Annotated in this window: 100 protein-coding genes and 3 pseudogenes; 41 read left to right on the plus strand and 62 right to left on the minus strand. The window is 70.8% G+C overall.

Annotated features, from left to right (window positions below; all coding sequences use genetic code 11):
- The 7 genes from O3W51_RS17735 to O3W51_RS17760 all read right to left on the minus strand — a co-directional run.
- A partial coding sequence (locus O3W51_RS17735; protein ID WP_269286729.1) for an ABC transporter ATP-binding protein occupies positions 1–734 on the minus strand: 734 nt, incomplete at its 3' end.
- On the minus strand, positions 731–1720 hold the full coding sequence (locus tag O3W51_RS17740; RefSeq protein WP_164295271.1) for an ABC transporter permease: 990 nt from the start codon (positions 1718–1720) through the stop codon (positions 731–733). The genes O3W51_RS17735 and O3W51_RS17740, both read right to left, overlap by 4 nt.
- Complete coding sequence (locus tag O3W51_RS17745) at positions 1717–2682, minus strand: ABC transporter permease (RefSeq protein ID WP_138350978.1); 966 nt, start codon at positions 2680–2682, stop codon at positions 1717–1719. Before O3W51_RS17745 ends, O3W51_RS17740 begins: the two co-directional genes overlap by 4 nt.
- Positions 2679–4397, minus strand: coding sequence for an ABC transporter substrate-binding protein (locus O3W51_RS17750; RefSeq protein ID WP_138350979.1), 1719 nt, complete (start codon positions 4395–4397; stop codon positions 2679–2681). Before O3W51_RS17750 ends, O3W51_RS17745 begins: the two co-directional genes overlap by 4 nt.
- Before the next feature lie 176 nt (positions 4398–4573).
- Positions 4574–4666 carry an Ms4533A family Cys-rich leader peptide gene (locus O3W51_RS48865; protein ID WP_368860151.1) on the minus strand — a complete coding sequence of 31 codons (93 nt, stop codon included), beginning with the start codon at positions 4664–4666 and terminating at the stop codon, positions 4574–4576.
- A gap of 82 nt (positions 4667–4748) precedes the next feature.
- The gene (locus O3W51_RS17755) at positions 4749–6179 is read right to left on the minus strand and encodes a DUF3152 domain-containing protein (RefSeq protein WP_269286735.1); all 1431 of its coding nucleotides are present in this window, start codon (positions 6177–6179) and stop codon (positions 4749–4751) included.
- Positions 6180–6187: 8 nt separating this feature from the next.
- Complete coding sequence (locus O3W51_RS17760; RefSeq protein WP_138350980.1) at positions 6188–7213, minus strand: alpha/beta fold hydrolase; 1026 nt, start codon at positions 7211–7213, stop codon at positions 6188–6190.
- A 105-nt stretch (positions 7214–7318) separates the two neighbouring features.
- On the opposite strand from O3W51_RS17760, the gene O3W51_RS17765 reads away from it, so the two are divergent.
- The 4 genes from O3W51_RS17765 to O3W51_RS17780 all read left to right on the plus strand — a co-directional run bounded on the left by O3W51_RS17765 (position 7319) and on the right by O3W51_RS17780 (position 9092).
- Positions 7319–7555: a hypothetical protein gene (locus O3W51_RS17765; RefSeq protein WP_138350981.1), complete on the plus strand. Its 237-nt coding sequence runs from the start codon at positions 7319–7321 to the stop codon at positions 7553–7555.
- 102 nt (positions 7556–7657) lie between these two features.
- Positions 7658–8299: a TetR/AcrR family transcriptional regulator gene (locus O3W51_RS17770; protein ID WP_138350982.1), complete on the plus strand. Its 642-nt coding sequence runs from the start codon at positions 7658–7660 to the stop codon at positions 8297–8299.
- 171 nt (positions 8300–8470) lie between these two features.
- On the plus strand, positions 8471–8701 hold the full coding sequence (locus tag O3W51_RS17775) for a DUF3107 domain-containing protein (protein WP_138350983.1): 231 nt from the start codon (positions 8471–8473) through the stop codon (positions 8699–8701).
- Positions 8702–8813: 112 nt separating this feature from the next.
- Positions 8814–9092: a hypothetical protein gene (locus O3W51_RS17780; RefSeq protein ID WP_138350984.1), complete on the plus strand. Its 279-nt coding sequence runs from the start codon at positions 8814–8816 to the stop codon at positions 9090–9092.
- Between the two features lie 46 nt (positions 9093–9138).
- On the opposite strand, the gene O3W51_RS17785 is transcribed toward O3W51_RS17780, so the two are convergent.
- On the minus strand, positions 9139–9876 hold the full coding sequence (locus O3W51_RS17785; RefSeq protein WP_374117421.1) for a ferritin-like fold-containing protein: 738 nt from the start codon (positions 9874–9876) through the stop codon (positions 9139–9141).
- Between the two features lie 458 nt (positions 9877–10334).
- Between O3W51_RS17785 and O3W51_RS17790 the strand changes: the two genes are divergently transcribed.
- Both O3W51_RS17790 and O3W51_RS17795 read left to right on the plus strand, forming a co-directional pair.
- On the plus strand, positions 10335–11936 hold the full coding sequence (locus O3W51_RS17790) for a DEAD/DEAH box helicase (protein ID WP_443048295.1): 1602 nt from the start codon (positions 10335–10337) through the stop codon (positions 11934–11936).
- A gap of 130 nt (positions 11937–12066) precedes the next feature.
- Positions 12067–12924 carry an alpha/beta fold hydrolase gene (locus tag O3W51_RS17795; protein ID WP_138350986.1) on the plus strand — a complete coding sequence of 286 codons (858 nt, stop codon included), beginning with the start codon at positions 12067–12069 and terminating at the stop codon, positions 12922–12924.
- A gap of 4 nt (positions 12925–12928) precedes the next feature.
- Here the strand turns inward: O3W51_RS17795 and O3W51_RS17800 are convergent, their stop codons facing one another.
- On the minus strand, positions 12929–13825 hold the full coding sequence (locus O3W51_RS17800) for an NYN domain-containing protein (RefSeq protein ID WP_138350987.1): 897 nt from the start codon (positions 13823–13825) through the stop codon (positions 12929–12931).
- 124 nt (positions 13826–13949) lie between these two features.
- Here O3W51_RS17800 and O3W51_RS17805 point away from each other — a divergent pair, with 124 nt between their 5' ends.
- On the plus strand, positions 13950–14090 hold the full coding sequence (locus O3W51_RS17805) for a hypothetical protein (protein WP_187145002.1): 141 nt from the start codon (positions 13950–13952) through the stop codon (positions 14088–14090).
- A gap of 84 nt (positions 14091–14174) precedes the next feature.
- On the opposite strand, the gene O3W51_RS17810 is transcribed toward O3W51_RS17805, so the two are convergent.
- The 4 genes from O3W51_RS17810 to O3W51_RS17825 form a co-directional block, all read right to left on the minus strand.
- Positions 14175–14783 (minus strand): MarC family protein, encoded by a 609-nt coding sequence (locus O3W51_RS17810; protein WP_138350988.1) that lies wholly within the window; start codon positions 14781–14783, stop codon positions 14175–14177.
- Positions 14784–14928: 145 nt separating this feature from the next.
- Entirely contained in the window at positions 14929–15786 is an 858-nt protein-coding gene (locus tag O3W51_RS17815) for a PHP domain-containing protein (RefSeq protein ID WP_198357007.1), read from the minus strand.
- Between the two features lie 82 nt (positions 15787–15868).
- Positions 15869–16507: a DUF6758 family protein gene (locus O3W51_RS17820; RefSeq protein ID WP_269286746.1), complete on the minus strand. Its 639-nt coding sequence runs from the start codon at positions 16505–16507 to the stop codon at positions 15869–15871.
- Positions 16508–16672: 165 nt separating this feature from the next.
- Positions 16673–17260 (minus strand): suppressor of fused domain protein, encoded by a 588-nt coding sequence (locus O3W51_RS17825; RefSeq protein ID WP_138350991.1) that lies wholly within the window; start codon positions 17258–17260, stop codon positions 16673–16675.
- A gap of 425 nt (positions 17261–17685) precedes the next feature.
- Here O3W51_RS17825 and O3W51_RS17830 point away from each other — a divergent pair, with 425 nt between their 5' ends.
- Entirely contained in the window at positions 17686–18801 is a 1116-nt protein-coding gene (locus O3W51_RS17830) for a magnesium and cobalt transport protein CorA (RefSeq protein ID WP_138350992.1), read from the plus strand.
- 26 nt (positions 18802–18827) lie between these two features.
- Here the strand turns inward: O3W51_RS17830 and O3W51_RS17835 are convergent, their stop codons facing one another.
- Positions 18828–19796 (minus strand): DMT family transporter, encoded by a 969-nt coding sequence (locus O3W51_RS17835; protein ID WP_138350993.1) that lies wholly within the window; start codon positions 19794–19796, stop codon positions 18828–18830.
- 153 nt (positions 19797–19949) lie between these two features.
- Between O3W51_RS17835 and O3W51_RS17840 the strand changes: the two genes are divergently transcribed.
- Entirely contained in the window at positions 19950–20477 is a 528-nt protein-coding gene (locus O3W51_RS17840; protein WP_138350994.1) for a hypothetical protein, read from the plus strand.
- A 33-nt stretch (positions 20478–20510) separates the two neighbouring features.
- On the opposite strand, the gene O3W51_RS17845 is transcribed toward O3W51_RS17840, so the two are convergent.
- Complete coding sequence (locus O3W51_RS17845; RefSeq protein WP_164295276.1) at positions 20511–21236, minus strand: hypothetical protein; 726 nt, start codon at positions 21234–21236, stop codon at positions 20511–20513.
- Positions 21237–21521: 285 nt separating this feature from the next.
- On the opposite strand from O3W51_RS17845, the gene O3W51_RS17850 reads away from it, so the two are divergent.
- Genes O3W51_RS17850 through O3W51_RS17860 form a run of 3 tightly spaced genes read left to right on the plus strand, consistent with a single transcriptional unit; the run spans position 21522 to position 24556 of the window.
- The gene (locus tag O3W51_RS17850; protein ID WP_138350996.1) at positions 21522–22835 is read left to right on the plus strand and encodes a magnesium transporter MgtE N-terminal domain-containing protein; all 1314 of its coding nucleotides are present in this window, start codon (positions 21522–21524) and stop codon (positions 22833–22835) included.
- Positions 22825–23379 carry a DUF1003 domain-containing protein gene (locus O3W51_RS17855; RefSeq protein WP_138350997.1) on the plus strand — a complete coding sequence of 185 codons (555 nt, stop codon included), beginning with the start codon at positions 22825–22827 and terminating at the stop codon, positions 23377–23379. The genes O3W51_RS17850 and O3W51_RS17855 overlap by 11 nt, the downstream gene beginning before the upstream one ends.
- A 19-nt stretch (positions 23380–23398) precedes the next feature.
- Complete coding sequence (locus O3W51_RS17860) at positions 23399–24556, plus strand: Mrp/NBP35 family ATP-binding protein (RefSeq protein ID WP_138350998.1); 1158 nt, start codon at positions 23399–23401, stop codon at positions 24554–24556.
- A gap of 55 nt (positions 24557–24611) precedes the next feature.
- On the opposite strand, the gene O3W51_RS17865 is transcribed toward O3W51_RS17860, so the two are convergent.
- The 5 genes and pseudogenes from O3W51_RS17865 to sigE form a co-directional block, all read right to left on the minus strand.
- Entirely contained in the window at positions 24612–25226 is a 615-nt protein-coding gene (locus tag O3W51_RS17865; RefSeq protein WP_138350999.1) for a hypothetical protein, read from the minus strand.
- Between the two features lie 144 nt (positions 25227–25370).
- On the minus strand, positions 25371–25817 hold the full coding sequence (locus O3W51_RS17870; protein WP_138351000.1) for a sec-independent translocase: 447 nt from the start codon (positions 25815–25817) through the stop codon (positions 25371–25373).
- Between the two features lie 122 nt (positions 25818–25939).
- Positions 25940–27292 (minus strand): annotated as a pseudogene (locus O3W51_RS17875) (S1C family serine protease); the annotation flags it as partial.
- Between the two features lie 13 nt (positions 27293–27305).
- A complete protein-coding gene (locus O3W51_RS17880) occupies positions 27306–28097 on the minus strand; it encodes an anti-sigma factor family protein (protein ID WP_269286756.1) in 792 nt (263 codons plus the stop codon).
- The gene (sigE, locus tag O3W51_RS17885; RefSeq protein ID WP_187145001.1) at positions 28094–28855 is read right to left on the minus strand and encodes an RNA polymerase sigma factor SigE; all 762 of its coding nucleotides are present in this window, start codon (positions 28853–28855) and stop codon (positions 28094–28096) included. The genes O3W51_RS17880 and sigE overlap by 4 nt, the downstream gene beginning before the upstream one ends.
- 224 nt (positions 28856–29079) lie before the next feature.
- Between sigE and O3W51_RS17890 the strand changes: the two genes are divergently transcribed.
- Positions 29080–29718 (plus strand): O-methyltransferase, encoded by a 639-nt coding sequence (locus tag O3W51_RS17890; protein WP_244809857.1) that lies wholly within the window; start codon positions 29080–29082, stop codon positions 29716–29718.
- Between the two features lie 88 nt (positions 29719–29806).
- Here the strand turns inward: O3W51_RS17890 and O3W51_RS17895 are convergent, their stop codons facing one another.
- Positions 29807–29974 (minus strand): DUF3117 domain-containing protein, encoded by a 168-nt coding sequence (locus O3W51_RS17895; protein ID WP_069464762.1) that lies wholly within the window; start codon positions 29972–29974, stop codon positions 29807–29809.
- Positions 29975–30253: 279 nt separating this feature from the next.
- On the opposite strand from O3W51_RS17895, the gene O3W51_RS17900 reads away from it, so the two are divergent.
- Positions 30254–31054, plus strand: coding sequence for an enoyl-CoA hydratase/isomerase family protein (locus tag O3W51_RS17900; RefSeq protein ID WP_138351005.1), 801 nt, complete (start codon positions 30254–30256; stop codon positions 31052–31054).
- A 13-nt stretch (positions 31055–31067) separates the two neighbouring features.
- On the opposite strand, the gene O3W51_RS17905 is transcribed toward O3W51_RS17900, so the two are convergent.
- Positions 31068–31658: a DNA-3-methyladenine glycosylase I gene (locus tag O3W51_RS17905; RefSeq protein ID WP_198357010.1), complete on the minus strand. Its 591-nt coding sequence runs from the start codon at positions 31656–31658 to the stop codon at positions 31068–31070.
- A complete protein-coding gene (locus tag O3W51_RS17910) occupies positions 31651–32079 on the minus strand; it encodes a cell division protein DivIVA (RefSeq protein WP_232484654.1) in 429 nt (142 codons plus the stop codon). Before O3W51_RS17910 ends, O3W51_RS17905 begins: the two co-directional genes overlap by 8 nt.
- 134 nt (positions 32080–32213) lie before the next feature.
- Between O3W51_RS17910 and folP the strand changes: the two genes are divergently transcribed.
- Positions 32214–33074 (plus strand): dihydropteroate synthase, encoded by an 861-nt coding sequence (gene folP / locus O3W51_RS17915; RefSeq protein WP_138351007.1) that lies wholly within the window; start codon positions 32214–32216, stop codon positions 33072–33074.
- A 9-nt stretch (positions 33075–33083) separates the two neighbouring features.
- Here the strand turns inward: folP and O3W51_RS17920 are convergent, their stop codons facing one another.
- The 3 genes from O3W51_RS17920 to dapE all read right to left on the minus strand — a co-directional run bounded on the left by O3W51_RS17920 (position 33084) and on the right by dapE (position 36186).
- The gene (locus O3W51_RS17920; RefSeq protein WP_138351008.1) at positions 33084–33899 is read right to left on the minus strand and encodes a TIGR00730 family Rossman fold protein; all 816 of its coding nucleotides are present in this window, start codon (positions 33897–33899) and stop codon (positions 33084–33086) included.
- 19 nt (positions 33900–33918) lie between these two features.
- Complete coding sequence (locus O3W51_RS17925; protein WP_164295281.1) at positions 33919–34998, minus strand: alpha/beta hydrolase; 1080 nt, start codon at positions 34996–34998, stop codon at positions 33919–33921.
- Between the two features lie 117 nt (positions 34999–35115).
- Positions 35116–36186, minus strand: a complete 1071-nt coding sequence (dapE, locus tag O3W51_RS17930; protein WP_138351010.1) for a succinyl-diaminopimelate desuccinylase — start codon at positions 36184–36186, stop codon at positions 35116–35118.
- Positions 36187–36288: 102 nt separating this feature from the next.
- On the opposite strand from dapE, the gene O3W51_RS17935 reads away from it, so the two are divergent.
- Both O3W51_RS17935 and O3W51_RS17940 read left to right on the plus strand, forming a co-directional pair.
- The gene (locus tag O3W51_RS17935) at positions 36289–37230 is read left to right on the plus strand and encodes a heavy metal transporter (RefSeq protein WP_198357012.1); all 942 of its coding nucleotides are present in this window, start codon (positions 36289–36291) and stop codon (positions 37228–37230) included.
- Between the two features lie 275 nt (positions 37231–37505).
- Positions 37506–38003, plus strand: a complete 498-nt coding sequence (locus tag O3W51_RS17940) for an ATP-binding protein (protein ID WP_138351012.1) — start codon at positions 37506–37508, stop codon at positions 38001–38003.
- Positions 38004–38084: 81 nt separating this feature from the next.
- Here the strand turns inward: O3W51_RS17940 and dapC are convergent, their stop codons facing one another.
- Both dapC and fdxA read right to left on the minus strand, forming a co-directional pair.
- Positions 38085–39182, minus strand: a complete 1098-nt coding sequence (dapC, locus tag O3W51_RS17945) for a succinyldiaminopimelate transaminase (RefSeq protein ID WP_164295283.1) — start codon at positions 39180–39182, stop codon at positions 38085–38087.
- An 88-nt stretch (positions 39183–39270) separates the two neighbouring features.
- A complete protein-coding gene (fdxA, locus tag O3W51_RS17950; protein ID WP_138351014.1) occupies positions 39271–39597 on the minus strand; it encodes a ferredoxin in 327 nt (108 codons plus the stop codon).
- A gap of 114 nt (positions 39598–39711) precedes the next feature.
- Between fdxA and O3W51_RS17955 the strand changes: the two genes are divergently transcribed.
- Together O3W51_RS17955 and O3W51_RS17960 are read left to right on the plus strand one after the other, a co-directional pair.
- On the plus strand, positions 39712–40719 hold the full coding sequence (locus O3W51_RS17955; RefSeq protein ID WP_138351086.1) for a GNAT family N-acetyltransferase: 1008 nt from the start codon (positions 39712–39714) through the stop codon (positions 40717–40719).
- The gene (locus tag O3W51_RS17960; protein ID WP_138351015.1) at positions 40716–41540 is read left to right on the plus strand and encodes a transglutaminase-like domain-containing protein; all 825 of its coding nucleotides are present in this window, start codon (positions 40716–40718) and stop codon (positions 41538–41540) included. The genes O3W51_RS17955 and O3W51_RS17960 overlap by 4 nt, the downstream gene beginning before the upstream one ends.
- Before the next feature lie 15 nt (positions 41541–41555).
- Here O3W51_RS17960 and O3W51_RS17965 read toward each other — a convergent pair whose 3' ends face one another.
- The 9 genes from O3W51_RS17965 to O3W51_RS18005 all read right to left on the minus strand — a co-directional run bounded on the left by O3W51_RS17965 (position 41556) and on the right by O3W51_RS18005 (position 51401).
- Positions 41556–42194: a response regulator transcription factor gene (locus O3W51_RS17965; protein ID WP_198357013.1), complete on the minus strand. Its 639-nt coding sequence runs from the start codon at positions 42192–42194 to the stop codon at positions 41556–41558.
- Positions 42195–42220: 26 nt separating this feature from the next.
- On the minus strand, positions 42221–44449 hold the full coding sequence (locus tag O3W51_RS17970) for an MMPL family transporter (RefSeq protein ID WP_269286770.1): 2229 nt from the start codon (positions 44447–44449) through the stop codon (positions 42221–42223).
- A 150-nt stretch (positions 44450–44599) separates the two neighbouring features.
- Positions 44600–45781: a sensor histidine kinase gene (locus O3W51_RS17975; protein ID WP_198357101.1), complete on the minus strand. Its 1182-nt coding sequence runs from the start codon at positions 45779–45781 to the stop codon at positions 44600–44602.
- A gap of 106 nt (positions 45782–45887) precedes the next feature.
- The gene (locus tag O3W51_RS17980; RefSeq protein ID WP_138351018.1) at positions 45888–46628 is read right to left on the minus strand and encodes an ABC transporter permease; all 741 of its coding nucleotides are present in this window, start codon (positions 46626–46628) and stop codon (positions 45888–45890) included.
- Complete coding sequence (locus O3W51_RS17985) at positions 46625–47581, minus strand: ABC transporter ATP-binding protein (protein ID WP_198357015.1); 957 nt, start codon at positions 47579–47581, stop codon at positions 46625–46627. Before O3W51_RS17985 ends, O3W51_RS17980 begins: the two co-directional genes overlap by 4 nt.
- A gap of 116 nt (positions 47582–47697) precedes the next feature.
- Positions 47698–49743, minus strand: a complete 2046-nt coding sequence (locus O3W51_RS17990) for a hypothetical protein (protein ID WP_187145000.1) — start codon at positions 49741–49743, stop codon at positions 47698–47700.
- 140 nt (positions 49744–49883) lie between these two features.
- Positions 49884–50318, minus strand: coding sequence for a DUF6113 family protein (locus O3W51_RS17995; RefSeq protein ID WP_381586408.1), 435 nt, complete (start codon positions 50316–50318; stop codon positions 49884–49886).
- The gene (gene mshB / locus O3W51_RS18000) at positions 50315–51175 is read right to left on the minus strand and encodes an N-acetyl-1-D-myo-inositol-2-amino-2-deoxy-alpha-D-glucopyranoside deacetylase (RefSeq protein WP_138351020.1); all 861 of its coding nucleotides are present in this window, start codon (positions 51173–51175) and stop codon (positions 50315–50317) included. The genes O3W51_RS17995 and mshB overlap by 4 nt, the downstream gene beginning before the upstream one ends.
- Positions 51176–51206: 31 nt before the next feature.
- Complete coding sequence (locus tag O3W51_RS18005; protein WP_138351021.1) at positions 51207–51401, minus strand: hypothetical protein; 195 nt, start codon at positions 51399–51401, stop codon at positions 51207–51209.
- A 189-nt stretch (positions 51402–51590) separates the two neighbouring features.
- Between O3W51_RS18005 and O3W51_RS18010 the strand changes: the two genes are divergently transcribed.
- The gene (locus O3W51_RS18010; protein WP_269286774.1) at positions 51591–53759 is read left to right on the plus strand and encodes a S9 family peptidase; all 2169 of its coding nucleotides are present in this window, start codon (positions 51591–51593) and stop codon (positions 53757–53759) included.
- Positions 53760–53805: 46 nt separating this feature from the next.
- On the opposite strand, the gene O3W51_RS18015 is transcribed toward O3W51_RS18010, so the two are convergent.
- Positions 53806–54792 carry a hypothetical protein gene (locus tag O3W51_RS18015; RefSeq protein WP_269286776.1) on the minus strand — a complete coding sequence of 329 codons (987 nt, stop codon included), beginning with the start codon at positions 54790–54792 and terminating at the stop codon, positions 53806–53808.
- Positions 54793–55323: 531 nt separating this feature from the next.
- Between O3W51_RS18015 and O3W51_RS18020 the strand changes: the two genes are divergently transcribed.
- The 5 genes from O3W51_RS18020 to O3W51_RS18040 all read left to right on the plus strand — a co-directional run bounded on the left by O3W51_RS18020 (position 55324) and on the right by O3W51_RS18040 (position 61545).
- Entirely contained in the window at positions 55324–56358 is a 1035-nt protein-coding gene (locus O3W51_RS18020; protein ID WP_232484655.1) for an ABC transporter permease, read from the plus strand.
- 103 nt (positions 56359–56461) lie between these two features.
- Positions 56462–58252, plus strand: a complete 1791-nt coding sequence (locus tag O3W51_RS18025) for an ABC transporter substrate-binding protein (protein WP_138351024.1) — start codon at positions 56462–56464, stop codon at positions 58250–58252.
- 92 nt (positions 58253–58344) lie between these two features.
- Positions 58345–59322 (plus strand): ABC transporter permease, encoded by a 978-nt coding sequence (locus O3W51_RS18030; protein ID WP_138351025.1) that lies wholly within the window; start codon positions 58345–58347, stop codon positions 59320–59322.
- 11 nt (positions 59323–59333) lie between these two features.
- Entirely contained in the window at positions 59334–60395 is a 1062-nt protein-coding gene (locus O3W51_RS18035) for an ABC transporter ATP-binding protein (protein ID WP_138351026.1), read from the plus strand.
- Positions 60396–60417: 22 nt separating this feature from the next.
- The gene (locus O3W51_RS18040) at positions 60418–61545 is read left to right on the plus strand and encodes an ABC transporter ATP-binding protein (RefSeq protein ID WP_138351027.1); all 1128 of its coding nucleotides are present in this window, start codon (positions 60418–60420) and stop codon (positions 61543–61545) included.
- A 117-nt stretch (positions 61546–61662) separates the two neighbouring features.
- Here O3W51_RS18040 and O3W51_RS18045 read toward each other — a convergent pair whose 3' ends face one another.
- The 5 genes from O3W51_RS18045 to O3W51_RS18065 form a co-directional block, all read right to left on the minus strand.
- Positions 61663–62772: an ABC transporter ATP-binding protein gene (locus O3W51_RS18045; RefSeq protein ID WP_381586416.1), complete on the minus strand. Its 1110-nt coding sequence runs from the start codon at positions 62770–62772 to the stop codon at positions 61663–61665.
- Positions 62735–63760, minus strand: coding sequence for an ABC transporter ATP-binding protein (locus O3W51_RS18050; RefSeq protein ID WP_138351029.1), 1026 nt, complete (start codon positions 63758–63760; stop codon positions 62735–62737). The genes O3W51_RS18045 and O3W51_RS18050 overlap by 38 nt, the downstream gene beginning before the upstream one ends.
- 12 nt (positions 63761–63772) lie before the next feature.
- The gene (locus O3W51_RS18055) at positions 63773–64756 is read right to left on the minus strand and encodes an ABC transporter permease (RefSeq protein ID WP_138351030.1); all 984 of its coding nucleotides are present in this window, start codon (positions 64754–64756) and stop codon (positions 63773–63775) included.
- On the minus strand, positions 64749–65672 hold the full coding sequence (locus tag O3W51_RS18060) for an ABC transporter permease (RefSeq protein WP_138351031.1): 924 nt from the start codon (positions 65670–65672) through the stop codon (positions 64749–64751). The genes O3W51_RS18055 and O3W51_RS18060 overlap by 8 nt, the downstream gene beginning before the upstream one ends.
- Before the next feature lie 68 nt (positions 65673–65740).
- Complete coding sequence (locus O3W51_RS18065; protein WP_138351032.1) at positions 65741–67381, minus strand: peptide ABC transporter substrate-binding protein; 1641 nt, start codon at positions 67379–67381, stop codon at positions 65741–65743.
- A gap of 169 nt (positions 67382–67550) precedes the next feature.
- Between O3W51_RS18065 and O3W51_RS18070 the strand changes: the two genes are divergently transcribed.
- Positions 67551–68435, plus strand: coding sequence for a class I SAM-dependent methyltransferase (locus tag O3W51_RS18070; RefSeq protein WP_138351033.1), 885 nt, complete (start codon positions 67551–67553; stop codon positions 68433–68435).
- Between the two features lie 57 nt (positions 68436–68492).
- On the opposite strand, the gene O3W51_RS18075 is transcribed toward O3W51_RS18070, so the two are convergent.
- The 5 genes from O3W51_RS18075 to O3W51_RS18095 form a co-directional block, all read right to left on the minus strand.
- Positions 68493–69593: an ABC transporter ATP-binding protein gene (locus tag O3W51_RS18075; RefSeq protein ID WP_269286784.1), complete on the minus strand. Its 1101-nt coding sequence runs from the start codon at positions 69591–69593 to the stop codon at positions 68493–68495.
- Positions 69586–70635: an ABC transporter ATP-binding protein gene (locus tag O3W51_RS18080; RefSeq protein WP_138351035.1), complete on the minus strand. Its 1050-nt coding sequence runs from the start codon at positions 70633–70635 to the stop codon at positions 69586–69588. Before O3W51_RS18080 ends, O3W51_RS18075 begins: the two co-directional genes overlap by 8 nt.
- Positions 70636–70693: 58 nt before the next feature.
- Complete coding sequence (locus tag O3W51_RS18085; RefSeq protein ID WP_138351036.1) at positions 70694–71626, minus strand: ABC transporter permease; 933 nt, start codon at positions 71624–71626, stop codon at positions 70694–70696.
- A 33-nt stretch (positions 71627–71659) separates the two neighbouring features.
- Entirely contained in the window at positions 71660–72583 is a 924-nt protein-coding gene (locus tag O3W51_RS18090) for an ABC transporter permease (RefSeq protein WP_138351037.1), read from the minus strand.
- Between the two features lie 177 nt (positions 72584–72760).
- Complete coding sequence (locus O3W51_RS18095; protein ID WP_138351038.1) at positions 72761–74413, minus strand: peptide ABC transporter substrate-binding protein; 1653 nt, start codon at positions 74411–74413, stop codon at positions 72761–72763.
- A gap of 435 nt (positions 74414–74848) precedes the next feature.
- On the opposite strand from O3W51_RS18095, the gene O3W51_RS18100 reads away from it, so the two are divergent.
- Positions 74849–75259 (plus strand): VOC family protein, encoded by a 411-nt coding sequence (locus O3W51_RS18100; protein WP_187144998.1) that lies wholly within the window; start codon positions 74849–74851, stop codon positions 75257–75259.
- Positions 75260–75320: 61 nt separating this feature from the next.
- Complete coding sequence (locus tag O3W51_RS18105; RefSeq protein ID WP_164295296.1) at positions 75321–75773, plus strand: nuclear transport factor 2 family protein; 453 nt, start codon at positions 75321–75323, stop codon at positions 75771–75773.
- A gap of 138 nt (positions 75774–75911) precedes the next feature.
- Here O3W51_RS18105 and typA read toward each other — a convergent pair whose 3' ends face one another.
- Together typA and O3W51_RS18115 are read right to left on the minus strand one after the other, a co-directional pair.
- Positions 75912–77777 (minus strand): translational GTPase TypA, encoded by a 1866-nt coding sequence (gene typA / locus O3W51_RS18110; RefSeq protein ID WP_138351040.1) that lies wholly within the window; start codon positions 77775–77777, stop codon positions 75912–75914.
- Positions 77778–78064: 287 nt separating this feature from the next.
- The gene (locus O3W51_RS18115) at positions 78065–79924 is read right to left on the minus strand and encodes an ABC transporter family substrate-binding protein (protein ID WP_138351041.1); all 1860 of its coding nucleotides are present in this window, start codon (positions 79922–79924) and stop codon (positions 78065–78067) included.
- A gap of 342 nt (positions 79925–80266) precedes the next feature.
- Between O3W51_RS18115 and O3W51_RS18120 the strand changes: the two genes are divergently transcribed.
- The 6 genes from O3W51_RS18120 to O3W51_RS18145 all read left to right on the plus strand — a co-directional run bounded on the left by O3W51_RS18120 (position 80267) and on the right by O3W51_RS18145 (position 87132).
- A complete protein-coding gene (locus O3W51_RS18120) occupies positions 80267–80554 on the plus strand; it encodes a hypothetical protein (protein ID WP_138351042.1) in 288 nt (95 codons plus the stop codon).
- 84 nt (positions 80555–80638) lie between these two features.
- Entirely contained in the window at positions 80639–81481 is an 843-nt protein-coding gene (locus O3W51_RS18125) for a hypothetical protein (protein ID WP_138351043.1), read from the plus strand.
- 21 nt (positions 81482–81502) lie between these two features.
- The gene (locus tag O3W51_RS18130) at positions 81503–83446 is read left to right on the plus strand and encodes a fumarate reductase/succinate dehydrogenase flavoprotein subunit (protein ID WP_138351044.1); all 1944 of its coding nucleotides are present in this window, start codon (positions 81503–81505) and stop codon (positions 83444–83446) included.
- The gene (locus tag O3W51_RS18135; RefSeq protein WP_138351045.1) at positions 83443–84207 is read left to right on the plus strand and encodes a succinate dehydrogenase/fumarate reductase iron-sulfur subunit; all 765 of its coding nucleotides are present in this window, start codon (positions 83443–83445) and stop codon (positions 84205–84207) included. The genes O3W51_RS18130 and O3W51_RS18135 overlap by 4 nt, the downstream gene beginning before the upstream one ends.
- 118 nt (positions 84208–84325) lie before the next feature.
- Positions 84326–86374: a TPM domain-containing protein gene (locus O3W51_RS18140; protein ID WP_269286853.1), complete on the plus strand. Its 2049-nt coding sequence runs from the start codon at positions 84326–84328 to the stop codon at positions 86372–86374.
- 44 nt (positions 86375–86418) lie between these two features.
- Positions 86419–87132, plus strand: coding sequence for a PspA/IM30 family protein (locus tag O3W51_RS18145; protein WP_269286794.1), 714 nt, complete (start codon positions 86419–86421; stop codon positions 87130–87132).
- A 198-nt stretch (positions 87133–87330) separates the two neighbouring features.
- Here O3W51_RS18145 and O3W51_RS18150 read toward each other — a convergent pair whose 3' ends face one another.
- The 8 genes and pseudogenes from O3W51_RS18150 to O3W51_RS18185 all read right to left on the minus strand — a co-directional run bounded on the left by O3W51_RS18150 (position 87331) and on the right by O3W51_RS18185 (position 98194).
- Complete coding sequence (locus O3W51_RS18150) at positions 87331–89871, minus strand: SpoIIE family protein phosphatase (protein ID WP_244809387.1); 2541 nt, start codon at positions 89869–89871, stop codon at positions 87331–87333.
- Between the two features lie 192 nt (positions 89872–90063).
- A complete protein-coding gene (locus O3W51_RS18155; RefSeq protein WP_232484656.1) occupies positions 90064–92610 on the minus strand; it encodes an ATP-binding SpoIIE family protein phosphatase in 2547 nt (848 codons plus the stop codon).
- Between the two features lie 629 nt (positions 92611–93239).
- Positions 93240–93638, minus strand: a complete 399-nt coding sequence (locus O3W51_RS18160) for a (deoxy)nucleoside triphosphate pyrophosphohydrolase (protein ID WP_138351050.1) — start codon at positions 93636–93638, stop codon at positions 93240–93242.
- A gap of 10 nt (positions 93639–93648) precedes the next feature.
- Complete coding sequence (locus O3W51_RS18165; RefSeq protein WP_138351051.1) at positions 93649–93816, minus strand: SPOR domain-containing protein; 168 nt, start codon at positions 93814–93816, stop codon at positions 93649–93651.
- Between the two features lie 110 nt (positions 93817–93926).
- Positions 93927–94358, minus strand: a pseudogene (locus tag O3W51_RS18170) (RpiB/LacA/LacB family sugar-phosphate isomerase); the annotation flags it as partial.
- Between the two features lie 83 nt (positions 94359–94441).
- Positions 94442–96190, minus strand: coding sequence for a purine-cytosine permease family protein (locus O3W51_RS18175; RefSeq protein WP_232484657.1), 1749 nt, complete (start codon positions 96188–96190; stop codon positions 94442–94444).
- A 133-nt stretch (positions 96191–96323) separates the two neighbouring features.
- Entirely contained in the window at positions 96324–97076 is a 753-nt protein-coding gene (locus tag O3W51_RS18180; protein ID WP_138351053.1) for a GntR family transcriptional regulator, read from the minus strand.
- Positions 97077–97153: 77 nt separating this feature from the next.
- Positions 97154–98194 (minus strand): DUF4190 domain-containing protein, encoded by a 1041-nt coding sequence (locus tag O3W51_RS18185; RefSeq protein ID WP_269286801.1) that lies wholly within the window; start codon positions 98192–98194, stop codon positions 97154–97156.
- Positions 98195–98364: 170 nt separating this feature from the next.
- On the opposite strand from O3W51_RS18185, the gene O3W51_RS18190 reads away from it, so the two are divergent.
- From O3W51_RS18190 to O3W51_RS18200, 3 genes are all read left to right on the plus strand, one after another.
- Positions 98365–99717: a glycoside hydrolase family 18 protein gene (locus O3W51_RS18190; RefSeq protein ID WP_138351055.1), complete on the plus strand. Its 1353-nt coding sequence runs from the start codon at positions 98365–98367 to the stop codon at positions 99715–99717.
- Positions 99718–99997: 280 nt separating this feature from the next.
- Entirely contained in the window at positions 99998–102010 is a 2013-nt protein-coding gene (locus tag O3W51_RS18195; RefSeq protein WP_269286804.1) for a SpoIIE family protein phosphatase, read from the plus strand.
- The gene (locus O3W51_RS18200) at positions 102007–102528 is read left to right on the plus strand and encodes an ATP-binding protein (protein WP_138351057.1); all 522 of its coding nucleotides are present in this window, start codon (positions 102007–102009) and stop codon (positions 102526–102528) included. Before O3W51_RS18195 ends, O3W51_RS18200 begins: the two co-directional genes overlap by 4 nt.
- 18 nt (positions 102529–102546) lie before the next feature.
- Here O3W51_RS18200 and O3W51_RS18205 read toward each other — a convergent pair whose 3' ends face one another.
- From O3W51_RS18205 to O3W51_RS18215, 3 genes and pseudogenes are all read right to left on the minus strand, one after another.
- Positions 102547–103308 carry an SDR family NAD(P)-dependent oxidoreductase gene (locus O3W51_RS18205; protein ID WP_138351093.1) on the minus strand — a complete coding sequence of 254 codons (762 nt, stop codon included), beginning with the start codon at positions 103306–103308 and terminating at the stop codon, positions 102547–102549.
- Between the two features lie 94 nt (positions 103309–103402).
- Entirely contained in the window at positions 103403–104104 is a 702-nt protein-coding gene (locus O3W51_RS18210) for a DUF4232 domain-containing protein (protein WP_198357018.1), read from the minus strand.
- 90 nt (positions 104105–104194) lie between these two features.
- Positions 104195–106839, minus strand: a pseudogene (locus tag O3W51_RS18215) (BTAD domain-containing putative transcriptional regulator).
- Positions 106840–107040: 201 nt separating this feature from the next.
- On the opposite strand from O3W51_RS18215, the gene O3W51_RS18220 reads away from it, so the two are divergent.
- From O3W51_RS18220 to O3W51_RS18230, 3 genes are all read left to right on the plus strand, one after another.
- Positions 107041–109392 carry an ABC transporter ATP-binding protein/permease gene (locus tag O3W51_RS18220; protein WP_269286809.1) on the plus strand — a complete coding sequence of 784 codons (2352 nt, stop codon included), beginning with the start codon at positions 107041–107043 and terminating at the stop codon, positions 109390–109392.
- Between the two features lie 75 nt (positions 109393–109467).
- Entirely contained in the window at positions 109468–110145 is a 678-nt protein-coding gene (locus O3W51_RS18225) for a hypothetical protein (protein WP_381586430.1), read from the plus strand.
- Positions 110142–111167, plus strand: coding sequence for a serine/threonine-protein kinase (locus tag O3W51_RS18230; protein ID WP_138351061.1), 1026 nt, complete (start codon positions 110142–110144; stop codon positions 111165–111167). Before O3W51_RS18225 ends, O3W51_RS18230 begins: the two co-directional genes overlap by 4 nt.
- Positions 111168–111213: 46 nt before the next feature.
- On the opposite strand, the gene O3W51_RS18235 is transcribed toward O3W51_RS18230, so the two are convergent.
- On the minus strand, positions 111214–112497 hold the full coding sequence (locus O3W51_RS18235; RefSeq protein ID WP_269286811.1) for a streptophobe family protein: 1284 nt from the start codon (positions 112495–112497) through the stop codon (positions 111214–111216).
- Positions 112498–112634: 137 nt separating this feature from the next.
- Between O3W51_RS18235 and O3W51_RS18240 the strand changes: the two genes are divergently transcribed.
- On the plus strand, positions 112635–113609 hold the full coding sequence (locus O3W51_RS18240; protein WP_269286814.1) for a DUF6777 domain-containing protein: 975 nt from the start codon (positions 112635–112637) through the stop codon (positions 113607–113609).
- Positions 113610–113613 lie beyond the last annotated feature (4 nt).

The following is a 113613-nucleotide window of genomic DNA, read 5'->3' on the forward strand; positions in this document are numbered from 1 at the left end:
AGGCCGAGTACGTCGTCGACGCTGCCGGCCACGACCCCCCGGTCGTGGGTGCCGCGCAGCAGCCCCAGGCGGGTCTCGGCGCGCAGGTCGTGCAGCAGGTCGAGGATCTGGGCCTGGACGGTGACGTCGAGTGCGGTGGTCGGTTCGTCGGCGATCAGCAGCCGTGGTTCGCAGGCCAGCGCCATGGCGATGAGCGCGCGCTGCCGCATGCCGCCGCTGAACTCGTGCGGCCGGGCGCGCGAGCGCCGGGCCGCGTCCGGGATGCCGACCCGGTCCAGCACCTGGACGGCCCGCTCGCGGGCCGCCCGCCGGGTGGCCTTCACATGGACGCGGTAGACCTCGGCGATCTGGTCGCCGATCGCGTAGTACGGGTCGAGCGAGGAGAGCGGGTCCTGGAAGACCATCGCCGCCCGGCCGCCGCGCAGCCGCCGCAGTTCGGTGTCGTCGGCGCCGAGGACGTCCGTCCCGGCGACCCGTACGGTGCCGCCGGTCCGCGCGCCGGTCCCCCGGTGCAGGTCCAGCAGGGCGTACGCGGTGGCGCTCTTGCCGGATCCCGACTCACCGACGATGCCGAGGGCGCCGCCCGCTTCGAGCCGGAAGCTGAGACCGTCGACGGCCCGTACGGTGCCGGACGCGGTCGGGAAGTCGATGACGAGGTCCCTGACCTCCACCAGCGGCTCGGCGAGGCCGGCCGTGGCGGCGGGATCCACTGCGGAATCGGTGGCCGCGCTCATGCCAGCACCACCCTTCGGTCGGCCAGCGCGTAGAGCACGTCCGCGGCGGCGTTGGCGATGACGACGGCGAAGCCCATGACGAGCACGATGCCCACCACGACCGGCAGGTCCTTGAGCTCGACGGACTGCACGAGCTTCTGGCCGAGCCCTGGCACGTTGAACAGCGACTCGGTCAGCAGGGCGCCGCCGAACATCGTCCCCAGGTCGAGCGCCGACAGCGCGATCACCGGGGTGAGGGCGGCCCGCAGCGCGTGCCGTCCGATGATCGCGCGCTCGCTGACGCCGTAGGCGCGGAAGGTGCGGATGTGGTCCTCCGCGAGCGTCTCCAGCATGGAACTGCGGGTCAGCCGCGCGTACTTGGCGGACTCGACGAGGGCGAGCGCCAGCCAGGGCAGCAGCAGGTTCCAGGCCCACTGCTGCGGGTCGTCGGTGAACGGCACGTAGGAGGGGTAGGGCAGCCACTGCAGCACCGAGCAGAAGAGCATCAGCAGCAGGATGCCGATGATGAACACCGGGGTGGCGGTGCCCGCGAGGGTGAGCCCGGTGAGCAGCCGTTCGGTGGGCCGGCCGCGGCGCAGCGCGGACAGCACGCCGGTGCCGATGCCGAGCAGCAGCCACAGCACCATCGCGCCGATGGCGAGGGAGGCGGTGGCGGGCAGCTTGGCGACGAGGATGTCGCTGACGAGTTCGCCGGTGCGGTACGACTGGCCGAAGCAGGGCGCGGAGCAGTGCACCGTACCGGTGCCGGTGCTGTAGTCGTGACCGGTGACGATGCCCTGCAGGAAGTGCCAGAACTGTACGTACACCGAGTCGTTCAGGCCCATCTGCTCGCGGATCTGCACGAGTTGGGCGGGCGAGCACTTGGGCCCGCAGGACAGTTGCGCGGGGTCGCCGGGCGCCAGGTAGAACACGGCGTACAGCACGACGGCCAGCACCAGCAGAACCACCGCGGCGGAGACCGTGCGGCGCAGCAGGAAGCGGATCATGACGCGGCCTCCTCGCGCTTGCGGCCGGTGCCGATGCGGAGCCGGCTGGCGGCGCGGGGGTCGAGGGCGGTCCTGATGCCGTCGGCGAGCACGGTGAAGGCGAGCACGCTGATGAACAGCATCGCGGCGGGCAGCAGCACGTACGCGGGATCGGCCTCGTACCAGGTGTTGGCGCTGGAGAGCATCTGGCCCCAGGACGGGGTGGGGGGCTTCACGCCGATGCCGAGGAACGAGAGCCCGGACTCGATGACCATGTTCGCCGGGATGAGGAGGGCGGCGTACGTGATGACCGGTGCGACGAGTGACGGCAGCAGTTCACGGCGGGCGATCCGCCAGGTGCCGGAGCCGGCGAGCCGGGAGGCCGCCACGTAGTCCAGGGACTTGAGGCTGAGCACCTGGGCCCTGACGAGCTTGGAGATGCTGCCCCACGCGACGAAGCCGATGATGAGCGCCAGCAGCAGCGGGCGCGGGAAGCTGTCGGGCACCACGGCCATCAGCGCGATGGCGAAGACCAGCGCGGGCATGGTGATCATGACGTCGGTGACGCGGCTGAGCAGGTTGTCCACGAAGCGGTTGCCGAGCCCCGCGGCGAGGCCGGTGCCGACGCCGACGAGGATCTGCACGAGGGTGGCGCCGAGTGCGACGGCCAGCGAGATCTGGGCGCCGTGCACGAGCCGGGAGAACATGTCGCGCCCGGTGCCGGGTTCGACACCGAGCCAGTGGTCGCCGCTGATCCCGCCGAAGGAGCCGAGCGGTACGCCGCCGGAGGCGGAGTCGACCAGCTCGGGGTGGTAGGCCGTGGTGTTCTGGCCCTCGATGGCGCTCAGCAGGGGTGCGGCGAGCGCCACCAGGACGAGGAGTGCGATGACGGCGGTCCCGGCGACGGCCGCGCGCTGGGCGCGCAGCCGCCGCCAGACCTGCCGGGCCCCCGCCTCGACGGCCGTCAGGTCCTGGGTGGTCACTTGACCGAGACCTGCGAGATGTCCAGGACGCCGGTCCAGTCGCTGATCACGACGTTCTTGATGTCCTTGCCGAACAGCCGCTTGTAGACCGGGTGGAAGAGCGGCACGGTGACGGCCTGCTCGCCGATCTTCTTGTCCAGCGCGCCCCAGCGGACCGCCGCGGCCTTGAGGTCGGTCAGCTTGTTGATCTCGTCGATCTCCTTGTTGACCGCCGGGTCGTCGAGCTGCGCGTTATTGAAGTTGGAGCCGTCCTTGACGATCTGCCGGCCGTCGAAGATCGGGCCGAGGAACGGGCCGCCGGACGGCCAGTCCGCACCCCAGCCGGTGAGGAAGAAGCCCGGCTCGGTCGACACGTTGTGGATCTTGTCGCTGAACGCCTTGTGCTCCTGGCCGTCGAGCTTGACGGTGATGCCCGCCGCCTTCAGCGCGTCCTGGACGGCCGTGGCGACCTCGGGGCCCTGCTCGTCGGCCTTGGTGACGTCATGGGTGAGCGAGACGGTGATCCCGTTCGGGTAGCCGGCCTCCGCCAGCACCTGCTTGGCCTTGACCGGGTCCCCGGTCTTGCCGGCCGGGAACGGGTCGTACGGCGTGTAGCCGAAGGACGCCTGCTCCGGCAGGTACGTGGTGGCCTGGTCGGCGAGCGAGGAGCCGCCGACCGCGTTGACCACGGTGGTGCGGTTGACCGCGTACGCGATGGCCTGGCGCACCTTCGGGTTGTCGAACGGCTTCACCTTCGGGTTGAAGGCGATGTAGTCGGTGTAGCCGAAGTGGCCGGTGCCGACCCGGCTCGCGAGCGCCTTGTCACCGTTGACCTTGGCCAGCTCGGCCGGGCCGAGGTTGGTGTCGGTGGTGACGGCCGCCGCGTCCTTGCCCGTGCCGGTGGACAGCCGCTGGTTGATCACGGCCTGGTCAAGACCCGACTGGACGTCGATGCTGTCCGGGTACGCCTTGCGCTGGTCGTCGGTGGCCTCCGACCAGTTGGGGTTGCGCTCCAGCACCAGGTGCTCACCGTTGTTCTCGTTCTTGATCACCTTGTACGGGCCCGAGGAGACCGGGTGCTCGGCGTACTTGGTGCCGGTGTCCTTCGCCTTCGGCACCGGGGCGAACGAGGTCTGCGTGGCCAGGAACGGGAACTCGCCCTCGGGCTTGTTCAGGTGGAACACGATCGTCCTGGCGTCCGGCGTCTCCACCGAGGCCAGTCCGTTCTTGTCCTTGTACGGGCCCTGGTACGCGGCGCCGCCGATCAGCCAGTCGCGCAGGTAGGGCGCGCCGCCGGACAGCTCGGCCGCGAAGGAGCGCTCGATGCCGTACTTGATGTCGGCGGTGGTGATGGGCGAGCCGTCCTCGTACTTCAGGCCGTCCTTGAGGTGGTACGTCCAGACGGTGGCGTCCTTGCTCGGCTCGCCGGTGTTGGTGGCCAGGTCCGCGGCGACCTTCGAGCCCTCGGCGCCGTTGGCCCGGGTGCGGGTGGTGAGCGTGCGGTAGACCAGCGAGGGAACGTTTCCGCCGCCCGAGGTGTACAGGCGGGCCGGGTCGAAGTCCTCCTGCGCCTGGTTGTTCAGCACGTAGAGGGTGCCGCCCTTGGCGGGCTTGGCGTCGGTGGAGGCCTTGGCGCCGCCGCTGTCCTTCGGGCCGCAGGCGGCGGCCCCTCCGGCGAGGGCCAGACCAACGGCTACCGCTGCCACGCGGCGGGATATGAGGGACAGTTGACGCATGAGAGATCGGCCTTTCGCGGCTGCGAGGTATGACGGCAGGATTCAACGAATACCCGCGGGCAGCAGCAGCCGCTTCCCCTCCACGGAGAAATGGCTCGAACTCAGGGGGGTGCGTCTGCCCACGGATGGACAGCTCGGGGCGGAGGCGGAAAGCCTCTACGCGACCGAACCGTGGGTCACCGACAGAGAATGTCGGCTACGCAGATTTCGGCCACGCCGATGAGCACCAGCTTGATGCTGGCGTCCTCGGGTGCGTGGCGGTGCGACATGGGAGAAGAGTGAACGACGATCCCGCCGATGTCAAAATCCGGTCGGCGGGATCATTCGTGCTCAGGCGGTCGAAACCGCTGGTCAGGCCTTCGGGAACGGCCAGGCGTTGGGCTTGCAGGTGGGGCCGCCGTCGAGCGACAGGAACTTCGTCTGCTGCATCATGACCGGCGCGAGCTCGCCCGCCTTCGGGCAGCCGACGTGGCCGTGCCCGAGCCGGTGGCCGACCTCGTGGTTGATGAGCATCTGCCGGTACTCGTGCATCCGGTCGGGGCCGAACGTGACGGCGCCCTGTGCCCAGCGGAACGCGTTGATCATGGTGCGCTCGGTGGACGCGGCGTCACATGACACATTGTCAACGGTGATGTCCAGGCCGGATTTCGCACACCACTTGGCAGTGGTGCCGGGGCTGGCGAGCGTGACGACGATGTCGACGGGGCCCGATGACACCCGCTCGAACGTCTTGGTCCCGCCGTGCCCCCAACTCCGGTCGTCGTTCAGGGTGGTGAAGACCGTCCGGGTGAAGAGCGCGGAATCGAGCGGCAGGCCCTTCTCCACGTCCACCCGGAAGCGCAGCACCTTCCCCTTGCCCGGCGCCGGGTCGTGTCCCGGCATCGTCTGGAACTGGCCGCTCAGGGCCAGCTTGGCGTCGAGCGGGTACTGCCTGGCCATCAGCTGGTCGTAGCCGGCGACGGCCACGGCGGGTGCGTTGGAGGGTGCGACGCCGGGCGTCGGACGGTCCTTCGACCGTGAGGCCGCGTCGCTGCCGTCGCGGGTCGCGCCGTCGGAGGCCCCGGCCTCGCTGTGTCCGGCGCCACCGCTGCCGACCTGCCCGGCGACGACCACGGCGAGCACGGTCACCACCGCGGCGGCGGCGATCCCGGTGAACGTACGGCCCTTGCCACCGCTCTTCCGGCCGGTGTCGGCGGCCGTGGCCTCCGGCAGGTCGGAGTCCAGGACGGGCTCCGGCTCCGGCTCCGGAACCGTCTCCTGCTCGACGCGCTGCCGGGGTATCCGGCGGCCGGGCGGGGCCTCGAAGGACTGCGGCGGGAGGACCGGCTCGTCGAACGTCTGCCACTGGCCGGTGTCGTACGGGTCCTGGACGGGGTGGACGGACTGCTGGAACGTCTGCCACTGACCGGTGTCGTACGGATCCGGGACGGGGAGGACGGGCTCGTCGAACGTCTGCCACTGACCCGTGTCGTACGGGTCCGGGAGCTCGTCCGGCCGGTAGCCGGTGCTCCGGCCACGGCCGCTCTCCGCCGCCCAGCCGTCCTGGGCGCCCCAGGCGGCGTGCTCACGGTGCTCGGGGTGCGGGCGGGAGTCCGGGTGGTCGCCGACGACGTAACCGCCGTCGTAGCGGGCACCCGGCGCCGGACCCTGGGACGGGACGGAGACGGGAACGCCGACGTCACCCCGGCGTCTGCGGCCCTGGCCTGCACGACCGCCACCGAGGGTGCTCGATATGTCGTTGTCGCGGCTCTGCCGGCCGCCGCCCGCGCTGTGTTTCCCCACGCCCTCAATCAGCTCCTGCTCGCCGCGTCGCTCGTCGTGTCGTTCATTACGCGAGCGCCCGTCTTTTCGTTCACCGCGTGACCGTCCGTCTGATCGAGCAGGTCCCGGAAGGCCCGTGCCACCACGTCAGGGTGCTCCATCATCGCGACGTGCCCGCTGTCGGGCAGCGTCACCAGCCGGGAGTCGCGGAACGCCTGGGACGCCTTCCGCGCCATCCGGAAGGAGACCAGCTTGTCGCGCCCCCCGTAGACCAGCAGCGTCGGCGCGAGTACCCGCTCCGCCTGCCGCCACAGAGAGTGTTGTCCACCCAAGGTGTACGCGTTGACGATGCCCCGTGTCGAACGGACCATCGCATCCCAGAAGTACGGGAGTGCGATCCGCCGTTCGTACTCCTCGACCGCCTCCGCCCGCGCCCGGTCACCGACCGACGAGGCGTCGCCGTAACACAGCGTGAGCAGTTCCTGGGTCCGCCGCTCGGCCGGCCAGTCCTTGGTCGCCCGCAGATAGAGCGCCGGGATCCCCGGCATCGAGACGAACGCCGTCGGCCACGCGGTGCGCTGCGGCGGAAGCTCCGGCAGCGCGGGCGAGACCAGTGTCAGCGTCCTGACCAGGTCGGGACGGGCCGCCGCGACCTTCGTCGCCACCGCGCCGCCCATCGAGTTGCCGAACAGATGGACCGGACCCCGCTCGCCGGACTCGATCAGCCGGACCACCGCCCGGGCGTGTCCGGCGATCGAGTAGTCACCGTCGTCCGGCGGCGGCGAGAAGCCGAAGCCGGGCAGATCCGGTGCCTGACTGTCGAGCCGGTCGGCCAGCCGGTCCATCAGTTGTGTCCAGTTCTGCGACGAACCGCCCAGTCCGTGCACAAGAACGGCCGGTTCGAGTCCGTCGCGCTCCGAGGTCCGCTCGCGGACCACCAGAGAGAGACCGGGCAGGCTCACATTTCGCTGCGTTTCCCCTGGTCCGAGCCGCGGCCCCTGCGGGGGGACGGCTGCGGGAGCGATCGCAGCTTGAGGAGACTCCGTCGAGGACATGGGGCAATGTTACGAGACGATCACGCATGCGCCTGTGTGTTCGCCCTCACAGGCTGCGCTCAGGACCCCGCGCTCCTACGCTCGACAGTAAGGAAGGGAGTCACCGTGTCCGACGAAGTCCAGATTTCCGAGGATGAATTCGAGGCCGCCGCCGACGATCCGGCCATCGAGATGGACATCGAAACCCCCGAAGCCGATGCCGCCGAGCAGCACACCGATGTCGTCCACCGCGACGACGTCCCGGCCGGGGAGGACTCCGATTCGCCCGTCGCGTCCGCCGATCCCGCGGACGTCGCGGAACAACGTCGTGTCGTCAACCTGGACGAGGAGGACTATCGCTGAAAGGTTCCAGGTAGTGAGAATGTGCTCTCGCACCGCGCACAGCCCCGTTACCGAAAAGTACGATGGCACCCGCAGTGTTCCTTCAACAGATTGGGAGGCGGCGTGACAGCCATCGAGCACACTCAGGCACGCCCGCGCGGCACCCGCCTGCCCCGCCGGGCCCGCCGCGAACAACTCCTGGGCGCGGCCCAGGAAGTGTTCGTCGCCCAGGGCTACCACGCCGCCGCGATGGACGACATCGCCGAGCGGGCCGGCGTCAGCAAGCCGGTGCTCTACCAGCACTTCCCGGGCAAGCTGGAGCTGTATCTGGCGCTGCTCGACCAGCACTGCGAGTCACTGCTGCAAGCGGTGCGTACCGCACTGGCCTCCACCTCCGACAACAAACTGCGCGTCGAGGCGACCATGGACGCCTATTTCGCGTACGTGGAGGACGAGGGCGGCGCCTTCCGGCTGGTCTTCGAATCGGACCTGACGAACGAGCCCGCGGTCCGCGAGCGCGTCGACAAGGTCTCGCTGGAGTGCGCCGAGGCGATCTGCGAGGTCATCGCGGAGGACACCGGGCTGCCCCGCGAACAGTCGATGCTGCTGGCCGTCGGCCTCGGCGGCGTCTCCCAGGTCGTGGCCCGCTACTGGCTCTCCAGCAACAGCCAGATCCCCCGGGACACCGCCGTCAACCTGCTGACGTCGCTGGCCTGGCGCGGTATCGCCGGTTTCCCGCTGCACGGCACGGACGGCCACCACTGACGGCCGCCGGCCACCACTGACGGCTGCCGCGGACGGCCACCGCCGGTTATTCCCCGTCGCTGTTCGCTACCGGCGTTCATCATCTTCGGATTCCACCCCTCCGAGCCCGGCTAGTGTTTCCTGCGTACGGCGCGAAGACGCGCACACCGCCAGACCTGGAGGTACAGAGCCGTGGAGGTCAAGATCGGCGTGCAGCACGCGCCGCGCGAGATCAGCATCGAGAGCGTGCAGTCGGCCGAGGAGGTCGAGAAGGCCGTCGCTGACGCCCTCTCCGGCGCGTCGCCGCTCCTGAGCCTGGTGGACGAGAAGGGCCACAAGGTCCTCATCCCCGCAGCCAAGATCGCGTACGTGGAGATCGGCCAGCCCGCCAGCCGGAAGGTCGGCTTCGGCGCGTCGATGTGACGACGGCGGAGGGCTCGCACCGTAATCGGGTGCGAGCCCTCCGTTTTGTCCGGCTCCCCGAAGGGGTAGGACCGTTATGCAACGGTCGGCCCCCTCGGGAAGGACCCCGTACATGTGGGAAGCAGTCGCATTCGCCGCGCTCGGTCTGGGCATCGCCTACGCCGCCACGCACTTCTTGCCCGAACGCTTCCCGTCCCGCGTCCTCGTCCTCGCCACCGGTCCGATCGCGGCCCTGGTCGGAGGTCTGATCACCCGTACGGTTCTCGGCGCCGGCCACGCGGCCGTGACGCTCCCGGTGTCGGCGCTCGTCGCGGCGGCGCTGCTCAGCCTGCTCCTCCGCCCCGCTGACGACCGGCGCTTTCTCCGCCACTCGGTCGCGGGGCGGGCCTGAGGACCACAGCTGAGGACCACAGCTGAGGACCAGGCCTGAGCGAGGGTCAGGCAGCCAGCCCGAGTGCCGCCATCCGCTTGGTGTGCGCTTCGGTGATCCGGGTGAACATCCGGCCGGCCTCGGCCAGGTCGAAACCGCCGGCCACTCCCCCGACGAGCATCGTGGACAGCGCGTCCCGGTCGGCGACGACGCGCTGCGCCTGTGACAGCGCCTCACCCATCAGCCGCCGCGCCCACAGCGCGAGCCGGCCGCCGACCCGCGGGTCCGCCTCGATGGCGGCGCGGACCTTCTCGACGGCGAAGCTGGCGTGGCCGGTGTCGTCCAGTACGGCCAGCACGAGCGTGCGGGTGTCGGTGTCGAGCCGCGCCGCGACCTCGCGGTAGAAGTCCGAGGCGATCGAGTCGCCGACGTAGGCCTTGACCAGACCCTCCAGCCAGTCCGACGGAGCGGTCTGCCGGTGGAACTCGTCCAGCGCGGCGCCGAAGGGTTCCATGGCTTCCTTCGCGGAGGCCCCGATCTCGGAAAGCCGGTCCCGCAGCCGCTCGAAGTGGTGGAATTCAGCCGCCGCCATGGCGGCCAGCTGAGCTTTGTCCTCAAGCTCCGGCGCGAGCTTCGCGTCGTCCGCGAGGCGTTCGAACGCGGCCAGTTCGCCGTAGGCCAGCGCACCCAGCAGATCCACCACCGCGGCCCGGTAGTGGGGGTCCGCGGAAGCTCCGGCCCAGTCCAGGGCAGCGATTCCGGTGGCAGGTGCGGTCGTCTCGTCAGGCGTCTCCATGCTGCGCACAATAGCCAAGTCCGGGTCCCGCCGGACCACCCCCGTAGCCCCCGCCGAAACATTTGATCGGGTGCAGCTGCGTGTTTCCGGGGTAGAGTGGTAATGCACTCCGCCGATTTTCGGCAATTTCCTGTGCACTGTACGCAGTATCTGGATGCCCGGTCGGTGGCCCGATCGGCTCCTACACCGACCGCCCTCCTGACAGCAGGAGGGGCCCACTCGCGGCATGTGCGAGGGCAGCGGTCCCGCGCTTCTCAGCCACCCACGGCTGGACGACACCTGCGCGGTCAGCGCCCGGCGTTCCTTTCCGGACGCGGACGCTCGACCCCCCTCACAGCCCAGTGCCGCGTCTCACAGAAGAGGCAAGCATCCTGACCACCACGACTTTCCGCAGCCTCGGAATCCTTTCCGAGACCGCCGAAGCCCTTGAGGCTGTCGGCATCATCAATCCGTTCCCGATCCAGGAGATGACCCTTCCGGTCGCCCTGGCGGGCAATGACATCATCGGCCAGGCCAAGACCGGCACCGGCAAGACGCTGGGCTTCGGCCTGCCGCTGCTGGAGCGCGTCACGGTCGCCGCCGACGTCGAGGCCGGCCGCGCCAAGGCCGAGGACCTCCCCGACGGGCCGCAGGCCCTGATCGTCGTCCCCACCCGTGAGCTGTGCCAGCAGGTCACCAACGACCTGCTGACCGCCGGCAAGGTGCGCAATGTGCGCGTCCTGGCCATCTACGGCGGCCGCGCCTACGAGCCGCAGGTCGAGGCCCTCAAGAAGGGCATCGACATCGTCGTCGGCACCCCGGGCCGGCTGCTGGACCTCGCGGGCCAGAAGAAGCTGAACCTGAAGTCGGTGCGCGCCCTCGTCCTGGACGAGGCCGACGAGATGCTGGACCTGGGCTTCCTGCCCGACGTCGAGCGGATCATGGCCATGCTGCCGCCGAAGCGCCAGACGATGCTGTTCTCGGCCACCATGCCGGGCGCGGTCATCAACCTGGCCCGCCGCTACATGTCGCAGCCCACGCACATCCGCGCCACCTCGCCGGACGACGAGGGCGCGACTGTCGCGAACATCACGCAGCACATCTTCCGCGCGCACTCCATGGACAAGCCGGAGCTCGTCTCCCGCATCCTGCAGGCCGACGGCCGTGGCCTCGCGATGATCTTCTGCCGCACCAAGCGCACCGCGGCCGACATCGCCGACCAGCTCGCCCAGCGCGGCTTCGCCTCCGGCGCGGTCCACGGCGACCTGGGCCAGGGTGCTCGTGAGCAGGCCCTGCGCGCGTTCCGCAACGGCAAGGTGGACGTGCTGGTCTGCACCGACGTCGCCGCCCGCGGTATCGACGTCGACGGTGTGACGCACGTCATCAACTACCAGTCGCCGGAGGACGAGAAGACGTACCTCCACCGCGTCGGCCGCACCGGCCGCGCCGGCAAGACCGGTATCGCGATCACGCTGGTCGACTGGGACGACATCCCGCGCTGGAAGCTCATCAACAAGGCGCTGGACCTGCCGTTCGACGAGCCGGAGGAGACGTACTCCACCTCCGCGCACCTGTACGAGCTGCTCAACATCCCGGCCGGCACCAAGGGCATACTGCCCCGGGCCGATCGGACCCGTGCCGGCCTCGGCGCGGAGACCGTCGAGGACCTCGGCGAGACCGGTGGCCGCGGCAGGACCGGTGGGCGCAAGCCCGCCGTCGCCGCAGCGGCGACCGTGACCGAGGAGCGTCCGCCGCGGACCCGCACCCCGCGTCAGCGCACCCGCACCCGTGCCGGTGAGACCGCCGTCGTCGCGGTGGATGCGGCCGCGGCCGTGACCCCGGTCATCGACGTGGCGGACACCGAGGGCGAGGCGAAGGCGGCCCCGCGCCGCCGTCGCCGTACCCGCGCCGCCGCTCCGGCCGCGGAGGGCGCTCCGGCCGCGGAGGGCGCTCCGGCCGCGGAGGGCGCTCCGGCGACCATGGTCGAGGCCACTCCGGCCGAGGCTCCCACCGCCGAGGGTGACGAGGCCAAGCCGGCCCGCCGCCGTCGTCGTACCCGTCCCGCGAAGGCCGAGCCGGCCGACAGCTGACCGACCCGCGGAACAGCACAGCGGAACAGCACCACCAGCAACGCCGACGCCCCCGGTTCTCCACCGGGGGCGTCGGCGGTCTGTCGCTGTCCGCAACCTGTCGTACACACGCGTCGCGTAATCTCACGGCATGAGCAGACCGCCGACACTGGAGCTGCCCGAAGGGGCCCGTGCGTACCGCCTCGCCACCGCGAGGGGCGACTTCGCGGTGCTGGACGCCGGAACGGCGGTCCTGGGCACCGCCCTGCTGGTGCCCGGGTTCACCGGGAGCAAAGAGGACTTCATCGCGCTGCTCGAACCGCTGGCACTGGCCGGCTACCGGGTGGTCGCGGTCGACGGCAGAGGGCAGCACGAGACGGGCGGCCCGCCCGAGGAGAGCGCGTACACCCAGGCCGAACTGGCCGCCGACGTCCTCGCGCAGACCGAGGCGCTGGGCGGTTCGGGTCCGGTGCACGTACTGGGCCACTCGCTGGGCGGGCTGATCGTGCGGGCGGCGGCGATCGACGCGGCACCGCCGTGGACGTCTCTGACGATCATGAGTTCCGGGCCGGCCGCCATCGACGCCGAGCAGCAGGCCAGGACGCGGATGCTCGTCGAGGCGCTGCCCGCGATGGGGATGGAGGCGGTCTGGCAGGCGATGCGCGACATGGACGCGGAGAACGCCGACGCGCCGGACGTCCCGCCCGCCATCGCGGAGTTCCTGTACCGGCGCTGGATGGGCAATGTCCCCGAGCAGCTGATCGCGACCGGCAAGCAGCTGATCGCGGAGCCCGACCGGGTCGCCGAGCTGGCCGCCGTACCGATCCGCACGCTGGTGCTCTCCGGCGACGTCGACTACGCGTGGCCGCCGGAGTGGCTCGACGAGATGGCGCTGCGGCTGGGCGCGCGGCGGGTGGTCATCAAGGGCGCCGAGCACTCACCGAATGTGGACCAGCCGGAGGCGACGGCCGAGGCGCTGATCGATTTCTGGAGCCCGAAGGGCGAGTGAGGAGTCAGAGCTGGGCGGTGAGGTGGTCCCAGAAGCCGTCGCGCAGCGAACGTCGCAGGTCGGCGTGGGCGCGCAGCGAGATGCCGAGCAATCCCTCGGCTTCGACGAGCAGTTCCTGGTCGTAGGCCGGCGGCAGATAGGGCCGGCCGGGCAGCAGTTCCGCGAGGGTGTCGCGGCCCCGGACGGCGAGCCACTGGCCGGCCACCCGGGCGCCCACGAAGTGCACGTCCGCCCGCGAGGGCACCGGCGCGTCACCGTACTCGGGCACGGGTCGCCGGGTCAGATACGGCTTGCAGAACTCGAGGTCGAAGGTGCGCTGGCTGTCGACCTCCCAGAGCAGGGGGTCCGCCTGGTTGCGTCCTTCGGTGGCCTCGATGCCCCACAGGTGCACCCGCGCGCCGTAGCCCTGGGCCGCCTCGACGGCGGACACCAGGTCCTCGTCACCGCCGATGAGGACCGCGTCGCTGATGGCGCGGTGCCGGGCGAGCGATTCGAGGTCGGTGCGGATGAGGGAGTCGACGCCCTTCTGCTGGCGGCTGGCGTTGAGGTTGCCGAGCCGGACCTTGACGTCGGGGAGTTCGGCGATGCGCTCCTGCTCGCGGGTGTGGATCCGGCGGCGGGCGCCGTCGTACCAGTAGACGCGGAGCAGCCGGCTGTCCGGGAAGAGCGAGCGCGCCTTGTCGATGAACGCCTCGATGATGCCCTCGGCGTCCAGGTCGAAGGTCTGCCGGTCCTCGGTGCCCGCGACGAGGCGGCCCGCGGCGGCGTAGACGTAGCCGGCGTCCACGAACACGGCGTGGGTGGCGGGGGTGGTGGCGACTTCGGCCAGGACCCGCTGCAGGAGCTCGTTGGTGCGCTCGATACCGGCGGCCATGGCGGCCAGCGCGTTGTCGTTGTCCATAGGTCCGCCATTGTCCCGTACTCGTGAGTACTTAGGCTCGGAAAAGTTTTCATTAGCGTAGGGAATGTTTTAGTGAGGGGGTTCGTTGACTACTCATGGACAGTGCGACGAAGGGAGAAGCACCATGCGCTTCGAGATCATGCGACTCGACGACCGGAACGGCACCGCTGTGGACAGCACAGTCGTGGACGCCGCCGCCGTCAACAAGATCGTCCAACAGGCCGCGGCCATCGGCCAGCGGATCTACATCCGACCGGCGATCTGAGACAGCATTCGACGACGGCGCCCCTGTACGCAAGACGTACAGGGGCGCTTCTGCGTCCGGTGGGCGCCACGGGGGCCGTCCGGGTCAGCCCTCGCCGTGCACGAACCCCAGCACCCCGTTGGCCACCTGCTGAACGGCGATGGCCGAGAGCAGCATCCCGGACAGCCGGGTCACCAGCACCACACCGCCCTCCTTGATGAGCCGGATGATCGCCAGCGAGTAGCGCATGACCAGCCACAGCACGACGTGCATGGCGGCGATCGCCAGCCACACCGACGCCTGCTCGCCGAAGCCGTGGGCGTTCTGCACCGCCAGGATCACGGTCACGATCGCACCGGGCCCGGCCAGCAGCGGCATCCCCAGCGGCACCAGCGCGACGTTCACGTCCTTGGTCTGGGTCGGCTCGTCCATCTTGCCGGTGAGCAGGTCGAGCGCGATGAGCAGCAGCAGCAGACCGCCGGCGATCCGCAGCGCGGGGACCGAGACATGCAGGTAGTCGAGGATCTGATGGCCGAAGAGGCCGAAGACGGTGATGACGCCGAAGGCGACGGAGGCCGCCTGCCAGGCCATCCGGCGCTGCACCTTGGTGGCGCGCCCGGAGGTCAGCGCGAGGAAGATCGGGGTGATCCCGGGCGGGTCCATGATCACGAAGAGCGTGACAAAGACCGACCCGAAGAGGGTGACGTCGAGCATTTCAGTGGGGGCTTTCCGCGGTGGGCCGGCAAAACGGGCGGGGCGCCGGCGTCTGAGGCCGGGGCATCAGGACGCACGGCGGGAACGAGCGGCGAGGAGGCGGCGGGACGCGGGGCGCCGGGGCCGCCGGGGGGCGGGAGGAGCGCTAGACGGCGCTGATCGGGACCGCGCCGGTCGCCCTGCGCGCGATCTCCCGGTACACCTCGGGGTCGGTGACGAACTCCCCGAGCCGACAGGCCTTGCGGCTGCCGTGGTAGTCGCTGGAGCCGGTGGCGAGCAGCCCCGTCTCGGCGGCGAAGCCGCGCAGCCGGGCCCGGCTGGCCTCGTCGTGGTCCATGTGGTCCACCTCGATGCCGTCGAGTCCGGCCGCCGCCAGAGCGGCTATGACGCGCTCCGGAACGGTCTCGCCGCGCTTGTGGGCGCCCGGGTGCGCGAAGACGGTGACCCCGCCGGCCGCCTTCACCAGGCGTACGGCGTCGAAGGGGTCGAACTCGTGCTTCCCGACGTACGCGCGGCCGTCGTTGGCCAGCCACCGGTCCGTGAACGCGTCCGAGACGGTGTCCACGACGCCGAGGTCGACGAGCGCGGTCGCGATGTGCGGCCGGCCCACGGAGCCGTCACCGGCGATCGCGGCGACCTGCTCCCAAGTGACCGGGACGCCGAGCTCCTGGAGCTTGCCGACCATGGCCCGCGCACGCGGCACCCGGTCGTCCCGTACGAGCTCGCGCTCCCGGAACAGCTCGGGCTCCACGGGGTCGAAGAGGTACGCCAGCATGTGCATGCTGATGCCGTCGACCTTGCAGGACAGCTCCGCGCCGGTCACCAGCGTCAGCGGCGACCCGAGGTCGTACAGCGCCTTGGCGGCCTCGTCATGGCCGCCGACCGTGTCGTGGTCGGTGATCGCCACGACGTCGAGACCCTCGGCGGCGGCGTTGCGCACCAGCTCGGCGGGGGTGTCCGTACCGTCCGAGGCCGTGGAGTGGGTGTGCAGGTCGATGCGCACGGCACGGCTCCCAACGGCGCTAGGCGGTATACGGCACAGGCTTTCGGAAAATAAGGATAGCGGGCCGGGGAACCTGCGAATCTCAGGAGAGCAGCCGGGGAGACAGCGCACCGCACGACAGCAGGTCGACTTCCGCCCCCGCGTCCCGCAGATCGGTGAGCACCAGCTCGTCGTACATCATCAGCCCGGACTGCTCGGGCCACACGATCGCCCAGAGCCACAGCCCGAGCGCCTCGCCCGCGAAGACCGCCCGGTCACCGGGCGCGTCCTCCACATGCCACAGCGGGGTGGGCCGGCCCGCGGCCAGCACCTTGGTGTGCGGGGACCGGTCCACACACATCGAGGGGCCGGGATCGGGTCCCTGGATGCCCGCGTAGCGCGCTCCGAGGCCCACACCCAGTTCCTCGGCGATCAGCAGCAGCTCACCGGGGCCGCCGAGCGGCCCGGGACCGGAGCAGGCCACGGCGGCCGCCCGCCCGCCGCTGCGGTCGTCGCCCGCGGAGGCCACCCCGGAGAACAGCCAGCCGACCGGCAGCGGCCAGGGCATCCACACCGGTACCTTCGCGCGGTGCACCACCACCCCGAGCGCCTCGACGCTCGGCGGGACGACCGGCTGGAGCGGATACACGGTCCCGTGCACGCCGCACTGCCAGGCATCGGCGAAGAGGCCGGGCGCTCGCACCCGGCCACCACACTTCGGGCAACTGGGTTCGCCCCTCATAGAGCCCAACGGTCCTCCCGCGACGTGCCCGCGTCAAGGACGATCACCCGTCCGGCGTCGAGGGATCAGCCGTACGCACGGCGGGACGGGCTCCAGGGGCGGGACTTGTGGGGACGGAACGTGCGGCGGGACGTACGACGGGCGGGTCCGGACGGGTCGGCCGGGTCAGTCGGTGAGCGGTACCGACGCCCGCAGCGGGTCGCGCAGATCCGTGCCGTACTTCAGCCAGCGTTCCTGCAGCGCGGCGCCGCCGTGGACGCGCTTCCAGGCCGCCTCGTTCGGTGTCATCGGCAGCACGGGGAAGAACCGGACCGGGTCCAGCGGTTCGTCCAGGCCGAGGTCCTCGACCAGGCCGCCGGGCTCCGCGACCAGCACGGCGGAGAACGGCGCGCCGGTCCACAGCGGTCCGCCGACGTCCAGCGAGGCGCCGGGAGCCACCACGACGCCCTCGACCTGGGGCGAGGCGGCGAGCACGGCGAGCGGCCGCAGCACCTGGTCCACGGGGGCGAGCCCGGCCCGTACGGACAGCACCAGTTCGGCGCGCGGGCCGCGCAGCGGGTCGGCGACGGTGGCGAGGGGATCGCTCATCGGCTGCCGCGACATGCCGAGCGTCGCGTAGCGCAGCACATCGCCGTCGACGAAGCGCAGCACCTCGATACGGTCGGTGCCGAGGAAGGTCACCGCCGCCCTGCTGTGCCGCTCACCGAACGCCGAGTGCAGTCGCGCCTCGACCAGCTGAAGAAGATCGCCCATACCGCGGAGCATAGGTCCGCCGTGCCCGCGACAGGTAGGGGAACCGTATGGAACAGGCAAAGCCGGGCAGGAGCGCTCCGGGCGCTTGCTAAGGTGGGGCGTTGGCCCGCCGTGAAGTCCGGCGCTGCCATGGGTATACGTCATCCCTCAGCGGGGATCGGCCGGAGGAGGTGGGGTTGACATGGATCATAGTCGACCTTGCAGTCCTGCCCGCTCTTCCTTCCGCCGCCTCGCCGGCTGAGTCTTCGCGTTCCATACCCAGCACCGTCGCCGGGAAACACGGAAGTTCTCACTTCCCCATGGATCCGCGCCCGCCGCGGGCATCGCGCCGGAAGAGCGCCCTGAACTGCCTTGTGATCACCCTGCCTTGATCAGCATTTCAGTGCGGCTTCCGTGCCGTCGGCCAGTCCGTGAAGGAGCTTGCCATGTCGATGATCCGTGACCTGCGTGCAGTGGTCCGTCCCTCCCTGCGCAAGAGCGCCGTTTCATACGACTACGGCGCGACCCGTACGCCGAGCGCGACGAGCGCGGTCGTGGACTGCGCCGTCTACCGCGACGGCGCGCGCTGCAGCGACCACATCGACCCGGCCGTCGCGCTGGAGAAGGTGCGCACCGGCAGCCGCAGCGAGGGCTTCGTCTGGATCGGTCTGCACGAGCCCACGGAGCAGGAGTTCGCCGGCATCGCCGAGGTGTTCGGGCTGCACCCGCTGGCCGTCGAGGACGCCGTGCACGCCCACCAGCGCCCCAAGCTGGAGCGCTACGACGACATCCTGTTCACCGTCTTCAAGACCATCAGGTACGTCGAGCACACCGAACTCACCGCGACCAGCGAGGTCGTGGAGAGCGGCGAGGTCATGGTCTTCACCGGCCGGCACTTCGTCATCACCGTCCGGCACGGCGGCCACGGCTCGCTGCGCGCGCTGCGGCACCGGCTGGAGGAGGACCCCGAGCTGCTCGCCAAGGGCCCCTCGGCCGTGCTGCACGCCATCGCCGACCAGGTGGTCGACGACTATCTCGCCGTCACCGAGGCCGTGCAGGACGACATCGACGACGTGGAGATCGACGTCTTCTCCGCCGCGCAGGGCAAGTCCGCGCGCGGTGGCGACGCCGGCCGGATCTACCAGCTCAAGCGCGAGGTACTGGAGTTCAAGCGCGCCGTCTCACCGCTGCTGCGGCCGATGCAGCTGCTCAGCGAGCGGCCGATGCGGCTGATCGACCCCGAGATCCAGAAGTACTTCCGCGATGTCGCCGACCACGTGGCGCGGGTCCACGAGCAGGTGGTCGGCTTCGACGATCTGCTCAACTCGATCCTGCAGGCGAACCTGGCGCAGGCGACCGTCGCGCAGAACGAGGACATGCGCAAGATCACCGCATGGGCGGCCATCCTCGCCGTCCCGACGATGATCACCGGGGTGTACGGCATGAACTTCGACCACATGCCGGAGCTGCACTGGCGCTACGGCTACCCGATGGTCCTGTGCGCGACAGTCGCCATCTGCTTCAGCATCCACCGCGGATTCCGCCGGAACGGCTGGCTGTAGGTGGCCGCTGCCGGCAGTGGTGGTGGTCAGGCTCCCCCGGGCGTCGCCGGCAGGTCTGCCGGCACCGGGCCGGCCTTCCGGTCCGCCAGGATCACCAGTGCCAGGCCGGCGAGGATCACTCCGAGCGCCGGGTAGGCCATCGCCGGCGGGGTCTGGCCGAGCCAGAGTGCCGCGATGAGGGCCGCGCCCGGTGTCTCCAGCAGGATCGCGGTCGAGGTGGTGGACGGGCCGAGCCCGTGCACCACCCGGTTCAGCAGCGAGTGGCCCAGCAGCTGCGCGGCGACGGTGAGCGCGACGAGCTTCAGCCAGGTCTCACCGCTGTACCCGCCCAGCGAGGCGCCGGAGACCAGGCACGCGACGAGCAGCGCGACCGCGGTCGTCGAGTAGCAGATGTAGGTGTACGCGGTGGTGCTGGCGGTCCTGCGGACCTCGGCGCCCAGCAGGACGTACGCGGCCGCCGCCATGCCCGCGCCCAGCGCGAGCGCGTCACCGGCCAGCGCGCGGGTGTCGGTCGACATGTCGATACCGGTCAGGATGATGACGCCGACCACGGCCAGCAGGGTGCCCGCCCACACCATGCGGGGCGGCCGGTGGCCGCGTATCCGCAGGATGATCGTGGTCCAGATCGGGGTCGTGGTGCACAGCGCGGTCGAGGTCGCGACCGACGTCATCGACAGACTCGGCAGCCACAGGCCGAAGTGCAGTGCGAGCGTCGCGCCCGCCGCCACCGACAGCAGCAGCGAGCGGCGGCCCATCCGGCGCAGCTCGCCGAGGTTGCTGCGCAGCACGAACGGGGTGAGCACCCCGATCGCCATGGCGTTCCGCCAGAACGCGATGGCCAGCGCCGGGGCGGCGGTCGCCGCGATCAGCGGCGCGGAGAACGAGACGCCGGCGATGGCGACGGCCAGCAGCGTCAGGTCCAGCGGCCGGTGCGCGACCGCTGCCGCGGGGGGCACGGCGACTGGCGGGGCGACGGTGCGCGGCTCGGCGGACACGGGTTCTCCTCGGTCGGAACAGGGTCTCCGACCAGCGTAAGGGCCGTGACAAGAGCATGCTCCTGTCGTCCAGCGCTTGGACCCGCCTGGAGGGCCGCAGGGAACGCCGCGGAGCACGCCGCGGGGACGGGCGCACCGAATAAGGTGAGCCCCATGACGGAAACCGCCGAACAGACCGCCCTCGTCGAGGAGGCCACCAAGAAGTCCGGCCTGGTCTGGGTCCAGGCCCCGACCGGCCGCCCGCCGCAGGCGGTGTGGCACGCCTGGGTGGACGGCGCGATGTGCGTGGTCGGCGGCGGCCCCGGGGAGCAGCCGCTCGGCGGGCTGACCGACGGCGGCACCGCGGTCGTGACGGTGCGCAGCAAGGACAAGGGCGGCCGGCTGGTCGCGTGGCCCGCCACCGTCTCCGCGCTCGTCCCCGACAGCGACGGGTGGACCGCCGCCGTCGAGGAGCTCAAGGGCAAGCGGCTGAACGCACCGGACGCCGAGACGATGACCGTGCGCTGGGCGCGTGAGTGCCAGGTGCTGCGGCTCGTACCGTCAGGACCGCCGAGCGAGCAGCCCGGCACCATGCCGGACGGCTCGGGTGCGGCCGGCCCCGTTCCGTCGCCCGCCACGACCCGGCAGCCGATGCCGGAGGCGCTGCCGCGGCTGCTGGCCCGCCGCAGGAAGCGCGGCTGACGGTAGTACCCGGATCGTACGGCCGGGGCGGCGTCAGCCGCCCGAGGTGCCCGTCACGGACTTGCCGTAGTCGACGACATGGGCGGCGTCCGGCGCCGCGAGGGCGAAGTCCTTGCCCCAGTCGGCGAGCGTGAGGGTGCCGGAGCCGCCCGCGCGTTCGTACCGCAGCGGGTAGGGGCTGCCCTCCAGGGAGACGTCGAGGGTGCCGCCTCCGCCGCCGTCCGCGGCGAGGGCGATGGTGCGGGTGCCGTTGACCTTGCGGTGGTCGCCGGTGGACAGCTCGCCGTTGAGCGCGAAGAGCGCGTCGAGCAGCACCTTCTTGTCCGTGAAGCCACTGAACTGCTGGTAGGCGGGGTCGCCCGCCGGCACCTTGACGTACTTGTCCTTCAGCTTCGCCGCGGCGGCCTGGCTGTTCTTGTCGGAGCCGGCGTCACCGTAGAAGTCGGCGCCCGCCTTCAAATACAGGTCGTCGTCGACCCGCAGCAGCTGGAACGTGCTGCTCTGCGTCGAGACGTCGCCGACGCCGCCGTTGCCGCGCAGCCGCATGTCGAGCTTGTACGTCTTCCCCTTGCTGACCACGGTGCCGGACAGCCGGACGGTCTGTGCCGCGGCGGCGGCGTCGCGGGCTCGCTGCTCGATCGTCTTGGGGGGCAGTTTGGCGACCCCGTTGGTCCCGGCGTCCGGGTCGCCGCAGCCGGCGAGGGTCAGTCCGGCGCACAGCGCCCCGACTAGAACAACGGATCGGCGGCCGGGAAACACGTGTTCTCTTCCTCCAGCGGCAGGGGAACGGTGGTGGGGAGACCCGAAGCTACCGCAGCGTACAGCTCCCTGCCGAGACCCGGACCGCACCATTCCACGGGCGACCTGGAGCCTGTGGCCTGCCAGGGCCTGCCCGGTGCCTGCCTGGTGCCTGCCCGGTGCCTGCCCGGTGCCTGCCCGGGGTCGCCCGCCGCCCCGCGGAGCAGCACCGTGCGGCAGCCAAGATCCGAGCGGGTTAGCCTGACAGCGACGAACCGTGACCCGCACGACGCCAGGAGGCACCGCATGGCCGCAGGTGCCCCGCGCGTGTTCATCTCCCACATCTCCGGTGTCGCGGTCTTCGACCCGGGCGGCGACCAGGTCGGCCGGGTCCGGGACCTTGTCGTCATGCTGCGGGTCGGCGGGAAGCCGCCGCGGGTGCTCGGGCTGGTCGTCGAGGTGGTCAGCCGGCGGCGGATCTTCCTGCCGATGACCCGGGTGACCGGCGTCGAGTCCGGCCAGGTGATCACCACCGGCGTCGTCAACATGCGGCGCTTCGAGCAGCGGCCGACCGAGACCCTGGTCCTCGGCGAACTGCTCGACCGGCGGGTCAGGATCGTCGCGACCGGCGAGGAGGTGACGGTGCTGGACATCTCGATGGTGCAGCTGCCAGCCCGCCGCGACTGGGAGATCGACAAGGTCTTCGTCCGCCGGGGCAAGGGCGGTGCGCTGCGCAGGCGCGGCGAGACGCTGACCCTGGACTGGTCCGCCGTGACCGGCTTCTCCCTGGAGGAGCACGGACAGGGCGCCGAGAACCTGCTCGCCACGTTCGAGCGGCTGCGCCCCGCCGACCTCGCGAACGTGCTGCACCACCTGTCGCCCAAGCGCCGCGGCGAGGTCGCCGCCGCCCTGGACGACGACCGGCTCGCCGACGTCCTGGAGGAGCTGCCGGACGACGACCAGGTGGAGATCCTCGGCAAGCTCAAGGAGGAGCGCGCGGCCGACGTCCTGGAGGCGATGGACCCGGACGACGCGGCCGACCTGCTCTCCGAGCTGCCCGAGGTCGACCAGGAGCGCCTGCTCACGCTGATGCAGCCGCAGGACGCGGCCGATGTGCGCCGGCTGCTCTCCTACGAGGAGCGCACGGCCGGCGGCCTGATGACCACCGAGCCCATCGTGCTGCGGCCCGACGCGACGATCGCCGACGCGCTCGCCCGGGTCCGCAACCCCGACCTGTCCCCCGCGCTCGCCGCCCAGGTCTATGTCTGCCGGCCGCCCGACGAGACCCCGACCGGCAAGTACCTGGGTCTGGTGCACTTCCAGCGGCTGCTGCGCGACCCGCCCTTCACCCTGGTCGGCTCCATCGTCGACACCGACCTGCTGCCGCTGCCGCCCGGCACCCCGCTGTCCGCGGTGACCAGCTACCTCGCCACGTACAACCTGATCTCGGCACCCGTCGTGGACGAGAGCGGATCGCTGCTCGGCGCGGTGACGGTCGACGACGTGCTGGACCACCTGCTGCCCGACGACTGGCGCGAGACCGAGCTGCACGGCGCGGCCGGCGCGTACCACGTCGGTGAGGCCCGCCCGGACGAGAACAGGCCCGCCGATGCCCGCTGACGTGGAGCGCGAGCGCGCGAAGACACCGGGCGGCTCCACCGCCGCGCCGCGGCACCGGGTCCGCCTGGACCAGCCCCGCCCGACCCGGCGGCGGCTGCTGCCGGCCTACGACCCGGAGGAGTTCGGCCGGTTCTCGGAGCGGATCGCGCGCTTCCTGGGCACCGGGCGCTTCATCGTCTGGATGACGGTCCTCATCATCCTGTGGGTGCTGTGGAACGTCTTCGCTCCGGACTCGATGCGCTGGGACCAGTACCCCTTCATCTTCCTGACCCTGATGCTCTCGCTCCAGGCGTCGTACGCGGCCCCGCTGATCCTGCTCGCGCAGAACCGGCAGGACGACAGGGACCGCGTCACCCACGAGCAGGACCGCAAACAGAACGAGCGCAGCATCGCCGACACCGAATACCTGACGCGGGAGGTGGCGTCGCTGCGGATGAACCTCGGGGAGGTCGCCACCCGCGACTGGATCCGTTCCGAGCTCCAGGATCTGCTGAAGGAACTGGAAGAGCGGCGTGACGAAGGCGACGCCGGAACCGACCGGTGAGCGCCGTACCATCGACCGTATGGCTACCGACATTCACGGATCCGCTCCGACCGCCGACGCCGTGCGCGCGGCGCTCGCGACGGTGAACGACCCGGAGATCCACAAGCCGATCACTGATCTCGGCATGGTCAAATCCGTGGACATCGCGGACGACGGCACCGTGAAGGTCGCCGTCTATCTGACGGTGTCGGGCTGCCCGATGCGCGAGACGATCACCACGAATGTCACCACGGCAGTCGAAGGGGTACCGGGCGTCACCGGTGTCACCGTCGAGCTGGACGTCATGAGCGACGAGCAGCGCAAGGAGCTCGCCGGCAATCTGCGCGGCGGCACCGCCGAGCGCGAGGTGCCCTTCGCCCAGCCCGGCTCGCTGACCCGGGTCTACGCGGTCGCCTCCGGCAAGGGCGGCGTCGGCAAGTCCTCGGTGACGGTGAACCTGGCGGCGGCGATGGCCGCCGACGGCCTCAAGGTCGGCGTCGTGGACGCGGACATCTACGGCCACTCGGTACCGCGCATGCTCGGTGTCGAGGGCCGGCCGACGCAGGTCGAGAACATGATCATGCCGCCGTCGTCGCACGGGGTGAAGGTCATCTCGATCGGCATGTTCACCCCGGGCAACGCGCCCGTGGTGTGGCGCGGCCCGATGCTGCACCGCGCGCTGCAGCAGTTCCTCGCCGATGTGTACTGGGGCGACCTGGACGTCCTGCTGCTGGACCTGCCGCCGGGCACCGGCGACATCGCGATCTCCGTCGCGCAGCTCGTCCCGAACGCCGAGATCCTCGTGGTGACGACGCCTCAGCAGGCGGCCGCCGAGGTCGCGGAGCGCGCCGGGTCCATCGCGGTGCAGACCCACCAGAAGATCGTCGGCGTCGTGGAGAACATGTCCGGGATGCCGTGCCCGCACTGCGACGAGATCGTCGACGTCTTCGGCAGCGGCGGCGGCGAGCGGGTCGCCGAGGGCCTGACCAGGACCACGGGCGCGACGGTGCCGGTGCTGGGCCAGATCCCGATCGACGTACGGCTGCGCGAGGGCGGCGACGACGGCCGCCCGGTCGTCCTGAGCCACCCGGACTCCGCCGCGGCGCTCGCCCTCAAGGCGATCGCCGGCAAGCTCGGCGGTCGGGCCCGCGGCCTGGCGGGTATGTCGCTGGGGATCACCCCGCGGAACAAGTTCTGAGTTCATGACGGTGCCCCCGGCCGCAGTGCGGTCGGGGGCACCGTCATGCCGGCCGTCAGCCGTCGTACGAGGTGATGTCCTTCACCACGGCCAGTCCCAGCCCGTACGCGCTCATGCCGCGCCCGTACGCGCCCAGGTGGGCGCCGCGCGCGGAGCCCGCCAGGACCCAGCCGTACGCGGACTCCCGGTAGTGGAACGTGGTGGGCTCGCCGTCCACCGGGAGCGTCAGGGTCGACCAGTGGGGGCCGGCCAGATCGTCGGCGAGGTCCCAGGCGGTCGCGATCTGCTGGTCGAGCCAGTCCTGGCGCAGTGCGCGTTCCATATGGCTGGGCCAGGTGCAGGACAGCAGGCCGGAGCCCGCCAGCCAGGCCGCCGAGGACACCGAGGTGGCCTCCAGTACGCCGGTGCCGTCCGAGCTGCGCCGGCCGGGACGCCGGGCGACCGTCACGACCACGGCGAACCGCTGGGCCTGGGGGTCGGTGGTCTCCGCCTTGATGGACGGTTCGTCGCCATGCCCTATCGAGCCGTGCTCCACGGTTCCGTCCGCGCTGGTGCCGACCGCGGTCAGCCAGCGGCGTCCGGTGAACGCCTCGTCCAGCCCGTACCACGGGAAGTCGGCCATCAAGTAGCCGTCGACCGCTCGATCCGCTGTGCCGGTCTTCGTCTCCATCGGGGTGGCGCCTCCTCCATGCCCTTTTGGGCTCCGCCATCTTGCCGGACCGGAGCCGGGCCCGGAGGCCAAAACGGCGCACGGTGATGGCGGACACATGGAGAATAGCCACCCCAAGGGGTGGAACGGGACAAACAGGTTGACTCAGGTCGCGTCGGAATCGAACGGCGGGGGCTCGTCCTTGTCCAGCGTCTCGCGCTTGCGGAGCCGGTCCGGGGTGCTCGTGGCGGCACCCGCGGCGCCGGCGGCGGCCGCGGCCGTGGTGTCGGTGCCGTTCACGGCATCCGTGACCTCGGCCATCTCCTTGCGGAAGTCGAAACCGTTGCGCAGATCCTGCAGACCGAGCTCTTCGTTCTCCAGGATGTTCTTGCGGATGTACGTCTTGGGGTTCAGATCCTCGAACTCGAAGTCCTTGAACTCGGGCCCCAGCTCCTTGCGGATGTCCTCCTTGGCGCTGTCCGAGAAGGCCCGCACCTTTCGGATGAACGACATCGTGTCCTGGATGACCTTCGGCAGCTTGTCCGGGCCGAAGACGAGCACCGCAAGGATGACAAGCGCGATCATCTCCATCGGGCCTATGTCGAAGAACACCTTGCAGCTCCTTGGGACGTCCACAGCCGGGTGGGCAGGGTCCGGGTCGACTTACCGTACCTGGCCGCGCGGGCAGCGCGGGAGTGGCTTGGGCCAACACTACGTCGACACCGGGTAAAGGGTCAGCCCCCGGTGGCCGAACCCAAGGTCAGCTCGACCGTACGCTCCGTTCCGGCGCGCACCAGGGTGAGTGTGAGGTGGTCACCCGGTCGGTGGCTGCGGATCTTGACGATCAGCTCCTCGCCGCGGTGCACCCGCTCGCCGTCGACCGCCGTGATGACGTCACCGGCCTCGATGCCGGCCTGGTCGCCGGGACCGCCGGGGGTCACCGCGGTGGTGCCCGCCTTGCCGCCGACCCGGGCGCCGTCCCCCTCGTAGGTCATGTCGACGGTCACCCCGATCACCGGGTGGGTGGCCTTACCGGTGTTGATCAGCTCCTCTGCGACCCGTTTCGCCTGGTTGGCCGGGATGGCGAAGCCGAGGCCGATGCTGCCGCCCTGGCCGCCGGCCGGGCCGCAGTCGTCGGCCGCCCGGATCGCGCTGTTGATCCCGATCACCCTCCCCTGCCCGTCGACGAGCGGGCCGCCGGAGTTGCCGGGGTTGATCGGTGCGTCGGTCTGCAGCGCGTCCACATAGCTGACGTCGGTGCCGTCGGTGGCGCCGCCGGCGGTGATCGGCCTGCGGGTGGCGCTGATGATGCCCGCGGTGACGGTGCCTTCGAGGCCGTACGGGGCGCCGATGGCGACCACCGGATCGCCGACCCGCACCGAATCGGAGTTGCCGAGGGTGAGCGGCCGCAGCCCGGACACCCCGCTGACCTCGATGACGGCGAGGTCGTAGCCGCTGTCCACCCCGACCACCTTCGCCTTGCTCAGCTGGCCGCCGTTGAAGGTGACCTGGATGTCGGCACCCTTGCCGGCGGCGCCGACCACATGGTTGTTGGTGAGGATGTGGCCCTTGGCGTCCAGCACGAACCCGGTGCCGGTGTCCTCGCCCGCGGCGCCCTTCACATGGATGTAGACGACGCCCGGCAGGGTCCTGGCCGCGATCCCCGCGACGCTGTCGCCCGCCCGGTCGGCGCTGCCCTCGGAGACCTGGGGCAGTGTCACCTGATCGCCGTCCTGGGCACTGTGCCGTTCGGCGTAGACGCCGGCCGCTCCGCCGATCCCGCCGGCGAGCAGCGCCACCAGCGCGGCGCCCGCGATCAGCGGGGCCGCCCGTCCGCGACGGGCGCGGGCCGGGGTGCCGGGACCGTGCCAGGGAGCGGGCTCGGCGGCGCCGCCGGACATGCGGTTGAGCAGGTACGGGTCGGGGAACGCCTCGTCCGGGGCGGGTCCTGCCGCCTCCGCGCCGCCCGCGCCGGGCACCGGGCCCGACGGGCGACTCCACCACTGCGGCCGGTCCGCCTCATCGCTCATTCTTCGAGCCTGCGGGCGGTATGCGGAAGTCCGCAAGTGCCACACGGCCGGATGGCCTCAGCCGTGCGGGTCAGCGGTGTACGGCAGGTCCTGGAGTGGCCGCCGGGGTCAGCGAGGCGGTCGGTGCGGGCTTGGTGACCGGCACGGACGCCATCAGCGGACGGGTCACCGAGGCCGGCGTGGCGCCCGCCAGCGGGGGATGCCGCAGATAGCGGTCCTCCGCCGAGTTCACCAGGTCGTTGCGGAGCGGTTTGAGGTCGGAGACCGAGTTGACGCCGCTGAGCGGGGCGACCGCGGGGCCCTGTTCCTCGGGGCGCGGGGCGCCGCTGTCGATCGACGCGTCCATCGGGAGCGCACCGCCGAGCGCGATGGCCGCCATCGAGAACGCGCCGGCCGCCGCGAAGGCGAACCGCCGGCCGCGCGAGGCCGAACCGGGCGAGGACGCCGAACGCTCGACCTCATGGATCCGGAAACCGCGGGACCGCACATCGGTCGGTGCGGCGAGATCGGGACCAGGGGACAGGAAGGAGAACTCCTCCGCCGCGCTCTGCCCGAACACATCAGCACTGAAGAGGCCGCCGTCGAACGGGCCTCTTCCCTCGTCGTCGCCACCGCCCGGCAGTCCCTGGAGCCGGGCCAGCAGGCCCGCGGACAGGGTCGGCGGCGCCGTGGTCGCCACGGCGTTCTTCAGCCGGCGCTGCTCATCGGCGGCTGTCTTGCACTGGGGACACGTCACCAGATGCGCGAGCACCCGGTCCCGGGTGTCATCGGGCAACTCGCCGTCGACGAACGCGGCGAGCCGATCGCCGAGATGCTGCTCGGCAGATGCGACGTGTTGCCGGCCGGTACCGCTACTGCTCACGCTCTCCCGCCCTCCAGGCCCGGTTTCGGTACGGCGGCGGCCAGCGCACGGCCCGGTCGGGCCGCGGGGGAACGGTGCTCAAGAGCCTTGCGCAGGTGGGAACGGCCGCGGTGGATCCGGCTCCGGACCGTGCCGAGCTTCACGCCGAGGGTGGCGGCGATCTCCTCGTACGACAGCCCCTCGATGTCACAGAGCACGACGGCGGCGCGGAACTCCGGCGCGAGGGTGTCCAGCGCCTGCTGGACGTCCGCGTCGAAGTGCGTGTCGTTGAAGTGCTGTGCGGGGGACGGCTCACGGCTCGGGAGCCGCTCCGCCGCGTCGTCGCCGAGCGCGTCGAACCTGATCCGCTGACGTCTCCGCACCATGTCCAGGAAGAGATTGGTGGTGATGCGGTGCAGCCAGCCCTCGAAGGTGCCGGGCGTGTACGTGGACAGGGAACGGAAGACACGGACGAAGACTTCTTGTGTGAGGTCCTCGGCATCGTGCTGGTTGCCCGTCAGGCGGTACGCCAGGCGGTAGACGCGGGCACTGTGCGTGCTGACGATCTCCTCCCAGGAAGGAGGCGTCCACGCCTGGTTCTCCCCGTCGGTGGCGAAAGTCGCGTTGGCGGGTACGTCGTTGCGTGAACGGTCAGCAGTGTTGGTCACGGATTTCGGCTGTCCGGAGGACCTGAGAATATGCCGGAGCACTCCCCGATCACCGGCCGCAGCCGCACCTCCCCTGTCGGCTCTGGTGGTCTCCAGTAGAGCCACTACCATATCCACCTCGCCCGTTAGCTCCGGATAAGTGCGCTGTCTCGCCGGGGACCTGGTCGGGGCGGCTGCACGGAGGCACTTCCCGCGTACCGCACGTTCTCGGTCCCGCCCTACTAACGCGCAGTCCCATCAGCAGGTTCCCGGCTCGGGGGTCCCACCCAGCGGTAGCTGGGGGAGGATACAGTCGCCGGGCGGGCCGCAACACCGACGGGGACAGGGAGAGGGCCATTACCGGCAACCGGCAGGCGAGCTGGGCGTTCGCCGACGCCTTCGTCGCCGAAGACGACGCGCTGATACGAGCCCGGCGGCGCGCCCACGAGTCCGGTCTGCGCCCTGTGTCCCCCGGAACCGGCGCGACGCTGCGGCTGCTCGCCGCCGCCTCCGACGCCAAGGCCGTCGTCGAGATCGGCACCGGCACCGGTGTGTCCGGCATCCATCTGCTGCTCGGGATGCGGCCGGACGGCGTGCTGACCACCGTCGATTCGGAACCCGACCGCCAGCAACTGGCCCGCGAGGCCTACCGGGACGCCGGCTTCGCCGCCAACCGCGCCCGGTTCATCCCCGGCCGCGCGCTGGAGGTCCTGCCGCGGCTGGCGGACGGCGGGTACGACCTCGTCTTCTGCGACGGGGACCGTCTCGAGTACCTGGACTACCTCGGCGAATCGTTGCGCCTGCTGCGTCCGGGCGGGCTGGTCTGCTTCGAGGGGACCTTCGCCCAGGGCCGCACGCTCGACGCGGCCCATCAGGACACCGAGGCCGTGCGGCTGCGCGAGCTGATGCGCGCGGTCCGCGAGAGCAAGGCGTTCGCGCCCGTCCTGCTGCCCACCGACGACGGGCTGCTCTGCGCGGTCCGCCGAGGCCCGTAGCCGGGTCCCGGACACGGCAGCGGCCCCGGTTCCGGACCTGGAACGGTCAGGAATCGGGGCCGTGACGTTTATTGGGAACGCGCTCGTGTCAGGCGATGGCCTTCTTCAGCGCGTCGCCGAGGGCATCCGCCTCGTCAGGAGTCAGCTCGACAACAAGCCGTCCGCCGCCCTCGAGCGGAACGCGCATGATGATGCTCCGCCCCTCCTTGGTGACCTCGAGCGGGCCATCACCCGTCCGCGGCTTCATGGCCGCCATGCTCGTTCCCCTTCCTGAAACCAGCTCGGACTCGAACACATTGGTTCTCGACCATTATCCCGCATGTGCCGACCCGATGACCAACATCGGTTCCCATCCGTTCGAGAAACCCCTCCCACAAAACCGGCCAATTCGGTGATGAGACTGCGATACTTCGCCGCCGCACTCCCGTTCCGTGCCGCATTCGCCCCGTTGAATGTTTGACGTACGTCACATGTTCGCCTGTGGCGATGTCCGGCATGCTGGCCAGGACCGGAGCCGCGACGAAGGGGATCATCCATGTCCGACAGCGTGCTGTACGAGGTGAGCGACGGGCTCGCGACCATCACCTTGAACCGTCCCGATGCCATGAACGCCCTGAACGTCGAGACCAAGGTCGCGCTCCGCGAGGCCGTCCGGGGCGCGGCGGCGGATTCCCAGGTCAGGGCCGTTCTGCTGACCGGAACCGGGCGCGCCTTCTGCGTCGGCCAGGACCTCAAGGAGCATGTCGGCCTGCTGATGGAGGACCGCGAGTCCGGCACGGGCGCCACGATGTCGACGGTCCGGGAGCACTACAACCCCATCGTCACCGCCCTCGCGACGATGCCGAAGCCGGTGGTCGCGGGAATCAACGGGGTCGCCGCGGGCGCCGGCGCGGGTCTGGCGTTCGCCTCGGACTACCGGGTGGTCGCCGACACGGCGAGTTTCAACACGTCCTTCGCGAAGGTGGCACTGACCGCGGACTCGGGCGCGTCGTGGACCCTCCCCCGGCTGATCGGCCACGGCCGCGCCGCCGATCTGCTGCTCTTCCCCCGCAACGTGACCGCCCAGGAGGCCCTGGAGCTCGGAATCGCCAACAAGGTCGTCCCGGCCGCGGACCTGGCCGCTGAGGCCCTGGCGGTGGCACGGAGCCTCGCGGCGGGGCCGACGGTGGCCTACGCGGCGATCAAGGCGTCGCTGGCGTACGGGACGGACCACTCGCTCCTGGAGACGCTGGAGAAGGAGGACGAGCTCCAGACCATCGCGGGCGCGTCGGAGGACCACCGGATCGCCGTGGAGGCGTTCCTCAAGAAGGAGCCGCCGCGCTACCTGGGCCGGTAGCGGCGCAACAGGTCTACGACCTGGTGGTCCGCACGTGGCAGCCGGCCAGGTGGTCGTCGACCAGGCCGCAGGCCTGCATCATCGCGTAGGCCGTGGTCGGCCCGACGAAGCGGAAGCCCTGCTTCTTGAGGTCCTTGGCCAGCGCAACCGACTCGGGCGTGGTCGCCGGTACGTCGTCGAGCGTGCGCGGCACCGGCCGGCCCGCCGGGTCCGGCGCGTGCGACCAGATGAGCTCGTCGAGGCCGCCGGCGCCCAGCCCGGCGGCCACGTGGGCGTTACCGAGGGACGCGTCGATCTTGGCGCGGTTGCGGATGATGCCGGGGTCGGCGAGCAGCCTTTCCCGGTCCTCGTCGGTGAACGCCGCGACCGCCTTGATGGAGAAGTCCGCGAAGGCGGCGCGGAAGCCCTCGCGGCGGCGCAGGATCGTGATCCAGGAGAGCCCGGACTGGAACGCCTCCAGGCACAGCCGCTCGTAGAGCGCGTCGTCGCCGTGCACCGGACGGCCCCACTCGCCGTCGTGGTACGCCACGTACTCCGGCGCCGACAGCCCCCAGGGGCAGCGGGCCAGGCCGTCCTCGCCGGTGACCGTGCCGCGCTCACTCATGGGGGCGGTCCTCCGGGTCCTTGCGCAGCGAGGGCGGGGTGTCCGACGGTGCGTCCGGCCGCATGGGCGGCTGGTCGAGGACCGACAGCGAGAGCGGCGGGTCCAGCAGTGCCGGCGTGCCCAGGGCGGTCGCCTGGGCGCCGGCCAGGGCCGACTCCAGATCCGCGATGCGCGCGTCCCGCTCGGCCAGCTCCGCCGCGAGGCGGTCCAGCACCTCGTCCGCGTCGAGCATCCGGTAGCCGCGTACGGCCACCGGCAGCCGCAGCCCGTCGATGTCGGCGCGGACCAGCGGGCGGTCGACGGGCAGCCGGTCGTCGATCCGGTCCGGGTCCGCGTCGCGGAGCGGGCCGCCGTCGCCGAGTACGGCCAGTGCCACTGCGGCGACCACCGCGACCAGCGCGATGAGCATGAACCAGAACAAGACCGTCTCCCGGGGCCGCGCGATGTGTTTGCACGATGGTGCCATGTCCGGCCCCCGCCGGACCCTCCTGTGGGGAGCCGGCACCCTCCTGCGGCTATCGTCGCCGGTGGGCGATCTACAGGAGGCACACGCAAATGCTGCGGCTGGGCACGCGGGAGTTCGGCGACGACGAGCTGGTCATCATGGCGATCGTGAACCGGACACCCGATTCGTTCTACGACCAGGGCGCCACGTTCAGCGATGAACCGGCCCTGCTGCGCGTGGAACGGGCGGTGTCCGAGGGCGCCGCGATCATCGACATCGGCGGGGTCAAGGCCGGTCCCGGAGAGGACGTCTCGGCCGAGGAGGAGATCCGCCGCACGGTCGCCTTCGTCGCCGAGGTCCGCCGGCGGCACCCGGACGTCGTGATCAGCGTCGACACCTGGCGGCACGAGGTGGGCGAGGCGGCCTGCGAGGCGGGCGCCGATCTGCTGAACGACGCCTGGGGCGGCGTCGACCCGAAGCTGGCCGAGGTCGCCGCCCGCTACGACGCCGGGCTGGTCTGCACGCACGCCGGCGGCGTCGAGCCGCGCACCCGCCCGCACCGGACCGGGTACGAGGACGTCATGGCGGACATCCTGCGGGTCACCGTGGGCCTCGCGGAGCGGGCCGTCGGGCTCGGTGTGCGGCGCGACGCCGTCCTCATCGACCCCGGGCACGACTTCGGCAAGAACACCCGGCACTCGCTGGAGGCGACCCGGCGGCTCCCGGAGATGACGGAGACCGGGTGGCCGGTGCTGGTGTCGCTGTCCAACAAGGACTTCGTGGGCGAGACGCTCGACCGCCCGGTCAAGGAACGGCTGATCGGGACGCTGGCGACCACCGCGGTCTCGGCCTGGCTCGGGGCCCGGGTGTACCGCGTCCACGAGGTCGCCGAGACCCGTCAGGTGCTGGACATGGTGGCCTCCATCGCGGGGCACCGGCCGCCCGCGGTCGCCCGCCGCGGGCTGGCGTAGGGGCGCGGCTCAGCCCTCGGTCTCCTTGGTCACCAGGGCCACGGCCTCGTCCACGTCGTCGGTCAGATGGAACAGCTCCAGATCGGCCGCGGAGGCCTTGCCGCCCTCGATCAGGGTGCCCCGGACCCAGTCGACGAGGCCGCTCCAGTACGCGGTGCCGAACAGGACGATCGGGAACCGGGTGACCTTCTTCGTCTGGACGAGGGTGATGGCCTCGAACAGCTCGTCCAGGGTGCCGAAACCGCCGGGGAGCACGACGAAGCCGCGCGCGTACTTCACGAACATCGTCTTGCGGACGAAGAAGTAGCGGAAGTTCACCCCGATGTCGACGTAGGGGTTGAGGCCCTGCTCGAAGGGCAGCTCGATGCCGAGCCCGACGGACACCCCGCCGGCCTCGCCCGCGCCCTTGTTGGCGGCCTCCATGGCACCGGGGCCGCCGCCGGTGATCACCGCGAAGCCGGCCTCGGCCAGCGCGCGGCCGATCGAGATGCCCGCCGCGTACTCCACGGAGTCGACCGGGGTGCGCGCGGAGCCGAACACGCTGACCGCGGGGCCGAGTTCGGCCAGGGCGCCGAATCCCTCGACGAACTCGGACTGGATGCGCATGACCCGCCAGGGATCGCCGTGCACCCATTCCGAGGGGCCGCGGCTGTCCAGCAACCGCTGGTCGGTGGTGCCGGCCTGTACCTGGCCGCGCCTCCGGACCACCGGCCCGGTGTGCCGTTCCGGCCAGCCCTGTCCCTGCGGAGAAGAGTGCTCGGCCGCCTCGTTGGCCGCCGCTGCCGCCTCCTGCGCGTTGCTCGTGTCCCTGCGTGCGGTACTCATGCGAGCAGCGTACGACGCATCACGGCGCGTCCGGGCTGGCCAGCGGCACAACGCGCGGAGCCTCCAGGTGGCTGCTCACCCAGGTGAGCGCGTCGGGGAACATCCGTCCCCAGGTCTTCCAGTTGTGGCCGCCGGTGTCCAGCAGCATCGGGGTGACGGTCGTCGGCGCCTGCACCGCGTGGCCGAGCCACTCGGCGAACCGCGGCGGGCTCTCGGGGTCCTGGACGCTCGACCCCACCAGGAGGTCCACGTTCGGCTTGGTGTTGTGGGCCAGCCACAGCGGTGAACGGGGGCCCTCGGCGGGGTTGTCGGGGGCCAGCGCGGCGCCCGCCACGTACCGGGAGGGGTAGTCGAGGGCGAGCCGGGCGGCGCAGTAGCCGCCGGTCGATATGCCCATCACCGCCCAGCCGCTCGGGGCGGGCAGCGTACGGAAGTTGTGCGCGACCACGTCCGGCACGTCCTGGGCGAGCCAGGTGCCGCCCTTGCCCCGGCCCGGCGCGTCGGCGCAGCCGGCCTTGGCGCCCTTGGGCGTGATCGTCGGCAGGACGAGGATGGCCGGCTCGGCCTTGCCCTCGGTGATCTGCCGCTCCATGATCTGGCCGAGCCGCATGGCGCGCAGGAAGCTGCGCGGGCTCCCGGGCAGGCCGTGCAGCACCACGATCACCGGGAAGCGGGTGTTCGCGTACTCCTTCTTGTCGTACTGCGGCGGCGTCCAGACCATGACGTCACCCGACGCGCCGGATTTGGCGCCGAGCACGTCCGCCTTGCGGAACCCCTGCGCGTACGGGGCGAACTTCACCGTCAGCTGCGCCGGTCCCGGCGGGGGCGCCTTGTGCTTCGCGGAGGTGTTCATGCTGCCGCCCCCGCTGCCGCCGCCGAGCAGGTCGTCCCAGGAGGCGTAGAAGCCGTACTGGTTGTTCACCCCGGCCATCACCACGAAGACCGCCGTCAGCTGGCACACCACGATCATCCCGACGCGGGCGGGCAGCCGGACCAGCCGGGGGCCCGGCACACGCCCCCACAGCAGCACGGCCCCCGCCACGGCCACGACGGCCGCGACGATGAGCACCACGAAGAACAGCGGACTGGTCAGTCCCATGGAACGGCCTTCTTTCCCCCCACACGATCGGTTGCATCCGATCACACCATGGTGGGAACATCACGCGGATAACGGCCCGTGCGGTTCCCACCCAGCCCCCCCGCCGGGTCCTGGGCGTCAGGCGGTGAGCCAGGCCCGCAGCCGCTCCTCGGCCTCCAGGACGGCGGCCACCGACACATTCTCCTCGCGGGTGTGGGCCAGCTTGGGATTGCCGGGACCGTAGTTGACGGCCGGGATGCCGAGGGCGGAGAAACGGGCCACGTCGGTCCAGGATTCCTTGCCGAAAGGCTCAGTTCCGATGGCCGCGACGAACGCGGCGGCGGCCGGCTGGGACAGTCCGGGCAGCGCGCCGGGCGCGCTGTCGGTGGGCACGACCTCGAATCCCTCGAAGACCTCGGTGACGTGCGCGAGCGCCTCGGCCTCGGTCTGATCGGGCGAGAACCGGTAGTTGACGATCACGGCGCACGTGTCGGGAATCACATTCCCCGCGTGCCCGCCCTCGATCATCACCGCGTTCAGGCCCTCGGGGTAGACCAGCCCGTCGATGACGACCCGGCGGGGCTCGTAGGCGGCGAGCCGGGCGAGGATCGGCGCGGCCTTGTGGATGGCGTTCTCACCGAGCCAGCTGCGCGCGGAGTGGGCGCGGCGGCCGGTGGTCTGCACCCTGACCCGCAGGGTGCCCTGGCAACCGCCGTGCACCTGGGCGTCGGTGGGCTCCAGGAGCACCGCGAAGTCGCCCGCCAGCCACTCCGGGTGGTTCTCGACGAGCCGCTTGAGGCCGTTGAACTGGGCGGCGATCTCCTCGGCGTCGTAGAAGACGAAGGTGAGGTCGCGGTTGGGCTCGGGCACGGTCGCGGCGAGGCGCAGCTGTACGGCGAGGCCGGACTTCATGTCGGTGGTGCCGCAGCCCCACAGCAGTCCGTCGGCGTCGAGCCGGGACGGCAGGTTGTCCGCGATCGGCACCGTGTCGAGGTGTCCGGCGAGCACCACCCGCTCGGCGCGGCCCAGGTTCGTCCGTGCCACGACCGCGTCCCCGTCCCGGTCCACGGTCAGGTGCGGAAGGGCGCGCAGCGCCTCCTCCACGATGTCGGCCAGCGCCTTCTCGGCGAGGCTGACAGAAGGGATGTCCACGAGCTGCGCCGTGACGGCGGCGGCATCCTGGCTGAGGTCGAGCGGGCTTGCGGTCATGCCCCCGACCCTACCGGCGGTGCCCGGAGGCCTCCCGCGACGTGCGCACGTCCGGCGTCGGCGTTCGGGCTCCGGGAGCGGTGTGTGGGTACGGTGGGCCTCATGTCCCAGCCTTCGCCGACGCCGGAGCGGCGTCCTCGCCGGAACGGCCGCCGACTCCGGCTGACCGTGGCGGGCCTCGTCCTGCTCGGGATCGCCGGATACGGCGCCTACTACGTCGTCGAGAGCCGCTCCCAGCGCGCCGGGTGCACGGTCGCGGCGGACGGCAACACCATGGAGCTCGAATCGCAGCAGGCGGAGAACGCCTCGACGATCGCCGCGGTCGCGACGTCCAGGGGGCTGCCGGAGCGGGCGCTGACGATAGCGCTGGCCACCTCGATGCAGGAGTCGATGCTCCGCAATCTCGACCACGGCGACCGGGACTCGCTCGGCCTGTTCCAGCAGCGGCCCTCGCAGGGCTGGGGCACCCCGGCACAGATCATGGACCCGGTGCACGCCACGAACGAGTTCTTCGACGGCCTGGTGAAGATCGAGGGCTATGCGCGGCTGCCGCTGACCGTGGCCGCCCAGCGGGTGCAGAAGAGCGGCTTCCCCCAGGCGTACGCGAAGCACGAGGCGGACGCGACCCTGCTGACCTCGGCGCTGACCGGCCGGCAGCCCGGCGCGCTCAGCTGCACCCTGAGCTCGGGCGAGACCGTTACGACGGGCGATCCCGCGCGGGTCCGCAAGCAGCTGGCCCGTGAGTTCGGACCGCAGGTCACCCCGCGCCCGGCCGAGGGCAGGGCCGGTGGCGGCACGGCGCGCGAGCGGACCGTCCAGGTGCCGTCGACCCCCGCCGGAGGCGCGGCGGAGGGGGACGGGAAGCGCCGCGGCTGGGAGCTGGCGCAGTGGGCGGTGGCCCATTCCGCGGAGCTGAAGGTCGAGAAGGTCTCGTTCCGGGACAAGCAGTGGCGGGCGGCCGATTCCGGCAAGGGCTGGCAGAAGTCCGACACCAGTGCGGCCGAGACCGCCGACGGCGACGTACGGATCACGGTCGCGCAATAGTGCGGCGCATCACCCGCAGGCGCATAGCGGCTACGTCAAACTCCGGAAGCGGCCAATTCCCCCGACCGGCCGCCAACTCCCTTGTGACGCAAGCGATGTGACGTTTCCTCACTTCTTTGCGCCGTGACCGGAATGGACCATTTTGCCGGAGCACTATTATGCGACGCATTACCAACTCTTTACCTCGAACGGCCGCAACCTTCGGGCTCCTGGAGCGGTAGTCAGCACGTCCGCCCGGCGGACATGTCCCGTCCCCCCTCCGTAAAAGGAGCACCATGTCCCTCCCCCTTTCGCGTCGGATCGCCCGTGCTGCCCTGCTGATCGGTGCGGCCGCGGCTCCCCTGCTGGGCGCCGGCGCCGCGTCGGCCGCCGAGCTGCCGCAGACGGCTGACCTGGGTGGACTGACCAACCTTGACGGCGCGAGCCTCGGCAACACCCTCGACGGCGCCTCCCAGCAGGCCAGCGGCCTGGCCACCGAGGCCGGCAGCAAGACCGTGCAGACGGCCGTCCCGGCCGCGGGCCGGACGGTCGGCACCACCGGCAAGACCGCCGCCCCGGCCGCCCAGAAGGCCGCAGGCGACGCCGCCGGCTCCACCGGCGATCTCCTCGGCTCGACCACCAAGTCCGTGGGCGCGGCCGGCCTGTCCGGCGCCGACACCCTCCCGGTCGCCGGCATGCCCGGCGGTTCCTCGCTCCCGTCGGCCGGCACCCTCCCGATCAGCACCCTCCCGACCGACGCACTGCCGCTCAGCAGCCTGCCGATCGGCGGCTAGGCACGGCGGACCCACGCGAAGGGGCCCGGAGAGCGCGCGCTCTCCGGGCCCCTTCCGGCGTTGCGGGGACAACAGGGGACGTCAGGCCAGCCGGCGCACCGCGGCGTCCACCCGCTCGTCGAGCGCGGTGAACGCGACCCGTACGAAGTGCGCGCCCGTCGGACCGTAGAACTCGCCCGGCGCGACCAGGATGCCCTGCTTGGCCAGGTCACCGACGGTGTCCCAGCAGGACTCCCCACGCGTCGCCCACAGGTAGAGGCTGGCCTCGCTGTGCTCGATCCGGAATCCGGCGGCCTCGAAGGCGGTCCGCAGCACGGCCCGCCGCCGGGCGTAGCGCTCCTTCTGCACGACGGCGTGCTCGCGGTCGCCGAGCGCGGCGATCATCGCGGACTGCACGGGCGCCGGGACGATCATGCCGGTGTGCTTGCGCACCCCCAGCAGCTCCTTGACGACGGCCGCGTCGCCGGCCAGGAACGCGCCCCGGTACCCGGCGAAGTTGGAGCGCTTGGAGAGCGAGTGGACGGCGATCAGCCCGTCGTGGCTGTCACCGCACACGTCGGGGTGCAGCACGGAGACCGGTGCCGCGTCCCAGCCCAGCTCGATGTAGCACTCGTCGGAGACGACGAGGATGCCGTGCTCGCGCGCCCAGTCCACGATGCGGCGCAGCTCGGCGGCGTCCAGCACCCGGCCGGTCGGGTTCGACGGGGTGTTGAGCCAGAGCAGCCGGACCCGCGCCGGGTCGAGGTCGGCGACCGGGTCGGCGTACGTCACCGGCTCGGCGCGGGCGACGAGCGCCCCGATCTCGTACGTCGGGTAGGCCAGCTCCGGGTAGGCGACCTGATCGCCCTCGCGCAGCCCCAGCAGCGTCGGCAGCCAGCCGACCAGCTCCTTGGAGCCGATCAGCGGCAGCACGTTCGCCGGCTGGGCGCCCGCGATGCCGAGCCGGTCCCGCAGATAGTCCGCGACGGCGTCCCGCAGCGAGCCGGTGCCGTACGTCAGCGGATAGCCGGGGCTGTCCGCCGCGGCGGACAGTGCCTTGCGGATCACGGCCGGGACCGGGTCCACGGGGGTGCCCACCGACAGGTCGACGATGCCGTCGGCGTGTGCGGCCGCCGCGGCCTTGTACGGCTCTAGCCGGTCCCAGGGGAAGACGGGGAGACGGTCGGAGACTGGCGCCACGCTGGTGCTCACTTTCCTGGACTGGAGAACGACACCGGTCCCGTACGGAAGCCTCCCCGTACGGGACCGACGCGTCGTGCGGTCTTGATCAGCCGGGCTGGTTCTGCGGTTCCAGCGCGGCGATGAAGGGGTGGTCCCGCTCGATCAGTCCGAGCTTCGAGGCGCCACCGGGCGATCCGAGCTCGTCGAAGAACTCCACATTCGCCTTGTAGTAGTCCTTCCACTCCTCCGGGGTGTCGTCCTCGTAGAAGATGGCCTCGACCGGGCAGACCGGCTCACAGGCGCCGCAGTCGACGCATTCGTCCGGGTGGATGTACAAGGACCTGGAGCCCTCGTAGATGCAGTCGACCGGGCACTCTTCGATACACGCCTTGTCCTTGACGTCGACACAAGGCTGCGCGATGACGTAGGTCACGCTGTCGTTCCTCCTCGGTAGGGCTCATCTCGCGCGGGAGCGCGGCGTCGTCGATGCCCGCCTCTAGTATCTCCGTTCCTGGGCACGAGACGAACAAGAGGGGCACTGATGACTATGGATTTTGCCGCCACAGGACGGCTAGTGGTCCGCATCAGCCCTGCTGACGTGGGGAAACGCGTTTCGGTACGGCGGGTACTGGAGATCGCTGACGGGCAGCCTACGTTCAGCGACACCCTCGGTGTTCTCGCATCGTGGGATCACGGCGTGGTGTGCGTCACCCGCCGGGACGGTGAAACCGTCCGGATCGCCGAATCTGCGCTGGTCGCGGGAAAGGTCGTGCCCCCCGCTCCGGTCCGCCGCAGCGCTCGGGTGAGCGCGGCGGAGCTCCAGGAAGCGGCCTCGCGCGCCTGGCCGGCCACGGAGAGCGAGCGGCTGGGCGAGTGGACGCTGCGGGCCACAGAAGGGGTGCGCGGAGCGCTCCCTCGGAAGGGTGGTGGTGGGCGACGGGAGGGCTTCACGCGGCGGGCCAACTCCGTTCTCGCGCACGGTGATCCGGAGATGCCGCTGGACGAGGCGCTGGAGTTCGTCGTGCGCTGGTACGGCGAACGCGGCACGACCCCGTACCTCCAGGTCCCCGACGACGGGCCGCTCGCCGCCGAGCTCGACCGGCGCGGCTGGCTCCGGGAGGCCGACACCCTGGTCCGTACCGCACCCCTCGCGCCGCTCGCGGAACTGCCCGGCGCGGACGCCGTCACCCTGACCCGCGAGCCCGGGGATTCCTGGCTCGCGTCGTACCACCGCACGGGTGACCTGGCGGAACAGGCACTGAAGGTGGTGCTCGGCGGGCCGTCCGTCTGGTTCGCCACCGCGCCCGGGGCGATCGGGCGCGGCGTGGTGGACGGCCGGTGGGCGCTGTTCGGTGCCGTCGAGGTCGAACCGGCGTTCCGGCGGCGGGGGCTCGCCACCGCGGTGATGGCCGCGCTCGCCCGCCGGGCCGTCGAGGAGGGCGCGTCGTTCGCGTATCTCCAGGTCGAGGCGGACAACGACGCCGCGCGGGCGCTGTACGACCGGATGGGCTTCACCACCCATCACGGCTACCACTACCGCCGGCCGTCGCCGTGACGGGCCCGTGGCGTGAGCGCTTCGCGGAGGCGGCCCGCGAGGAGCGGCCCGACCTCGCCGAGCTGTGCCTGCTGATCGGCGCGGAGGCCGACCCCGAGTTCGGCCGGACCGGTCCGGACACGGCGCAGATCGAGCTCGACCGGCTGGCCGGAATGCTGCCCTACGGCCTCACGACGCCCGACGACTGGGCCCGCGCGCTGTCCGCGCTCCTCGGCGGCACCTGCGGCTTCGCCGGGCTGCCCGCCGACTACGGGCGGCTGGAGTCCTCGCTGCTGCACGAGGTGCTGCGCCGCCGGCGCGGTCTGCCGATCCTGCTGTCGGTGGTCTGGATCGAGGTCGGCCGGCGGGCCGGCGCCCCGGTCTACGGGGTGGCCCTGCCCGGCCATTTCGTCGTCGGCCTGGGTGATCCCGCCGGGCACTTCGTGCTCGCCGACCCGTTCCACGGCGGCCGGGTGCTCGACTCCGACGACGCCGGGCTGCTCGTCGCGGGCGCGACCGGCGCCCCGCTGGCGCCGGACATGCTGGTGCCCGCCGACCCGCTCGACATCGTGCTGCGGGTGCTGAACAACATCCGCGCCTGGGCGGCCGCCCGGCCCGAGGAGATCGGCGTGCAGCTGTGGGCCGTCGAGCTCGCCCTGCTGCTCCCCCGGCACCCGGCCCGGCTGCGCTACGAACGCGCCCAGCTCCTCGTACGGCGCGGTGACTACCTGCAGGGCGCGGCCGAGATGGAGGCCTACGCGGAGATGCTGAAGATCATCGATCCGGAGGCCGCGAAGTCCATCCAGGGACAGGCCAGATCGGCGCGCGCGCTGCTGAACTGAGCCGCCGGACAGACCCTAGAGCCAGCCCTTCTCGCGGGCGATCCGCACCGCTTCCGCCCGGTTGCGGGCGCCCGTCTTCTGGATCGCCGTCGAGAGGTAGTTGCGGACCGTGCCCTCGGACAGCAGCAGGCTCCGTGCGATCTCCGCGTTCACCGACCCGTCGGCCGCCGCCCGCAGTACGTCCCGCTCGCGGGCGGTCAGCGGGTCCGCCCCGTCGGCCAGCGCCGCCGCCGCGAGCGTCGGGTCGATGACCCGCTCCCCGCGCAGCACCCGCCGTACCGCGTCGGCGAGCTGGGACGCCGGCGCGTCCTTGACGAGGAACGCCTCGGCGCCGGACTCCATCGCGCGCCGCAGGTACCCGGGGCGGCCGAACGTCGTGACGATCACGATCCTGATGCCCGGCAGCGCCTTGCGGAGCTGCGCCGCCGCCTCGATCCCGGTCAGGCCGGGCATCTCGATGTCGAGCAGCGCCACGTCCGGTGCGTAGGCGCGGGCCGCCGCCAGCACCTCGTCGCCCCGGGCGACCTGGGCGACCACCTCTATGTCGTCCTCCAGGCCCAGCAGCGTGGCCAGCGCTTCCCGCACCATCGACTGGTCGTCGGCGAGGAGGACTCGTACGTTCCGTGCGGGTGGCCCGCCGCTGGCCTCAGTCATACGGCCAGAGTAGGGCCGCCGCACCGTCAGGCCGTCGTACCCTCGGCGTCCACGTGCGGCAGCACCCGGTCGAGCCAGCGCGGCATCCACCACGCGTGCCGGCCGAGCAGCGTCATGACCGCGGGCACCAGCAGGAGCCGGACGATGGTGGCGTCGATCAGGACGCTCACCGACAGGCCGAGACCCAGCATCTTGATGACGATGTTGTCGCTGAGGATGAACGCGGCGAAGACGCTCACCATGATCAGCGCGGCGCAGGTGATCACCCGTGCGGTGATCTCCAGACCGTGCGCCACGCTGCCCTTGCTGTCCCCGGTGCGCTCCCAGGCCTCGTGCACCCGCGAGAGCAGGAACACCTCGTAGTCCATGCTGAGCCCGAAGACGATGGCGAACATCATCATCGGCACATAGCTCTCGATCGGGACCGTGCCGTTGACGCCGAGTGCCGGGCCGCCCCAGCCCCACTGGAACACCGCGACCACCACCCCGTACGAGGCGGCGATCGACAGCAGGTTGAGCACGGCGGCCTTGAGCGCCACCAGCAGACCGCGGAAGACGGTCAGGATGATGATGAAGGCCAGCCCCACCACCACCGCGATGATCAGCGGCAGCCGTGCGGAGATCAGGTCCAGGAAGTCCACCTGGGCGGCGGTCGTCCCGGTCAGATAGGTGCGGGCGGCGGTGCCCGACACCGCCTTCGGCAGGACGTCGTCCTCGAGATGGTTGGTCAGATCCGTGGTGCCCGCGGCCTGCGGAACGACCTCGGAGATCGCGGTGGAGATCAGCACCTGGCCGTTGCTGGTGGGCTGCGGCGGGCTGATGCTCGCCGCGCCGGGTACGCCGGTGAGCGCCTTCTGCACCGAGGTGGCCAGCGCCGCCCGGTCGGCGGCCGGTACGTCGGTCTGGTCGACCACGATGGTCAGCGGACCGTTGGCACCGGGCCCGAAGCCTTCGCTGATCAGGTCGAACGCCCGCCGGTCGGTGAAGCTGGTCGGATCGGCGCCGTCATCGATATGGCCGAGCCGGATCGACAGCAGCGGGATCGCCAGGACCGCGATCACCACCACCCCGCCGAGCAGGAACCACCAGGGGCGGCGCTCCACCCGCTGGGCGTACCGGTGCCAGCCGCCCTGCGCCTCGCCCTCCAGGCCCTGGGTACCCTCCGCGACGGGCTTGCGGAAGGTGAAGCGGTCGATCCGGCGACCGATCAGTCCGAGCAGCGCGGGGACCAGGGTGAGCGCGCCCAGCACCGCCGTGACCACGGTGACGCCCGCCGCCACGCCCAGCTTGCCGATGAAGCTGACCCGCGACACGTACAGGCCGAGCAGCGCGACGATCACCGTGCAGCCGGAGACCAGGACCGCCCGGCCGCTGGTGGCCACCGCCCGGCCCGCCGCGACGGGCGGATCGTCGCCGTCCATCAGCAGCTGGCGATAGCGGGTGATCAGGAACAGCGCGTAGTCGATGCCCACGCCGAGCCCGATCATCGTGGCCAGGGTCGGCGAGACGCTCGCGAAGGTGGAGGCCGCCGCCAGCAGGCTCAGACAGCTCAGCCCGACGATCACCGCGATCAGCGCGCTGACGAGCGGCAGGCCGGCGGCGATGACGCTGCCGAATCCCACCAGCAGGACGACCACCGCGACGGCGAACCCGATGGCCTCGCTGGTGAAGTCCTTGGTGTCGGGCCGGGCGGCCTCGCCGAGAGGTCCGCCGTACTCGACGTCGATGCCCGCGGACCGCAGCGAGGCGACGGCGCCGTCGACGTTGCCGACCAGGGATTCGCCGATCGACGTGGGATTCTTGTCGAAGCGGACGGTGATGTAGCCGATCGTCCCGTCCTTGGAGATCGCACCCGTCGGCGGGGCGGACGCCGAGGCCGGCAGCGGGCTCGTCACCGAGGTCACGTGCGGGACCCTCTGGAGCGCGGCGACGGTCTGGTTGATCTGGTCCGTGACGCCGGTCAGCTGGCCCTTGGAGTCGTGCATGACCACCTGGGCGCTGGTGCCGCTGGAGGCCGGAGCGTTCTTCTGGAGCACCTGCTGGCCGGTGTTCGACCGGGTGCCCGGCAACGAGAAGTCGTCCGAGTACGTGCCGCCGAAGGTGTTCTGCAGGACGTGCAGCCCGGCCAGGGCGACCAGCCAGACGATGATGACCACGACGCAGCGCCGGGCGCACCACTCACCGAGCCTGCGCAGTGCTCCCGCCCGTTCGGAGCCGGGCCCCGGTCCGGCGCTCGTGGACCGTCGTGCAGCCATGCGTTCTCCCTGGAGCCCTGGGATGCGAACGGCGATCGGCGGACCGGCGCCGGCCGAGGCGGTCTTCGGCTGGTGACAGGTAGCCGACGGAGCTCCGCGGGAAACCGGCACACGTCCGAACGGGGGGACGCGACGCCGCCGCGTACCAGGTCAGGCGAGGGGCGGAACCGTCACCACAGGGGTACGCCGTGGCACGCTCGCGCTGAGCGTGAAACCGGTCGGCGCCGCCGGGCCGGTGGTGAGGCTGCCGCCGGCGAGCAGCAGGCGCTCCTCCAGGCCGGAGAGGCCGTTGCCGGGGCCGCCGGCGGGGCCGCGGCCGTCATCCGTCACGGTGAGGACGACGGTGCCGGCGCCGTCGTCGGACCGCTCGGTGAGGGTGATCACGCAGCGGGTGGCGCCGCTGTGCCGGATGACGTTGGTGATCGCCTCACGAAGGGCCCAGGCCAGCGCGCCCTCGGTGTCCGGGGCGAGCGCCGGGGACGTTCCGTCGTCCTGTGCGGCCGCGGTGGGCGGCAGCTCCACCGGGAGGTCGGCGGCGATGCCGGCGGCGGCCAGCGCGGTGCGGGCTCCGGCCAGTTCGGTGGCCAGCGTGGGGCGGCGGTAGCCGCTCACCGCCTCACGGACGTCGACGAGCGCCTGGCGGCTGACCTTCTCGATGTCGGCGACCTGCTGCGCGGCGTCCACCGGCCGGTCCGGGAGCATCCGGCCGGCCAGCTCGCTCTTGAGCGTGATCAGGGACAGCGAGTGGCCGAGCAGATCGTGCAGATCACGGGCGAGCCGCAGCCGTTCCTCGGTCGCGGCGAGCTGCGCCACGGTCTCCCGCGCCTCGCGCAGCTCCCGCATCGTCTGGACGAGTTGTCTGATGCCCACCATCGCGAACCCTCCGAGGAGGCAAGGGATCAGCAGCGCCGGAAAGAGGTCCCGCTGGGTGTCGACGAAGGAGCCGATGAGGGCGAGCGCCCCGGTGGCGGCCGGGATCAGCCAGCGGGACCGGGTCGGCGGCAGAACCGCCCCGCACGCCACCGAGACGTAGACGAAGAGCACCAGCCAGGGCTTGCCCAGGGTCGCCGAGGTGACCGCCGCCAGCCCGGCGAGGGCGCACAGCACCCAGTACACCCAGCGCTTCTCCTCCTCGGTGTTGGTCCGCAGGAAGACCAGCGACAGATAGGCGATGACGAATCCCGTGAGGCCCAGCGAGGCCAGGACGACCACCGCGGTCCCGTGGCCGCCGTGCACCAGGTCGTCCACCGGGGCGCCCAGGTAGAGCATCCAGATGGCGATCCACAGCAGCTTGACCACGGCCTGCCTGCGGGTCTCCGGCACGCGGCCCATGGAGGTGGAGTCGGCGGCCTCCAGCTCCGCGCGCCACGGCGCCCAGTTCTCTCGTCCGGCGCGGGCGCCGTCGGCGGGGTTCACGGACTTCACGGGCTTCACGGTGTCACGCCTTCTGGGTGTCCTTGCGGTACAGGTACGCCGCGCCGCCCGCGAAGACCAGCAGATAGACCAGCAGGATCGCGATGTCCTTCACATGCGGGGCGTCCCCGAGCTCGACGGCCTGGCCGAGCGCCGCGTAGGGCCGGGCCGGCAGGTACTGGGCGATGTTCTGCATCCACTGCGGGAAGGATGTGAAGGGCACCCACAGACCGCCCAGCAGCGCCAGCGCGAAGTAGGCGATCATCGAGATCGGCCGGGCGACATCGGCGGACGCGACGTAGCCGATGGCCACCCCGAGCGCCGCGAAGACGAAGCTGCCGGCCCAGCTGCACAGCAGGATCGCGACCCACTGCCAGGCGTCCAGGCGCACCTGCTTCACGGCCGCGCCGACGATCATGACGAGCAGGATCGACGGCAGGCTGATGGTGGCCGCCGAGGCGATCTTCGCGGTGACGTAGCCGCGGCCGGGCAGCGCGGTGAGCCGCAGCTGGCGCACCCAGCCCTTCTCGCGCTCCCGGGCGATCCGCTCGGCGTTGCCCATCAGGACGGCCGTCATGGCACCGAACGCGGACATCGCGACCATGAAGTACGCGACCGTCGACAGATCGGTGCCGGGCAGCTTCGCCTTGGGGTCGGTGCCCGCCGTGATGATCAGGAAGAGCAGCGGCGGATAGATCACCGAGAAGAACATGAACTTCTTGTTGCGCAGGACGCGCAGGATCTCCAGCTTGATCAGAGTCTTCATCGCTCTTCCGCCTCCTCGGCGGATGCCGCGTCGGTGATGGCGAGGAACGCCTGCTCCAGGCCGAGGCCCGCGACTTCGAGATTGCGGGGGTAGAGCCCCAGGCCGTAGACCGCGTGCATCGTCGCGTCGGCGTCGTCGGAACGGATCCGGACGGTGGCCCCGGACACCTCGACGCCCACCAGGTGCGGCAGCGCCCTGAGCGCGGGTTCGTCGATCGCGCCCTGGAGGTCGAAGGTGATCCGGCGGGCACCGGCCCGCGCCTTGATCTCGGCGGCGGTGCCGTCGGCGATGAGCCGGCCGCGGTGCAGGACCAGGACGCGGTCCGCGATCGCGTCCGCCTCCTCCAGGTAGTGGGTGGCGAACAGCACCGTGCGGCCCTCGTCGACCCGGCGGCGCATCGTCGCCCAGAACGCCTGACGGGCGGTGACGTCCATCCCGACGGTCGGCTCGTCGAGCACGATCAGATCGTTGTCGCCGGCGGTGGCGAGCGCGAAGCGGACCCGCTGCTCCTGGCCGCCGGAGAGCCTGTTGACCTTGCGGTCGCCGATGTCGGTGATGTCGGCGGTGGCCAGCACCTCGTCCACCGGGTAGGCACGCGGGTGCAGCGCACAGGCCAGGGAGATGATCTCCCGCACCGTCACGTCCTCCATGAGGCCGCCGCTCTGCAGCATCGCGCCGACCCGGCCCTGCGCGATGGCCTGCGCCGGGGTGGTGCCGAAGACCTCGATACCGCCGGAGTCGGGGTTGCGCAGCCCGAGCAGCAGATCGAGGGCCGAGGACTTGCCGGCCCCGTTGGGACCGAGCAGCGCCACGGTCTCGCCTGGGTGCAGGGTCAGGGTGAGGTCGGCGACAGCGTGCACAGGGCCGAAGCTCTTGTTCACGCCGCTGAAGCCGACCACGGGTTCGCCCGTAGTGGGCCCGTCGGTCGCGGTCTGTACGGCTGGTGCGGTCATGGCATCAGCTTCGCCGAGCGGCGGGCCCTCCCGGCAGTGCCGGACATCGTGTCTTCCGCATGACAGATGTCATGGTCCGGACCGCTGCCGGGGGCCCAGGACGATACGACCTGGCGCTACTTCGCCACGTGCGGGATCACCACGGTCTTCTTGGACTGGTCCGACGAGTTCAGCGCCGGCAGCATCGCGTCGGCGACGTCCTTCGGGGTGACGGCGGACTTCGTGCCGTTGTCCCGCACGATGAGCACGCCGGTGAACGCCTTGCCGTACAGGTCCTTGAGGACGACCAGGTCGAAGGACGGCTGGAGCTTGCCGTTGGCGTCCGCGACCATCGTCAGGAACTTGGGCAGCGACTTGTTCGGGCCGAACGGGACCTTGTGCGAGCCGTCGGCCTTCACGGTGACGATCCCGGCCATCGCGGACTTGCCGAAGCCGGCGATCGCCTCGTCGATCTGGGCCTGGGTGACCTTCGGCTGCACGGTCGTGGCGGTCAGCTCCACCAACTGGTCCCGGCCGGTCTCGGCGCGGGTCCGGTACGCGTCGGTGACCTTCTTCATCGAGCCGTCGACGTCGACGGCCTGCCGCGGGGTGCCGGGTACGCCGACGGCCTTGCCGCTGACGAACTTCACCATGCCCTCGGAACCGGATCCGCCGGCCGCCTGTTGCGACAGGTTCTGCAGCGCGGACTTCAGCTTCTCGTCGTCCTCGACGAGCACGGGTTCGGCCGGCCGCGCTCCGCCGAGGAGCGAGCCGATCACCGAGACCGGGTTGTAGTCGGTGTGCGCGACGGAGCGGACGGTGGCCAGGTTGTCGATGGAGAGGCCGGCCACCGAGGGCTTGAGCTCCAGCGTCCGGGCGCCGATCTTCACCTTGATCGGGGCGGTGATGCGGTTGCCGAGCTTCGCGTCGAGCGCCTTGACGGCCTCGTCGCGCGACTTCCCGCCGATGTCGACACCGAGGACGGTGGTGCCCTTGGGCACTTCGGCGTGGTTCATCAGCAGGCCGGCGCCGTAGGCGATACCCGCGAGGAAGACCAGGAGGCCGCCCGCCAATATCACCTTGGAGCGGCCCTTGGGCTTCGCCGGAGTGCTGTCCGCCTCGAAGCGGTAGGAGTCCTCGCCGGCGGCCGGCGGCTTGGGCGTCCTGGGGCCGGCGGGCACCGTCGGGATGCCGCTGACCAGCGTGTCGCCCGACACGCGCCCACCGGGAGCACCGGGGGCGGCGGGAGCACCGGGCCCGGTGGTGCCGGGGGCGGGCTGGCCCGCCAGGGGCAGCCGCGCCGCGCCGGTCACCGGGCCGGTGGTCGGTCCCGCCGGTCCTTGCGGACCCTGGCCCGCGGGCGGCTGGTAGGCGGGGAAAGGCGTGCTGCGGTCGCCCTCACCGGGCGCTCCGCCCGGCCCGAACGGGGGGCCGTTGAACGCCGGGTCGGCGAAGCCGGGATCGCGGTAGGACGGGTCGCTGAACGCGGGGTCCTGCGGGGCCAGCGGGTTCGAGCCGGGCCACGGGGTGTCGTCCCGGTTCCCGGGGAAGGCTCCCGGGCCACCGAGCGGGGTGCCCATCGGCGGCGCCAGGTACGGGCCCGCCGTCGGCTGTCCGCCGGCCGGCCGGGGGTCGCGGACGTCGTCGGGGAACTGCAGGCCGGCGACGCTGATCGGCTGGGTACTGTCCGATGCCGGAGGCGGCGTGGGACCCGGTGCGGGGGACGGCGCGGGAGCCGCCGCGGAGGTCTTCCGGGGGGCGAACCAGTCGCTGGTCCGCTCCGGCCCGGGGGCCTCGTCCGGCTCCGGTTCCCCGGCCGGCTCGGCAGCGGGCGCGGGCGCCGGCACGGCGTTCCAACTGAACGCGGGGCGGCCCGGGTCGGGGTCGCCGGACGGTTCCGCGGGCGTGCGGTCCTCGACGGGGGTCCGCATGACCAGCGGCGGAATCGGCCGGGATCCGGGGATGTTGATCCGGATCCTGGTGGTCATCGTGGTCTCGGTCCTGGGCTCCTCGGCGGCCGGCGGCACCGGTGCCTCGGGCGTGGCGTCGCCGTCCTGCGACCCCTCCTGCGGGTGCAGCGACGGAAACGGGCGGGTTCCGTACGGCGGGGTCCCCGACGGGTACGCGGCCCCGCCGCGACCCCCCTGGTTCCCGGAGGACGAACTGTCAGTTTCACGACTCAAAGCAGGCTCTCCCGGTTAGCTTCGCCACCTCACGGCCATCCTCAGGCGGCTCGCCAGCGCGCACCACCATACTGGGCGGCGCCGGAGCGATCCCCGTGACCGGTGGAACGCTCGCTCCTCAGCACACCACGGACAGCGGGTCAGCCGCCAAGTCGGGAGTCATTAGCCCCGGATGAGGGCAATTGCGGCAAAGTGGCGCAGACCACTCCCGCGAGTGCTCCCCCCAACAGATAGATGTACGGGCCGATACCGGCCGCGAAGAGGAAGTCGCCCTCGGGTCGCGCGGAGCTCAGCAGCATCACGGTGATCAGCCACACGGCGCCCGGTACCGCCGCTCCCAACCGGGTGCCGGTGAGCTTCACCCCGCCGTAGAACAGCCCCGCGACGCCCGCCAGCGCGAGCAGCAGCCCGCCGGGGAACCAGCCGTCCTGGACCAGCGCGCCCGCCCCGCCGACCAGCGCGGCGAGCACCCCGAGCACGAGATACGACACGGTCCGGCCCGTGCCGCCCATCCCCGCGCGGCCCGCCGATCGCTGTGCTTCCTTGCCCGCACCCGCCGTCGTGGCCGGCCTCATACCCGCACCCCGACGAACAGGTCGTCCTCGCGCTCCGCGCCCGCGGTCCCCTGCACCAGCACGTAGTACTCGGAGGCGAACAGCGGCTGCCCGAGGTCGTTGGAGAGGGCGAAGAACGGGCCGTCCACCGCGATCTGGGTGAAGTGGGCGCGCATCGCCGCGGCCTTGCGCTCCCCGTACGCGGTCCCGTCGATCGCCGCCGTCACCTTCGCGTCGTCGACCACGCCCGGTACGTCGTCGGCCGAGGCGATCCCCTCGAAGGGGATCTCCTTGCCGGCCGCCTCGAGGGCCGCGAAGCCCTCCTCGATCACGGAGCGCGGTACGCAGTTCCAGTAGATCTTCTCGATGGCGTGGCCCTCGGCCGCGGCCAGCTCGGCCGCGCGCATCGCGACACGGTGCGCCTGGATATGGTCGGGGTGCCCGTAGCCGCCGTTCGGGTCGTAGGCGACCAGGACCTGCGGCCGGACCTCGCGGATGACTTCCACAAGATGGCCGGCGGCCTCGTCCACGTCGGCCTGCCAGAAGCAGTCCGGGTTCTCGTTCTGGACGACGCCCATCATCCCCGAATCGCGGTAGCGGCCGGGCCCGCCCAGGAAGCGGTGATCGGTGACCCCGAGCTCCTTCATGGCCGCTGCGAGCTCTCCGATGCGATGCCGGCCGAGGGTGTCGTCACGGTCCGCGGCCAGATGCGCGAGATCGGTCGGGATGACCTCGCCCTCTTCGCCGAGAGTGCAGGTCACGAGGGTGACATGGGCGCCTTCGGCCGCGTACTTGGCCATCGTCGCGCCATTGTTGATCGACTCGTCGTCCGGGTGCGCATGGACGAGCAGCAGCCGCCTGGGAGGGAGATCGCTCATGGGGAGAGCGTAACGACCCGGTGCGTGCCCCTCAGAACTTGAAGCCCCCGATCATGCCCGCGACGCTCGTCGTCAGCTGCTGGATCGTCGGGGCCACGGAGGAGCTCGCCAAGTAGAAGCCGAGCAGCGTGCAGACCACCGCGTGGCCGCCTTTGAGCCCAGACTTCTTGACCAGCAGGGCCACGACGATCAGCAGCAGCAGCACCGCCGAAATCGATAGCGCCACAACGGCTCACCTCCCAGGTACGCAGGGGCACGACACTTGCCAGTTGCTACTAACCCTTACCCACACACGGCAACTGATCATAACTTTCCGTGCCACCGCATATCTCGGTGCACGGAAGCACGCGGGGGCGCATAGCCGGTTTTCCGCCAGACCCGGTCGACGCCGGTACGGCCCTCTAGGGTCGGTGGCATGACTGAAGAGCTCTCGTTTCCACGTCAGCACGCCCGGACGCAGCGCTTCTCGCTGGGCTCACCCCGGGCGTTCACCGTCTCGCCGGACGGGGAGCGCGTGGCGTTCCTGCGGTCCCGGTCCGGGACCGACGCGTCGAATCTGCTGTGGATCCTCGATCCGGAATCCGGTCAGGAGCGCATCGCGGCGGATCCGGCGGCGCTGCTGGCGGGGGCCGGCGAGGAGCTCTCCGCGCAGGAGCGGGCGCGGCGGGAGCGCAGCCGTGAGGGGTCGTCCGGGGTGGTCGGCTATGCGGTGGACCAGGCCGTGGAGCTGGCGGCGTTCGCGCTCTCCGGGCGGCTGTTCGTGGCCGAGCTGCGGGCCGGGACGGCGCGCGAGCTGACCACCGCGGGCCCCATCGTCGACCCCCGGCCGTCGCCCGACGGGCGCAGGGTGGCGTACGTCGCGGGCGGCGCGCTCCGGGTCGTCGACGCGGACGGCGGCAACGACCGGGCGCTCGCGGAGCCGGACGGCGACGAGGTGACGTGGGGGCTGGCGGAGTTCATCGCGCAGGAGGAGATGAGCCGCAGCCGCGGCTTCTGGTGGTCGCCGGACGGTGAGCGGCTGCTGGCCGCCCGGGTCGACGAGACCCCCGTACAGCGCTGGTGGATCGCCGACCCGGCCCATCCGGGCCGCCGCCCGGCCGAGATCGCCTACCCGGCGGCCGGTACGGCCAACGCGGTGGTGACGCTGGCGCTGGTCGGCCTCGACGGTTCCCGGGTGGACGTGGAGTGGGACCGGGAGCGCTACCCGTATCTCGCGCAGGTGCACTGGTCGGCGGCCGGCCCGCCCGTTCTGCTCGTCCAGGCGCGTGACCAGCGCAGTCAGCTCTTCCTCAGCGTCGACACCGACTCCGGCCGCACCGACCCGGTGCACGCCGAGGAAGATCAGGATTGGCTTGATCTTTTCCCCGGGGTGCCGGCCTGGACGCCGGACGGGAAGCTGGTCCGGATCGCCGACATCAAGGGGGGCGCGAAGCTCCCTGGAGGGGTGGTGGCGGGCGACGGGCGGGCCGGGGCGCGCGTCCTGGTCGTCGGCGACCGGCCGCTGACCGGCGCGCAGCTGCACATCAGGGCCGTGCTCGACATCACCGCGGACGACGTCCTCGTCTCGGCGTCGGCCGGGGCCGCGGCGGACACCCCCGAGATCGGCGAGATCCACGTCTACCGGGTGGGCGAACACGGCGTCACCCGGGTCTCGGACGAGCCCGGCGTGCACTCCGCGGTCCGCTCCGGGCCTCTGACGGTGCTCACCTCCGCGACGCTGGAGACCGCCGGCGCCCGGGTGCGGGTCCTGCGGGACGACAAGCCGGCCGCCGTCATCACCTCGTACGCCCAGCAGCCGGCGCTGCGGGCGGTCGTCCGGCTGACCGAGGCGGGCGAACGCCGGATCCCGGCGGCGGTCCTGCTGCCGACCGGATACCGGGAGGGCGACGGGCCGCTGCCGGTCCTCATGGACCCGTACGGCGGGCCGCACGGCCAGCGCGTGGTGTCGGCGCACAACGCCCACCTGGTCTCGCAGTGGTTCGCCGACCAGGGCTTCGCGGTGATCGTCGCGGACGGTCGCGGCACCCCCGGCCGCTCCCCCGCCTGGGAGAAGTCCGTCGTCGGCAATCTCGCCGGGATCACGCTGGACGACCAGGTCGACGCGCTGCACGCGCTGGCCGGGTCGTACCCGCTGGACCTGGACCGGGTCGGCATCCGCGGCTGGTCGTACGGCGGCTATCTCTCCGCGCTCGCCGTGCTGCGCCGCCCCGACGTCTTCCACGCGGGCGTCGTCGGCGCGCCCGTCACCGATCTGCGGCTGTACGACACGCACTACCAGGAGCGCTACCTCGGCCACCCGGACGAGCACCCCGAGGTGTACGCCGCCAACTCCCTCGTCACCGACGAGGGGTTGTCGGGTGCGGCGGACCAGGTCCGGCCGATGATGATCATCCACGGTCTCGCGGACGACAACGTCCTGGTGGCGCACTCGCTGCGGCTGTCCTCCGCGCTGCTGGCGGCGGGCCGGCCGCACGAGGTGCTCCCGCTCTCCGGGGTCACGCACATGACCCCGCAGGAAGAGGTCGCGGAGAACCTGCTGCTGCTCCAGGTGGCGTTCCTCAAGCGGACGCTGGGCGTCGCGTAACCACCGGTGGCAGAAGCCGCGCGCTCCGCGCCCGCAGTCCCGCCCGCTACCAGCCGGGCGGTGTCTGGGGGCGCGGTGGCGTGTTCGGCGGGTACTCCGGCGGGAGGGGCGGCGGGCCGCCGAACGGCGACTGGCCGTACGGGGCGTCGTTGTACGGGGCTGGGGCGGGCGGTGCGCCCCACGCGCCGTACTGACCTCCTGGCGCCCCCCAGGCGGGCACTACCGGCGGACGGTGTGTGCCGCGCAGCGCGAGCAGCAGGATGATCAGGATTCCCACGACGACCTCCACGACGGAGGTGAGCTGCTGCAGGATGTCGGTGGTGTCCAGGTCGCCGAACTCGAAGAGCATCTTCTGCTTGGCGTAGATGTCCAGCGTGAACACCGCGTAGGCGGCCAGCAGCCACCCCAGTGCCATGCCCAGCGGGCGCGCGACCGGCTTCCTGGCAAACGCCTGCACCGCGGCGACCACGCACAGCACGATCACCACCCAGTCCACCCAGAAACCCGGCGGGGCGAGCAGGACGCCGGAGGGCTGCTTCCCGGCGAACTGGCGCCAGTACGAGAACGGTCCCATGCGGTCCGAGGTGAAGTGCTGGATGTAGTACGCCTCCCAGGCGACGGACGCCAGCGCGAGGAACATCAGCAGCAGCCCGCCGAAGATCGCGGGTCCGGTGCGCGGCGGAGCGGGCGGCTCACCGTCGGCCGGTGAGACCACCGGGCGCCGTCCGGCGGCCGCGACGACGATGAGCGCCACGGCGGCGAGGACCGCACCGATCGCGGTGTACAGCGCACGGTCCCGCAGGTGGAGGCCCCGGGTTTCGTCCTCGGTCAGGATCCACAGCAGTGGGAGCCGGTAGAGCAGCGTGAGCACTCCGGCCGTCACGAAGGCGCCGGAGGCGATCGGCTGCGCGGCCGCCAGCAGGGCGCCCAGATAGATCACCACCAGAATCACGTCCGTGATGGACGTGCCGAGCGGCGCATGCTGCTGACCAGAGAAAATACGTCCGATCCAGGTCAGAAATGTGTCTTTCACGCCCACATTGCCGATGTCCCGGCCGATCCAAATGATCTCTGCAGCAATGAGAACGACACAAATGATCCCGCCCGCGACCCGCGCTCCCCGCGCGAGCACATTGCCCTGATTCAAGGCCATCTCCCCCCAGGCACACCGTTCCCATAGATATACCCGTACATCAGGGAGGGGAACAGGCTTTCCCCGAACGGCAGTCGGCCGGGGCACCCTCAGGTGTCCCGGCCGGCTCACGGCACCCGCACGGCCGTACGCTGTTCAGAGTGCTACGTCCGTATATCGGTGTTGCGACAGTCAAGTTGCTTACGTGTAAACGCGTTTGATCCGCAAAGATCCTCAAATGCCGTCCGAAAAGGATCATTGTCAAGCACGCTGGCGCGGCAATCTGCACAATCTTCGCTCAAGAAGAGCCCATGCGCAGTTTCTTCCCCCGCCACCCCCTTGACTGGAGGATGAATCCATTGCCAAAGTCCGCTCAACCCGCGACGAAGTTTTCAGTCGCGACGACAGACTCCTGGTGTGGGGGCATTCGTTATGACGAGTCAAACCCAGGCCGTGGTCACGGACGCCGATGACGGCTCCATCGACCCGGCGGCTCAGACCCAGGGCCTGGGCAAACAGGCCGGCGACATCGTCGGCTTCTCCCCCGGCCAACTCATGTGGCGGCGCTTCAAACGCGACCGTACCGGAGTCCTCTCCGCGTTCGTAGTCATTTTCTTCTTCGCCATCGCGATCCTGGCGCCGGTGATCTCCAAGCTGTACGGCAAGGACCCCTACACCCTCTACGGGCAGAACAACTCCGACCTGCTCAACGAGTTCGGGTACCCGGTGGCGCCCAACGGCGGGGTGAGCAGCAGCTTCTGGTTCGGCATCGAGCCGGGGCTCGGCCGCGACGTCTTCACCCAGCTGCTGTACGGGATCCGCACCTCGCTGTTCATCAGCGTCGCGGTCACCCTGGCCACGGTGACGACCGCCATCCTGCTCGGCATCACCTCCGGCTACCTCGGCGGCCGGGCCGACTACTTCATCGGCCGCGTCTCCGACCTGCTGCTGGCGTTCCCTTCGCAGCTGTTCTTCGTGGCCTTCATGCCGATCGTGGTGGCGATCTTCGTCGATCCGCAGGACGAGACGCCCACCTACCTGCGCGTCACCGCGCTGATCGCCGTCCAGTGGTTCCTCGGCTGGATGGGCCTCTCCCGCATCCTGCGTGGCCAGGTACTCAGCCTGCGCGAACGGGAGTTCATCGAGGCGGCCAAGGTCACCGGTGCGTCGTCGTGGCGCATCGTCCGCCGCGAGCTGCTGCCGAACCTGGTCACTCCGATCCTGGTGCAGGCCACCTTCATGCTTCCCGGTTTCGTGACCGCGGAGGCCGGCCTCTCCTTCCTGGGCGTCGGCATCATCGAGCCCACGCCGGACTGGGGCCGGATGTTCGCCAAGGGTGGTGACATCGCCCAGAACGACATCACCTACATGTTCTTCCCCGGCATCGCCATGGTGATCTTCATCGTCGCGTTCAACCTGCTCGGGGACTCGGTCCGGGATGCGTTCGACCCGAAATCGGGACGCTGAAGCCGTACCGCGGGGGCGCACCGCCGCCCCAGCACCGGATGAGTCAGTCAGCACAACAGCCATCGACGAACAGGTAGGTGTAGAGACAGCTATGACGGTCTACATGCGTAGAACGAAGGCCACCCTGGTGGCCGTGGCGGCGGGCGCGCTGATGCTCACCGCGTGCAGCAGCGGCGGCGGCGGTACGAGCAAGAACGACACCAAGGACAAGCAGGACCAGAACGCGAAGCAGCAGCAGTCGCAGATCACCTTCGGTGACGCCGCCGCCTCCACGGGTCCCGCCGAAGAGGTACCGGGCGCCAAGCCCGGCGGCACGCTGCACGCCCTGGAGCGCGACAGCTACACCCACCTCGACCCGGGCCAGATCTACGTCAGCAACGAGGGCCAGCTCGCCACCCTCCTGCACCGCGGTCTGACGACGTACAAGCTCGACAGCAAGGGCAAGTACACCGTCGTCGGCGACCTCGCCACCGACAGCGGCAAGGAGACCGACGCCGGCAAGACCTGGACGTACACGCTCAAGGACGGCGTCAAGTTCGAGGACGGCACGCCGATCACCTCGAAGGACATCCGCTGGTCGGTGGAGCGGCTGTTCGCGCCGTTCATCACCAACGGCCCGGCCTACCTCCAGCAGTGGCTCGCCAACACCGCAGGCTCCGACTACCGCAAGCTGCTCCCGGACGGCCCGTACAAGGGCGCGCACCTGCCGGACTCGCTGCTGCAGACCCCGGACGCCAAGACCATCGTCTTCCACTTCCCGACGGCGCAGCCGGACACGCCGTACCTGATGGCCATGGCGGGCTACGCGGTGGTCGACTCCGCGAAGGACACCAAGGAGAAGTACGACAAGGCGCCGGTCGCGTCGGGTCCGTACAAGATCAAGTCCTTCGAGAGCGGCAAGTCCATGACGCTCGTGAAGAACACCAACTGGGACCCGAAGACCGACCCGGCGCGCCACCAGTACGTCGACACCTTCGACATCACGTTCAACCACCAGGCACCGGACTCCACCAAGCGCCTGATGTCGGACGCCGGTGAGAACCAGACGTCGCTGAGCTTCGCGAACGCCGTGGACACCAAGAGCACCCCGACCGTCGTCGGGACCGCCTCGATCTTCAAGCGCACGGTCTCCGGCTACCAGCCGTTCGTGGGCCAGATCAACTTCAACATGAAGAAGATCACCGACCTCCAGATCCGCAAGGCGCTGGCGCTGGCCATCCCGACCAAGCCGGTCTGGCAGGCCCTCGGTGCCTCGTACGGAGCCGAGTACGCGGGCGGCTACATCAGCCCGACCCTCGCCGGCTACCAGAAGAGCGACCCGCTCGGCAAGGTCGCCAAGCCCGACGGTGACCAGGTCGCCGCGAAGAAGATCCTCACGGACGCGGGCAAGCTCAACACCAAGATCACGTACGCGTACATCAACACCGCCGCGGGCCAGGAGTACTCGGTCGCCATCGCGGACGCGCTCAAGAAGGCCGGCTTCGACGTCCAGCGCAAGGACCTGCCGTCCGACACGTACTACGACCTGATCGGCAAGGTCGACAACCCCTACGACATCTACGCGAGCGCGTGGGGCGCGGACTGGCCGAGCACCCTGACCGTCATCCCGCCGGTCTTCGACGGCCGCACGATCGCCGACCAGGCGCCGAACTACTCGCACGTCAACGACCCGAAGATCAACTCGGAGATCGACCGCATCAAGGCGATCACCGACCCGGTCAAGGCCGCTGACGAGTGGTTCAAGCTCAACGCCTACATCACCACCGACGTGATCCCCGGTGTCCCGACGGTGTTCTACAAGCAGCTCCAGCTCTTCGGCTCCAAGGTCGGCGGCGTCGTCTACAACAACGTCACCTCCGGAATCGACCTGACGAAGCTCTTCGTCAACCAGTAAGCACCGCAGACGCCTTCCGGCGGGACCGGGTCCCGGTCCCGCCGGCGGGCGGCACAGCCCACCGCCGCCGTCCTCTGAGAGCTGCGACTGTCATGCTTCGATTCCTCGTACGCCGGACGCTCGGCGCGCTAGTCATCCTGCTCTTCATCAGCGCCTTCACCTACTTCCTGTTTTTCGCGATCCCGCACGACCCGGCACTGCTGTCCTGCGGCAAGAACTGCACCCCCGACAACATCGCGCTGATCCACCGGAACCTCGGTCTCGACGAGCCGATCCCGGTCCAGTACTTCCACTACATGGTCGGCATCTTCGCGGGCCGCCACTTCAGCGTCGGCGACTGCAGCGCCCCCTGCTTCGGCTACTCGTTCGCCAACTCGGACCCGGTCTGGCCGACCATCCTCAACCGCTTCCCGCTCACGCTCTCGCTCGCGGCCGGCGGCATCGTGGTCTTCCTGCTCGTCGGTCTCGGCGCCGGCATGCTGGCCGCCTGGCGGCGCGGCACCTTCATCGACAAGTTCTTCAGCTCGGTGTCGCTGGTGCTCAGCTCGATGCAGATCTACTTCGTCGGCCCGATCGTGCTGGCCCTGCTGGTCTACAACAACCAGATCATGGACCAGCCCAAGTACGTCCCGATCAGTGAGGATCCCGTCGGCTGGTTCAGCGGACTGCTCATCCCCTGGTGTGTCCTGTCGATCATCTTCACCGCGGGCTACACGCGTATGTCCCGGTCCACGATGATCGACCAGCTGCAGGAGGAACACGTCCGCACCGCCCGCGCCAAGGGCATGTCGAGCCGTTATGTGTTCTTCCGGTACGCGTGGCGCGGCTCGCTGATCCCGATCGTCACCATGCTGGGCCTGGACATCGGCACCCTGCTGGGCGGCGCCATGATCACCGAGTTCACCTTCTCGCTGGCGGGCATCGGACGACTGGCCGTGGACTCGGTGCTCAGGACGGACCTGCCGATGCTCATGGGCGTGATGCTGTTCAGCGCCGCCCTGATCGTCCTGTTCAACATCATCGTGGACGCCGCCTACGCGTTCATCGACCCGCGCGTGCGCCTCTCCTAGGAGCCCCGTCAGTGACCACCATGACCAAGACCGAGGGAGAACCGGCCCTGCCCGGGTCCGATCCGTTCCTCTCCGTGCGTGATCTGCATGTGCGGTTCTCCACCGAGGACGGCATCGTGAAGGCCGTCGACGGGCTCTCCTTCGACCTCGAACGCGGCAAGACGCTGGGCATCGTCGGGGAGTCGGGCTCCGGGAAGTCCGTGACGAACCTGACGGTGCTCGGGCTGCACAACCCGATGAGCACCACCGTCACCGGCGAGATCCTGCTGGACGGACAGGAGCTGACCGGGGCGAGCAACCGCACCCTGGAGAAGCTGCGCGGCAACAAGATGGCGATGATCTTCCAGGACCCGCTGACGGCGCTCTCGCCGTACTACACGGTGGGCCGGCAGATCGCCGAGCCGTTCATGAAGCACACCGGCGCGAGCAAGCGCGAGGGCCGGGCGAAGGCCATCGAGATGCTGGAGAAGGTCGGCATCCCGCAGCCCAAGACCCGGGTGGACGACTATCCGCACCAGTTCTCCGGCGGTATGCGGCAGCGCGCGATGATCGCGATGTCGCTGATCTGCAACCCGGACCTGCTCATCGCGGACGAGCCGACCACCGCACTCGACGTCACCGTCCAGGCGCAGATCCTGGACCTGCTCAAGGACCTCCAGCAGGAGTTCGGCTCGGCGATCATCCTGATCACCCACGACCTGGGCGTCGTCTCCAAGATCGCGGACGATCTGCTGGTGATGTACGCGGGCCGGGCCGTGGAGCGCGGCTCGGTGCGGGAGGTCATCAAGTCCCCCCAGCACCCGTACACCTGGGGTCTGCTCAGCTCGATGCCGCGGCTGTCCTCGGACGTCAACGAACCGCTGAGCCCGATCCCCGGCACTCCGCCGAGCCTGCTCAATCCGCCGACCGGCTGCGCGTTCCACCCCCGGTGCGAGTTCCTCGACCTGGTCGGCGGTACGCGCTGCGCGACCGACCGGCCGGACCTGCCGGCGGGCCGGGGGTCCGCCTGTCATCTGACCGCAGAGCAGAAGCAGTCCGTATTCATCGAGAAGATTCAGCCCCGGCTGGGCTGACCGGTCATCTGGGGCGAGCATCATGAGCAAGGACACCACCATCACCAAGGCCGACGCGGTCCCTTCACCGCGCGACGGCGCCTCGGGAGAGACGCTGCTCGAAGTCACCGGCCTCACCAAGCATTTCCCTATCCACGCCGGATTTCCGATCAAGCACAAGGTCGGTGCGGTCCAGGCGGTCGACGGTATCGATCTGACCATCCACACCGGTGAGAGTTTCGGTCTGGTCGGTGAGTCCGGCTGCGGCAAATCCACCACCGGCCGGCTGATCACCCGGCTGCTGGAACCGACCGGCGGAAAGATCTCCTATCGGGGCCGGGACATCACCCGTGCCACCCGCAAGGAGATGATGCCGGTCCGCTCGGAAATTCAGATGATCTTCCAGGACCCGTACTCGTCGCTCAATCCGCGGCAGACGGTGGGAACGATCATCGGCGGGCCGATGGAGATCAACAACATCAATCCGCCCGGTGGCCGCGAACAACGGGTCCGGGAACTGCTGGAGACCGTCGGACTCAACCCCGAGCACTACAACCGCTTTCCGCATGAATTCTCCGGCGGCCAGCGGCAGCGCATCGGCGTCGCCCGGGCCCTCGCCCTGGAACCGAAACTCATCGTGGCCGACGAACCCGTCTCGGCCCTCGATGTCTCGATCCAGGCGCAGGTCGTCAATCTGCTGCAGAAGGTCCAGGCGGAAATGGGGATCGCCTTCCTCTTCATCGCCCATGACCTGGCCATCGTGCGGCACTTCACCCAGCGGGTCGCGGTGATGTACCTCGGCAAGATCGTCGAGGTCGGCGACCGGGACTCGATCTACAACCGGCCGCGCCACCCGTACACCCACGCGCTGCTCTCGGCGGTCCCCGAGGTCGACATCGACGGGGAGGACCGGGAGCGCATCCGGCTGGCCGGCGACGTCCCGTCCCCGATCAACCCGCCGTCGGGCTGCCGGTTCCGTACGCGCTGCTGGAAGGCGCGCGATGTGTGCGCGTCGGAGGAACCACCGCTGATCCAGCTCGGCGGCAACCGGGACGGCCACCTCACGGCGTGCCACTTCCCCGAAGAACCGACGATCGCGGCAAGGGAAGAGGACATCATCCTCGACCCGGCGCTGGCCGCGATCGAGGGGGCGGCCGAAAAGACCCTTTGACCCGGGCTTCCGTCCTCCGTTCGGCCCGCGGCCCGTACCCGGACACCCCAGCAGCACCCGGGTACGGGCCGTGGCGTGCGCGCGTCCTGACGGCCGCGGGGGGCCGCGCCCGCCCGGTCACTCCTCCGTCGGGACCACCTGCTTCTCCTCCGCGAAGTGGCAGGCGCTGTCGTGCGCGGCGGGTGAGTCGAGCCCGCGGAAGACCGCCGGGACGGCCAGCAGCGGCTCCTCCAGCGTGCAGCGCTCCTGCGCCTTCCAGCAGCGGGTGCGGAACCGGCAGCCGGACGGCGGGTTGGCCGGGGACGGTACGTCGCCGACGAGGATGATCCGCTCGCGCCGGTCGCGGGCGTCCGGGTCGGGAACGGGGACGGCCGACAGCAGCGCCTGGGTGTACGGGTGGGTCGGGTGCTCGTAGATCTCGTCGTCGTTGCCGATCTCGACGATCTTGCCGAGGTACATCACGCCGACCCGGTCCGAGATGTGCCGGACGATCGACAGGTCGTGGGCGATGAACATGTACGAGAGGTTGAACTCGTCCTGCAGCCGCCCCATCAGGTTCACCACCTGCGCCTGCACCGACACGTCCAGCGCGGAGACCGGCTCGTCCGCGACGATGATCTCGGGGCGCAGCGCCAGGCCGCGGGCGATGCCGATGCGCTGCCGCTGGCCGCCGGAGAACTGGTGCGGATAGCGGTTGATGTACTCGGGGTTGAGGCCGACCACGTCCAGCAGGTCCTCGACCGCCTTGCGGCGGTCGCCCTTCGGGGCGACCTCCGGGTGGATCTCGTACGGCTCGCCGATGATGTCGCCGACCGTCATGCGCGGGTTCAGCGACGTGTACGGGTCCTGGAACACCATCTGGATGTTGCGGCGGACGACCTTGAGGGCCTTCCCCGACAGCTTGGTGATGTCCTCGCCCTTGTAGAGCACCTGACCGGCCGTCACCGTCTCCAGGTTCATCAGGAGCCGGGCCACGGTGGACTTGCCGCAGCCGGACTCCCCGACGATGCCGAGCGTCTCGCCCCGGTAGAGGTCGAAGTTGACCCCGTCGACCGCCTTCACCGCGCCGATCTGCTTGCGGAAGAGGATGCCCTGGGTCAACGGGAAGTGCTTGACCAGACCGCGGACACTCAGGATCGGCTCCCTGTCCGGCGCGACGGCGGGCTCCTTCGTCAAGTGGGTCGTGGTCTCACTCACCGATGGTCTCCGTCCAGAAGTGACAGGCACTGGCCCGTGTCTCGCTGACCTCGTACAGCGGCGGCACATCGGTGCGGCAGATGTCCTGGGCCATCGGGCAGCGCGGGTTGAACGCGCAGCCGGCCGGGATGTGCAGCAGGTTCGGTGGCAGGCCCTTGATCGCGTAGAGCTCCTGGCCCTTCTGGTCCAGGCGCGGGATCGACCGGAGCAGGCCCTTGGTGTACGGGTGGGCCGGCTTGCGGTAGATCTCGTGCACGGGCGAGGTCTCAACGATCCGGCCCGCGTACATCACCGCGATCTTGTCGGCGACGTCCGCGACCACGCCGAGGTCGTGGGTGATCAGGATGAGACCCATGTGCAGCTCGCGCTGGAGCTCCGCGAGGAGCTCCATCACCTGCGCCTGGACCGTCACGTCCAGCGCCGTCGTCGGCTCGTCGGCGATGATCAGGTCGGGCTCCAGGGCCATCGCCATCGCGATCATGATGCGCTGGCGCATACCGCCGGAGAACTGGTGCGGGAAGTCGCCCACCCGCTGCTTGGCCGCGGGGATGCGCACCCGCTCCATCAGCTCGATCGCCTTGACCTTGGCGTCCTTGCGCGACATCCCTCGGTGGACGGTGAACATCTCGCCGAGCTGCTCGCCGACGCTCAGGACCGGGTTCAGCGAGGACAGCGCGTCCTGGAAGATCATCGCCATCCGCTCGCCGCGCACCCTGCGGCGGTCCTCCTTGCCCATCGTCAGCAGGTCCTGGCCCTGGAAGACGATCTCGCCCTGGGTGACGAAGCCGGGCGGCGAGTCCAGGATGCCCATGATCGCCTGCGCGGTCACCGACTTCCCCGAGCCCGACTCGCCGAGCACCGCGAGCGTCTCGCCCGCGCTCACCGTGTAGTCGACGCCGTTGACGGCCTTGGCGACCCCGTCGCGGGTGCGGAATTCGACGTGCAGGTTCCGCACGTCCAGCAGGACCCCCTGCGGGTCCGGCGGATCCTGCTCGACCTGCGTGATCAGGCTGGTCATGGAACGCCTCCGTCAGCGCAGCTTGGGATCGAGGGCGTCGCGCACCGCGTCGCCGAGCATGATGAACGCGAGCACGGTGATGCTCAGCGCGCCCGCGGGCCACAGCAGCATGTGCGGTGCGTTGCGGATCTGGGTGGACGCCGCCGAGATGTCGATGCCCCAGGAGACGGTCGGCGGCTTGAGGCCCACCCCGAGCCAGGACAGCGTCGCCTCCAGCGCGATGTACGTGCCGAGCGCGATGGTCGCGACCACGATCACCGGGGCGACCGCGTTCGGGGCGATGTGCCGCAGCAGGATGCGGGTGTGGTTGGCCCCCAGCGCCTTGGCCGCCTGGACGTAGTCGTTCTGTTTGGCGGTGATCACCGAGCCGCGCGCGATACGGGCGATCTGCGGCCAGCCGAGCAGCACCATGAAGCCGATGACCGGCCACACCGTGGAATTGGTGACGACCGACAGGAAGACCAGGCCGCCGAGGATGATCGGGATGGCGAAGAAGATGTCACTGATCCGGGAGAGCACCGCGTCCCAGGCGCCGCCGAAGTAGCCGGCCAGCCCGCCCAGGATGCCGCCCAGCAGCGCGACGCCCGCCGTGGCGCAGACGCCGACGGTGACCGACGCGCGGGCTCCGTAGACCGTGCGGGTGTAGACGTCGCACCCCTGGTTGTCGTAGCCGAAGGGATGGCCGGGCTGGGAGCCCTGCTGGGACTTGGACAGATCGCACTGGAGGGGGTTGCCGCTGGCGATCAGCGAGGGCCACAGCGAGATGACGATCAGGAAGAGGATCAGCAGCGCGGAGATGATGAAGATCGGGTTGCGCCGCAGGTCGTGCCAGGCGTCGGACCACAGACTGCGGGGCTTGCCCGTCGGGCCGCCCGGTTGCGGTCCGTGGCCCGGCCCGTGATCGAGCGTCTGGGCCTCGGAGGCGGCCAGGTCCATCCCTCCGCCCATGCCGGTGGGGGCGACGGACTCGTTCGATCGGTCGTACTCCTCAGGCATACCGAATCCTCGGGTCCAGGACCGCGTAGAGCAGGTCGACGAGCAGGTTCGCCAGCAGGAAGACGATCACCAGGATGGTGACGAAGCCGACCACTGTCGCTGAGTTGTGCCGGAGGATGCCCTGGTAGAGCTGGTATCCGACACCCTGGATGTTGAAGATCCGCTCGGTGACGATCGCGCCGCCCATGAGGCCGCCGATGTCCGTCCCGATGAAGGTGATGACCGGGATGAGCGAGTTGCGCAGCAGGTGCCGCAGGATGACGCGGCGCCGGGGCAGCCCCTTGGCAACGGCGGTGCGGACGTAGTCGGCGCGGGTGTTCTCGGCGATGGACGTCCGGGTCAGCCGGGTGACGTACGCCAGGGAGACCAGCGCCAGCACGATGCCGGGCAGGATCAGTTCGTTGAGCGGTGCTTCCGGCGATACCGATGGCTCGCCGATGCCCCATTGCACCGCGATCACGTACTGCAGCACATAGCCGAGCACGAAGACCGGGATGGAGATCACGACCAGCGTCATCAGCAGCACCGAGGTGTCGATGGGGCGGCCGCGGCGCATACCGGTGATCACACCGAAGGTGATGCCGATGACGATCTCGAAGAAGATCGCGACCAGCGTCAGGCGCAGCGTCACCGGGAAGGCGCTCTTCATCAGTTCGGTGACGGGCTGCCCGTTGAACGCGGTCCCGAAGTCACCGGTGAAGATGTTCCCCATGTAGTCGAGGTACTGATGCCACAACGGCTTGTCGAGGCCGTACTGGTGCCGGATCTGCGCGGCCGTGGCGGGGTCGGGGGCGCGGTCGCCGAAGAACGCGGCCACCGGGTCGCCGAGCGCGTACACCATCACGAAGATCAGGAACGTGGCGCCGATGAACACCGGGATCATCTGCAGCAGGCGCCGGATCACATAGCGTCCCATGGGGCCTTCCCCAAAGTCGGGCGGGGGGGGGGGGGGCGCGGTGTCACCGCGCCGGGCCACCGCGCGGGTCAGCTGACCTTGATCTCGTTGTAGACCGGGACGCTGAACTGGTTCAGCGTCACGTTGGAGATCTTGGTGGAGTAGCCCCCGGTGCCGTTCTGGTACCAGAGCGGGATGGCCGGCATGTCGATGGCGAGCTGCTTCTCCGAGTCCTGGAACAGCGCGACGGCCTTCGCGGTGTCCGGCTCGGCGTTCGCCTCGTTGATGAGCTTGTCGAAGTTCGCGTTCGTGTAGTGCGAGTCGTTCGACGACGCGTTGGTGTAGTAGATCGGCTGCAGGAAGTTCTGGATCAGCGGGTAGTCCATCTGCCAGCCGGTCCTGAACATGCCGGTCATCTGCTTGCTCGTCACCTTCGAGCGGAAGTCCGCGAAGGTGCCGATCGGGTTGAAGACGCAGGCCTTGTCGTTGCCGAGCGCGTTGTTGATGCTGTTGCAGACCGCGTCGGACCAGTCCTTGTGCGAACCGGTGTCCACGTTGGACGTCAGGGTGACCTGCCCGCCGGGCAGGCCGCCGGCCTCCGTGATGAGCTTCTTGGCCTCGGTCGGGTTGAACGTGCAGGCGTCACCGCACAGCCCGGCCTTGAAGCCGCCCGCCTCGCCGAGCACCGGCGAGGTCCAGTCGCTGGCGGGCTCACGGGTCTTCTGGAAGATCTGCTCGGTGATCTGCGCGCGGTTGATCGCCATCGACAGACCCTGGCGGATCTTCGCCGCGTTCGGCCCCGACCACTTCGCGTCGTACAGCGGGAACGAGACGGTCTGGATGATGCCGGCCGGCTGGTTGATGAACCGGTCGCCCAGGTCCGACTTGGCGTTCTTGAGCTGCGACGCGGGGATGTCGTCGACCAGGTCGATGTTGCCGGCCTGCAGGTCGGTGTACGCGGTGTTGTTGTCGGTGTAGACCCGCAGGTCGATGCCGCCGTTCTGGGCCGCGTCAGGACCCTTGTACCCGGCCCACTTGCGCATCTTCATGGTCTGGCCCTTGGTGTACGAGTCCACCGTGTAGGGGCCGTTGCCGATCGGCTTGCTCAGCCAGGCGGCGTGGTCGGAGAAGAACGACTTCGGCAGCGGGTCGTACGCCGAGTAGCCCAGCGTGTCGGGCCAGGTGGAGAACTTGGCGCCGAGCTTGACGGTGAAGTTCAGGTCGTCGACCTTCTTCAGCCCGCCGAGCGTCTGGGCGGTGGACGCGGCGCCCTCCTTCTCCGGGTGCACCGCGTCGTAGCCGTCGATGAAGCGGAAGAAGCTCGCGTTCTTCTGGGCGTTCTTCAGCAGCGCGCCGTAGTTCCAGGCGTTGATGAAGGAGTCGGACGTGACCGGGTCGCCGTCGCTGAAGGTCCAGCCGGGGTTCAGCTTGATCGCGAAGTTCTGCGAGTCGGTGGTGGTGATCGACGCCGCGACCATGTTCTCGGCCTTGCCGGTCTTCGGGTTGTACTTCTTGAGACCGCGGAAGAGCATGTCCAGCACCTTGCCGCCCTGCACCTCATTGGTGTTGGCCGGCTCCAGCGGGCTCTGCGGGTCTCCCCACGAGGCACTGACGATTCCCGATGCGCCGCCTCCACCACCGCTGTCGCTGCCCCCTCCGCCACAGGCGGTGGCCGCCAGGGCGACGGCCGTCGCACAGACGGCCCACTTCAAGCGCGTGGATCCGCGCATCGCGTGCCTCCTCATGGGTCACAAATGACACTTAGTTCCTCATGACACCCCAAACCCGTCACCGACGCACCTCTAGCGCACCCGTGTCGCCCCACGAACTCCCGGCCGACACCCCGTGTGGGCCAACGCCTCACTCAGCGACGTTGTCCGACATAGGGTCAGAAGGGTGATGCCACCAGCCGAAGAATCGTTCCTGCGCGCCTTTCACGCCGAGCACCCGGCCGTGACATCGCGCTCCCTGGCCCGCGGCCGGGACGCCGCCGGCCGCTCCAGCTACCGGATCCTGAGCGACCTGGTGGGCGGACACCGGCGGGTGCTGGACCTCGGCTGCGGTGACGGGTTCCTGCTGGAGCAGGTGGCGGAAACGGCCGGCGCGCAGTCCGGTGACGAGGGGGCAGCTGAGGCGCCGGCCGGTGGCCGGGAGCTCGCGGGCGTCGACCTCTCCCCCGACGACCTGGCCCTCGCGCGCCGGCGGCCGGCGCTGGCCGGTGCGACGCTCCTGGAGGCACGGGCCCAGGACCTGCCCTTCCCCGGCGACCACTTCGACGCCTGTGTCTCCCACATGGCGCTGATGCTCATGAACGACGTCGACCGGGTCGCCGCCGAGCTCGCCCGGGTCCTCGCCCCCGGCGGTCTGCTGGCGCTCGCCCTGGGCGGCGGAGCCGCGGGCGGCGAGGCGTACGAGCTCTTCATCGCCCTGACCGGACCCGTCGTCGAGGCGGTGCCCGACACCCACCGGATCCCCCGCCTGGGCGACCGGCGGACCCGCGACCGCGCGGGGCTCGACGCGATCCTCACCCCGGCCGGATTCGCGCCGGTCGGCTGGGACACCGTACGGATCGACCTGAGCGGCTCCCTCGAGGACGTATGGGTCACCCTCTCCGCCCTCTACGACCTCGGCCCCCTCTCCCGGGAGGCCACGAACGCGCTGCGCGAGACCTTCACCGCGGGCGCGGCCTCCCTCGCCCTCCCGGACGGCACGATCCCCTGCGCCATGAACATGCGCATCGCCACCACGCACCTGGTGGCGGACCGAGCGAGCGGGAACGCGTGAGGGCCCCTGCTGATCCAGGACGGATCAGCAGGGGCCCTCACACGGTGTGCGGCGTGGTTACGCGACGCCCACCACGTCCTTGACCTCAGCGAAGTGGCACGCCGAGTCATGGGCGGCGGGCGAGTCGACGCCCTTGAAGCGCTCCGGGATCGCCAGCAGCGGAACGTCCGTGGCGCACTTGCCCTGCGCCTTCCAGCAGCGGGTACGGAACCGGCAGCCGGACGGCGGGTTGGCCGGGGACGGGACGTCTCCGGTCAGGATGATGCGCTCGCGGTGGGCACGGGCCTCGGGGTCCGGAACGGGGACGGCCGAGAGCAGCGCCTGGGTGTACGGGTGGGTCGGGTACTCGTAGATCTCGGCGTCGGAGCCGATCTCGGCCATCTTGCCGAGGTACATCACGCCGACCCGGTCCGAGATGTGCCGGACGATCGACAGGTCGTGGGCGATGAAGATGTAGGAGAGGTTGAACTCGTCCTGCAGGTTCTCCATCAGGTTGATGACCTGGGCCTGCACCGACACGTCGAGCGCGGAGACCGGCTCGTCGCAGATGATGACTTCCGGGTTGAGCGCCAGACCGCGGGCGATGCCGATGCGCTGCCGCTGGCCGCCGGAGAACTGGTGCGGGTACCGGTTGATGTACTCCGGGTTGAGCCCGACGACGTCCAGCAGGTCCTGGACCTTCTTGCGGCGGGTGCCCTTGGGCGCCACCTCGGGGTGGATGTCGAAGGGCTCGCCGATGATGTCGCCGACCGTCATACGCGGGTTCAGCGACGTGTACGGGTCCTGGAACACCATCTGGATGTTGCGGCGGACGACCTTGAGGGCCTTCCCCGACAGCTTGGTGATGTCCTGGCCCTTGTAGAGCACCTCGCCCGCGGTGGCCGTCTCCAGGCTCATCAGCAGCTTGGCGACGGTGGACTTGCCACAGCCGGACTCGCCGACGATGCCCAGGGTCTCGCCCTGGTACAGGTCGAAGGAGATGCCGTCGACGGCCTTGACCGCGCCGACCGTCCGCTTGAACACGATGCCCTGGGTCAGCGGGAAGTGCTTGACCAGGTTCCGGACCTGGAGGATCGGCTCGCCGCGGTCGACCGGGGCGTTGATCGCCGCCTCGACGGCCTCGACTGTCGTCTCATCGTCCTTGCTGAGATCAGCCATGGATCGTCTCCTTCCAGAAGTGGCAAGCGCTGCCACGGCCCGGCAGCTCGCCGCCGTCGGCCTCGGTCACCGTGTGCAGCGGCGGCACATCGGTCCGGCAGATGTCCTGCGCCATCTCGCAGCGCGGGTTGAACGCGCAACCGGAGGGAACGGCCAGCAGGTTCGGCGGGAGCCCCTTGATCGCGTAGAGCTCCTGGCCCTTCTGGTCCAGGCGCGGGATCGAGCGGAGCAGGCCCTTGGTGTACGGGTGGGCCGGCCGCTTGTAGATCTCGTGCACCGGCGCGGTCTCGACGATCCGGCCCGCGTACATGACCGCGATCTTGTCCGCGACGTCGGCGACCACGCCGAGGTCGTGGGTGATCAGGATCAGACCCATGTTGGACTCGCGCTGCAGCTCCGCGAGCAGGTCCATGACCTGGGCCTGGACCGTCACGTCGAGCGCGGTGGTCGGCTCGTCCGCGATGATCAGGTCGGGCTCGAGGGCGATGGCCATCGCGATCATGATGCGCTGGCGCATACCGCCGGAGAACTGGTGCGCGTAGTCGCCCACCCGCTCCTTGGCCGCCGGGATCCGGACGCGGTCCATCAGCTCGATGGCCTTCTTCTTCGCGTCCTTCTTCGACAGCCCCTGGTGGGCGCGGAACATCTCGCCGAGCTGGAAGCCGACGGAGAGCACCGGGTTGAGCGATGACAGCGCGTCCTGGAAGATCATCGCCATCTTGTTGCCGCGCAGCTTGCGCCGCTCGCTCTCCGGCAGGGCCAGGATGTTCTGCCCGTGGAAGAGGATCTCGCCCTGGGCCACGCGCCCGGGAGGGCTGTCCAGGATGCCCATGATCGCCTGCGCGGTCACCGACTTGCCGGAGCCCGACTCGCCGAGCACCGCCAGCGTCTCACCGGCGCTCACGCTGTAGTTGACGCCGTTGACGGCCTTGGCCACACCGTCCCGGGTCTTGAATTCCACGTGCAGGTCGCGCACTTCGAGCAGGGGCCCGCCGGCGGCGGTCGTTCCAATGCTCTCGGCGGCCGTTTCAACCGTGGTCATGCCGTCACCTTCGTCCTGCTTGCTCGTAGCTCGTGGGGGTCCGACTCATGGGGGCGCCTCACCGGAGCTTCGGGTCGAGCGCGTCGCGCAGGCCGTTGCCGAGGAAGACGAAGCCGAGCGCGGTGGTGACGATCGACAGGCTGGGGTACACCCACAGGTAGTCCTTGACACCCATGAAGTCCTTGCCGGCGAAGATCATGTTTCCCCACTCGGCGACCTCGGGGCTCACCCCGACACCCAGGAAGGACAGTGACGCCTCCGCGACGATCGCGATACCGACGCTGCTGGCCGCGTAGACCACCACCGAGGTGACGGAATTGGGCAGGATGTGCTTCAGCACGATCCTGCGGCGGCTCGCACCCAGCGCCTTGGCGGCGTGCACGTAGTCCATCTCGCGCACCGACAGGATCTGGCTGCGCAGCAGACGGGCGAAGGTGGCCCAGGAGAAGATGCCCAGCGAGATCACGACGGGCAGTACGCCACGACCCATCAGCAGGATGATGACGATGGCGCCGACGAGCAGCGGGAAGGCGAAGAACACGTCCGCCACGCGCATGATCAGTGTGTCCCAGATGCGGCCGAAGTAGCCGGCTATCGCACCCAGGGTGATGCCGATGAAGCAGGCGAGCAGGATCGAGGCCAGGCCGACGATCATCGCGATCCGGCTGCCGTAGATGATTCTGGACAGCTGGTCGCGGCCGAGGGCATCGGTCCCCAGCCAGTGTTTGCTGCTCGGCTCCTTCAGGGTGTTCATCAGGTCCTGGTGGAGCGGGTCCGCGGGTGCGATCAGCGGGGCGAAGACTGCTACCAGCAGAAGGATGACGACGATCAGCAGGCCGAAGACGGCCAGCTTGTTGGCGAGGAAGCGGGCGCGGATCTCGCTCCAGTTGCTGATCCTCGCAACGCTCGGTTCGGCTGCGCTCGGCGCGGCCGGGGCCGGACCGGCCGCGGTGGTACCCGACCCATCCATGCCCGTGACGACCTCAGTCATGGTGTGACTCCTAATTCGGGACGACCCTGCGGGTCAGGAGAGGCGGATGCGCGGATCGAGCGCGGCGTAGAGCAGATCGACGATCAGGTTCAGCAGGATGAAGACAGCGACGCTGTACGTCACCACGCCGACGATGATCGGGTTGTTCTGCGACTGAATCGCCGTGATCAGCGCGAGTCCGATGCCGTCCCAGTTGAAGATCGTCTCGGTGATGAGGGCGCCACCGAGCAGACCGCCGAAGGAGATACCCAGGTAGGTGATCACCGGGATGACCGAGTTGCGCATGATGTGCCGGGTGAGGATGGTGCGACGCGGCAGCCCCTTGGCCACCGCCGTCTTGACGTAGTCCGCACGCAGCACTTCGAGCATGGTGCTCCGGGCGATCTGCGCGACGAGAGCGGCGTCGATGATGGCCAGCGTTACCGCCGGAAGCACCATCGAATTGAACGACCCGTCCGAAATGAGCGGGAACCAGCCCAGCTCCACAACGAAGAAGCGCTGCAGGATCATGCCGATAACGATGGAAGGTACGCCGACGGCGAGCGTGGTGAGGAAGGTCACCGAAACATCCCAGACCGAGTATCTGCGCATCGCCGCCAGTACACCGACGCTCAGGCCCAGGATGACGTCGAAGATGATCGCGGTCACCGCGAGCTTCGCCGTGTTCACCAACTTGGGCTGGAGGATCTCGTTGACCGAGCGGCCCTGGGTGTAATCCTCGCCCAGGTCACCCTTGCCGAGCTTCTCCACGTAGTGCACGTACTGGACGACCAGCGGGTCGTCGAGCCCGTAGTGCGCGCGCAGTTCCTTGACCACCGCGGGATCACGCGCCTTGTCGCCACCGATCGAGCCCACCGGGTCACCCGGGAGCACGAACAGGCAGGCGAACAGGATCATCGTCGCACCGAGCACGACGACAACCAGCTGGCCCAGCCTGCGGACCACATACCTTCCCATGACTTACCTCTCTACCTCGCTGCCGCACCGAAGCAGCCACAACGCCCGGATCGGGCGCGCCTGGACGGGGCGGTGGATCACACCGCTCCCGACGGGGGCCGGGGGCCGGGGCGACCGAGTCTCGACTCGGTCTCCCCGGCCCCCGGTTCGCGCCGCACGACGTGCGGCGGAATGTGACTACTTCAGGGTGATCTGCGCGAGGTTCGGGTCCTCGTGGAAGTCCATGGCGCCGTTGGCGAACTTCTTGGTGTTCACCAGACGGAACTGGGTGCGGTTCCACAGCGGGATCAGGGCCTGGTCGTCCATCGCGAGCTTCTCGGCCTGCTTGTAGACCTCGTTGCGGGCGGTGGTGTCCTTCGTGCTACGGGCCTTCTCGACCAGTGCGTCGAACGCCGGGCTGTTGTAGCGGGCACGGTTGTCGCCCTGGACCTTGCCGGACGCGTCCGGGTTGATGGACTTGGAGTCCAGCAGCGGGAACAGGAAGTTGTCCGGGGTCGGGTAGTCCGCACCCCACGCGAAGCGGTAGGCACCGGTGGCACCCGGCGCCTGCTGGGCCGCGAGCAGCTCCTTGAACGGCTTCGCGTCAATCTTGACGTTCAGACCGAGGACGTCCTTGACCTGCTGGGCGACGGCCTGGACCCACTCTTCGTGGCCACCACCGGTGTTGAAGCCGAAGTGCAGCTCGTCACCGGGCTTGAGACCGGCTTCGGCCGCGAGAGACTTCGCCTTCTCCTTGTCCTGCTTGATGCAGGAGACGCAGAGGTCCTTGGTGTACACATCCGCGAACGACGGCGGAAGGATCGTCGTCGACTTGGTCTGCATACCCTGGAAGACACCCGCGATGATCGCGTCACGGTCGATCGCGTAGGAGATCGCCTGACGTGCCTTGGCGGTCTTCAGCGGGCCGTTGTCCGTGATCGGGAGCAGGTAGTTCATGCCACTGGTCTCGGCCTGAATCCACTCGCCCTGCGCGGTGTACTTGGCCTTGGCCGCGGTCAGCTGCGCCGTGGGCATCCGGGCCCAGTCGAACTGACCCGACTGGAAGCCCTGGTACTCCAGCTGAGAGGCGTTCGCCGAGTTCAGGATGGAGATGTTGACCTTGTCCAGGTGCGCCTTGGCCAGACCGTAGTCGTCGTTGCGGACCAGCGTGATGGACTTGTTGTGCTCCCACTTGCCCGACATCTTGAACGGGCCGTTGCCGATGGGGGCATCGTTGTAGGCCTGGTTCTTGCCGGCGCCCGCGACCTTCGGGACCGGGGACATCGACGTGTGCGTGGTCTTGACGTCGAACTCGAAGTCCGGGGTGGCGAGCTTCACCTGGAGGGTGTTCTCGTCCGGGGCGCTCAGGCCGGAGAACGTGGTCCCCGTGCCCTTCTGCAGCGCCTCGAAGCCGTCGATCCCGCCGACGTTGGGCGTGGCCACGTCCGAAGCGGAAGCCTTCGCCGCCAGACGGGTCCAACCGCGGATGAACGCCTCGGCGTTGACAACCTCACCGTTGGTGAACTTGGTGCCGGGCTTGATCTTGAACGTCCAGGTCTTGCCGTCGTCGCTGACCGTCTTGGAGGTCGCGAGGGCGGGTATGACCTTGCCGTCTGCGGTCGGCTCGTACAGGCCGGTGAACAGGTTGTCCGTGACGAGGATGCCCTCGGACTCCTGCGCGTTGACCGGGTCGATAGAGACCGGTTCCACGAGGCCGAGGCTGAAGGTGCCCCCGCCCTTACCCGCACCTGCGGACGACTTGTCGTCCTTGTTGTCGCCGCCGCAAGCGGTCGCTGCAAGAGCAACGATGACCGCGCCAACGACCCACTTGGCGCTCTTGGCACCGCGCATGGATTGCCTCCTCAGGAGTTCACTGTTTTTACGTGAAAAGAAGGCCGACCATCCGCTGACACCCCTGACAGCGAAACCGGCCCTCTGTTGCTCGTGAGTCGGCGCTCCCCATAAGCGCTTGGACCCATTGACCCGAGCTGAACTGCGTCCCACTATCGGGCACGTTTAGGCGCGTAACCACACCCAAATGGTCTCGCTTTGATCACATCGGGTATGAACTTGGCCCACAATTAGGACATTTGGAACGTAGACAGACACCCGCGAAACGGACTGTTAACGCAACATCCGGCGAATCGCGTCCGCTATGCGGACGCAGGCCCGGCGAAATCGGTTGCGGGGAGTCCGAAAAATCCACGGCAAGTCTACGCGGGTCACCTCCCCGCGTCCCCGATACGACCGGGCCCGCCCGGCCGCCGGAGCCTGTTGAATCGGCCCATGAGCCAGGAGATCTCCGGACTGTTGCATCACGTCGAACTGTGGGTCGCCGACCTGCCCGCCGCCACCGCGAGCTGGGGCTGGCTGCTGGGCGAGCTCGGCTACACCCCGTTCCAGGACTGGCCCGCGGGGCGCAGCTGGAAACTCGGCCCCACGTACATCGTGGTCGAGCGCTCACCCGCCCTCGCCGGCGACCGGCACGAGCGGCTCCGGCCGGGCCTGAACCACCTGGCCTTCCACGTGGCCGACCGCGCCATGGCCGACGATCTCGCGGCCCGGGCGCCGGAGCACGGCTGGACCCTGATGTTCCCCGACCGGCACCCCTTCGCGGGCGGCGAGGCGCACTACGCCGCCTATCTGGAGAACGCCGAGGGGTTCGAGGTCGAGCTGGTCGCACCCATCGCCTCCTGACGGAGGGGCGGCTAATCTGACTGACCGTCAGGTTATAGCCGGCCGCGGGAAGGGATCCCCAGTGCCCCACAGTGAGTTGGAACACGCTCGGCGCCAGGAGACGGTGGAGTCGTTCTGGCGGGGGGTCGACACGCACGACTGGGGGCTGGTCGCCTCCACCCTGGCGGAGGGCTTCGTACGCGTCGGGATGCGCGGCGACGAGGACGACACCGTCCGGGGTCGGGACGCCTATGTGGCGTTCGTCTCACGGGTGACGGAGCGGATGGCCTTCCACCGGCTGGAGTCCCGCCGGACGTTCCTCAGCGCCGACGGCCGGCGGGTGCTCAACGAGGCTGTCGAGACGATCCAGCCGACGGCGGCGGACGAGCGGAACGTGATGTCGTTCGCCAACGTCATGGAACTCGGCGAGGACGGGCTCATCACCCGGCTCGACATCTACTGGAAGACCCCGGTACTGCAGCCCCCGGCCTGGATCGTCCCGGGAAGCGCGTCCGCGCGCGCTGAGAAGAGCTGAGGAGGGGGCCCGGGGAAAATCCCCGAACCCCCTCCCGGTGACGCCTCAGTGGCGCCCCTGTGACGTCTCAGCGACCGCCCGGTGTCCGTTCAGCGGCCCGGGCGGGACGCACCGGCACCGCGAGGCGCCGGGCCGTCGTCAGCGCTTGGCGCGGGAGTACGCGCGGCCGCGCTCCTTCTGGTCCAGGACGACCTTGCGGATACGCACGGTCTCCGGGGTGACCTCGATGCACTCGTCCTCGCGGCAGAACTCGAGGGACTGCTCCAGGGAGAGCCTGCGCGGCGGCACCACGTTCTCGGTGTTGTCCGCGGAGGCGGCGCGCATGTTGGTGAGCTTCTTCTCCTTGGTGATGTTCACGTCCATGTCGTCGGAACGCGAGTTCTCACCGATGATCATGCCCTCGTACACCTCGGTGGTCGCCTCGACGAAGATCACGCCGCGCTCCTGGAGGTTGATCATCGCGAACGGCGTCACGACGCCGGCGCGGTCCGCCACCAGGGAACCGTTGTTACGGGTGCGCAGGTCGCCGAACCACGGCTCGTGACCCTCGAAGATGCTGTGCGCGATACCGGTACCGCGGGTGTCCGTGAGGAACTCGGTACGGAAACCGATCAGGCCACGGGCCGGGACGATGAACTCCATGCGGACCCAGCCGGAGCCGTGGTTCGTCATGGTCTCCATGCGCCCCTTGCGGGTCGCCATCAGCTGGGTGATCGCGCCGAGGTACTCCTCGGGGGTGTCGATCGTCATGCGCTCGACCGGCTCGTGGACCTTGCCGTTGATCGTCTTGGTGACGACCTGCGGCTTGCCGACGGTCAGCTCGAAGCCCTCGCGGCGCATCTGCTCGACGAGGATCGCCAGCGCCAGCTCGCCACGGCCCTGGACCTCCCACGCGTCGGGACGCTCGGTCGGCAGCACGCGGAGCGAGACGTTACCGATGAGCTCCTTGTCCAGCCGGTCCTTCACCTGGCGGGCGGTGACCTTGTGGCCCTTGCCGCCCTTGCCGACCAGCGGCGAGGTGTTGGTACCGATGGTCATGGAGATGGCCGGCTCGTCGACCGTGATGAGCGGCAGCGCGACCGGGTTCTCCAGGTCGGCCAGCGTCTCGCCGATGGTGATGTCCGGGATACCGGCCACGGCGCAGATGTCGCCGGGGCCCGCCATCTCGGCCGGCTTGCGGGTGAGCGCCTCGGTCATCAGCAGCTCGGTGATCTTGACCTGGGTGACCGAACCGTCACGCTTCATCCACGCGACCTGCTGGCCCTTGCGAAGCTCGCCCTCCTCGACGCGGAGGAGCGCGATACGGCCGAGGAAGTTGTCGGCGTCCAGGTTGGTGACGTGTGCCTGGAGCGGCGCGCCCTCGGTGTACTCGGGCGCGGGGACCGTCGACAGGATGGTGGAGAAGAACGGCTCCAGCGAGTCGCTGTCCGAGGGGACCGTGCCGTTCTCCGGCTTGGTCAGCGAGGCGACGCCGTCACGGGCACAGGCGTAGACGATCGGGAACTCGATCTGCTCCTCGGTCGCGTCCAGGTCAAGGAAGAGGTCGTAGGTCTCGTTGATGACCTCGTCGATCCGGGAGTCCGGGCGGTCCGTCTTGTTGATGCACAGGATGACCGGCAGGTTCGCCGTCAGCGCCTTGCGCAGCACGAAGCGGGTCTGCGGCAGGGGGCCCTCGGAGGCGTCCACGAGGAGCACGACCGCGTCGACCATCGACAGGCCGCGCTCGACCTCACCACCGAAGTCGGCGTGGCCGGGGGTGTCGATGATGTTGATCGTGATGACGTCGCCGCCACCCTTGGGGTGGTACTTCACGGCCGTGTTCTTGGCCAGGATCGTGATGCCCTTCTCACGTTCCAGGTCGTTCGAGTCCATCATGCGGTCATCGAGGTGCTGGTGGGCAGCGAATGCGCCGGCCTGCTTGAGCATGGCGTCGACAAGGGTCGTCTTGCCGTGGTCGACGTGGGCGACAATGGCGACGTTACGAATATCGTGGCGCGTGGACATGCTGCGGCGCTTCTCCCGGGATCGTGGATGGCTGCGCGTTCCGTGTTGACGCACTCGCCCGCCGGGCAGGACAAGCCGCGGCCTTACCCCATGGTACGGGGCCCGCGGCGACTCGGCCGCCCGAGCGAGGTTTGAACGCCGGTATCACCGGCCCCACAGGCTCCTTCCGGAGCCGGCAGGACCGGTGTGACAACCGGAAGGACCCGTGGCAGCGGCGGTATCCGGGCGTATTCCGCCATCCGGGCGGCGGGGCGGCCCGATCCGGCAAAAGCGCTGCGCGCGGACCCCTACTTACGGAACCCGATGTCCTGGTATCGGGGGGACTCGAAGCCGAAGGCGCCGGCGTTGGCGACCGTGGGCCGCAGCGCGACGACCTCGGGGCGCTGGAAGAGCGGGACGGAGCCGGCCGCGGCCCAGATCCGGGAGTCGGCCCGTGCGGTGAGGTCGCGGGCCGCCTTCTGGTCCAGTTCCGAGCCGGCCTGGTCGAGCAGCTGGTCGATCTGGTCGGTGCCGACCCGTGAGTAGTTCTGCTCGACGGTCAGCGATCCGTCGGGGGCGGGCAGCGGCTTGGCGAAGATCGGCCGGTCGTCGGTGGCCGGGTAGGCCGTGCCGGGCCAGGAGTACAGGGCCAGGTCGAAGTTTCCGGAGGCGACGTGGTCGTGGAAGAAGCTCGTGTCGGCGACCTTGGTGATCTCGGTGCGGACCCCGATCTTCGACAGCATCGTCGCGATCCGGTTCCCCACGTCGGCCAGCACCGGCGAGGTGGAGGGGACGACGAACCGCAGGCTGAGCTGCTTGCCGGCCTTGCGCAGCGTTCCGCTGGGCTCGACCACCGTCACACCGAGGGCCGGGGCGGCCGCGTCGGGCTTGGTGGGTACCGGAGCGGCGGGCTTGGCCGGGTTGGCGGCCTTGGCCCCGGACCGGGACTGCGGTGCGGTGTGCTCCCAGCCCGCGTCGGCGAGCAGCGCCTGGACCTGGCCCGCGTCCGCGGAGCCGAGGGCCGAGCTGTGGTCCGCGTAGCCGTTCTGCGAGGCGAGGACCAGGTGGTTGCCGAGCGGCTTGGCGGGCAGGCCGAGCGGCTTCAGCACGGCGTCGGCGATGGCCTGCCGGTCGACGGCGCGGGCCACCGCGCGGCGGACCCGTTCGTCGGCCAGCGGGCCCGTGCTGCCGTTGAGGGCGAGCTGCGAGTACGCGGCCCCGGGGGCCTTGCGGACGGCAAGCTTCTTGGCGGCGGCGGCCTTGCGGACCGAGGCGAGGGCGGTCGGGTCCAGCTCCGCGACGTCGAGCTTTCCGCCGGTCAGCGCGGCGGCGCGGCCGGCGGCCGGCACGACGGTCAGCACCAGCTGGTCGAGCTTGGCGCGCTGGCCCCACCAGGCCGGGTTCCTGACCAGGGTGACGGCGCCCCCGGTACGGTTCACGTCCTTGATCCTGAACGGCCCCGCGACGGCGGTCAGCGCGGAGCGGGCGCCTTCGTTGAAGGCGTCCGGGCTGCCGGTCACGGCCTTGGGATAGAGGGGTGTGAACAGCGACCGCCAGTCGGCGTACGGGGTGGCGAAGGTGACCTTGACCTCGTGGCTGTCCGCGCCCTGGCTGACGTCGGCGATCCGGTCGTAGCCGGCGTTGCGCGCGGTCCAGTACGCGGCGTTCCGGCCGCCCAGCGCCTTCCACTGCGCGCTGAAGTCGTCGGCGCCGACGGCCCGGCCGTCGCTCCACTTCGCCTTCGGGTTGAGCTTGTACGACACGACCTGCTTCGGCTCGGTCTCGACGACGGAGGCGTCGGCCAGGAAGTCCGCGTCGCGCTGCGGGGCGCCGCGGTTGTCGAGGCGGAACATCACGGGCAGCACGGCGCCGGCGATCCGGGCCGTGTCCTCGTCGGCGTCCGCCTGATACGCGTTGAGGGTGGCCGGCACGCTGTCGACGGCCCAGCGCAGCGTTCCGCCGTCCTTGACGCCGGCGCGGGGCGCGGCGGCGATGTCGGTGCCGGAGACGGCCGGGGCCGCGGTGGTCTCGGCGGAGCAGCCGGCGAGGGCGAGCGCGGCGACGCCCACGAGGGCCGCACCGCGCAGCCCCGGACCTGCGGGCCGGGGGCGGTACCTGGGCCGGGGCTCTGCCCCGCCTACGGATGCGGGAATGACGCTGCGGGACATGGGTCAGGTACCTCCGCGGGCTCTCCGGCCGCCTTCGGTCCGGCATACGCCTTCGGGACGTGCACCAGTAATACTCAGTTGGCGGTATTTGTCGCTTATCGCACCTACTGAAAGCGACAGGTACCCGCACGGCGCCGCGACACGGCGCGAAGCGGGCCACAGGCCACCCGAACGGCGGTGGGGCGCCCGCCCGCGGCCCGCGCGGGCGTGCGGCCGGGGCGCGATCCCGGAACGGGCGCCATTTCCCCCGCACGCGCTCTTCCCAATGGCGCATGTGACGCGCGACACTCGCTTCCGCATGAGCGTCACCAACCGCACTGCGGCAGAGCTGAGGGCAAATCCATGTCCCTGCAAGACGATCTGACATCGGTTCAGCGCCGGCTGGACGACCTGGTCCGCTGCGTGGGCCGGCTGGAGCAGCACGTCGGGAACAGCCTCGACATGCGTCGTGTACGTGCCGACGCGGACCACCTCCGCGAGAGCCTGACCCTGCTGCGCGAGGCCGCACCGTCCGCCGCCCCACCGGGCCCGGTGGAGATGGTGATCGTGCCCGACACCCCGTACGACCCCGCGCTGTGGTCCGACTGCGAGGACGAAGGCCTGGGATCGCCCCACGGCCACGCGCCGTAACCGCGCCCTCCCCGCAGCCGCAGCCTCCCCATCACCGCAGCCGTCACCGGCTCCCGCCCCTTCCGCTCCCCTCCGGAGTACGCATTGGCCACCGGAACCACCTCCAGCACCGAGTCCGCCGACAGCAGTCCCGCCCGCCGCGGTGTCCACACTCAGGGGCGCGCGGCCATCCCGAACCGACATCTGCGGACCGACCGGTGGTGGGTTCCGCCCCTGGTGACCGCGCTCGGCCTGGGGGCGTTCGTCGTCTACTCGACGTGGCGCGCGTTCGCGAACGGGGACTACTACGCGGCGCCGTACGTCTCGCCATTCTACTCCCCGTGCCTGGCGTCGAACTGCACCGACATGAACGGCGGCGCCGACTGGCACCTCTTCGGGAGCTGGTGGGGCATCTCCCCGGCCCTGATCGTGCTGATCTTCCCGCTCGGCTTCCGGCTCACCTGCTACTACTACCGCAAGGCGTACTACCGCGGGTTCTGGGCCTCGCCCCCCGCCTGCGCCGTCGCCGAGCCGCACGCCACGTACACCGGTGAGACGCGGTTCCCGCTGATCCTGCAGAACATCCACCGGTACTTCTTCTACTTCGCGATCCCGGTCGCCGGGATCCTGACGTACGACGTGGTGCTGAGCTTCCGGGACGCGGACGGCAACTGGGGCCACGCGGGTCTCGGCACCCTCGTGATGCTGGTGAACATCACCCTGATCTGGGCGTACACCTTCTCCTGCCACTCCTGCCGGCACATCATCGGCGGCCGGCTCAAGCACTTCTCCAAGCACCCGGTGCGGTTCCGCCTCTGGGGCTGGGTCGGCCGGCTCAACCGGCACCACATGCTGCTCGCCTGGGTCTCGCTGATCAGCGTGGCCCTCGCGGACTTCTACGTATATCTCGTCGCCAGCGGCGCCTTCGACGACCCGCGGTTCTTCTAAACGAAGGGGATGCCAACAAGCATGACGCAAGTCGAAAGGCACACTTACGACGTGGTCGTCGTCGGCGCGGGCGGGGCAGGTCTGCGCGCCGCCATCGAGGCCCGCGAGCAGGGCATGCGCACGGCGGTCATCTGCAAATCGCTGTTCGGCAAGGCGCACACGGTGATGGCCGAGGGCGGTATCGCGGCCAGCATGGGCAACGCCAACTCCAACGACAACTGGGAAGTGCACTTCCGCGACACCATGCGCGGCGGGAAGTTCCTCAACCAGTGGCGGATGGCCGAACTGCACGCCCGCGAGGCACCCGACCGGGTGTGGGAGCTGGAGACCTGGGGCGCGCTCTTCGACCGCACCAAGGACGGCCGGATCTCGCAGCGCAACTTCGGCGGCCACGAGTACCCGCGGCTCGCGCACGTCGGCGACCGGACCGGCCTGGAGCTGATCCGCACCCTCCAGCAGAAGATCGTCTCCCTGCAGCAGGAGGACTTCGCCGAGTTCGGCGACTACGAGGCGCGGCTCAAGGTCTTCCAGGAGTGCACGGTCACCCGGGTGCTCAAGGACGGCCCGGCGGTCAGCGGGGTCTTCGGCTACATCCGCGAGTCGGGCCGGCTCTTCGTCATCGAGAGCCCGGCCGTGGTCCTCGCGACCGGCGGCATCGGCAAGTCCTTCAAGGTGACCTCCAACTCGTGGGAGTACACCGGCGACGGGCACGCGCTGGCACTGCTCGCGGGCGCGCCGCTCATCAACATGGAGTTCATCCAGTTCCACCCCACCGGGATGGTCTGGCCGCCGTCCGTCAAGGGCATCCTCGTCACCGAGTCGGTCCGCGGCGACGGCGGGGTACTGCGCAACAGCGACGGCAAACGGTTCATGTTCGACTACATCCCGGACGTGTTCAAGGAGAAGTACGCGCAGTCCGAGCAGGAGGCCGACGGCTGGTACGCCGACCCGGCCACATTCCGCCGGCCGCCGGAGCTGCTCCCCCGCGACGAGGTGGCCCGCGCCATCAACTCCGAGGTCAAGGCGGGCCGCGGCACTCCGCACGGCGGGGTCTTCCTCGACGTCTCGACCCGGCTCCCGGCCGAGGAGATCAAACGGCGGCTGCCGTCGATGCACCACCAGTTCAAGGAACTCGCCGACGTCGACATCACCGCCGAACCCATGGAGGTCGGCCCGACCTGCCACTACATGATGGGCGGCGTCGACGTGGAGCCCGACACCGCGGCGGCCCGCGGCGTGCCGGGACTGTACGCGGCGGGCGAGGTGGCCGGAGGAATGCACGGCTCGAACCGGCTGGGCGGCAATTCCCTCTCCGACCTGCTGGTCTTCGGCCGCCGGGCCGGACTGCACGCCTCGGAGTACGTGGCCGCGCTCGGCACCGGGCGGCCCGCCGTCCCCGAGGACCAGATCGACAGCGCGGCCGCCGAGGCGCTGCGCCCGTTCAGCGCTGAGGCCTCCGACCCCGACCTGCCGCAGGGGCAGGTCGCGGAGAACCCGTACACCCTCCACCAGGAACTGCAGCAGGCCATGAACGACCTGGTCGGCATCATCCGCCGGGCCCCGGAGATGGAGGAGGCGCTCAGCCGCCTCACCGATCTGCGGATGCGCTCGCGGCGGGCCGGCGTCGAGGGCCACCGGCAGTTCAACCCCGGCTGGCACCTGGCGATCGACCTGCGCAACATGCTGCTGGTCAGCGAGTGCGTGGCGCGTGCCGCGCTGGAGCGCACCGAGAGCCGCGGCGGCCACACCCGCGAGGACCATCCCGGCATGGACCGGACCTGGCGGAAGGTCAATCTCGTCTGCGAGCTGTCCGACCCCAGCGGCGGGCTCGCCGACACCGACCCGGAGCGCGGCCAGGTCACGCTCCGCCGCCGCGACATGGACCCGATGCGGGACGACCTCCTCGCCCTGTTCGAGAAGGAAGAACTGCTGAAGTATCTGACGGACGAGGAGTTGGCCCCGTGACGTACACAGCACACTTCAAGGTGTGGCGGGGCGACGCCGACGGCGGGGACCTGAACGACTACCAGGTGGAAGTGAACGAGGGCGAGGTCGTCCTCGACATCATCCACCGACTGCAGGCCACCCAGGCGTCCGACCTCGCGGTCCGCTGGAACTGCAAGGCCGGCAAGTGCGGATCGTGCAGCGCCGAGATCAACGGCAGGCCGAGCCTGCTGTGCATGACGCGGATGTCGGTCTTCACGGCCGACGAGACCGTCACCGTCACCCCGATGCGCGCGTTCCCCGTCATCCGTGACCTGGTGACGGACGTGTCCTTCAACTACGCGAAGGCGCGCGAGGTGCCGGCGTTCGTGCCGCCGGCCGGCCTCAAGCCGGGCGAGTACCGGATGCAGCAGCAGGACGTGGAACGCTCCCAGGAGTTCCGCAAGTGCATCGAGTGCTTCCTGTGCCAGGACACCTGCCACGTGGTCCGCGACCACGAGGAGAACAAGATCGCCTTCTCCGGGCCGCGCTTCCTGATGCGGATCGCCGAGCTCGACATGCATCCGCTGGACGCGGCCGCCGAGGAGGGCCTGGACCGCAAGGTGTCGGCCCAGGACGACCACGGACTCGGCTACTGCAACATCACCAAGTGCTGCACCGAGGTCTGCCCGGAACACATCAAGATCACCGACAACGCACTCATCCCGCTCAAGGAGCGGGCGGTCGACCGCAAGTACGACCCACTGGTCTGGCTGGGCAACAAGATCCTGCGGCGGCCGTAACCGCACCGTACGGCCTCCGGCACTCGGCCGGAGGCCGTACGGTCGCGAGCCGTACAAACCGCGCATACGCTCCCGAACAGAGCCATGCCGCAGGCGCGTGGCGGATCGGATGCGGCTGATGCGGCGACTCGGCGGAATCGTGGCGCTCCTCGGCGCCCTGCTGCTGCCGCTCGCCGGCGCCGCCGGTACCGCGCACGCCGACGACCCGATCACCCTGTCGCGCACCGGCCAGATCACCGACAAGGTCGGCGCGCTGGGTGACCGTAAGCAGCAGGTGGCGGACGCGCTGGAGAAGCTCTACGCCGGCCATCGGATCCAGCTCTTCGTCGCCTATGTGAACGGCTTCTCCGGGCGGGACGCCCAGGAGTGGGCCAACGCCACCGCGCAGCGCAACGGCCTCGGGCAGAACGACGTGCTGCTGGCCGTCGCGACGCACGACCGGCAGTACGCCGTCTCCGCCGACCAGAGTTCGGGGTTCACCCAGAGCCAGCTGGACGAGGTGAACCGCTCGGCGATCGAGCCCGCGCTGAAGCAGAACGACTGGGCGGGCGCCGCCATCGGCGCCGCGAACGGGTTCGGGGCGGTGCTCGGCGGACAGCCGGTCGTGGCGCCCGCGATCACGCCGGGGACCGAGGATCCGGGCGGCGGCTCGGGCGGGAACGGGTCGAGCAGCCTGTGGATCCCGGTCGCAGCGGTCGGCAGCGCCGGCGTGCTGGGCGCGCTCGTGTACTCGCGGCGCAAACGGGGCAGCCGGGGCGCGCCGCCGCAGGGCGGCGGCTGGGGCCGGGGTGGCGCCGCCGAGCGGCCGCGGGTCACGCCGCTCCCGGAGCTCGACGCCCAGGCGAAGCAGCTGCTGGTGGAGACGGACGACGCCGTGCGCACCAGCCAGGAGGAGCTCGGGTTCGCGGCGGCGCAGTTCGGTGACGAGGCGGCCCAGCCGTTCACCGAGGCGGTCTCGTACGCGCGCGGTGAGCTGACCGCCGCCTTCCGGCTGCGGCAGAAGCTCGACGACGCCTTTCCCGAGGACGAGGCGACCCGGCGGCTGATGCTCGACGAGATCCTGAGCCGCTGCACCCAGGCGAACCGCCGGCTGGACGCCGAGTCCGACGCGTTCGACCGGCTGCGGGCGCTGGAGTCCAACGCCCCGCAGGCGCTCGCGCAGGCCGAGGCGACCGCGGCGGCGCTCGACACGCATGTGACCGCCGCCGAGACCGCGATCGGCACCCTCACCCGGACGTACGCGGACGCGGCCGTCGAACCGGTCACCGGCCATCCGGCCGAGGCGCGGGACCGGCTGGTGTTCGCCGGGACCGCGATCGACGGGGCCAGGAAGGCGATCGACGCGGGCGACATGTCCCGGGCGGCGGTGTTCGTACGGGCCGCCGAAGGCGCCCTCGACCAGGCCGGGACGCTCGCCGAGTCTGTCGTACGCCGGGCGGAGGAACTGGAGCAGGCCGATGCCAGGCTCCAGGACGCGCTGACCGGGACCGACACCGACCTGGCCGATGCCAAGGGGTTGCTCAGCGGGACCGCCGACGGGGCGCCGACGGCGGATCTGCGGGGCCGGATAGCCCGCGCCGAGTCCGTGCTCGGCGACGTACGGCAGGAGCTGACGGCCGGCCGCCACGACCCGATCTCGGGGCTGCGCCGGATCGAGGAGGCGGACGCCGCTCTCGACGCGGCACTGACCGGCGCCCGCGAGGGAGCGGTGAACGAGCAGCGGGCCCGCGGTCTGCTGGGCCAGGCCCTGCTGGCGGCCCGCAGCGAGGTGGCCGCGGCCCGGGACGTCATCACCACACATCGCGGCGCGATCGGCAGCCAGGCCCGTACCCGGCTCGCCGAGGCCGAACGGCGGCTGGAGCAGGCCGAGTCGCTGGCCGCCACCGATGCGGCGGGTGCGCTCTCCGAGGCGCAGCAGGCGGACCAACTGGCGCGTCAGGCACAGCAGTTCGCCCAGCAGGATGTGAGCGGCGGCGGTTTCGGCGGCGGCGGGCGCGGCGGCGGAGGGATGAGCGGCGCCGTGCTGGGCGGGATCATCCTCGGCGGAATCCTGAACGGCGGCGGGGGCGGATTCGGCGGTGGTGGCGGTTTCGGCGGGGGCGGGGGTCCCGGGAGCTTCGGCGGAGGCGGCACCCGTGGCCGGATGGGCGGCGGCGGCCGCTTCTGACCAGCTCCTCGCTTCTCCTACCTACCTGCAAAGGAACTCCAGCCATGACGAAGCAGACGATCCTCGGCCGGGTGACCCAGCTCGCGAAGGCCAACGTCAACGCGCTCCTCGACCAGGCCGAGGACCCGCAGAAGATGCTCGACCAGCTCATCCGCGACTACAGCAACAACATCTCCGAGGCCGAGGAGGCGGTCGCCGCCACCATCGGCAATCTCCGGCTGATGGAGCAGGACCACGACGAGGACGTGGCGGCCGCCGCGGAATGGGGCGGCAAGGCCCTCGCCGCCAGCAAGAAGGCCGATGAGCTGCGGGCCGCCGGAAGCACCGCGGACGCCGACCGCTTCGACAACCTCGCGAAGGTCGCGCTGGGCCGCCAGGTCACGTCGGAGAAGGAGGCGAGGACCGCGGAGCCGGTCATCGCGAGCCAGACCGAGATCGTCGACAAGCTCAAGTCCGGTCTCGACCGGATGCGCACCAAGCTGGGTGAACTGCAGAGCAGGCGGGACTCGCTGGTGGCGCGGGCCAAGTCCGCGCAGGCGCAGAACCAGATGATGGACGCGGCCAAGAACATCAACGTGCTCGACCCGACCAGCGAGCTGGGCCGCTTCGAGGACAAGGTCCGGCGCGAGGAGGCCAAGGCCAAGGGCAAGGAGGAGCTGGCCGCGTCCTCGCTGGACGCCCAGTTCGAGAGCCTCGACACCCTCTCCGACAGCGCGGAGGTCGAGGCTCGCCTCGCCGCCCTCAAGGCCGTCAAGTAGCCCGCCCGGCGGCCCCCGTGTCCAGGGCGTGTTGCGCAAGTCCCGCCTGGCCCATGACGCCTGGCACGCGCCCTCGCCGCGTTGTCGGGCTCGTCCGAGTACGTCCAGTACGAGGACGACCCTCCGCCTTGCCAGCGCACGCACCGGACGCCGTGGGCCACGCCCTCCGGGCGAACGGCGCTCCTTTCGCAACACGCCCTAGTACATGCTCAGCAGCTCGTCCACGGTTGGTTCCCGCCCCGGTCCTCCGCCGGGGCCGCCGTCGCCCGGCAGGGCGAGCTCGAACCAGACGGTCTTCCCGCGGTGGGTGCGGCGGCTGCCCCAGCTCTCGCTGAGCAGGCTGACGAGCTGGAGGCCGCGGCCCCCCTCGTCGGTGTCGCGGGCGCGCCGCCGCCTGGGCTGCACCAGCGCGCCGTCCCAGACCTCGCAGACGAGGGTGCGGTCGCGCAGCAGCCGGAGCCGGATGTCGCCGTCGCCATGCCGCAGGGCGTTGGTGACGAGCTCGCTGACCAGTAGTTCCGTGGTGTCGACGAGCTCTTCCAGACCCCAGGAGAGCAGCCGTTCGCGGGCGTACTCGCGGGCGCGGGCGACCGAGGCGGGGTGCGGCTCCAGCGTCCAGTCCCCGACGGAGTCGGCCGGCAGACCGTGGACGCGGGCCATCAGGAGGGCGATGTCGTCCTCGCCGTGGGCGGTGTCCAGTGTCGCGAGGATGTGGTCGCAGACGTCCTCCAGGGGACGCTGCGGATCGTCGAACGCGGCGCGGAGCGCTTCGAGGCCCTCGTCCAGCGGGTGGTTGCGGGACTCGACGAGGCCGTCGGTGTAGAGCCCGAGGAGCGCGCCGTCCGGGAGCTCGACGTCGACCTCCTCGAAGGGCTCGCCGCCCACCCCGAGCGGCATCCCGGTGGGGACCTCCAGCATGAGCGCGGGCTCACCCGGCTCGACGACCACCGGCGGCAGATGCCCGGCGTTGGCGATCGTGCACCGCCGGGTGACCGCGTCGTACACGGCGTAGACGCAGGTGGCGAGGTAGACCTCGGTGAGGTCCGTGCCGCCGCGGTCCTTGCCGCGCCGGCTGCGGGTCTCCGGCGGGGCGCCGAGGCCGCGGGCCACCTCGTCGAGTGCGGTGAGCACCTCGGCCGGTTCCAGGTCGAGCAGGGCCAGCGTCCGTACGGCGGTGCGGAGTTCACCCATCGCCACGGCGGCGCGCAGCCCCCGGCCCATCACGTCGCCGACGACGAGCGCGGTGCGGTGCCCCGGCAGCTCGATGACGTCGAACCAGTCGCCGCCGACCTCGGTCTCCATGTTGCCCGGCAGATAGCGACAGGCGATGTCCAGCCCGGCCGCCTCCGGATTGCCCGGTGGCAGCAGGCTGCGCTGCAGTATCAGCGCCCGCTCGTGCTCGCGCCGGTACAGCCGCGCGTTGTCGATACAGACCGCGGCGCGCGCGGCCAGCTCCTCCGCGAGCATCCGGTCCCGCTCCGAGAACGGCTCGCTGCCCTTGGCCCGGGAGAACTGCACCAGGCCGAGGACGGTGTCACGGGCGACCATCGGGACGATCAGCGTGGACTGGACGAGCGCGCCGCCCAGGTCCGGCTCGGGGTCCACTCCGACCATCTGCGTCTGGGCGGTCCTGAGCGCGCTGGCGCAGGGCGAGTTGAACGGGTGGCGGTGGACGGATCCGACGGGCACCGAGCCGTCCTCGCCGTCACCGCCCAGGATCGCGGAGGGCGCGTTCGAGACGGCACTGGCGAACGCCACCCGGCGCACCTCGCCACTGCCGTCCGACGTGCCCCCGAGGTCCTCCTCGCCGACGAGCAGCGCCTGGTACAGGTCGACGGACGCCAGATCGCAGAAGTGCGGCACGGCGACGTCGAGCAGTTCGCGGGCGGTGGTCTCCAGGTCCAGCGAGTTGCCGATCCGCACCCCGGCCTCGTTGAGCAGGGCGAGATTGCGGCGGGCGTGCGCGGCCTCGCGCTCGGCCCGCTGCCGCCCGGTGACATCCATGGCGAGCCCGGCGACCCCTATCGGCCGCCCGCTGCCGCTGTGCAGCCGGTACAGCGAGATCGCCCAGCGGCGGCGCCCGCTCTCCCCCGGCACGGTGCCGACCAGCGGCATGTCCAGGACCGGATCCCCGCTCTCCAGCACCTGGCGCAGCGCGGCGGTGAGCCGGTCGGCCTCGACCCGGGACAGGAAGTCGTGCGGGCCGCGGCCGCGGTGCTCCTCGGCGGTGCGGCCGAAGACGGTCGCGAAACGTTCGTTGACGCGCAGCAGCCGCAGATGGGTGTCGAAGAGGACGAAGCCCATCGGGGACTGCCCGAAGACGGCCTGCGATGCTGCCAGGTCGGTCTCTATCTGCCGCAGCGACGAGACGTCGACGGCGATGCACAGCGCCCCCCGGTCGGCGGGCATCACATAGATCTCGGCGATGCCCTCGGTACCGGCGGCGTCACGGTAGGGCGCGAGACCTATCCACTCCCGGCCGTCCAGGATCTCCGCCACCCGCTCATGGCCGCGGTCCCAGGTGTCCGGCGGCGCGAACGCGGTGATGGGGTCCTTGCCGAGCGCCTGCGCGGCCGGCACCCCGAAGAACTCGGCGGCCCGGTCGCTCCACTGGTCGATCCGCCCGTCGGGGCCGATCGAGAAGGAGGCCACGCGGATGTAGTCGTAGATCGAACCCGGCGGGCTGGACTGCCAGACCGTGGCCCGGGGAGAAGTGGTCCCGCCCCGCTCATCAGACACATCGGCCCCCGCTGGCACGTCGTTCACTAGCCCGACCCCTCCAGCTCAGCACACATGGACCGGTTTGGAGCCGAGTATTCAGCATCACGACCGTCCCGCACACGGTCTTGACGATCACAGCATCATCTCGGCTCCCACTGGTTCCCGTTCGCCTCTACTCGCTACCCGGTGGGGAGTCGCTGAACCACTCTGTCAGGTGCCGGACACGGCGGGAGGCATCGCGAGCTCGAACCACACCGTCTTGCCGAGCCGCCCGTGCCGGGTGCCCCAGCGCCGTGAGGCACGCGCCACGAGTTGCAGACCGCGGCCGCCCTCGTCCTCGGTGGTGGCCTCGCGTTCCAGCGGCGGATCGGGGAGCGGGTCGGAGACCTCGACGAGCAGCGAGCCGCCGCGCACCATCCGTACGCCGATCGGACCGTGCGCGTACCGCAGGGAGTTGGTGACCAGTTCGCTGACGAGCAGCACCGTCACATCGGTCAGCGATTCGAGGTGCCAGTCGGCGAGGGTCTCGCGGACATGGCGGCGGGCCCGCCGCACGGCACTGGGCTCGGCCGGGAAGGTCCACGAGGCGGTGCTGCCCTCGGGGAGACCGCCGAGCCGGGCCATCAGCAGGGCCACGTCGTCCGGTTCCCGGCCCGGCACCATCGTCGCGAGCAGATCGTCACAGGCGTCCTCCAGCGAGGAGAGAGGTCGGGACAGCACCGTGGAGAGCCGGTCCAGACCGTCGGTGATGTCCTCGCCGCGCGCCTCGACCAGCCCGTCGGTGTAGAGCACCAGCACCGTGCCGTCCGGTACGTCCAGCTCCACGGACTCGAACTCCACACCCTCGACACCGAGCGGCGCTCCCGACGGCATCTCCAGCAGGGTCGCGCCGCACCCCGCGAAACCGCACTCCTCCCCCGGATAGACCAGCACCGGCGGCAGATGCCCGGCCTTCGCCAGGGTGCAGCGCCGGGTCGCCGGGTCGTAGACGGCGTACACGACGGTGGCCATCCAGCCCTCGTCCTGGTCCTGGGCGAGGTCGTCGCCGAGGTCGTTGACGCGGCGCAGCAACTCGTGCGGCGGCATGTCGAGTCCGGCGAGGGTCCGGACGGCGGTACGCAGCCGTCCCATGGTCGCGGCGGCGCCGAGCCCGTGCCCCATCACATCGCCGATGACGAACGCGACCCGGCCGCCGGCCAGCGGGATCACGTCGAACCAGTCGCCGCCCACCTCGGTGCCGCTGCTGCCGGGCACGTACCGGAAGGCGACCTCGACGCCCTGCGGCTGCGGAACGCTCTGCGGCAGCAGGCTGCGCTGCAGCATCAGGGCGCCCTCGCGCTCCCGGACGTACAGCCGCGCGTTGTCGAGCCCGGAGCCCGCCCGGTCGGCGAGCTCCATCGCCAGGGCCAGGTCGTCGCGGTCGAACGCCTCCCTGCTGTCCGCCCGGCTGACCACCAGCAGCCCCAGCACGACGCCGCGCGCCCGCAGCGGCAGCACCAGCAGCGAGTGGATGCCCAGCTCCATGGTGGCCCGCACCTTGGGGTCACCGGGGAACGTCGTCGCGAGCAACTGCTCGTTGTTCTCCACCAACTGCGGCCGCCCGGTGGCCAGCACCGTGCCGAAGATGGACTTGCGGGTGAACGAGACGACCGAGCCCAGCTTGATCATCCGGTCCACCTCGGGACCCTGCCGGATCGCGCCCACGCCCAGCTGCCGCATCGGCGTGCTCTCGCTGTACTGCACCGTCGGCAGCTCCCCGCCGTCGGCGACCGCCGCGTGCAGGATCACCCCCGAGTAGTCGCTGAACCTCGGCACCAGCGCCCGCGCCAGCTCCTCCGCGCCCCGGCGTACGTCCAGCAGGCCGCCGATCCGCGCACCGACGTCGTTGAGCAGCGCCAGCCGGCTGCGGGCCCGCTCGACCTTGTCGGCCGCCTCCTTCCGCTCGGTCACGTCCATCACCGTCGCGCTGATGCCCAGCACCCGGCCCGCCCGGTCCTCCAGGCGGTGGTAGGAGATGGAGCGGTGGCCGAGGCCGCGCGGGGCCAGCATCATCAGGTCGATGACGGGGCGGCCGGTGGCCAGCACCGCACGCTGCAACGTGGTCAGCTCGGCGGCCGCCCCCGGGTCGTCGACGATCTCGCTGACGGTCCGGCCGATGTGTTCCGCGGAGGACAGCCCGTTCATCCGGGCCAGCGCCTCGTTGACCCGTACGTAGCGCAGCTCCGTGTCGAAGACCGCGACGCCCAGCGGTGACGAGTCGTAGAGCGCGTCCAGCGCGGCGAGGTCGTGCTCCAGGGTGCGCAGCCGGGCCGTCTCGGCGACCGAGGCGAGGACGAACGGCCGGCCGTCCCCGTCCACCAGCAGCGAGGCGCGCGCCTCGACCTGCACGCTGTGGCCGTCGCGGTGCCGCAGCGACAGGATTCCGTCCCAGCGGCCGTTGCGCAGCAGGTCGGCCAGGATCCGCTCGGCCCTGCCCGGCTCGGGCACCGCAGCCATCCGGCGGGCACCGCCGGACGCCTCGCCCATGTCGAAGAGGCCGCCGACGCGGCGCCCGACGATGTGCTCGCCCGCCCACCCCAGCATTTCCTCTGCGAGGGGGCTCCACAGCAACACCCGGCCCGACGTGTCCAGCATGACGACGGCCACCCGCAGCGTGTCCAGCAACGTGCCCGTCGGGCTGTCCGCGACCTCGGCCGCCGGCCCCGGCTGCAGCCCGCCGCGCCTCCGCGCCCCCGCCGCCTCATCGCTGCTGCTCAAGCCGTCCACATCGTCCCTGACCGAATTGGGCCGGATCGCCCGGCTATGAAGAGGGATCAACCCCCACATACCCGATATCTCCCCCTCCGTACCGCGACGCCTCCGGCGCGGTGGGGGGAGTACGGCGGGAGGTGGGTGCGGATGCCGCCCCGACGCGAAGCGCGCCTGCGGCGCGGTAGGCGAGTACGGCCCCAGCCGGGAGGGACGCTGCGGCGCGAGGTCCGCCTGCGGTGGCGGGCGTGGGGCCCGCGGCACCGGTAGGTACGGCCGCGGCCAGGAGCCGCGGTGCGCGGTCCGCCTGGTCGCTGCCGCTCAGCCGGACCTGACCGCCCCGGCCCAGGCCCAGGCCCCGGGGCGGGGGCGCGGGCCATCGACCGGCCCGACCGCGGCTTACGCGCCCGGCGGGGCGAACGTCGGACGGTTGGGTGCTCGCGGCCGAACGGACGCCTGCGGCTACCACCGAACGGCCCACGTTTGGCCACTCGGCGGGTGAGCGAGCCCATCAGCCCGGCCGGCGCTCGAGGCCACCTGATGCGCAAGGGAGTCCGCTCAGCCCGGCCGGCGTTTGAGGCCACCCCCGCCTCGCCCGGCGTCAAGGCGCACATGGCAGCACAGGTAGCAGGGGAACCTCAGCCGGAGGCGAGGAGGTGGGCGGCGGTCCAGGCGACCGCCGGTCGGTCCTGGTCGAGCCAGTCGACCTCGTGGACACGGTCGGGCAACAGCCACCGCAGCTCGTCGTGGTCCTCCAGCGGCGCCGGCGTTCCCGACACCAGCCGCGCCGTCCACGCGTGCAGGACCAGCCCCGCGCTCAGCTGCCACTCCCCCGGGATCCGGGCGATCGGCTCGACCTCCACCCCGAGCTCCTCGCGCAGCTCGCGCACGAGGGCCTGCTCGTGGGTCTCACCCGGCTCGACCTTGCCGCCCGGCAGCTCCCAGCGGCCGGCGAGCGCGGGCGGGGCGCTGCGGCGGGCGGCGAGGAGCCGGCCCTGGTCCAGTACGGCTCCGCCCACGACCACGCGCAATGTCATGCGCGGAACCCTACGACGCCTGGCGGTCGATCCGCTCGACGAGATAGAGCTGCTTGTGGCCGCGCGCGTCCAGCATGTCGGAGACGCGTTCGGCCTCCTCACGCGTCGCGTAGCGGCCGACGCGGTAGCGGTTGCCGTTGTCGTCCTGGCGTACGACGACCCACGGGAGCTCGGTCATCGGACCGTCTCCCCGACCGGAGCCCCGTCGTCAGCCTCATCGGGCGCAGCGTCGGACGCAGCGTCGGAAACCCCGCCGGAGCCCCCGTCCGAGACCCCGTCGGGAACCCCGATGGAATCGACGTGCTCGATGTTGGCCTGGACGTCCGCGTGGCCGCTCGGGACCGCGTCGAACCACCCGTCCAGGATCTCGGAGAGCAGCGCCCCGCTGGTCAGCCGCAGGCTGAGGGCCAGCACGTTCGCGTCGTTCCATTTGCGCGCGCCACGCGCCGTGTAGGCGTCACCGCACAGGGCGGCGCGCACGCCCGCCACCTTGTTGGCGGCGATGGACACACCCGTACCCGTCCAGCAGCAGACCACGGCCTGCTCGGTACGCCCGGCCGCCACTTCCCGCGCGGCCGCCTCGGCGCACCACGCCCAGTCCTTACGATCTCCGGCCCGCAGCGCCCCGAAGGCGAGCACGGTGTGGCCGCGGGGGCGCAGCTCGTCGACGACCAGCCGCGCCACCGGTTCATCCATGTCCGAGGAAACGGCAATCCGCATATGCCCGACACTACGCCCGAGCTTCACGGCTCGGGGACGAGTTGCCAGGAAGAGGTACCGATTCGGCCAACTGTACGACTGGATCAGCTGGTTCGAACGGTGGGCAGCGGCATCAGCACCGGTCCGCCGCCGCCGTCGGCGTCCTTGCAGACATCACCGCACCCGGCGTCGAGACTGCAGCACAGCGAGCAGATCGGCCCCGACTGGACGGGACAGTCGGCGACGTCCGGCAGTTCGTACGCGGTCGCGCACACCGTGCAGGTGTGGGTGGCCGTCACATCCGCTACTTCAACCCCCGGACCATTGACCGGATTCGGCCGGGCCAGGTAGTAGCGGCCTTTGGTCGCCCAGGCCAGCAGGGGGCTGAGGGTCATGGCGAGCCCGAGGGCGATGAAGGTGCTGAACGCCTCCGCGTACTCGCCGAAGAGACCGAAGAAAGCGAGGATCGAGACCGTGGAGGCGATGGCCATCGCGCCGAAGCCGGCCGGGTTCACCGCGTGCAGATAGGCGCGCTTGAACTCGATGTACTTCGGGCTCAGCCCGAGCGGCTTGTTGATGACGAGGTCGGCGGTGACCGCCGCGATCCACGCGATGCCGACGTTGGAGTAGAAGCCCAGCAACTTGCCGAGCATGGAGAACATGTTCATCTCCATCAGCGTCAGCGCGATGCCGAGGTTCAGGAAGATGTACCAGACACGGCCCGGGTGCTTGTGGGTGATCCGGGAGAAGAAGTTCGACCAGGACAGCGACCCGCTGTAGGCATTGGTCGTGTTGATCTTGATCTGTGAGACCACGACGAAGACCGCGGCCGCGGGCAGCGCCACCGACCCCAGCCAGGGCTTGAGCGCCTCGATCTGCGGCGCGATCGGCTCCAGCGCGTGCGTCTTGCCGACGGCCGCGAGCGCGCAGAAGGCGAGGAACGCGCCGCCCAGCTGCTTGGCCGCGCCGATGATCACCCAGCCGGGCCCGGCGGCGAGCACCGCGAGGTTCCAACGGCGCTTGTTCTGCTCGGTCTTGGCGGGCATGAACCGCAGGTAGTCGGCCTGTTCGCCGATCTGCGCGATGAGCGAGAGCGCCACGCCCGTACCGAGTCCGAAGCCGAGCCAGTGGAAGCCGGAGCCCGCCCCCTCGGTGCCGCCGAAGGACCCGAACGCGCCCCAGGAGTCGGGCGACTGGAAGGCCAGGACGAGGAACGGCAGCACCAGGCCGATCAGCCAGACCGGCTGTGTCCACGCCTGGAGCCTGGCGAGCGCGCCCATCCCCCGGAAGACGAACGGGATGACGATGAGCGTGGTGATCAGATAGCCGACCGCCACCGGGATGTGCAGGGCCGAGTGCAGCGCCTGCGCCATGATCGAGCCTTCGAGCGCGAAGAAGATGAACGTGAAGCTCGCGTAGATCAGCGAGGTGAGGGTGGAGCCGAAGTAGCCGAAGCCCGCACCGCGCGTGACGAGGTCCATGTCCAGGCCGTAGGTGGCGCAGGCGCGGGCGATGGGGATGCCGGTGAGGAAGATGATCGCCGCGGCGCACAGGATCGAGGCGAGTCCGCTGGTGAAGCCGTAGGTGAAGACGATCGACGCGCCGATCGCGAAGTCCGCGAGATAGGCGATCCCGCCGAGGGCGGTGGACGCCACCATCGTCGGCGACCAGCGGCGGAAGGAGTGCGGCGCGTAGCGCAGCGAGTAGTCCTCACGGCTCTCGTCGGCCGCGAGCTTGGCGTAGTTCCTCTTGGGCGCGCCGAGTGCGCCAGGTGCGCCGGGCGGCTCGGGGGTGCCGGGCACTGCCGGCGCCTCGGGTACCGCCTTGTCCGTGGGTGTCGCGGTGTCCGTCATCGCCGCAAAGTAGGTTCCGGACATGACAAGTGGTGGCGGAGCTCGATTGCCCGCCGGTTAAGGCCGTCGGCCTCGCGTTACGTCCGCATGACAGGCCCGGACCCCGATGTCCGGCTATCGATCACTTCACCGGTCACTTCACCGGCAGGTGGTATGCAACGCGGTACCGCTCGGCCGGCACGATGATGTCCGCGGTCTCCACCGGACGGCCGGACGCGTAGTACGTCCGCCTGACCTCCATCACGATGTGGCCGGGCACTCCGCCGAGCGCCGCCGTCTCGTCCGCGAGACCGGGCCGCGCGCCGACCTCCTCGACCATGTTGTCGACCACGAACTCGATGCCCGCCATCCGCTCGACGACGCCCTGCCCACCGAGCGGCCCCTCCTCCGGCAGCATCACCGGGGTGCGGCCGGTGACGGCCAGCGGCTCCCATGAGGTCGCGAGCATCATCGGCTCGCCGTCGGTCCGGTAGAGGTAACGCGTACGCATGACGCGGTCCCCCGGCTCGATCCGCAGCCGCTCGGCCACCGGCTGCGTCGCCAGGTCCTGGTTGCTGCTCGACTCCCAGGTGCCCTTCACGCCCTCGTCGCCCTGCTCCTGGCGGAACGGGCTGGGCGGGCTCGCCGGGCGGTAGCCCGAGCGGATGATGCGGCGCGGTTCCGCACGCTCGCGCACATAGGTCCCCGAGCCGGAGCGTCCCTCGACGAACCCCTCGGCCATCAGCACCTTGCGGGCCTCCAGCGCGACGGTGTCGGACACCCCGTACTCGGTACGGATGCGCGCCTGGGAGGGCAGCCGGGTGTGCGGCGCGAGCGTCCCGTCGAGGATCTTCTGGCGCAGGTCGTCGGCCACACGAAGATATGCGGGCTGCTCACCGAAAGGCACGGTGCCCCTCCCTCAGGTTGACTATCTGCGACAGCTTGACAACCCTGGGTGGTTGACCGCAAGCCATGCCCAAAGGTTTACGCGTTGGTTCCCGAGTCCCCCGAGGACGCCTTGACCGAGCCGGTCATCTTCCGGCCGCCGTCGCCGAAGAAGCAGGTCACCCTGCGGTCGCCGTTGGACCAACCGCTCTCGCGCGGCAGCGAGTAGTAGATGCTGAGCGAGTCGACCGACCGGCCGGAGCCGTCGAGGTAGTCCTCCGCGAGCACATTGCACTTGGTGTCGGCCATCGTCTGCACCGCGTCGTCGCCGGGGTAGTCCGAGGACGCGTCCGAGAGGGAGGTGACGCCGAAGGTCTCCGCGTCGTGCTCCTCGGCGCACGGCACCACGTCGACACCCTTGGACTCGCCGCTGGATTCGCTGAGCGAATCACCGTGCAGGTTGAAGCACTGGCCCGTCCGCAGGTCGTCCGTGCGCGTGCCGCTGTTCAGGGCGCCGACCACCCCGAGGGTGATCACCACCGCGAGGAAGAGCGTCGCCACGCCGGAGACCGCGATGCCCGAGATGGCCAGCGCCTTGCCCTGCTGCCCCCGCTTGCGGATCTGGGCGAGCGCGACGATCCCGAACACCACCCCGAACACGGGGATGCAGCTCACGGCCAGCACGAAGGACGCGATGGCCATGCCGTTCATCGACTGCGGGGGCGGCGGCGGGTACCAGTACTGCTGGTACGGGGGCGGCGGGTACGGGCCCTGGGCGTAGGGCGGCTGACCGTACGGAGGCTGCCCGTACGGACCCGGCGGCGGGAACGGCGGCTGGCCGTGCGGCGCCTGACCGTACGGCGGCTGCGGCCCGGCCGGGGGCTGCGGGTACGACGGCAGGCTCGAGGCGGTCGGGTCCGGCGCGGGCCCGGTGGGCGCGGCCCACTCAGGCGTGGTCGGCTCGGACGCGGTCGGCTCGGACGCGGTCGGCTCGGCCGACTTCACCAGGCTCGGCCCGTCGTTCGCCGGCGGCGGTGCGTCTTCCGGCTGCGGCTCATCGTCCTGCGGCGGCCGGGGCTGGTCCTCGGGCTGCGGCTGGGGCTGGTCTTCTGACGGCGGATGGGGCGGCGGTATGTCCACCCGGGGATCCTACGGACTCCCCGGAACCTTGCCGTACCCCCTTGACCGTATTGGTCTAGGCCAATACTTTCCTGTTCTGCACATCTCCGCATGTCCCGGCACAGCACTCCCGCACAGCGCTCCCCGCACAGCACGGCTACATTCCCGGCTCACGCACAGGAAAGAGCCCCATGCGTCGAAGATTTCTCGGCAGGCTGGCCGTCGCCGCCTGCTCCTTGTCCCTGGTGGTGGGGCTGCCCGCGCTCACCACCGCCGCCAGCGCGCACCAGCCCGGGCATCACCAAGGCCCGGAGTACAAGCGGGTCGGCTACTTCACCCAGTGGGGCATCTACGGCCGCAACTACCAGGTCAAGAATCTGCAGACCAGCGGTACCGCCGCCAAGCTGACCCACCTCAACTACGCCTTCGCCAACATCGGCACCGACGGCAAGTGCTTCGAGGCGAACGTGCCCGGCCAGGGCGACGCCTGGGCCGACTACCAGCGCCCGCTCGACGCCGCGAGTTCCGTGGACGGCACCGCCGACACCGCGGAGCAGCCGCTGGCGGGCAACTTCAACCAACTGCGCGAGCTCAAGAAGGCCAACCCGCGCCTCAGGACGATGATCTCGATCGGCGGCTGGGGCTGGTCCACGAACTTCTCCGACGCGGCGCTCACGCCCGCCTCGCGGAGCGCCTTCGTCGCGTCCTGCATCGACGTCTTCATCAAGGGCAACCTGCCACTGCTCGACGGCAAGGGCGGCCCCGGGTCCGCCGCGGGCCTGTTCGACGGCATCGACATCGACTGGGAGTGGCCGGGTTCGGCCGGCAACACCGGCACCGTCTACCGCCCCGAGGACAAGAAGAACTTCACGGCGCTCACCGCCGAGTTCCGCCGCCAGCTCGACGCGTACGGCCGCCGGACGCACCGGCACTACGACCTGTCGGCGTTCCTCCCGGCCGCCCCGGCCAAGATCGACGCCGGCTTCGAGGCCCGCAAGATCTTCAACTACCTGGACTTCGGCACCGTCCAGGGCTACGACTTCCACGGGCCCTACGAGGCCACCACCAACCAGCAGTCGGCGCTCACCACTCCCCGGAACTCCCCTGTTCCGAACGAGTTCAGTGACGCGCAGGCCGTCGGCGACTGGCTGAAGCGCGGCGCGCCCGCCCGGCAGCTCGTCCTCGGCGTGCCCTTCTACGGCCAGGGCTGGACCGGCGTCCCCGACGGCGGCACGCACGGCCTCTACCAACCGTCCACCGGCCCGGCCCCCGCCACCTGGCAGCCCGGCAACGAGGACTACCACGCCCTCAAGGCCCTTGCGGCCTCGGGCACTTACCACGTGTACCGCGACACCCGTAACGGCTTCGCGTGGCTCTACGACGGCACCAACTTCTGGACCTACGACGACCCCCAGGTCCTCAAGGCGAAGACGTCCTGGATCCGCGACCACGGACTGGGCGGCGCCATGGTCTGGTCCCTGGACGGCGACACCGCCGACGGTGAACTGATCGCCGCCATCGACCGCGGCCTCGGCCACCGCTGAACCGCGGGGACTGCTGAACCGCTGAACCGCTGAACCGCTGAGCAACTGAGCAACTGAGCAACTGAACCGCTGATCCGACCGGTAGCGCCGCCCGGTCCACCGCCCTCACCGGCGGCGGACCGGGCGGCGTTCCGCAATACCGGTTCCACCTCAACACGTCAAGCCGCTCAGCGATTCTGCCCGAGTCCGATACGGGTTGCGTTACGTTGAGTTAATGACAGCTCACCCAGCGCGCACCGGGCCCGGGGGCGCTTCTGTCCAGCCCCGGAACAGCGGAGTGATGCCGGCTGCCCACGGTCCAGGATCCTGGGACCTGGCCGAGTTCCATCAGGAACTGAGCGCGCTCAGCGAGCGGATCTCCGATCTGCGCGGGCGCCGCGACGGCCGCCCCGCGGACATCCTCGGCGCACTCGACCTGGCACTCGTCGAACTGGAAGTCGCCGAGGACGAGTTGCGGACCTGCATGGAGGAGCTGCACGCGCACGGCGAACGGATCGCCCAGCGCGTCGAGGGCGCCGACCGCGAGTGGCAGATGCTCAACACCACCTTCCGCGAACTCCCCGTCCCGGTGTTCCTGCTCAGCCCCGAAGGCGCCATCCACCGCGCCAACGACGAGGCGGCCCGGCTGCTCGGCAGCACCGGCGAGCAGCTGACCGGGCAGCCGCTGGCGGCGCGGGTCCAGGCGGGGTACCGCCGGGTCTTCCGGTCGGCGCTCGGTGCCGCGCAGCGCGGCGCCCGGCCCGGACCGCTGCCCCTGCTGCTCACCAGCACCGACGGAACGAGCGCGGTGCGGATCCAACTGGCCCAGTTGCGGACCCCGCCGGGCGCCCGGCAGCTGATCTCCGCCGTCGTCCTGTCCCCGGACTCCGCCGAATCCCCGGACGCCCACGACCCCCGCCTTCCCCGCGACGATGCCGCGCGCACGGACCACGTCGCCGCCGGCACCGTCCATCGTGCGATCGCCACCTCGAACCGCACGAGCATCCGCGACCGGAGCCCGGACACGGCGACCCAGCGGGACGAAGTCGCCATGGGCGTACGGCGGCTGGACGTCGTCTGCAGGATGACGCGGCTGCTGGTCGGCGAACCGCTGCGGCCGGGGCCCGGTCTGCTCGAACGGGCCGCGACCCTGCTGGCGAACGAGTTCTCCGCCCGGGTCATCTTCTTCCTCGTACGCGCCGGGACCCCGCACCAGGTCGCCGCGATGCCCGCGGACGCGCCGCCCTACGCCCGCCCGGCCCCCGGTCCGCGGCCCGGGACCCGGGCCGGCCGCGAGGCGGCGACGGCCACGGCGCAGCGCGTGGCCCGTGCCGTCATCGCCTCCGGCGCCGCCCTGCTCGAACCGGCGCCCCCCGTCGACAGCGTCACTCCGCGCCCCCTGGGCCCGGTCCTGGGCGTACCGCTGGGCAGCGGTCCCGAGACGCTGGGCGCGCTGGTCCTGCTGCGCCGCGGCGGGTCCCACGGCTTCACCCTCCCCGATCTCGGTCTGCTGGAGGAGCTGGGCCAGCACCTCGCGATGGCGCTGCTCGCCGAACGGGACCACCGCCGCCAGGAGAACGCCGCGCAGGTGCTCCAGTTCAGCCTGCTCCCGTCCGAGCTGCCGGAGATCCCGTTCACCGAGGTGGCCGGCCTGTACCGGCCGCCGGGCGACGGCCCGCAGGTGGGCGGCGATTTCTACGACGCGTTCGCCACCCTCGGCGGCTGGGGCCTGGTCGTCGGCGATGTCTGCGGCAAGGGCGTCGAGGCCGCGTCCGTCACGGCCGCGGTGCGGCACGGCATCCGCACCCTGAGCGTCTGGGAGGAGCGCCCGGACGTGGTGCTGGAGAAGGTCAACCACGCGATGGCCGTGCAGCATCCGACCGACCGGTTCGTGACCGCCGTCGTCGCCCAGGTCCGGGTGGAGCGGGGTCTGGCCCGGGTGCGGCTGGCCAGCGCCGGGCATCTGCCCGCCGCGGTACTGCGGGCCGACGGCACGGTCGGGTTCGCCCGGGGCGGCGGCCGGCCGCTCGGGCTGTGCCCATCCCCGGAGGCCGAGGTCGAGGAACTCGTCCTGAGGGGCGGGGACGTCCTGCTGATGTATTCGGACGGCGTCACCGAGGCCCGCGACCGTAACCGGTCGTTCTTCGACGACGACCGGCTGCTCACGGCCCTGGCCGGGACCCGCGGCCTGTCCGCGGAGGCGGTGGTGAGCGCGGTGGAGCAACAGGTCATGGAATTCGCCGGCGGCTCCCCGCAGGACGATCTGACGCTGCTCGCGCTGCGGGTGGTCCCACAGGAAGAGGACCGCTCATGAAGCAGCAGCCAGGCGCATTCGGGCGGAACGCGCTCCCTGCCGCCGTCCCCGTCTTAGCGGCCCCTACGGCCCCTTCCGGCCCGGTCCCGGCCGCGATCCCCGCGCAGGTCCCTGCCCCGGCTCCGAGCCCGCCGGGGACGGCCTTCCGGACCTTCCCCGGAACCCCGGCCCATGTCTCCACCGCCCGCCGCTACGTCACCCAGTTCCTCGCGGACCCGGGCTACCGCCACGTCATCGACGACGCCGTGCTCCTGGTGAGCGAACTGGCGAGCAACGCGATCCTGCACACCAGGTCGGGGGATCCGCTCGGCGGCTTCACCGTCGAACTGGGCTTCCCCGCGGGCACCGTGCGCATCGCCGTCCACGACCAGGGCAGCCGCGAGGTCCCGCGGGTGCTGCACGGCAACGGGGAGGGCGGCCGCGGCCTCGGCCTCGTCGAGGTCCTCGCCGCCGACTGGGGCATCACGGGCGGTCCGGCCGGTCGCACCGTCTGGTTCGAACTGACCCTGCGGCCGTGATGCCCCCGGGGGCGGCCCTCAGCGGGCCGTGAAGCCGCCGTCGACCGCCAGTGCGGCGCCGGTGATGAACGCCGCCTCGTCGCTCAGCAGGAACGCGGTGAACGCGGCGATCTCCTCAGGGAGCGCGATCCGCCCCATCGGGTGCATCGCGGCGATCGCCGCCACCGCCTCCGGTGTCGCGCCCATCGTGGCCCGGAACAGCGGAGTGTCCACTCCCCCGGTCACCAGCGCGTTGACCCGCACCCCCTGCTCGGCGGTCTCCAGCGCCGCCGCCCGCGTCAGCCCGACGACCCCGTGCTTCGCCGCCACGTACGGCGAGACCCCGGCCATTCCCACGACGCCGAGATTGGACGCGTTGTTGACGATCGCGCCACCACCGGCCGCGACAATCGCCGGAATCTGGTACTTGAGGCCGTAGAACACGGTCGACAGATTGTGCGCGATATCCGCCTGCCAGCCGTCGGCGTCGATCGACTGCACCGGCCCGAACGCATTCACCCCGCCGACATTGTTGAAAGCCCCGTCCAGCCGCCCGAATTCCGCCACCGCGACCTCCACCACGCGGGCGGCCTCCTCCTCAACGGTGACATCGGCCCCCACGAACACCGCCCGCCCACCGGCGGCGCGAATCCCCGCGGCGACTTCCTCCCCGACATCCTTCCGCCGCGCGGCAATCACCACAGCGGCCCCTTCGGACGCGACGCGTTCCGCGACGGCCCTTCCCATTCCGGAGTTTCCCCCGGTGACGACAATTACCTTGGAATCAAAGCGAGATGACATGCCTTGAGCTTGCGCCGTTGCCGCCGCGGGGTCCGGCGGGAATCAGACGTCGAATCCGGTCGACCTGATGGTCCGTAGCGCTCGCACGCGGCGCTCAGAACTCGTCGGCGCCGTTGCGGAGCTCGTACGTCCAGTAGCCGGTCTTCGCGGCGGACTCGTCGACGGAGAGGCCGCCCGAGGGGGCGGTGACGACGCGGCTGCCTTCGGCGGGGCCGTTGGCGGCGAAGAGGTTGACGTTGAAGGTGGTGACGACCTTGTTGTTCTCGTGCACGCCGCCCAGGCCGACGCGGACGTTCGCGTAGGCCGGCTCGCCGGACTTCAGGACGATCGGGGTCGCGGGCTTGCTCTTCGCGACGGCCGGGATGTCCTTGGCGGTCTGGATGTCGCCGAAGGCGATCAGCGGGTACTGGAGGAGGCGGCAGGAGCGGCCGGAGGTGTTGAGGGCGGTCAGGACGATGTGCTCGGTGGGCGTCTCGTCCGCCTTCGCCATCGTGATCTTCACGTCCTTGTAGCCGCAGGCGGGGACCTTGGACGTGTCCGTCGAGCCGGTCGAGTTCTTACCGCCGGTGCCGGAAGTGGAGCCCGTCTTGCTCTTGGACGCGGCGGGGTCCGCCGTCGCCCCGGTGCCCGCCGTGCCGGCCGCCGGCTTCGACGCGGTGTCCGAGGGGGTCTGCGAAGCGTTCGGGGTCCCCGCGGCCTTCGCGTCGGTGTCGCTGCCGCCGCAGGCGGTCAGGCCCAGCGAGAGTGCGGCGACGACAACGGCGGCGGCGATGGTGTTCTTGCGGTGGATACGCACGGTGGATCTCCCCGTAATGGATGGTCGGCGCACGCATTCGGTGCTGAATACAACCTTCCGGTGGCGCGCTGCCGTCCCGCTTACGTACCGCTAACGATCGGCTGACAGCCGTGAGAGCAGTTCCGCGGCCCGTGCCGAGCCCTCCGTGAACCCGGCCGCTTCGGCTGCTGCCGCAGCCCCTTTCAGCTGGTCAGCGGCCTCGTCGGGACGGCCGAGGGCGGCCAGCGCCTCGCCCCGGACGATCTGCAGCATCGCCCGGCCGACCACCGCGTCGGGGGAGACCAGTTCCGCCGCGGACAGCGTGTGCGCGAGCGCCTCCTCGTACGCCTCCGTGGTGAGGCAGTGCCTCGCCAGATGCTGGAGAGTCAGCACCTGGGTGGGGGGATGGCCGGTCCGTGCGGCGAGCGTGACCGCGTGGGTCATCAGCTGCCCCGCCCGGACGTGGTCACCGGTGGAGTCCAGGACGGCCCCGAGGTTGACGTAGGCCACCGCCTCGCTGATCGCGTCGCCCGCCCGTGCGGCCAGTTCGGGCGCCTGCTCCAGCTGGACGAGCGCCTCGGCGTCCCGGCCCTCCTCGTGCAGCACCCAGCCGAGCAGTGCCCGCACCCGCGACTGCGCGTCCAGGTCGCCCACGTGCTCCGCCGAGTCGAGCCCGGTCCGGAGGAGCGGCACCCAGCCGTCCCTGATCCGCCACAGCATCAGCGGCCACTGCACGACGGCGAGCCGCCAGGCCCGGTCGTGCAGGCCCATCGCGACGGCCGCGGCGACCGCGCCCTCCAATGCCGGACGCTCCGCCTCGTACCAGGCCAGCGCCGCCGCACGGTCCTCGAACTCCCTGGTCGCCGGGGGCCGTCGGAAGTCCGGGGGCAGCGAGTAGCAGGGCTGGGAACCGGGTTCGGCGGCGGCGTCCGCCGCGAGCCCTGTGTAGAGGTAGTGGTCGATGAGGCGGTGCAGGCCCTGAGGGTCCGCCTGCGGGGCGAGATGGCGGGCGTAGAGGCGGACCAGGTCGTGCGGCGTCCAGCGGCCGGGGACGGTCTCGGTGAGCAGATGGGCCGCGGCGAGCCGGTCCAGGTCGGCGGAGGCCTGTGCGGGGGACATCCCGGCGAGCGCGCCCGCCGCGAAACGGTCCAGGTCGGACCCGGTGTGCAGGCCGAGCGCGCGGAACATCCGGGCGGCCGGCTCGGGCAGTTGCTGCAGCGTCAGCCGCAGTGCGGCCGAGACCCCGGTGTCCTCGATGTTCAGCAGGGCCAGACAGCCCTGTTCGTCGGCCAGTTCGCCGACCATCGCGTCGAGCGTCCACTGCGGCCGCTCGGCCAGCCGTGCCGCCGTCACCCGCAGGGCGAGCGGCAGCCCGTCGCAGAGTCCGGCCAGCCGCGCGGCGGCGCCGGGCTCGGCGGCGACCCGATCCGCGCCCAGCACGCTGCGGAGCAGCGCCACCGAGTCGGCCGGCGGAAGGTGTCCGAGAGGTACCGGCCGGGCCGCGTCGGAGGCGATGAGGCCGCCGAGCCGGTCTCGGCTGGTGACCAGCGTCGTGCAGCGGTCACCGCCGGGGAGCAGCGGCCGGACCTGCTCGGAGGAGCGCGCGTTGTCGAGGACGACGAGGAGCCGGCTGTCCGCGGTGAGGGAGCGGAACATTGCGCCCATCGCGTCGGCGGTCTCCGGTATCCGCTGCGCCGGGGTACCGAGTGCCAGGAGGAACTCCCGCAGTACGGCGCCGGCTTCGGGCGCCGGGGTGTCGCTGAAGCCGCGCAGGTCGGCGAAGAGCCGTCCGTCCGGGAAGTCGGCGCGCCGGTCGTACGCCCAGTGCACGGCGAAGGCGGTCTTGCCGACGCCGGCGGGCCCGGTGACCAGGCAGACGGGCGCGTCCCCGGCATCGACGGCCCGGGCGAGCGACGCCAGTTCGGCGCCCCGTCCGGTGAATCCGCGCGGCGGCCGTGGCAGCTGCTCGGGGACCGCGACCGCGGTGTGGAGGGCGGGGCGCTGGGCCGGCATGGGTTCCGCGGAACGCAGGAGCGTCGCGTACGCCTCGCCGAGCGCCTCGCCGGGGTCAACGCCGAGCTCCTCGGCGAGCAGCCGCCGGGTGCGGTGGTACCAGCCGATCGGTCCGACTGGCGCCCCGAGCGGCCCAGCGCCAGCATCAGCGCGGCCGCCAGGGTCTCCCGCAGCGGGTGCGCGACGGCTTCGGTGCGGAGCACGGCGGCGGCCCGGCCGTGCTCGCCGAGCTGCCCGTACGCGTCGGCGAGCGCCTCCACCGAGGCCAGCCGCCGCTCCTCCAGCCCGCCGGCCGCCGCCTCCAGCGGCCGGCTCTGCACGGTCCCGGTGAGCGCGGGTCCCTGCCAGAAGGAGAGCGCCTCCCGCAGCATCCGCACGGCGTCGGCGGGCCGCCGCTGCACCCCGGCGAGCGCGACGAGCTCTTCGAAGCGATGGGCGTCCACCAGGGATTCCGGCAGGTGCAGGGTGTACGCCGTCCCCTGCGTGGCGAGCTCGACCCCGTACGCCGACGCTCCGTGCTCGGCGAGCACCGCCCGCAGCCGTGAGACATGGCCCTGCAGGACGGTCTTGGCGTGGGCGGGCGGCTCGTCCTCCCAGAGGGCGCCGATCAGCTGGCTGACGTTCACCGGGGTATTGGGCCGCAACAGCATCATGGCCAGCAGGCTGGAGCGTTTGGCGGGCCCCAGCGCCACGTCCCCGTTCTCCGTGACCACGGCGACGGATCCGAGCAGCCGGAATTCCACCTCATACCTCCACGATCCGCTTCGCCCCGGCAACCGAGGATACGCAGCGGTAGCCGGCCTCCGATGCCACCCCATGGCCGGTGATCCGAAGGTGATCGGCTGGTGATCCCTCGGTGATCACCGGCGCGGCCCGGTGACGGCCGTCTGCCGACGGGCACCTGCCGACGGGCGGGGCCCGGCTCCCCGCCGTAAAATTTGACCATGGAAGACCGACCGGTCACTCCCATCGCACCCGAGCTCGTCGTCGAAGCTGACGGCGACTCTCAGGTGATGGAACCGAGCAGGTCCTACCGTATCGGGCGCGATCCGCAGAGCGACGTCGTGCTGAGCGACGACCGGGTCTCCTGGCACCACGCGGTCCTCCGGCCCGCCGTCGGCCACTGGATGCTGGAGGACGACCACAGCACCAACGGCACGTACGCCGACGGACAGCGGGTGCGGCTGTCCTCGGTCGGCCCCGGCAGCGTGATCCGGTTCGGTGACGCGGACGACGGACCGCTGGCGGTCCTCAGCAGACCGGCGGTGGTGCACCCGGCGGAGGTCCGGCGGCCGTCGTCCGTCTCGCATCCCGCCGCCACCCGGACGTTCCGCCGGCCGAGTACCGTGCGGCCGCTGCCCTCGACGGCCCGCACGGTGCGGATCGGCCGCGCTCCCGACAGCGACCTGGTGATCGACGAGCTGGTGGTCTCGCGCCGGCACGCCGAGCTGCGGGCGGGTCCTGACGGCTACGAGATCGTCGACCTGGGCAGCCACAACGGCACCTACCTCAACGGCCAGCCGGTGGCCCGCGCCCCGGTGATCCCCGGCGACATCGTCGGCATCGGTCACTCCGCCTTCTGCCTCGTCGGCGACGAACTCCAGGAGTTCGTCGACACCGGCGAGGTGTCGCTCGACGTGCAGGACCTGGCGGTACGGATCGACAAGGGCCACCGGACGCTGCTGGACGGGATCTCCTTCCCGGTCGGCGAGAAGTGCCTGCTGGCGGTGGTCGGCCCGAGCGGCGCGGGCAAGTCGACGCTGCTCAACGCGCTGACCGGGCAGCGCCCCGCGGACGAGGGCACCGTCCTCTACGACGGCCGGGACCTGTACCGGGACTACGCCGAGCTGCGCCAGCGCATCGGCCTCGTACCGCAGGACGACATCCTGCACTCGCAGCTGACCGTGCGGCGGGCCCTCGGCTACGCGGCGGAACTGCGCTTCCCCGAGGACACCGTCAAGGCGGAGCGGCAGGCGCGGGTCGACGAGGTGATCCAGGAGCTGGGACTCGGCCAGCGGGTCGGCCAGCCCATCCACAGCCTCTCCGGCGGCCAGCGCAAGCGGGTGAGCGTGGCGCTGGAGCTGCTGACGAAGCCGTCCCTGCTCTTCCTCGACGAGCCGACGTCCGGTCTCGACCCGGGCATGGACCGCTCGGTGATGCACATGCTGCGCGGCCTGGCGGACGACGGCCGCACGGTCATCGTCGTCACGCACAGCGTGCTGAGCCTGGACGTCTGCGACCGGCTGCTGGTGCTCGCGCCGGGCGGGAAGATCGCGTACTACGGGCCGCCGGAGGACGCGTTGGCGTACTTCGGGTTCGAACAGTGGCCGGAGGCCTTCGAGGCGTTCGAGAACGACGGGGAGCGCGACTGGTCGGGCCTGTACCGCGCCTCGCCGCTGCACCGGCAGTACATCTCGACGGAGTCCCGGCAGCCGCAGCACGTCCCCGGGCCCGCGCGGGTCCCGGTCGCCCCGCCGAAGCCGCAGAGCTGGGGCGCGCAACTGCGCACGCTGGTCCGGCGGTACGCGGCCGCGCTGACGGCCGACCGGACGTTCCTGATCATCATGGTGGCCCTGCCGTTCGTGATGGGCGCGATGGCGCACGCCCTGGCCGGCAGCAAGCTCACCCAGGAGACGGCGTTGAACGGGCTGCTGATCCTGTGCGTCGGAGCCGTGCTGACCGGCGCCGCGAACGCCGTACGCGAGCTCGTCAAGGAGCGGGTGATCTACCAGCGGGAACGGGCCGTCGGGCTGTCCCGGTCCGCGTATCTGATGTCGAAGGTGGTGGTGCTCGGGACGATCACGGTGGTGCAGGCCGTGGTGCTCACCATGGTGGGGCTGTTCGGCGTGGATCTGAACGCCCCTGGAGGGAAAGGGGTGTTCCTGCCACCACTCCTCGAAATCACCCTCGCCGTGGCGTTGCTGGCCTTCACCGCGATGATGCTGGGCCTGTTCGTGTCCGCGCTCGTGCGGAAGGAGGAGGTCACCATGCCGCTGCTGGTCCTCCTCGCGATCGTGCAGGTCGTGTTCTGCGGTGCGCTGCTGAAGCTGAACGGCGTGCCGGGGCTGGAGCAGCTGTCCTGGCTGGTGCCGTCCCGCTGGGCGCTGGGCGCCATGGCGGGCACGGTGGGCCTGCACCGGATCGTGCCGCAGGAACTCACCTCGGACCCGCTGTTCCGGCACTCGCCCGGGGTCTGGCTGCTGAACATGGGCATGCTGGTCGTCCTCTCGGCGGTGCTGGGGTTCCTGGTCGCCAGGCTACTGCGGCGGCACGAACCCGCGATCATGCGGAAGTAGCGCCGAACGCCCCGCGCTTTCGTCTGCCATCCCCACCCGTACCCGTACCCGTACCCGTGCCCCGAGGAGCTGCCCGTGACTGTCGCTCCCGACTTCCTTCCCACCCATGTCGTCCCGCCGGAAGGCCTGATGACCTGGTCGGCACCGGACGCGACGCAGCCGAGCGGCCCGCTGGACCCGCTGCTGCCCGTCCAGGTCGTCGACCGCCGGGGGGACTGGGCGCTGGCGCTGTGCTCCAACGGGTGGTCGGCGTGGGTGGACGGCCGGCTGCTGCTGTCGGTCCCGCACGGACCGCCCGCCGCCGGGCAGCCGTCCGCCCGGACCGCCGACCCCCGGCCGCTGCTGGCCACCGTCGAGGCCGAGGTGGGCCGCTACCGGCGGCTGGTCGAGGAACTGGGCGCCGGGCAGCTGGACGGCGAGGAGTTCCGGGAGCGCACGCGCGGCATGCGGGTCGGTGTGGTCGTGGACGGCGAAGCGGTCTGGCTCTACGACCAGCGCCACGAGCGGTGGTGCTACTGCGACGGGGTGTCGCTGCGGACGTTCGCCGCCTCGCAACGGCCGTCGGCCGGGGGTGGCGACGGGAACGCGGACAGAGGCGGCGGGGCCGTACCTCCTGAAGAGGCGGCCGCCGGCGCCGACGAGACCCGGGTCGCCGAGAAGACGAGGTTCGCCGATGGGCCCCCGGCCGCCGGGAAGACCCGTGTCGTCCCGTCGGCCGACCATCCGCCGACGCGGTTCGGTGAGCCCCGGTGACCAGCCGGGACCCCTCACCCGACTCCGGACTGCGCGGGCACCGGATCGCGGAGTACCAGCTGGAGGACGAGATCGGCCGGGGCGGTATGGCGGTCGTCTACCGGGCGCGGGACCTGCGGCTCGGCCGGACCGTGGCCGTGAAGGTGCTGGCGCCGGAACTCGCCCGCAACGACAACTTCCGCAAGCGCTTCGCCCATGAGTCACGGGTGGCGGCGGCCATCGACCATCCGCACATCGTGCCGATCTTCGAGGCCGGTGAGACGGACGGCGTGCTCTACATCGCCATGCGGTACGTCGAGGGCAGGGACCTGCGGGCGCTGCTCGACCGCGAAGGGACGCTGTCCCTCGAGGCCACCTGCCGGGTGGCCCTGCAAGTGGCCTCGGCGCTGGACGCCGCGCACGCGCACGACCTCGTGCACCGGGACGTCAAGCCCGGCAACATCCTGTTGGCCGAAGGCACCGACAGCGACCGTCCCGAGCACGCCTATCTGACGGACTTCGGCCTGACGAAGAAGTCGCTGTCGCTGACCGGCTTCACCAGCGTCGGGCAGTTCGTGGGCACGCTGGACTACGTGGCGCCCGAGCAGATCTCGGGCCGGCCGGTGGACGGCCGGTGCGACGTCTACAGCCTGGGCTGTGTGGTCTTCGAGATGCTGACCGGGGCGCCGCCGTTCCGCCGCGACGACGACATGGCCCTGCTCTGGGCGCACCAGTACGACTCGCCGCCGGGCCTGTCCGAGCTGCGGCCGGGCCTGCCGCAGGCCGTCGACGCGGTGCTGGGCAAGGCCCTGGCCAAGGCCCCCGAGAACCGTTACGAGACCTGCCGGGGGTTCGTCACGGCGCTGCGGACCGCCGGCCGGAGCGGCCGGCCGGGGACGGCGGGGAGTCCGCCGGCCGAGCATGCCGCCACCCGGGTGAACTCGGGTGGCGGCGCGGAGGCGGACGGCCGGCGGCAGCGGACCGCGGCTCCGCCGCCACCACCGGGCTGGGCCGCGCCGGTGTTCCCGGCCCGCCCCGGCTGACGTTCACCGCCCGTCACCTCGCGGCCACGACCGCCCCCTGCCCGTCTCAGTCCGCCGTCGCGTCCTTCACGTCGCCCGGACGATGGCGTACGTGCCGGGCCAGCAGGCTGCCGAGGAACCCGGTGACCAGCCCCCAGAGCGCCGCCAGGACGACCAGCAGGAAGAGGTGCGGTTCCAGGGAGACCTCTCCGCCCAGACCGCCGCCGAGGTCTCCGATGCCGATCAGGGACAGCCCGTAGCGCGCGGAGATCCGGGTGGTCAGTCCGACGAGGAGCAGGGCGACGGCCGAGGCCACGGCCATGTCGACGGCGTGCCGCCACGCCGGCGTCCGGACCGGGGAACGTACCGCCGCGACGAACCCGGCACCGAGCAGCGCCACGGCGGCCACGGCCACCAGCAGCCAGGCCCGGCCGTCGTATTGGGTGAGCGAGCTCATGTCGAGGTTCCGGTCCACGCCCTTGCTGCGGAGCACCTGGTCGAGCATGTGCGGCATGGGCAGCCCGATGGCCTGGTCCACGTGCCCCTCCCACGTTCCGCCCATGCCGAGGCCGAGTGCGATCCAGACCAGGTTCGGCAGGCCGAGGAGCAGGACGGCGACGGTCTCAGCCGGATGGCCCCGCGTGATCAGGGTGACCAGCCCGGCGATCAGGCCGATCACCACATAGCCGAGCAGCACCAGCAGCATCGCGAAGGCCGGCGGCCGGACGGAGTTCTGGAAGTGCAGCAGCCGGGAGGGCAGCGGTGCCTTCCGGGAGACGAGGAAGGCGAGCGCGAGCACGGCCAGCACCCAGAGGAGGCCGAATCCGAGGGTCGGGGGGACGTCCGCGCGGAATCCGACCTGTGGCGTCGCGCCGAGCGCCTCGCCGAGGTCCTGCTCGATGCCGTTGCCCACCGGGATGCTGAAGGTGTGGCGGGCCGCGAGGGCGAGCAGCAGGAGCAGCAGCAGCAGCCAGAGCACGGCCGTTCGGGCGACCCGGCCGAGCAGCTCTCCGACGTCGGTCACCGCCCTCGCGCGCAGCGGCAGCAGGAAGACGACGGCGGTCACGAGGGAGCCGGCCAGCGTCACCGACAGCGGAATGACGTCGATGGCGGCGTCCGTCCGGGCGAGGAACCCGGCGTCACCTGACAGTTCGACCGAGCCGCCGACCGCCATGACGACCACGGCCGCGACCACCGGGGGGAACGCGCCGCCGGGAAGGTCGCCCGCGCCCGCCGCCCACAGGCCGAGGGCGGCCACGACGAGCATGACGGCGGTCCCCGCCACGGCTGTGGCGAGGGCCTCTCCCCAGGCCCGGAGGGCGCTGGGAACGGGGCTTCGCGGCTGACTCACGCTGTCTCCTGCCGGGAACGGAGGCGATGCAGAACTTGCGGGCGACAGTGCACCGGATCACACAATGGACCAAAACTGATGATTACTGGGCAAATTTCTCACTGCGCCGGACGATCCGCGCGCCGGAAGAGGGACTCGTGACATCTGCACCGCCCCCCGAAAGCCACCCGACCGGCCCACCGTCGGGCCCGCTCGCCGCGCCGCGCCCGTCGGACCCGACGCAGGCCATGCCCCGGCAGCAGCCCGCCCCGTCGGGGCAGGGCGGCTCGCCGGGCGGCCCCGAGGACGGGAGCGGCGGCCGGGGCGGCGGAGGCGGCGGGGACGGGAGCGGGGGCCCGGGAGACCACCGGCCCTGGTGGCGGTCCGCGCCCCGGGTCGCCCTGATCGCGGTCGTCCTGGTCGCGGCCGTGGCTCTGGTCGTCTTCCTCACCCGTCCGGACAAGAAGTCCGCCGACACGAGCGGTTCCGACAGCACGGGCCCCGAGCTGTTGCTCCAGCCGGCAGCCGCCGCGGGCACCGCCCCCTTCACCCAGTCAACGGCGAAGGACTCCTCGGAGCCCGCCTCCGCCAGCCCGATGCCCAGCCTGCTGTCCAGCGGGACGGACGGCACCAGCACCGCGGACGGCTCGGCGCCCGGCCTGTACGGCGGCACGCTCAAGGTGTCGAGCTGTGACGTCGAACGGCAGATCGACTTCCTGACGGGCGACGCGGCGAAAGCCAAGGCCTTCGCCGGCGTCGAAGGCATCGAGCCGTCCGAAATCCCCGCCTATCTGCGCTCCCTGACGCCCGTACAGCTGCGCATGGACACCAGCGTCACCAATCACGGCTTCAAGGACGGCAAGGCCACCGCCTTCCAGTCCGTGCTGCAGACCGGCACCGCCGTCCTGGTCGGTGACCGCGGGGAGCCGCGCGTGCGCTGCGCCTGCGGCAACCCGCTCCAGTCGCCGGCACCCGCGCAGAACGCGAAGACGACCGGGCAGGCATGGCCGTCCTACGACCCGGCCAAGGTGGTGACCGTGGCGGACGCGAAGAAGGACGTGGACGCGTTCGTCCTCTACGACGCGCAGACGGACCAGTGGTTCAAGCGCCCGAGGGGCGACACGGGCGCTTGAACCA

Origin of the sequence: Streptomyces sp. H39-C1 (genome assembly GCF_027158125.1) — a bacterium.
Classification (GTDB): Bacteria; Actinomycetota; Actinomycetes; order Streptomycetales; family Streptomycetaceae; genus Actinacidiphila; species Actinacidiphila fildesensis.

Coding starts and splice junctions, on each gene's coding strand:
- O3W51_RS17740 (WP_164295271.1), bottom strand. CDS start 1,720: ATGATCCGCTTCCTGCTGCGCCGCACGGTCTCCGCCGCGGTGGTTCTG.
- O3W51_RS17750 (WP_138350979.1), bottom strand. CDS start 4,397: ATGCGTCAACTGTCCCTCATATCCCGCCGCGTGGCAGCGGTAGCCGTT.
- O3W51_RS48865 (WP_368860151.1), bottom strand. CDS start 4,666: ATGTCGCACCGCCACGCACCCGAGGACGCCAGCATCAAGCTGGTGCTC.
- O3W51_RS17760 (WP_138350980.1), bottom strand. CDS start 7,213: ATGTCCTCGACGGAGTCTCCTCAAGCTGCGATCGCTCCCGCAGCCGTC.
- O3W51_RS17780 (WP_138350984.1), top strand. CDS start 8,814: ATGTGGGAAGCAGTCGCATTCGCCGCGCTCGGTCTGGGCATCGCCTAC.
- O3W51_RS17790 (WP_443048295.1), top strand. CDS start 10,335: ATGACCCTTCCGGTCGCCCTGGCGGGCAATGACATCATCGGCCAGGCC.
- O3W51_RS17795 (WP_138350986.1), top strand. CDS start 12,067: ATGAGCAGACCGCCGACACTGGAGCTGCCCGAAGGGGCCCGTGCGTAC.
- O3W51_RS17800 (WP_138350987.1), bottom strand. CDS start 13,825: ATGGACAACGACAACGCGCTGGCCGCCATGGCCGCCGGTATCGAGCGC.
- O3W51_RS17805 (WP_187145002.1), top strand. CDS start 13,950: ATGCGCTTCGAGATCATGCGACTCGACGACCGGAACGGCACCGCTGTG.
- O3W51_RS17810 (WP_138350988.1), bottom strand. CDS start 14,783: ATGCTCGACGTCACCCTCTTCGGGTCGGTCTTTGTCACGCTCTTCGTG.
- O3W51_RS17820 (WP_269286746.1), bottom strand. CDS start 16,507: ATGAGGGGCGAACCCAGTTGCCCGAAGTGTGGTGGCCGGGTGCGAGCG.
- O3W51_RS17825 (WP_138350991.1), bottom strand. CDS start 17,260: ATGGGCGATCTTCTTCAGCTGGTCGAGGCGCGACTGCACTCGGCGTTC.
- O3W51_RS17830 (WP_138350992.1), top strand. CDS start 17,686: ATGTCGATGATCCGTGACCTGCGTGCAGTGGTCCGTCCCTCCCTGCGC.
- O3W51_RS17840 (WP_138350994.1), top strand. CDS start 19,950: ATGACGGAAACCGCCGAACAGACCGCCCTCGTCGAGGAGGCCACCAAG.
- O3W51_RS17850 (WP_138350996.1), top strand. CDS start 21,522: ATGGCCGCAGGTGCCCCGCGCGTGTTCATCTCCCACATCTCCGGTGTC.
- O3W51_RS17855 (WP_138350997.1), top strand. CDS start 22,825: ATGCCCGCTGACGTGGAGCGCGAGCGCGCGAAGACACCGGGCGGCTCC.
- O3W51_RS17860 (WP_138350998.1), top strand. CDS start 23,399: ATGGCTACCGACATTCACGGATCCGCTCCGACCGCCGACGCCGTGCGC.
- O3W51_RS17865 (WP_138350999.1), bottom strand. CDS start 25,226: ATGGAGACGAAGACCGGCACAGCGGATCGAGCGGTCGACGGCTACTTG.
- sigE (WP_187145001.1), bottom strand. CDS start 28,855: ATGGTAGTGGCTCTACTGGAGACCACCAGAGCCGACAGGGGAGGTGCG.
- O3W51_RS17895 (WP_069464762.1), bottom strand. CDS start 29,974: ATGGCGGCCATGAAGCCGCGGACGGGTGATGGCCCGCTCGAGGTCACC.
- O3W51_RS17900 (WP_138351005.1), top strand. CDS start 30,254: ATGTCCGACAGCGTGCTGTACGAGGTGAGCGACGGGCTCGCGACCATC.
- O3W51_RS17905 (WP_198357010.1), bottom strand. CDS start 31,658: ATGAGTGAGCGCGGCACGGTCACCGGCGAGGACGGCCTGGCCCGCTGC.
- folP (WP_138351007.1), top strand. CDS start 32,214: ATGCTGCGGCTGGGCACGCGGGAGTTCGGCGACGACGAGCTGGTCATC.
- O3W51_RS17920 (WP_138351008.1), bottom strand. CDS start 33,899: ATGAGTACCGCACGCAGGGACACGAGCAACGCGCAGGAGGCGGCAGCG.
- O3W51_RS17925 (WP_164295281.1), bottom strand. CDS start 34,998: ATGGGACTGACCAGTCCGCTGTTCTTCGTGGTGCTCATCGTCGCGGCC.
- dapE (WP_138351010.1), bottom strand. CDS start 36,186: ATGACCGCAAGCCCGCTCGACCTCAGCCAGGATGCCGCCGCCGTCACG.
- O3W51_RS17935 (WP_198357012.1), top strand. CDS start 36,289: ATGTCCCAGCCTTCGCCGACGCCGGAGCGGCGTCCTCGCCGGAACGGC.
- O3W51_RS17940 (WP_138351012.1), top strand. CDS start 37,506: ATGTCCCTCCCCCTTTCGCGTCGGATCGCCCGTGCTGCCCTGCTGATC.
- O3W51_RS17955 (WP_138351086.1), top strand. CDS start 39,712: ATGGATTTTGCCGCCACAGGACGGCTAGTGGTCCGCATCAGCCCTGCT.
- O3W51_RS17965 (WP_198357013.1), bottom strand. CDS start 42,194: ATGACTGAGGCCAGCGGCGGGCCACCCGCACGGAACGTACGAGTCCTC.
- O3W51_RS17970 (WP_269286770.1), bottom strand. CDS start 44,449: ATGGCTGCACGACGGTCCACGAGCGCCGGACCGGGGCCCGGCTCCGAA.
- O3W51_RS17975 (WP_198357101.1), bottom strand. CDS start 45,781: ATGGGCCGCGTGCCGGAGACCCGCAGGCAGGCCGTGGTCAAGCTGCTG.
- O3W51_RS17980 (WP_138351018.1), bottom strand. CDS start 46,628: ATGAAGACTCTGATCAAGCTGGAGATCCTGCGCGTCCTGCGCAACAAG.
- O3W51_RS17985 (WP_198357015.1), bottom strand. CDS start 47,581: ATGACCGCACCAGCCGTACAGACCGCGACCGACGGGCCCACTACGGGC.
- O3W51_RS17995 (WP_381586408.1), bottom strand. CDS start 50,318: ATGAGGCCGGCCACGACGGCGGGTGCGGGCAAGGAAGCACAGCGATCG.
- mshB (WP_138351020.1), bottom strand. CDS start 51,175: ATGAGCGATCTCCCTCCCAGGCGGCTGCTGCTCGTCCATGCGCACCCG.
- O3W51_RS18010 (WP_269286774.1), top strand. CDS start 51,591: ATGACTGAAGAGCTCTCGTTTCCACGTCAGCACGCCCGGACGCAGCGC.
- O3W51_RS18020 (WP_232484655.1), top strand. CDS start 55,324: ATGACGAGTCAAACCCAGGCCGTGGTCACGGACGCCGATGACGGCTCC.
- O3W51_RS18025 (WP_138351024.1), top strand. CDS start 56,462: ATGCGTAGAACGAAGGCCACCCTGGTGGCCGTGGCGGCGGGCGCGCTG.
- O3W51_RS18030 (WP_138351025.1), top strand. CDS start 58,345: ATGCTTCGATTCCTCGTACGCCGGACGCTCGGCGCGCTAGTCATCCTG.
- O3W51_RS18040 (WP_138351027.1), top strand. CDS start 60,418: ATGAGCAAGGACACCACCATCACCAAGGCCGACGCGGTCCCTTCACCG.
- O3W51_RS18050 (WP_138351029.1), bottom strand. CDS start 63,760: ATGACCAGCCTGATCACGCAGGTCGAGCAGGATCCGCCGGACCCGCAG.
- O3W51_RS18055 (WP_138351030.1), bottom strand. CDS start 64,756: ATGCCTGAGGAGTACGACCGATCGAACGAGTCCGTCGCCCCCACCGGC.
- O3W51_RS18060 (WP_138351031.1), bottom strand. CDS start 65,672: ATGGGACGCTATGTGATCCGGCGCCTGCTGCAGATGATCCCGGTGTTC.
- O3W51_RS18065 (WP_138351032.1), bottom strand. CDS start 67,381: ATGCGCGGATCCACGCGCTTGAAGTGGGCCGTCTGTGCGACGGCCGTC.
- O3W51_RS18070 (WP_138351033.1), top strand. CDS start 67,551: ATGCCACCAGCCGAAGAATCGTTCCTGCGCGCCTTTCACGCCGAGCAC.
- O3W51_RS18075 (WP_269286784.1), bottom strand. CDS start 69,593: ATGGCTGATCTCAGCAAGGACGATGAGACGACAGTCGAGGCCGTCGAG.
- O3W51_RS18080 (WP_138351035.1), bottom strand. CDS start 70,635: ATGACCACGGTTGAAACGGCCGCCGAGAGCATTGGAACGACCGCCGCC.
- O3W51_RS18085 (WP_138351036.1), bottom strand. CDS start 71,626: ATGACTGAGGTCGTCACGGGCATGGATGGGTCGGGTACCACCGCGGCC.
- O3W51_RS18090 (WP_138351037.1), bottom strand. CDS start 72,583: ATGGGAAGGTATGTGGTCCGCAGGCTGGGCCAGCTGGTTGTCGTCGTG.
- O3W51_RS18095 (WP_138351038.1), bottom strand. CDS start 74,413: ATGCGCGGTGCCAAGAGCGCCAAGTGGGTCGTTGGCGCGGTCATCGTT.
- O3W51_RS18100 (WP_187144998.1), top strand. CDS start 74,849: ATGAGCCAGGAGATCTCCGGACTGTTGCATCACGTCGAACTGTGGGTC.
- typA (WP_138351040.1), bottom strand. CDS start 77,777: ATGTCCACGCGCCACGATATTCGTAACGTCGCCATTGTCGCCCACGTC.
- O3W51_RS18115 (WP_138351041.1), bottom strand. CDS start 79,924: ATGTCCCGCAGCGTCATTCCCGCATCCGTAGGCGGGGCAGAGCCCCGG.
- O3W51_RS18120 (WP_138351042.1), top strand. CDS start 80,267: ATGTCCCTGCAAGACGATCTGACATCGGTTCAGCGCCGGCTGGACGAC.
- O3W51_RS18130 (WP_138351044.1), top strand. CDS start 81,503: ATGACGCAAGTCGAAAGGCACACTTACGACGTGGTCGTCGTCGGCGCG.
- O3W51_RS18140 (WP_269286853.1), top strand. CDS start 84,326: ATGCGGCGACTCGGCGGAATCGTGGCGCTCCTCGGCGCCCTGCTGCTG.
- O3W51_RS18145 (WP_269286794.1), top strand. CDS start 86,419: ATGACGAAGCAGACGATCCTCGGCCGGGTGACCCAGCTCGCGAAGGCC.
- O3W51_RS18160 (WP_138351050.1), bottom strand. CDS start 93,638: ATGACATTGCGCGTGGTCGTGGGCGGAGCCGTACTGGACCAGGGCCGG.
- O3W51_RS18165 (WP_138351051.1), bottom strand. CDS start 93,816: ATGACCGAGCTCCCGTGGGTCGTCGTACGCCAGGACGACAACGGCAAC.
- O3W51_RS18175 (WP_232484657.1), bottom strand. CDS start 96,190: ATGACGGACACCGCGACACCCACGGACAAGGCGGTACCCGAGGCGCCG.
- O3W51_RS18190 (WP_138351055.1), top strand. CDS start 98,365: ATGCGTCGAAGATTTCTCGGCAGGCTGGCCGTCGCCGCCTGCTCCTTG.
- O3W51_RS18195 (WP_269286804.1), top strand. CDS start 99,998: ATGCCGGCTGCCCACGGTCCAGGATCCTGGGACCTGGCCGAGTTCCAT.
- O3W51_RS18200 (WP_138351057.1), top strand. CDS start 102,007: ATGAAGCAGCAGCCAGGCGCATTCGGGCGGAACGCGCTCCCTGCCGCC.
- O3W51_RS18205 (WP_138351093.1), bottom strand. CDS start 103,308: ATGTCATCTCGCTTTGATTCCAAGGTAATTGTCGTCACCGGGGGAAAC.
- O3W51_RS18220 (WP_269286809.1), top strand. CDS start 107,041: ATGGAAGACCGACCGGTCACTCCCATCGCACCCGAGCTCGTCGTCGAA.